The sequence below is a fragment of the Streptomyces sp. NPDC002324 genome (assembly GCF_053593335.1).
In genome coordinates, this window is sequence record NZ_JBSFCF010000030.1 from 1 (window position 1) to 115,343 (window position 115,343).

Consider the following 115,343-nt stretch of genomic DNA (forward strand, 5'->3'; position numbering starts at 1 on the left):
GGACCGCCGTTATGACATCCCTGTTCCGAATCCGCCAACATCAGCCAGCCATCGCCACCCAACCCGCCATAACCGACGCCCCCAGATAATTGCCGTTATCCCGGTGCCGGGATAAGGGCAAACTGATCAACGGGAGGAAGAGACATCTCATCGTGGACAACCGCGGCCTGGTGCTGATGGTGATGGTCACCACCGCCGGCGTCCATGACAGCGTTCCCGCGAAGGAATTGCTGTTCCGGCTCGCGCTCACCCACCCCGAGATCTCCATCGTCTGGGCCGACTCCGCCTACGGCGGAAAGCTGGTGACCTGGGCGAAGAAGTACCTCGACATCACCATCAAGACGGTGCGGCGCCCGCCGGACGCCAAGGGCTTCGTGGTCCTGCCACGCAGGTGGGTGGTTGAACGGTCCTGGTCGTGGATCATGCGCGCGCGGCGCCACTGCCGCGACCACGAACGCCTCCCCGAGATGAGCGAATCCCTCATCACCTGGGCCGCCATCACCCTCATGACCAGACGGCTCACCCGCCGCAAGGCCCGCCCCGCCGAACGGCGCGACGCCAGGCCGTACTACCTGGCGCAAGCCGCCTGATCAGCCCTCATCAACAAGCGGTCGATGCTCCGGCCACGGCGCAGGATATCGAGCCGCGCGACGTCCAGGTTCCACCGGATCGCTCGATTCGGAATACAGACGTTCTCCACCCCGACTCGGTCACTACACCCCGGCGTGCGTTCCACCAGTCCACGAGGACTTGGGCCTTGTCGTCGAAGCGGCGGCCAAGAAAAGACATTGGCACGCAGCAGTATCAGGCACTCCGGGCTCTTCCGAGGTAAGGCGTCATTCGATTGAGGTGAAGCGGTTGTACCGGCTGTGCGGAGGTCGGGCACCGTCCCGGTCTTCGCGACGGCAGCCGTCACGTTTGCCTGTACCGCCTCAACTAGTTTACAGAAAATGGCTGATTGTCTTCTTGGCGCAGTCTGCACAGCTTCTTACTGTTGCCACGCATCGCACCACCCGCCACGATTTTGGAGGGTAACTTGCGTATCGCAACAATCTTAAGAACAGGTATGGCTGGCGTAGCCTTCGCTGGATTAGCGGTCATCCCTGCAAACGCGGCCGAGCCCGCCGCTGGCGAGTTCGCACGCAGTTACTGGTACGACTCCATTGACCGCCGGTACGAACATAACGGGTCGTACCCGTGTACGAGTTACACTCAGCGGTGGCCCTCATGGCCCATCGACAGGTTCGACAACGACTGCAACACGCGCCGCGTGTGGCTGCACGAGAACCTCGACAGGAGCGGGCATGACATCTGCATCAGCCCAGGGAGCATCCGACTGATCCCCAAGGAATACAACAACCCGCCCCTTCTTGTCGTTGGCGCCGAGGGCGTGTGCCCGTGAGTCACTCCACCGAGTAGACACGCCCCAACTGGCCAAGCTCCAACCGGGGAACGTCTGCTTCCGGCCTCAGCGTGTACGTGGTGACACGCGCAGGGGGGTATGTGACGAACAGCCCGGCCCATACCCCCCTGCGCGTGGGCCCCGGGCCGATCAAGTGAAAGTCCCCCTCGATGGAAGCGAAGTACACTGGCTGATCACTGGATCCGCCGCCCGGGTACAGCAGGGCGTGCGCGGCGTCACGTGTGGTCAACACCACCCTAATGTTTCGTGGGGTGCGCTCGTGACATTCCGATGACCACCTGCGGATCTCCGCGAAAACCTCGCGAAGAATATGGCCAGGTATGTGGTCCAGCATGTGTACATGCTACCCATCGCTTGTGGATATGACCCGTCCTGCCGAGACCACATCTCAGCCGCACTCGGGCTTCCCCGGTGCCGTGGAGCGGTCCCGGTCTCGATGATACTGCTCGCGCGAAAGTAAGCTGGATTAAGGACCGCGGTCTCTTTCGATCACCTCTTCGTGGCGGGCAAACCCGCGGTATCGGCCTGCGCCTGGACGAGCTCGGTCAGCGCGCTGATGAACGGTTGGCTGGGCCCGACCCAGCCAACGATTACGTCGGGGCCGGCCTGCAGAGCGAAGCCTGGGGCATGCCTGCCTGCTCGCATTTCCCCGTCATGCAGATCGGCTGGAGGCCGGTTCCCGGCGCATCGATGAGCAGGGCCCGTGGACCAGGGGCGTCCAGCCTGGCGGACGGTCCGGTTGTCGAGGTAGGGCCCACGCTCTGATCGCCGAACAGGGCCTGGCGGACAAGGGTTTCGAAAACAGGCACTGAGGTATTTCGACTGCCGGTGCTCGACGGAGGGCATGACCTCGCGGTGGGCGGCGCCGTAGGAGCGGAGCTTGTCGGTGGCGATCACCCACGGCACGGCGTGCGTCTTCTTCATCAGCCTGTGGAAGAAGCGCCTGGCCGCGGCCTTGTCCCGCCGGTTCTGCACGAGGATGTCCAGGACGTTGCCGTCCTGGTCGACGGCCCGCCACAGGCACTTCTGTTCTCCGTTGATCTTGATGAAGACCTCGTCCAGGTGCCATGTGTCACCCGGCCGGGGCTGCCGGCGGCGCAGCGCGCCCGCGTACCGCTGCCCGAACTTGACGCACCAGCGGCGCACCGTCTCGTAGGGGACGACGATCCCGCGCTCGAGCATCAGCTCCTCGACCTCGCGCAACGACAGTGGGAAGCGGAAGTACAGCCACACGCAGTGGGAGATGACCTCGACGGGGTCCCGATGCCCCTTGTACGACAGCGACACGGTCCCCACGGACAGCCCACTCCAGCATGATCAACCACAAGATCATCCCACCCGGTCAACCAACGTGACAGCGCCCTCCCGACGGCGGCCGAGGACCGCCACCGCACGCTCCCTCTTCGGGGAACGCGCGTGCGGTCGCCCGGCCGATGCCGGTGCCGGATCCCATGACCAGGATGACCTGGTCTTGGTAGGGGTAGGTGGTTCAGGCGATCACGACTGCAGCGACTCCTGGAGGGCCGCGGCGGCGGCCTTGAGTACTTCGGCTGCCACGGCGACACCCTCGACGGGGCCGAGTTCGGTGTCCTCGTGCTCGATGTTGACCATCATGTCCGGGTCGACCTCGTGCAGGGCGCGTAGGAACTCGGTCCAGTAGGCGACGTCATGGCCCTTGCCGAGGGCGACGAAGTCCCACGCGGATGCCTTGGGCCACTCGTTGGCCCACTCGTCGCCGCCTAGGTTGGTGCGAGGCTCCTCGGGCGACAGACGGCGGAAGCTGTTGTCGAGGACGCCGTTGAGTGCTGCGTGTTCGGGGTTGATGCGGACGTCCTTGGCGGCGGCGTGGAAGACGAGTTCGCCGAGGTGGCGGACGACCGCGACGGGGTCCATCTGCTGCCAGAACAGGTGCGAGGCGTCCAGTTCGACGCCCACGTGGGTCGCGCCGGTGAGGTCGATGAGCTTGTGCACGTCGGCGGAGTTGAACACGACGTTCTGCGGGTGCAGTTCGAGGGCGACCTTGACGTCGTGGTCACGGGCGAGCCGGTCGGTCTCGCGCCAGAAGTCGGCGACGATCTTCCACTGGTGGTCCAGCACGTCCAGGGCCGCGGAGTTCCATGCGTTGACGATCCAGTTCGGGCGGGTGGCGCCGGGCTCGCCGCCGGGCAGACCCGACATGGTCACGAGGCGGTGCTGTCCGAGCCGTTCGGCCAGGCGGATGGAGCGGCGGATGTCCTCGGCGTGCTTCTCACCGATGACCGGGTTCGGGTGGAGTGGGTTGCCGTTGGCGTTCAGGCCGGCGATGGAGACGCCGGTGCCCTCGAAGAGACCGAGGAAGTCGTCCCGGGCGGTGTCACTGACGAGGATGTCGTCGAACTTCGGTACATGCACGGCGGGCAGGAAGCCACCGGTGTTGATCTCTATGCCCGTCAGGCCCAGGTCGGCGATGACTTTGATCGCCTCCGGAAGCGGCCGGTCGTGCAGGATCGCGTTGTACAGTCCCAGCTTCATTTCGTAATTCCTCGGTCCTTCTCGATGATGACGGTGGTGCCGCTGACGAGGGCGGAGGAGCTCATGCGAGCTCCCGCGTATGCAGGGCTGTGCCTGGCGTGTACGGCACGGGTGGTGGGCAGCCCTGCAGTGGCGGTTCTCCTGCCGGAGAGCTGAGCGGAAGGGGGCAAGCCGAGCCGACCTCACTGGACGGTGACGGCCTGTCCGTCGGCGTCGGCGGAGGCGACGATCGCATCGATGACGCGCAGGTTGTGCAGCCCGTCGGCAAGGGTGGGGCAGGACGGCAGCCCGTTCAGACCTGCGATCTGCTCCAGGAAGGCCCGGGCCTGCCAGACGAAGAACTCGTGCTGGCCGTGACCCACGCTGGGAAAGTCCATGGGCAGACCACCGGCGATATAGGGGTGGCCGGGGCCGACCACGATGCGCCGGTAGCCGTCCACAGGGGCGGAGGCCGCCGAGTCCACGATGGTGAACTCTGCGGGACGCGACAGTTCGAAGGTGGCCGCGCCGCCCTTCGTGAACACCTCGAAGCCGAGGGAGTTGGCCAGACCGCGGGCGATGCGCGAGACGGAGAAGGTGCCGACGGCGCCGGAGGCGAAGGTCGCGGTGAAGGTGGCTATGTCGTCGTTCTCGACGAGCTCGCGTTCCTGGCTCACCTGTACGTCGGCCGAGTGGCCCACCGCGGTGCCCAGTGGCAGAGGTCGCTCGTGCACCTGGGTGGAGAGCACGGCGCCCTGAACGCTCTGCACCGGACCGCAGAAGTACTCGCCGAGATCGATGAGGTGGCTGCCGATGTCGGACAGTGCCCCGGAGCCGGGTCCGCCCCGGTAACGCCAGCTCATCGGTGCCTCGGGGTTGTGGCCGTAGTCGCACCAGTAGTGTCCGTTGAAGTGTTGTACCGGCCCGAGCGTGCCCTCCCGCACCTGCTGCCGGACGGCGTTGATGGCGGGGGAGCGGCGGAAGGTAAAGCCTGTGGCCGCCACCAGGCCGGTGCCCTCGGCCGCCGCCACCATGGCCTGCGCGTCTGCCACACTCGGCGCGAGCGGCTTCTCGCACAGCACGTGCTTGCCCGCCGCCAGCAGGGCTTCGACGATCTCGCGGTGCAGGTGGTTGGCGACCACGACGCTGACCGCGTCGATGTCGTCGGCCTCGACGATTGTCCGCCAGTCGGTCTCGGCCCGCTCGTAGCCGTAGCGGCGGGCGGCGTCCTGGGCGAAGGGCTCATGGGCGTCGGCGACAGCGACCAGGCGGATCCCGGGCAGCCCGTCGCCGTACAGCGTCGAGGCCTGTCTGTAGCCGTTGAGGTGGGCCCGGCCTGCCATTCCGGCCCCGATGACCGCCACCCCGATCGGTCGTGTGCTCATGGTGGTTCCTCTCCGGCGCGCCGTTGTGCCGTGACTAGGGGGATGGGGACCGAGCGTCGTGGGCGCGGGTTTCACCTCGGGATCTACCAGCCAAGACCTCGTTTAAAGCGCTTTAAGCACTGGTACTATCGGCGGCGTTACGGGCGTATGTCAAGCGGTGCCGTAAATCCACGGGAGACCGCGTGGGCGACTTTGGCCCGGCTGCCCCCGCAGGCCTGGACGGCGCGATACCGCGTCCCCCCATCGGAGGACGTCACCGCGTGCGTCCACCGTCCTGCCCCAGCCGCCGGTGCTGTGGCCGGCCCGTCGTTTCGACGGCTGCAGGATCACCGGTGCCAACTCGACGTCGTGTGCGGTGCTGGACGGCGACGGTGTCGACCGGGCCGTCGACGCCCTGGTGGGTTTCGGTAATCGTGCGGTCGTCACGGCGGCTGGGGCGAGGTTGTCATCGCCGCCGACCGTCGCCGCGGATACCGGAGCGCCATGCGCCGCCACGGCCTCGTCTCGCTGATCGGGATCCTCCATGGTGCCACTGAGGAATCCGGCGGCGGGGCCGGGTCGGCATCCCGTCGGCGGACGGCGCTCTGCCGGTCGCCGTCGTGACGTTCCATGACCGGAGTGCTCTGGCCTCGCTGACTGCCTTCCGGCGGGCGGAGGAGAGGTTCCCGGCGCCGGTCCGTCGCGGGCTGCGGCGGTGCTCTTGTCCCCGCTGTGCTGCTTCATCTGACCGCGGTCGGCCGGAATGCCGAGGAGTAGGCGCCGTCAGGCCGTCATCGCCGTGGTCGTACGCCTTGATCGGGGTGGTATCGCGTCCCGCGAGACATCTTTGCCTCCTCCCTCCTCCTGCGTGGAACCACATCCCAGCCGCGCTGATCGGGCGAACCGCTTGGTGCGTTCCGGCCGCCGCCGGCCGCTGTCCGCGCGGGCGCCAAATGTGTGCCCTATGCAGCCTTTTGTGGTCAGTGGTGGCACAGTGCGCATTCTTCCGCGAAAGGCCCTTGACACGTTTCGGAAACACAAGCATGCTCTGGCCACCACTTAAAGCGATTTAAAAGATCACGAGTACGAATCCGCACTCACCAATCCGTCCGGCGTTGCCGTGATCGCCGCAGCACCCTCCTGGCGAGCACTTCCGTCGCTCGCCCATGCCTGTAAGCCCAATCACGCGAATACCCGGTACTGCGGACGTGCCCGGTCTTCCCCGCGCAATCGCGCGCCCCGGTTCGTACGCGTCACTGTCGCACCACCACCCCGAGACATGCCTGGCCTCGCTCACACGCGCCTCGGCATCACTCAAAGGAGCACCCCGCACATGGATCACACCCAGTCCCGGCGACTGCTCGGTCGCCGTCCTGCCCGAAGAGCTCTGACCGCGGTGAGCCTGCTCGCCGTCATGGCGGTCGCCACGACCGGATGCGCCAGCGGTAAGGCCTCGGGCGGCGATGGCGACCAGTCGTCCGCGCCTGCCGAGGGCGGATCGACGTCCGCCGCGAAGAACGGCAAGAACGCCATCTACGTCATAGGCGGCAAGCCCGACGACCCGTTCTGGTCCGCGGTCAAGCGGGGCGGCGAAGACGCGGCGAAGCTCGTGAAGTCCGGCGGCGGTTCTGTGACATTCCTCGGCCCCAAGACGTACGACAACCTCGGCCCGGACGCCGCCAAGCTGACGCTCACCGCGCTGTCGCAGAACCCGTCGGCGATCGTCGTACCGGACTGGGTGCCCGAGAACCAGGACGACGCGATCAAGCAGGCCGTGAAGCAGGGCGTGCCCGTCTTCATCTACAACGCGGGCGGTGTCGACGCGGCCGAGAAGACCGGGTCGCTCAAGTACATCGGATCGGACGACTACGAGGCCGGCAAGGCCGGTGGCGCCAAGTTCGCCGAAGAAGGCGCGAAGAACATCCTGTGCGTCAACACCGTGCCCGGCGCGGCGAATTCGGAGGCCCGCTGCGACGGCATCGCCGACGGTGCCAAGAGCAAGGGGGCCAAGTCCAAGCAACTGCCCCTGCCCTCCTCCAACTTCGGCAACCCCTCCGCGGTGACCCAGGCCATCAAGGGCGCCCTGCTGAAGGACGACACCATTGACGCCCTCGTGACGATCGGCGTCCAGGACGCGGACAGCGCGGCCGCCGCGATCGACCAGGCGAGCGCCGCCGACAAGGTGAAGCTGGGCACCTTCGACCTCTCGGACAGCCAGCTCAACCGGATCAAGGCCGGCAAGCAGCTGTTCGCCATCGACCAGCAGCCTTACCTACAGGGCTTCTACGCGGTGTCGATAGCCAACCAGTACCTGTCCTACGGCGTGATCCCGCCGCAGAACCCGCTGCTGACCGGCCCGCTCCTGGTCACCAAGGACAACGTCGCCGAGGCGATCGCGGGCACGAAGGCCGGCGTCCGCTAGTCGGCGGAGGACCGCTCCCGGCCCGAGTCGCTCATCCCTCGTTCACCGTCCCGCGTTTCCCGCTCCGCGTTCCGCGCGGAGGTGCCGGGGCCCCGGCCCGGGCCCGGCACCTCCCCCCGGCGCATGCCGCGCCGCACATCCGAGATCCACAAAGGTGGTACCAGACCGATGACAACCTCCCTCCCGAAGACGACGGCAGGCCCGGAGACCGCCGTCATACCGGCGAAGCGGTCCGAGAGCCGGCTGGGGCAACTGCGACATCGCCCCGAGGCCGGGGCGCTCATCGGAACACTGAGCGTCTTCGTCTTCTTCGCGATCTTCGGCGGTGAGAAGTTCCTCGCCCAGGCGGGGGCAGCGAGCTGGCTGAACATCGCCGCCGAGCTGGGCATCATCGCCATCCCCGTCGGGCTGCTGATGATCGCCGGCGAACTCGACGTGTCCGTGGGCTCGGTGCTCGCGGGCAGCTCGATGACGCTGGCCATCGTGTCCGGGCACTGGGGCGCGCCGATGATCGTCGGCATCGTGCTCGCACTCGCGCTGGGTCTGCTCACCGGCCTGCTCAACGGAATTCTCGTCACCAGGAGCAACGTCCCCTCCCTGGTCGTCACCCTGGCCACCCTGTTCGCGCTCTCCGGGCTCACCCTCGGCCTGTCCCGGTTCACGACCGGTACCACCAGCGTCGCCATCGCCCCCGACCCCACCTCCAAGGCGATCTTCGGACAGCTGATCGGCGGCCAGTTCGAGGTCGCGATCTTCTGGTGGATCGCCGTGGCCGTCGCCGTCACCGTGCTGCTGCAGGCCATGCCGTACGGCAACTGGATCTTCGCCATCGGCGGTGACAAGGAGAGCGCCCGCGCCAACGGCATCCCCGTCGCCCGCGTGAAGATCTCCCTGTACATGGCCAGCGGCTTCTGCGCCGCCCTCGTCGGCGTGATCCAGACCATCCTCTACAACGGCGCCCAGGTCGCCAACGGCCAGTCCTTCGTCTTCAACTCCATCATCGCCGTGGTCATCGGCGGCGTACTGCTCCAGGGCGGCTACGGCTCGGTCGTCGGCGTCGTACTGGGAACCCTGACCTTCGCCATCGTCAACCAGGGCATCTACTTCACCGGCTGGAACTCCGACTGGGCCGCCCTGATCCTCGGCGTCCTCATCCTTGCGGCGGTGCTGATGAACAACACGTTCCGCCGGCTCGCCCTGTCCCACAAGCCCCGCTCCGCGAAGAAGGCCTGACCATGACCACACCCCTTCTGCGTCTGGAAGGCGTCAGCAAGTCCTTCCTCGGCACCCACGCGCTGCAGGACATTTCCCTGGAGGTGGACGCCGGAAAGGTGCTGTGCCTACTCGGCGACAACGGTGCCGGCAAGTCGACCCTCATCAAGATCCTCTCCGGGTTCCACAAGCCGACCACCGGCACCATCGAGGTCAACGGCGCCCCGGCCGTCTTCGACAGTCCGCGCGACGCCAGCGCCCAGGGCATCGCCACCGTCCACCAGTTCGGCGGTACGTTCCCGTTGATGGGCGTCGGCCGCTGCTTCTTCGTCGGCGCCGAACCCACCAAGGGCTGGGGCCCGTTCAAGTTGTTCGACAAGAAACTGGCGGGCGAGATCGCCGTCCGCGAGATGCAGTCCCTCGGCATCACCCGCGTGACCGACGGCGCCCGCCTGGTCGGCAGCCTCTCCGGCGGCGAGCGCCAGGCCCTGGCCATCGCCCGCGCCGTCTACTTCGGCGCCAACGTCCTCATCCTCGACGAACCCACCGCCGCCCTCGGTGTCAAGGAAGCCGCCCACGTCCTGCGCATCATCATGCAGGCCCGCGCCAAGGGCGTCGCCGTCATCCTCGTCACCCACAACGTGCGCCACGCCATGATGGTCGGCGACCACTTCGCCGTCCTCATCCGCGGCCAGAAGGCCGACGACTTCCGCAAGGGCGAACGGACCCGCGAGGAGATCACCGACCTCATGGCCGGCGGCGAGGCCATGGCCGACCTCGAGGCCGAACTCGCGGAGCTTCAGGCCGGCGCCTGAGCCCAGCGCTCCGGGCCCGACCATCCGCTTCGGCCACCGACTTCGCGTCCCTCCCCCGCGAGCCGGAGGCCGAGATACGCGGCGCGACCGGAAACGGTACGCGTTGCCCCAGCCCGTACCGGGTGGAGCTCACTCTCCGCCCGGTACGGGCGCGACTGCGGTCGACCCGGCGGGTCTGGGCACGGCAGATGACGTCGTGCATGGGCAGACGGCCCGTGAGTAGGGATGCAGGGCGCCTGGCGAGTGCCGGGCGCCCTGGCACGAGCCGTCCTTGGATGCGGGAGAAGAATGGGCGTATCGCACTCTGAGTGGGGGAGCGGCTGGGGTCGTCGCGACTCTGGTGGAGGTGAGACGGTGGGGAGAGGGCGAAATCACCCACGACGCCGAACTGTCGAACCGCGTCGACACGTCCGGCGACTCACGGGACGGCGCGTGCCGTTGCAGACGAACACGGCGTGATCGCCGACTGGAAGGAGGGCGCTCGTCGCCTACTCGGCTATGCGTCTGCGAAGGGACGAAGAGATCTCCGCGGAGGCACTGCGTCGACTTCCGAGCCTGCCGAGGTGGAGCGGGAGGCTCCGGCTGCGGCACCACGACGGATACCAGGAAGTCCGGTACAGGTCGCCGGAGAGATCCGCGAGCAGGCTCCTTCGGCGAGGGCGACCCGTTGCCGGCCGACGAGATCACCGCCCGGGCCGCGGTCTGCATCGACAGTCCTGCGGGTGTCGTCGATCTCATGGGTGCCGGCCGGTCCCCCGTTGGGACTCGGCGGGTTGCCGTTCGAGACCACCGAGATCACCCTTCCTGAGTGAAGCCTGCTCGCTCTCCATACCGATGGGGCTGGTCGACTCCCGGGAACAGGATCTCGACGAGGGAACCGCGCGCCTGTGCAGCGCCCTCGCCCGTCCCGCGTTGTACGGTCCGCGTCCTCTGGACGATCTTTGTCACGACGTGCTCGCCACCGTGCCACCCGAGCACCCAGCCGACGACATCGCCTGCTCATCGCCCGCGCCCAGGCCCTCGATCCTCAGCACGTCGCCGCCTGGAATCTGCCGACCGACCCCTCCATGGCGGCCAGGGCACGCAAGCTTGTCACCGCGCAGCTCGATGCGTGGAACGTGTCGGAGGCGTCCTTCGCCATTGAGCGTTTTCAGTACGGCCACTGATCGTGTGACGCCGATGGGTGCGCAGCGCACGAGGCTCCCGTGCCGTTGGGGGAGGTGTTCGAAGTCTCAACCCACAGGTACAGGAGCCGCGTTGGTTCCGTATTCCGACGCACTCGACCTGCCTCACGCCCTGGTCGAGTCGGTGACGATGCTCATCGTCACCCACGAGGGTGACCGCCGTTGCAAGCTCCCGCCGCACCAGCGTGCGCTGGTCAGGTTGGTGTACCTGCGCGCCGGCGGAGCGTGTCCCGACAGGGGTCCTGGCCTCGAAGACACCGTCACAGTTCTGACCGTTCCACCGACCGGCGCTGACTATCGGTACGTCGTCGAACAGGAGCACCGTGATCACCCTCTGCATGCCTGCGGCCTTTCCTGCTGCCCACGCTGTCGAGGCCGCGGCCGAGCCGCGCGTGGTGGTGCTCGGCGTCGACACTCACAAGGACGCGCACGTCGCCGTCCTTGACCACCTTGGCGGACTGCTGAGCAGCGGGGAGTTCCCGGCCACCGCGGCCGGCTACGGCCGGCTTCTTGACTGGACACGTCAGTGCGGGACGGTGCTGCGGGCTGGGTTGGAGTGCACCGGCTCCTACGGTGCGGGACTGGCCCGCTACCTCGCGACCCAGCAGGTTTGCGGTGGTGGAGGTTGATCAGCCTGATCGATCCACCCGGCGCCGGCGCGGCAAGACCGACACGGTCGACGCCGAGGCTGCCGCCCGGGCCGCGCTGTCCGGCATCGCACGGGCGCTACCGAAGAGCGGCGACGGGCAGGTGGAGGCGCTGCGGATGCTCCGGTTGGCGAAGAACTCCGCGGTCAAAGCAGGGAAGTCGAGAGCGGCTCCAGCTCCTCGCGTAGGGCGGAGGGAGCGTTGACCCCGACACCCCGACACCCCGGAACAGCTGGCCGGCGAGGCATCCCTCGCCGCCCTGTGCGGCGTCAGTCCTGTTGAGAAGTCCTCAGGGAAGAGCCAGCGCCTTCGGCTCAACCGCGGCGGAGACAGGCAGGCCAACGCCGCGCTGCACCGCATCGTGGTCACCCGCCTACCATCTACCGGACGGAGTGGAGGCACACGCCCGGGCGGCCCGCCTGGCCGCCACACGCGGCCGAGAACGGATTTCGGCCCGCATGCGGCGCGTGGGGGCGACGCCCTCGACGAACACACGTTGTGAAGGGCCCCGCGCGCACCTGTCGGCGGCCGGGGCCTCTCAAGGGGTTCCGTGAGGCGGCTGGCGACGCCGGTGCAGATTCGGGCTCTACGAGCTCCGGCTCTTCGGTGGTCAGGCGGTGGGCGGGACCGTGACGGCGGCGCCACCGGCCTGGGAGGACTCGGCGACGGCCTTGATGATCTCCATCGTCCGCAGCGCGTCGGCGAACGTGGCGCAGGCCGGCAGCGGCTCGGCCACCCCCGCGACCTGGTCGAGGAAGGCGCGGGCCTGGTAGGTGAAGTTGTCGCCGTTGCTGGCGCCCACACCCGGCGCCTCCATCGGGACACCGCCCGCGAAGTACGGCATCTGCGGGCCGGCGATGATCTGCCGGGCGCCGCGCGTACGGGCGTCGGGCTGGGCGTCGTCGAAGAGGTACTCGGCGGGCCGGTGCTGGTCGAACGCGGCCCGGCCGCCGAGGCCCAGGACGTCGAAGAACAGCCCGTTGGGCAGGCCGAAGCCGGTGCGCGTCACCGAGAAGGTGCCCACGAGCCCGGACTCGAAGCGGGCCGTGAACGACGCGGTGTCCTCGTTCTCGACCTCGCCGAACTCGTCGGAGACGGGTGCCGCGTTGTGGCCGACGACCGCGCCCAGCGGCAGCGGACGCTTGGGGATCTGCGTCGACAGCGCGGCACCGGAGACGGAGGCGATGGGCCCGGCCACGTACTCGGCGGCGTCGATGACGTGCGAGCCGACGTCACCCAGCGCGCCGGAACCCGGGCCGCCCTTGAAGCGCCAGCTCAGCGGGCCGTTCGGGTCGGTCGCGTAGTCGCACCAGTACCGGCCGCTGAACAGGGTCAGGTCACCCAGCTCACCGCGCCGCACATGGTCGCGGATCGCGGCGATACCGGGGGAGCGGCGGAAGGTGTAGCCCACGGCCGTCACGACCTCGGCGGAACGCTCCAACCCGGCCATCGCACGGGCGTCTTCCAGCGACCCGGCGAGCGGCTTCTCGCACAGCACGTGCTTGCCCGCCGCGACCAGGGCCTCCGCGATCGGCCGGTGCAGGGCGTTGCCCACGACGATGCTGACGGCGTCGATCGTCGGGTCCTCGACGACGGCCTCCCAGCTGGGGAGAGCCTTCTCGAAACCGTAACGGCGGGCGGCGTCCTCGGCGAGTGCGACATTGGCGTCGGCTATCGCGGCCAGCCGCACCGGCGGCAGACCGGCGCCGAAGACCGTGTTGACATTGTGGTAACCGGCGGCGTGGCTGCGGCCGGCCATACCGGCACCGATCACGGCGACTGACAGAGGCTTGGCGGACGTGGTCATGGGGGTGCCTTTCGAAGAGCTCTGAGAACAGCGGGAGGGCCTGGTCAGGTGGCGTACTGTCCGCGGAAGTGGGACTCGATGGCTTCCATCGAGCGCCCCCGGGTCTCGGGAACGGTGCGCAGGTAATGGAGGAAGGTGGCGGCGTTGATCGCGGCGAAGATCAGGAAGGTAAACCCGCCGATCGCGTCGATCAGAGGCGGGAACACCAGGGTCACCAGGAAGTTCGCCATCCAGGTGCCGAAGACGGCCGTACCCATCGCGAAGCCGCGCAGCCGGAGTGGGAAGATCTCCGAGAGCATCAGCCAGAACACGGTCGCGATGCATCCCTGCATGAACAGCAGGAACGTCAGCATTGACGCGAGCACGAGGTAACTGCGCGCGGTCGACTCGGGCAGGACCAGGAAGCAGAACGCGATCAGCACGAGCGAGACGGTGACGCCGATCTGACCGGTCAGCAGCATGGGGCGTCGGCCGTACCGGCCGAGCAGATACATGCCCGTCGAGACCGCTAGCACGGCCACGACCCCGTTCGCGATCGTCGCGGTCAGGGCGGCCTGTGTACCCAGACCGGTGTCCAGCAGGATCGTCGGCGCAAAGTACATGATCGAGTTGACGCCGGTCAGTTGGGTCAGGGCGGCCAGCCCGAACCCGAGCGTCACGATGCGCCGGATCCACGGGGTGCGCAGGTCACCCCAGCCGGCCCGGGGCTCGCGGGCGTCGGCGGCGACTCGTTCCTTGATCGCCGCGAACTCCACGGCGACGACATCCGCGTCACGGACGAGGCCCAGCGTGCGTTCGGCCTCCTCGTACCGGCCGCGCGAGGCCAGCCAGCGCGGCGACTCGGGCACGAACAGCATGCCGGCCCAGAGCAGCACGGCGGGCACCGAGGCGATCGCGAGCATCCAGCGCCACACGCCCCCCTCGCCCACGGTCTCGGCGATGACCGCGTTCGAGGTGTAGGCCAGCAGCTGACCCGTCACGATCATCAGCTCGTTCTGGGTCACCAGACGCCCTCGGCGCTCGGCCGGAGCCAGCTCCGCGAGGAACACCGGCACCGTCGCCGACGCCCCGCCGACGGCCAGCCCGAGCAGCACCCGGAAGAGGACCATCACCCAGAGGTCCGGGGCGAGCGCGGTGCCGAGCGCGCCGACGAAGAACAGCACGGCGAGCCCGAGGATCGTCCGCCTGCGCCCATGATGGTCGCAGAGCCGGCCGCCGAACAGTGCGCCGAACGCCGCGCCGAGCACGAGGGACGAGGCGACGACGCCTTCGGTCAGCGGGGTGAGGCCGAGCCCGCCCTCCCCGGGCGAGAGGGCCATGAAGGGCAGTGCTCCGGAGATGACTCCGGTGTCGTAGCCGAAGAGGAGCCCACCGAAGGTCGCGATGACCGTGATGGTCCGCAGCCTCCGGTAGACCTTCGGCGAGGTGTCGCCCATGGCGGCGGTGCTCGGTGCGGGGGCCTGAGTCGCGTCGTCCCTGACGCCCATGGCCACCTCCTAGCGGTCGATGTGGGGGGACGGGATCAACTCAGGTGCTGGTGGGGAAGTTGAAGCCGGCGTTCACTTGCTGGGCGGGCTGGGGCCAGCGGGTGGTGACGACCTTGGGGCGGGTGTAGAAGCGGATGCCTTCGGGGCCGTGGATGGGGGAGTCGCCGATGAGGGAGTCCTTCCAGCCGCCGAAGGAGTAGTACGACATCGGCACGGGCACGGGGACATTGATGCCGATCATGCCGACCTTGATGGTGCGCTGGAAGCGGCGGGCGGCCTCGCCGGAGGCGGTGAAGAGGGCGGTGCCGTTGCCGTAGGGGTTGGTGTTTATGAGGTCGATGGCCTGGTCGAGGGAGTCGGCGCGGATGACGGCGAGGACCGGGCCGAACAGCTCTTCCTTGTAGGCGTCCATGTCGGTGGTGACGTGGTCGAGGAGGGAGGGGCCGGTGAAGAAGCCGTCCTCGTGGCCGTCGATCTTGAGGCCGCGTCCGTCGACGACGACGGTGGCCCCTTGGGCGGCGGCGCCGCCGACCGCGTTCTCGACGCGTTCCTGGGCGGTCTTGGTGACGAGTGGGCCCATGTCGGTGCCGGGCTGGTCGCCGGGGCCGACCTTCACCTCGCGGGCCTTGCGCTGGAGGATCTCGACGAGCTTGTCGGCGGCGTCGCCGACGGCGATGGCGACGGAGACGGCCATACAGCGTTCGCCGGCGGAGCCGTAGGCGCCGGCGGTGATGTGGTTGGCGGCGAATTCGAGGTCGGCGTCGGGGAGGACGACGGCGTGGTTCTTGGCGCCGCCGAGGGCCTGGACGCGTTTGCCGTGGGCGGTCGCGGTCTCGTGGACGTACTTGGCGATGGGGGTGGAGCCGACGAAGGAGACGGCTTCGATGCCGGGGTGGGTGAGGATCGCGTCGACGGCCGGCTTGCCGCCGTGGACGACGTTGAAGACGCCGTCGGGGAGGCCGGCTTTCTGGTAGAGCTCGGCGACGAAGTTCGCAGCCGACGGGTCGCGCTCACTGGGCTTGAGGATGAAGGTGTTGCCGGTGGCGATGGCGATGGGGTGCATCCACAGGGGCACCATGGCGGGGAAGTTGAAGGGGGTGATGCCGGCGACGACGCCGAGGGGCTGGCGGAAGTTGTGCACGTCCACGCCGCGTGAGACCTGGTCGGAGAAGGAGCCCTTCAGCACGTCGCCGAGGCCGCAGGCGAACTCCACGACCTCGCGGCCGCGGGTGATCTCGCCGCGTGCGTCGTCGACGGTCTTGCCGTGCTCGGCGGAGATGATCCGGCCCAGCTCCTCCTCGTGCTCGACGAGCAACTGGCGGAAGGCGAACATCACCTGGGTGCGCTGGCTGAGCGAGGACTCCGACCAGGTCTCGAACGCGGCGGAAGCAGCTGCGACGGCGGTGTCCACGTCGGCGGTGCCGCCCAGGACCACCTGTGCCTGCTCGGCACCGGTGGCCGGGTTGAACACCGGCTGGGTGTTGGCGGCGGAGCCCGGGGTGGGGCTGCCGTTGATCCAGTGCTGGATGGTAGTCACGGTGCGGGTTTCCTTTGCGGGGACGGGACTTACAGGTAGTGCCGCTGGGTGCGCTTGTGGGCGGCGTATGTCTCGTACGCGGTGCGGGTGGTGTCGAGGGCGGAGGTCTGGCTGACGGGGACGTCCCACCAGCCGTGGCCGGGTGGGTTGGGCCCGTAGAGGTCGGTCTCGACGTGCACGACCGTGGTGTGGGTGGCGGCTTTCGCCTTCTCCATCGCGGTGCGGAATTCGTCGACGGTGGTGGCGTGCAGGACGTCCGCGCCGAGGGAGGCGGCATTGGCGGCGAGGTCGACGGGGAGGATGCCGCCGTCGAGGTGGCCCGAGTCCTCGTCGCGGAAGCGGTACTTGGTGCCGAAGCGCTGCGAGCCGAGGGACTCGGACAGAGCGCCGATGGAGGCGAAGCCGTGGTTCTGGACGAGGACGATGATGACCTTCAGTCCTTCGGAGACCATGGTGACGATCTCCTGGGCCATCATCAGATAGGAGCCGTCACCGACCAGGACGACGACCTCGCGCGAGGGGTCGGCCATCTTCGCGCCGACGCCGGCGGCGACCTCGTAGCCCATGCAGGAGTAGGCGTACTCGACGTGGTAGGCCTTCGGATCCCGTGCCCGCCACAGTTGTTGCAGGTCGCCGGGCATGGAGCCGGCCGCGTTGATGACCACGTCGCGGTCGCCGAGCACGTCGTTGAGGGCGCCCAGGATCTGGGTCTGAGCGGGGAGGTCGCCGGTGCTGCGGTCCGGGGCGAAGCATTCCTCCTCGATCTCCCTTGTACGGGCGATCAGTTGGCGTGTCCGGTCGCGGTACTCCTGGTCCACCTCCCAGTCCGTCAGCGCGCCCGCGAGGGCCTGGATACCGAGCCGGGCGTCCGCGACCAGGGGTTCGGCGGAGTGCTTCACGGCGTCCAGGCGGGCGACGTTGAGGTTGACGAAGGTGGCGTCGGGGTTGGCGAAGACGGTGTGGCTGGCGGTGGTGAAGTCGGAGTAGCGGGTGCCGATCCCGAGGATCACATCGGCCTCGCGTGCCAGCTCGTTCGCGGCATACGAACCGGTCGAGCCGATCCCGCCGACCGCGTACGGGTGGTCCCAGGCGACGGCGCCCTTGCCGGCGTGGGTGTCGGCGACGGGGATGCCGGTGGCTTCGGCGAAGGCCCGCAGCTGAGTCTCGGCACCGGAGTAGACGGTGCCGCCACCTGCGACGATCAGCGGCTTGCGGGCGCCTCGCAGCAGGGCGGCGGCGCGCTCGACGGCGGCCGGCTCCGGAACCGGGCGGCCCACGTGCCACACCCGGCGCCGGAAGAACGAGACGGGCCAGTCGTACGCTTCGGCCTGCACGTCCTGCGGGAGGGCGAGGGTGACGGCGCCGGTCTCGACGGGGTCGGTCAGCACCCGCATCGCGGCGAGTGCGGCCGGGATCAGCTGCTCGGGACGCGAGATGCGGTCGAAGTACTTGGATACGGCGCGGAAGGTGTCGTTGACGGTGACGTCGCCGCCCCGGGTGTCCTCCAGCTGCTGGAGGACGGGGTCGGCGGCGCGGGTGGCGAACATGTCGGAGGGCAGCAGCAGCACCGGGATGCGGTTGGTGGTGGCGAGCGCCGCGCCGGTGATCATGTTGGTGGAGCCGGGGCCGGTGGAGGCGGTGCAGGCGAAGGTGGCCAGCCGGTCACGCATCTTGGCGTAGGCGACGGAGGCGTGGACCATGCCCTGTTCATTGCGGGCGAGGTAGTAGGGCAGGTCGGCTTCGCCGGTCGTGGCTGCCTGCAACAGTGCCTGGCCGATGCCGGCGACGTTGCCGTGCCCGAAGATGCCCCACACACCGGGGATGAGGCGGTGTTCCTGGCCGTCGCGTTCGCTGTACTGGTGGGCCAGGAAGCGTACGAGCGCCTGGGCGGTGGTGAGTCGGATGGTGTTCATCGTTCGGTGGGCCCTTCGAAGGGAAGCCGGTCGTCGACGTCCTGGGACTCCCAGGTGGAACGCACCCAGCCGTGGGCGGGGTCGTCGCAGATCAGCCAGGCGCGGTCCTGCCCCGGACCGGCCATGACGTTGAGGTAGTACAGGTCGTATCCGGGGGCCGCGATCGACGGGCCGTGCCAGCCGTGCGGAATGAGGACGGCGTCGCCGGAGCGCACCTCGGCGAGCACCTCGATGGGCCGGTCGGTGGTGCCGTAGACCCGCTGGTAGCCGAAGCCGTTCCCGTCGCCGGAGACCTCGAAGTAGTAGATCTCCTCCAGCTCTGACTCGACCGGGTTGCCGGCCTCGTCGGTGCGTACCTCGTCGTGCTTGTGCGGCGGGTACGAGGACCAGTTCCCACCGGGGGTGAGCACCTCGCACACCAGCAGCTGCTCGGCGTCGAACGTGCCGGGCAGGCAGTAGTTGTTGACCTGCCGCGAGCACGCCCCGGCACCCCGCAGCTCGACAGGGACGTCCTCCTTGCGCCCGTACCGAGCCGGTTGACCTCCCCGCTCGATACGGGCGGAGGGCAGCGCGAACCGTCCCCCGGCCGCGCTGCTGATGAGAGCCTCCGACTCGCGCGGGAGATACGCGAAGTCGGTGGCCGAGGCGAACACGCCTGTCCGGCCGGCGAGTTCGAAGGCCTTGCCGTCCGTGGTGACGGTGCAGGAGCCCGTCAGCGGCAGGACCAGGAACTCGGAATCCCCGGTGGACAGGGCGTGCGCCTCGCCCGGAGCCAGGGTCAGGATCCTGAGTCCGGAGTATCCCCAGCCCGCCGACTCCGGCGTGATCAGGAGGTCGTAGGGGCCGTCGGCCGATGTGCCCCTGGACAGGTGGTACTTGCTGGTGTCGCTCACAGCAGGCTCACCGCCCGGTCCACCGCCCCGGCGACATCGCCGTCCGAGGGGTAGAGCAGGGAGCGGCCCACGACCAGACCCTGAGCGGTGGGCTGCTTCAGTGCCTTGCCCCAGGAGGCGAAGGCGGCGTCGGCGTCCTTGACCTCGCCGCCCAGCAGCAGCGCGGGCAGCGTGGAGGAGGCGAGGACGCGCTCCATGTCGTCGACGACCGGCAGCTTCAGCCAGGTGTAGGCGGTGCGGCGGCCCAGCCCGGAGGCAATGGTGACCGCCTTGACGGCGGCGTCGGTGGAGAGGTCGTTGCGGATCTTCCCGTCCTGCCAGAGGGAGAGGAACGGCTCGACCATGGCTATGAGCTGCCGGTCGTTCAGCTCGTCGACCGCGCGGGCGGTGTTCTCCAGGACCGACGGGGTGGCCGGGTCGTCGAGGGCGATGCGGGTGAGCATCTTGCCGCCGTCGAAGCCCATCGCCGCGATCGTCTCGGCGTCGTACCCGGTGAACCGGTCGTCGATCTCGAACACCGAACCCGCCAGCCCACCGCGGTTCATGGAACCGAAGACGCTCTTGCCGTCGAGGACGCCGAGCAGCAGCAGGTCCTCCAGGATGTCGGCGGTGGCCAGGACGCCGGTCACTCCGGGCCGTTCCAGCGCCACGCACAGGCGGTCGAGCAGTTTGAAGCGGTCGGCCATGGCGGTCGGGTCGCCGCCTACGCCGTTGGCGCCTCGCGCCGGATGGTCGGCGGCGATGATCATGGCTTTACCGTGCTCGCCGAGCAGCGAGGTCGCCCTCACACGGCGGGCGGCTGCCGCCGCGATGGCACCGGGGTCACCGACGCGGGCCCCCACGATCCGGCTCACATTGTCGGGCAGCATGGCGTCACACCTCTCGTTCAGCGGATGCGAGGGCTGCCTCGCGGAGCTTGGCCGCGACCTCGGCCTCGGTGGGCATGGCGTCGGAGCAGGACAGCCGGCCCGCCACGATCGCGCCGGCGGCATTGGCGAAGGACACCGTGCGGCGCGTGTCCCAGCCGGACAGCAGCCCGTGGCAGAGGGCGCCGCCGAAGGCGTCACCCGCGCCGAGACCGTTGACGACGTCGACGGGTACCGGCGGGATCTCGGCGGTCGAGCCGTCCCGGGTCATGGCCAGCACGCCCTTGGGGCCCTGCTTGACCACGGCGAGCTCGACCCCGGCGGCGAGCAGTGCCTTCGCGGCGGCGTACGGCTCGCGCTCCCCGGTCGCCACCTCGCACTCGTCGAGGTTGCCGACGGCGACGGTGGTGTGGCGCAGGGCCTCGGCGTAGTACGTACGGGCCTGGTCCGGGTCGTTCCAGAACATCGGCCGCCAGTCCAGGTCGAAGACCGTCGTGCCCGCCTTCGCCCGATGCGCCAGCGCCGCGAGGGTGGCCGAGCGGCTTGGCTCCTCGCTCAGCCCCGTCCCGGTCATCCAGAAGACACTGGCGTCGCGCACGGCGTCCAGGTCGAGCTCGTCGGGACGGATGTCCAGGTCAGGGGCCTTGGGCAGGCGGTAGAAGTACAGCGGGAAGTCGTCCGGCGGGAAGATCTCGCAGAACGTCACCGGCGTCGGCGCGATGTCCGACGTTCCCACGAAGCCGGCGTCGACGCCGTATCCCTCCAGCGCCTGCCGGACGAAGTCCCCGAACGGGTCGCGGCCCGTCTTGGTGACGACGCTCGCGGTGTGCCCGTAACGGGCGGCGGCCACCGCGACGTTGGTGGGGCTGCCGCCGAGGTACTTGCCGAACGACGTGACCTCGGCCAGCCCCACACCGGTCTGAAGCGGATACACATCCACCCCCACACGGCCCATGGTCAGCACTTCGAACGGCATAACGGCAGCTCCCCTTCTTCCTTAAAGCGCTTTAAGCGACTGCAGCGAGAACGATGCCTTCCGACATATGTCATGTCAATAGATTGTTAGGTCAATCAATGTCAGAATCAAGTGGCCAGGTACTCGTCGATCTTCTTCCGCATGAAGACGGACGACTCCTTCGCGCGGTCCTCCCAGGCGAAGACGCAGGACGTGAGAGTGCCGTCGAAGCCGTTCGCGCGCAGTTCGCGGAAGAGCTCGTCGAAGTCGACCTCGCCCTGACCCATGTCGAGGTGCTGGTGGACGCGTGCCGTCGTGCCGGGCGGGTTGAGGATGTAGCGGTTGCCCGAGGAGGCCGTGTGGTCGAGGACGTCGGCCAGATGAACATGGGTGAGCAGATCGCCCGCGTGCTTGATGATGCCGGGGGCGTCGTTGCCGATGTGGAAGGTGTGCGGGGCGCAGTAGAGGAAACTGACGCTGGGGTGGTTGATCCCGCGGATCAGGTTCACCGCGTCGTGGCCGTCCTCGATGAAGTCGTCCGGGTGCGGCTCCAGGGCGAGCTTGACGCCCTCCCGCTCGAAGAGCGGAAGGAGTTCGTCCATCGACTTCCAGAACTGGGCCTCGCTGCGGTCCGGGTCCTCGGGGCGCCCGTTGAACTCGGAGATCATGCTGTCCACACCGAGGTCCGAGCAGATCTGGATGGACCGCTTCCAGTAGCGGACGGCGGCCTGCCGCGCGTCCTCGTCGGGGCCGGACCAGCGGAAGAGGGGCAGGAGGGAGGAGATCCCGACGCCCGCCACGTCCAGCGCCTTGCGGAACTTCCGTACGGTGGCGTCGTCCACGCGCGGATGGCGGAAGAAGGGGATGAAGTCCTCTCGGGGGGAGAGCTCGATCCATTCGTAGCCCAACTCGGCGACCACGGCGGGCAGTTCGAGGAGCGGGACATTGCGGATCATGTATGGGTCGAGGGCGATCTTCACGACGGGGTACCTTCCGGGGTGTCAGGGGAGGACGGTGGAGCGTCGGGGCCGGTTCACGCAGCCCCGTCCTTCGAGGTGGCCACGGGTGCGGTGAGGTCGTCCTCCTCGGGGAGTTCCTCGACGTCGACGCCGCGTACTTGGGCCAGTTCGTGTTTGAGGGCGGCGAGTTCGGTGCCCCCGGCCATGTGGTTGGTGAGTTCGTCCAGGGTGACCTGGTCGCGGGCGGCGCTCAGTTCGAGGGTGCCGAGGCGCAGGACGCTGAAGTGGTCGCCGACCATGTAGGCGTGGTGGGGGTTGTGGGTGATGAAGATGACGCCCAGACCGCGGTCGCGGGCGGCGGCGATGTACTTCAGCACCACACCCGACTGCTTGACGCCGAGGGCGGCGGTGGGCTCGTCGAGGATGAGGACACGGGCGCCGAAGTAGACGGCACGGGCGATGGCCACGCACTGGCGCTGGCCGCCGGAGAGGGTGCCGATGGGCTGGTCGAGGTCGTCCAGGACGATGCCCATGTTGCGCAGTTCCTCGTCGGCGGTCTTCTTCATCCTGTCGATGTCGAGGCGGCGGACGGGCCAGGGGCCGCGGGTGAATTCGGAGCCGAGGAAGAAGTTGCGCCAGACCGGCATCAGGGGCACGGTCGCCAGGTCCTGGTAGACGGTGGCGATGCCGGCGTCCAGTGCCTCGCGCGGGGTGGTGAAGCGCACCGGCTTGCCGTCGACGAGGACGTCGCCCTCGGTGTGCTGGTGCAGTCCTGAGATGATTTTGATGAGGGTGGACTTGCCGGCGCCATTGTCGCCCAGGACGCAGGTGACGCGGCCGGGGTGGACGCTGAGGTTCACGCCGTGCAGGGCGCGGACATTGCCGTAGGCCTTGCCGGTGCCGCGCAGTTCTACGACGGGGGTGTCGTTCTGGGATTCGGTGTCCGTGACGATAGCCGTGTTGGTGTTGGTCATGGGGTGGTTCACCTCCGGGTCGCTTGGCTGCGGACCCACAGATTGACGAGGGCTGCGATCAGGAGCATCACGCCGAGGAAGGCCTTGAACCAGTCGGGGTTCCAGTTGGCGTAGACGATGCCCTGGGAGACCATGCCGAAGATGAAGGCACCGATCACCGGACCCACGGCCGAGCCGTAGCCGCCGGTCAGCAGACAGCCGCCGATCACCGCGGCGATGATGTACAGGAACTCGTTGCCCACGCCCTCACCGGACTGGACCGTGTTGAACGAGAACAGCAGGTGCATGCCGACGAACCAGGCGCCCGCGCCGACGCCCATGAAGAGGGCGACCTTGGTGAAGTTCACGGGCACGCCGACGGCCCGCGCACTGTCCTTGCTGCCGCCGACCGCGAAGATCCAGTTGCCGAACTTGGTGCGCAGCAGCAGCCAGGTGGCGATCGCCGCGAACGCCAGCCAGTAGAAGACCGTGACCTTGACGTCGACGCCGCCGATGCCGACCTCGGAGGCGAAGACGGCCTTCGCCTGGTCGAAGCCGTCCATGTCGCTGATGGAGTCACTGGCCACATTGCCGGTGAAGATCTTCGTGACGGCGAGGTTGGAGCCCTGGAGGATCAGGAACGAGCCCAGCGTGACGAGGAAGCTCGGCAGGCCGGTCTTGATGAGCAGCCAGCCGTTGAACGCGCCGACGGCGAGGGACACGAGGAGCGCGACGATCACGCCGGTCCACACGTTCACCGTCAGCTGGAAGGTGAGGATTGCCGCTGTCAGGGCGGAGGTGGTGACCGCGACGCCGGCGGACAGGTCGAACTCGCCGCCGATCATCAGCAGGGCCACCGGAATCGCCATGATGCCCATCACCGAGGCCTGGTAGAGCACCGTCGCCAGCGAACTGGCCTCGCGGAACGAGGGAGCCACGGAGAAGAAGAACGCGTAGACGCCGATCGCGGCTATGAGCGCGCCGACCTCGGGGCGGGCCAGCAGCCTGCGCCCCAGCGAACGCTGTACGGTGCGGCCGTCCTTGTGGGCGGCCGGCGGAGCCGACGACGAGGGTGAGCTCGCCGCCGGTGCCGTTGCTTGGGTCATGATCAGATCACCGGGTGCCCTTCGCGGCGAACTTGGCGATCGTGTCGACGTTGTCTTTGTCGACGAAGGCCGGGCCGGTCAGCACCGGCTCCTCGCCACCGCCGCTGTAGTTTCCGTTGTTCTTGTAGAGCCAGAGTGAGTCCACGGCCAGGTAGCCCTGCAGGTAGGGCTGCTGGTCGACGGCGAACTCGATGTCGCCCGCCTTGATGGCGTCCGTGAGCTCCTTGTTCAGGTCGAACGTGGCGACCTTCGCCTTGCTGCCCGCGTCCGAGATCGACTCCACCGCCGTCAGCGCGAACGGGGCGCCGAGGGTGACGACCTGGTCGATCGAGGAGTCCTGCTTGAGCTTGGCCGAGATGGTCGACTTGGTCGCGGGCATGTCGTTGCCGTTGACGTAGAGGTTCTCGGTCTTGCCCTTGAAGGTCTTCTTCACGCCGGCGCAGCGCTGCTCCAGGCCGACGTGCCCCTGGACCTGGACGACGCAGAGCGCGTGCTTGGCGCCGGTCTCGTTGAGCTTGTTGCCGAAGGCCTGGCCGGAGACGGCCTCGTCCTGGCCGAAGAAGGAGAGCAGCCCCTGCTGCTTCCAGACGTCCATGCCGGAGTTGAAGCCGACGACGGGGATGCCGGCCTTCTGTGCCTTGGCGATGGCGTCCTTGAGGGCGTCGGGCTTGGCGAGGGTGACGGCGATGCCGTCGACCTTCTGGTCGATCGCGTTCTGGATCAGCGTCGCCTGGCCGCTGGCGCTCTCGTCGTTGGAGTAGATCAGCTCGACGTTGTCCTTGGCGGCGGCGGCCTGGGCGCCCTTGCGGATGATGTCCCAGAACGTGTCGCCGGACGGCGCGTGAGTGACCATCGCGACCTTCATACGGGGCGTGTCGGCCTTGCCGGCCGCGGCGTCCGCCCCGCCCTCCTCGGCCTCCTTGCCGCCGGAGCTGCTGGAGCAGCCCGCGAGGACCAGGGTGGCCGCGGCGGCCACGGCCACGACGGAGGCTGTTCTGCGAGAGCGGGGAAGGGAGGTTCGGTTCATGATTCGTGCACCTCACTGTGCAACTGTCAGGGTCGGTGGAACGGCGGCCGTCGGGATGGATGGTGGGTGTGGCGGCCCTGATGTCCTGAGCGAGCGCCTTGTGGGCGTCGTCGCCGACGCCCGGGCCGGAGACCACGATCCGCGCGGACCGCGCTTTCGAGCTGGCTTAGTCGGAACATCAGCACAATTTAAAACGCTTTAAGTTCTGGTACTATCGGATTGTTTCGCGAGCGTGTCAAGGGTGTTGTGCCAGCAGATTTCCGCAGGGGAGGCGCAAGTGGGCGACGGTGATCCCGTACGTCACCGGAATGGCGCGAACAAGCGTCCCCGGCTGGAGGACGTGGCCGCGCGGGTGGGCCTGTCCACCGCGTCGGTGTCCCTCGTGCTGCGTGGGGTGGCCGGTCCCAGTGAGCGGACGCGGCAGCGTGTCCTCAGGGCCGCCGCAGACCTCGGCTATCAGGTGGACCGTACGGCCAGCGTGCTCGCGAGCCGCCGCAGCCGTCTGCTGGGCGTCATGATCGACATCTACAGCCCGTTCCACGCCGAGTTGGTCGACCATCTGCATGTGGCGGCCGAGGAGGTCGGCTATGACCTGGTGCTCAGCACCCTGACGCGCACCCGCGACGAGCACACGGCCGTCGAGACGCTGCTCGCCTACCGCAGCGAGGCCCTGATACTGCTCGGCCCGACCGCCCCCGCCGCGACCCTCGCCGCGCTGGACCGCAAGTCTCCGGTCATCGCCGTCGGCCGCCGGATCTCCGACGCGGCCCTGGACGTCGTGCGCACCGCTGACGACGACGGGGTCGGCCAGATCGTCGACCATCTCGTCGGGCTCGGCCATCGTGCGATCACCTACGTCGACGGCGGCAAGGGCGTGATCGCCACCGATCGGCGCCGGGGTTACCGCACCGCCATGCGCCGCCACGGCCTGGACGAACACATCAGCGTCCTGCGCGGCGACCACACCGAAGCGGCCGGCGAGCGCGCCGCGGGCCAGCTACTCGAAGCCGGCGATCTTCCCACCGCCGTCGTCGCCTTCAACGACCAGTGCGCCATCGGCGTCCTGGCCGCCCTGACCCGCGCCGGGGTCGAGATCCCTGGCCGGGTGTCCGTGGTCGGCTACGACGACGACACCCACTCCCGGCTGAGCTGCTTCAATCTGACCACGGTCAGCCAGGGGGCCGAGGCGCAGGCGCGGCATGCGGTGACCGCGGCCGTCGAGCGCCTCGACCAGGACCGGACCGAACCCCGCGAGGTCGTCCTCACCCCGCGTCTCGTCCTCCGGGGGACGACGGCGAAGCCCGTCTGACGTATACGTCGTGCCAGGGCGTGCCCGAGCGGTTTGATGCAGATCAGCGGTTGGATCTTGTCGGCCGCTGGTGACACGGTTCGTGCCTGCGCCGCTGTAGGGCCGACCCGCCTCCCGGTTGATCCCGTCGCCAACAGCGGGGAAGCCGGCCAGGACTGGTGAGTTTTGCGGAGACTTGTCAGCTTGTCTCTTTTAGGACCAGGATCAGGACGGAGGAGTGATCCGGGCTGGGCGGACTCACACCGCGGGCTTCGACCCGGACACCATGATCAGCGTGTCCGGGTCGATGTGCCTTCAGCAGATGTCGAGGCGGTTGAAGTCGTACGTGACGTTGTCCGGGACTGTGTAGATCACGTTGGGGTTCGCAGGCATGTACCGGTGGTACGTGGGCCCCCAGAAATGGACTTCGGCTCCGCCGGTCTGATTGTTGCGAACGGCGAGCGCGTCGATGAAGTTCGAAAGCGACCGTGTGTCGCACTTGAACAGGTGGAAGACGCTGTGCATGCCGTCGCCCTGGCCGACCGACACGCAGGCGATTCCGGATGCCTCGGAGCACCACCGCAGGTACCAGTCCCGATCGGCACTCGATATGTTCCGCCACACCTTCTCGCCCGAGAACAGCGGGTAGATCTGCGGTGTCCATGCGGCCGTACCGGCCGCGGCGTTCTGTGCCGCCTGTGCCGGTGCCGGCGCCGCCAGCGGAACAAGGACTGCGGCGATCATCGCCGCGACCATGGTGGCCGTCCGATTCCTGATGCTGCTCAAGCTCATGTGATCTCCTCTGTAGTCGCAACCGATGCAGCCGTTCCTGGCTGATCGCGAATCAGCAACCGATCCAACCGACGGTTCGAGAAGGTAGCCGTGGGCGGCGGGGGAGGACATCCGGAACATGCGGGAGTCCCCTTCCTCACCCGATGGGGCACCCTGGCGCCGGAAAGCCAGGTGGTTCGTCGACAGGGAGGGTGGGGTTCCATACGGCTCCGACGAGGCAGAGGCACAGGACGGGTGGCCGCGGCTCTGGCCGTGTTCGTGGGGATCTTGACGATGCCGGGGGCCACGGCACCATCGACATCCGCCGCGCAGGGCGTCACGCGCTCGGGCGTCTGAGGCACCGGCCACCAGACCCGACTTCCAGACTGCCCTTCGCCTGTGGGGAGACGTGGCAGATCCAGACGTACCGGGGCCATGCGCCCGATGACAAGAAGCTCGACATGTACCGGGTCGGCGGGAACACCCGCGGCGCCCTGGTGGCCGCGTCCGCCGCCGACACGGTCACCGAGTTCTTCGAGCCGGGTGGTCTGGAGATCAACCACGGCAACGGCTGGTTCACGGTCTATCTGCACATGGACCGCATCGACGTACGCCTCGGGCAGCAGGTCGCCTCCGGGACCACGCTCGGGCGGCTGGGCCCGGGCGGTACGAGTTCGGCGCATCTGCACTACGAGCAGCTCTACGACACGAACGGGGACAACAACGCCGAGAACGACGAGATGGTCCACCCGGTGATCCGGGGCACCGAGTACCGGCTCTCACCGGACGGGTCCTTCCCTCAGGTGACCGGCACCGACGCCTGTGGAGGCGGAGGCGATGAACCCGCGCGGTACTGGGTGGACACGTTCGCCGACGCGACCGGCTACGCCGCTGTCGACCGAGTCGGCGACAGCAGGCCCGAGTGCGCGCCCCAGGGCAAGCTGTACAAGGGCACCAACTACGTTCTGTGCACGAGGGAGGGCGACGAGGTACGGGTGGGCAGCTCGTGCAACCACTACTGGCTGCTGACGGATCTCGACGAGGTGGTGCCCGGCGGGAAGGGCCGTGCCCATATGTCGGCGTACTACCTCCAGCGCTGGGGGAACGACGAGGCGAAGGACAACGACGGCGTGGTGATCCGCGACTGCCAGGCCCACGAGGTCCCCAGGTGACGCCTCAGGGACAGTCCGGCAGCACCGGTCGATCCATCATGCGTACACCGGGCAGCCAAGCCGTCCTGCTCGGTGCCTCGTCCGGGGAGGCGGACCCGGAACCATCCGGTGGAGTGGATGCCGTTCTCGTCGGTGACCGCTGTCCCTCGGGCAAGGTGGCAGTCGACGGAGAGGGCGTCGTTGTGCCAGACCCGGGTCGCCACGACGTTCTCGACGGTGTACTCGAGCGTGGGACCCACGGCCGGGCCGAGGCTGCACGCCGGGAGGCGGTCCTCGGCCCGGTCGCGGCAGAACTCGACGACGTTGTACACGGTGATGCGGTCCGCCGGTCGGGACGTACGTCGTTCCTCGTGCTCCTCTCCTTCGCCGTACGTCCATCCGGCGGCGGGCACCCCGCAGAACGCGGCGGCGACGCCTTGGTCCCCGACGGTGGACGTGGAAGCCGTCGTCCAGAGGGTCGACGCCGCGGGCAGAGAGCTGGTGCTGCGGGTCTGGGTGACCCCGCGCGGGGCCTTCGGAGAGGCGGACGGGGCGGCCCCGGTGGCCGAACTCGACCTCCAGACCTCGGGAACGACCCTCAGCGACCCGACGTTCGCGGCGCATGAACGGCTCACGACGAGAGACGTGCGGGTCGCGCTCACAGGCGGCTCGATCAGTGACTATCCGTTCGACACCTACGAGACCGACATCGCGTTCCGGGCGCGGCTGGACGGCAAGCAGGGACGACGGCGGGAGATCGCCACCTGATCACAGCCGATCAACGTCTGCTGGGACGCCGAAGCCGCGCTGCGTGCCGCACGGGCCCTCTTCTACGCGGCCATCGAGGACTCATGGCGCGCCACGAGGTCCGGCGACACGATCACGGTCGGTCTCCGCACCCGTCTGCGTCTGTGTCTGGCAGCGACACACGCCGCTCGCACGTCCGCGCACATCGTCCGGTGTACCGGCTCGGCGGCGGATTGGCGATCTACGACGACTCACCCCCTGCAGCGCCGTTTCCGGGGCGCGACCACCGCCACCGCCCCCATGCAGGTGAGTCCGGCCGTCTGGGAGACCACCGGCCGTATTCTGCTCTGTCCGGCCGCCAGCTCCTTCACGGAAAGGTTCAGGACCGAGTCCGGATCCGGCACTCGGTTTCGTTGCTCACGTGTTGTGCGGCGGACGCCGTAGCGTGTGGCCGGTGCGCGGCGGCCGCCGGGTGTCGGATCCGGCGCAGCGGACACACATGGTCGCCGCCGGACGGATCTCCAGGCGCTCGGGCGTGATCGTCATGCCGCAGCCTTCGCACCGTCCGTACTGTCCGCGGTCGAGTCGTTCCAGCGCCCGGTCCAGTTCCTCCAGGTCTTCGCGTGCTTGCGCGATGAGGGCGGCTACGTGGGCCCGCTCGAAAGCGGTGGTGCCTCCTTCGGGGTCGTGCTCGTCGTCGACTGCGATCAGGGCATTCGCCGCGACGATCCCGTCGAAGTTGCGGCTCAGCGCGGCCGCCCGGGCGAGGGTCTCGGCGCGGGCGGCCACGAGGCGCGCGCGGGCGGCCGAGAAGGCGGGCGACCCGGGGTCGTGGCGGGATGCATCACCCATGCTGTGAGAACGCCCCGACGCGGCTCATGGTTCCCTGTCCACGACCACCGTCATCGACGCCGGAATCGCTCGCATCGGCGCGGCATGAGGGTGACCCGAGGCCCGCCCCGATGTGGTCCGGATCGCGCGCGAGGCGTCGGCGTTGCTGGTTGCCGGTTCCGTGGGCTCCCCATGGTTGAAGCAGACGTGGTGGTGAAGGGGGCAGTGTCCCGGGCCTCACCCATTGCCCATGAGGACGATCGTTCGGCTGAAGCTCATGGAGTTCGTCGCCGTGCGAGGAAGCAGCGGCTGCACGAGGTGCTGCTGGCCGAGCTGAACGCGGCCGCCCGCGCGGCACGGTGAGCGACAGCACCTGCCTCCTACACTTCCACCATCCCCGCGAGCGGCTCGGTCACCGTTGGCTTCCTCGCCAACAAGGGCGCCGCCAACACCGCTCCGACCGCGTTCACCTCAACGGCACCACTGCGCCACCGTTTGACTCGGCCGTACCCGCCGACCGGCGGGGGCACGTGCCCCCGCTGGTCCGGCACGCCGTCGACGACGACGCGGCGGGTCAGACCAGGCGCGAGTGGACCTTGAGGGACAGGTCCTTCAGCCCCTTCGTCTCGAAGACCTCGATGACGTCCATGGGGATGCCGTATCTCTCCTCCACCATCGCCGCGATCTGGATCGCGGCCAGCGACGAGCCGCCCAGATCGAAGAAACTCACTTCGGGGGGAATCGCCGGCCGCTGCAGAACCCTGCCGAATATCTCCAACAGGTCCTTCGTGATGTCCTCGACTTCGCGCACAGGTGTCCCTTCTGCGTGGAGTTCAGTTACTGAGCGTTTTCAGCGTTGCCTCTCCAGGGTGAGGACGGCTGCGGCGATGACCGTCATGCGGTTGGGGCTGCAGCGGGCCCGGCGGAAGATGCGCCAGGACTTCAGTCTCGCGACGCTGCGTTCGACTGGCGCCCGCGCCGCCGAGAGGGCCCGGTTGATCGTCCGCTGAGTCGCGGTGAGGTCCTGATGCGGGAGCCGTCTGACCGGCGTGGTCACCCAGGGGCCGGCCCCGATGTAGGCGCGGTCGGCGAGAACGGGAACGCCCTGGCGTTCGCAGATTCGGATGATGCGGTGGGTGCGGGCTGCGGTCAGGTCGTGGGTGCGGCCGGGCAGTGCGGGCGAGATCCACAGCAGCCTGCCCGCGGGATCGGCGACGACCTGCACGTTCACGCCGTGGCGGCGGTGCTTCTGGGAGAAGTCGGCCCGGCTGTCGCCGACCCGGTCGCACTCGGCGAGCGTCCCGTCGAGCAGGACGTGCGCGGGATCGGTCTCCCGCAGGACCCGCAGCAGGCCGGGCGCCCGGCGGGAGAGGTGGCCGACGACGGCGGTGACGTAGGCGTGGGCGGTGCCGACGGATATACCGAAACCGGCGGAGATCTGCGCGAGCGTGTCGTGCCGGCGCAGGTAGACCAGGGCGACGAGGGCACGCTGGTGAGGCGGGAGCTTGCAGCGGCGGTCACCCTCACGGGTGACGATGAGCATGGTTACCCACTCGACCAGGGCGTGCGGGAGGTCGAGTGCGGCAGGATAGGGAACCAACGAGGCTCCTGCGCTGATGAGTTGAGACGTCGAACACCTCTCTCAACGGCACGGGAGCCTCGTGCGTTGCGGGACGCCGGCCCGTCACCCGATCAGTGGCCACTCTGAAAGAGCTCACTGTAGGACCTCTAAGAGGGCGTTTGATCTAGGAAGATTGCCCCTTATCTCCTAGTAAGTTCCTCGCCAGGTCGGGGTGGTCTCGTCCGTTATGCGCTTGGCGAGGTTGTCGATCGAGGCGACGTGGATCATGGCCTCGGAGCTGGCGGGAAGGGTCTCGTAATCGCGGGCGAGGCGACGGAGCATCATGATCCATCCGATGCTGCGCTCTACCACCCAGCGCCTTTTCACGACATGAAAGCCGCGCTTCTCGGGGTTTCTGTTGACGACCTCAACGTCGATTCCGAGGGTGGCGCCGTGCTCGACGACTGCGTTCTTGAAGCCGGTGTCGACCCAGCTTTTCGCGATGGTCGGGTAGGTCTGTTTCGCTTGGTCGCGGAGGCGTATTCCGGGTCTGTCAAACGAGCGGCCCTGTCTCACATTCGGTGGTGACGGAGAGTCGTGAGGGTCGTTGACATTCGAGTGAAGGATGTCAACGAGCTTGTGCAGACGGTGTTCTCGGGTCTTTCCCCGCTGGTCGTCGAGGATGTGGTCGATGAAGGTGAGCGGATCGTGGTGCGGGCACGGACTCCGCGGGACACTGCGGTCTGCCCGGTGTGCGAGGCCCCGTCGGAACGCGTGCACGGTTATCACTGGCGGACAGTCGCGGACGTGCCGGTCGATGAGCGACGGGTGGTGGTCCGTGTGCGGGTGCGGCGTCTGGTGTGTCCCACGCGCGGCTGCCGCCACACCTTCCGCGAACAGGTGCCCGGCGTCCTGGACCGGTACCAGCGACGCACCGCTCGTCTGACCAGGCAGTAAAGGCCGTGGTCAAGGAGTTAGCGGGCCGGGCCGGGGCACGTCTGCTGGCGATACTGGCGGTGAGCCTGTCGCGTCACACGGGCCTGCGCACCCTACTGCGGATCTCCCTGCCCACCGGGCGGGTGCCCCGTGTGATCGGCGTCGACGACTTCGCCCTACGCCGGCGGCACCGCTACGCCACCGTGATCATCGATGCCGAGACTCATGAACGGATCGACGTGCTGCCCGGCCGCACGGCCGACACCCTGAAGGCGTGGCTGCGCGAGCATCCGGGCATTGAGATCGTGTGCCGTGACGGCTCAGCGACCTATGCTGAGGCGATCCGGCGCGCCCTGCCTGACGCGGTGCAGGTCGCGGACCGGTGGCATGTGTGGCACAACCTGTGCGAAGCCGCTCTGAGCGAGGTCAAGGCGCACAGCACCTGTTGGGCCACTGTGCTGGACGCGCCCATCTACGACGGGCCCCGCGCCCAGACGACCCTGGAACGCTGGCACCAGGTCCACGGGCTGCTCGACCAGGGCGTCGGCTTGCTCGAGTGCGCCCGCCGTCTCCAGCTCGCCCTGAACACCGTCAAACGCTACGCGCGAGCCGATCGACCTGAGCGCATGCTCCGCGTCCCCAAGTACCGCGCCAGCCTCGTCGACCCCTACCGCGAGCACCTGCGCAAACGCCGAGCCGATGACCCCGGCGTCCCCGTCAACCACCTCTTCGAAGAGATCAAAGCCCTTGGCTTCACGGGCTGCCTGAACCTCCTGCACAAGTACATCAACCAGGGCCGCGCGGACGCCGACCGCAGCCATATCTCCCCGCGCAGTTCGCCCGGATGCTGCTGACCAGGCCCGACAACCTCAAGGACGAGCAACACGAGCTCCTGGCCAAGATCACCACCGCCTGCCGCGCGATGACCCAACTGGCCGCCGGTATCAGGGACTTCGCCCCGCTCCCTGCGCCACACGCCGACAACGCCGACTCGCTCACGCGCTGGATCGCCCAAGTCCGAGCAGCCGACCTGCCCCATCTACATGCCTTCACCCGGGGCCTGGACCGGGACGTCGACGCCGTGATCGCCGGGCTCACGCTTCCATACAGCAACGGCCCCACCGAGGGCGTCAACACCAAGACCAAGCGGATCGCACGCCAGATGCACGGACGAGCAGGCTTCACCCTGCTTCGGCACCGCATCCTCCTCGGATAGCGGCACGCTCCGTCACCACCGAATGTGAGACAGGGCCGAACGTCTTACAGTCCCTCCCACCGGCAAGGGCCGGGTCGAGCGGCAGGTCGACATCGTTCGGGACCACGTCCTGGCCGGCCGGGCCTTTGTCTCCATCGAGGAGATGGACTCTAGTTCATGGCCTGGGTTCCCTTGCGGTGGGTCCGGACCCACCGCACCCACGGCGAGGTCATCGGCCTGCGGGCCGTCCGGGACCACATGGCCTTGCGGCCGCTGCCCCAGACGCCCTATGTGGGCACCCAGAGACATCTGCGGCCGGTCGGTAAGGACTGCCTCGTCGCCTTCGCCGGAAACCTCTATTCGGTGTCGGCCCGCAAGGTTCGCTCCCGCCAGCTGATCGAGGTCCGGGCCACGAAGTCCCAGGTCATGCTGCACTCCACCATCGCCGATGCCGACGGCTCGACGTTGCTGGCCGCTCACCCGCGAGCGGTCGGCAAAGGCGTTCGGGTCGTCGACGAAGAGCACTGGGACGGTCTGCCCGACGGCAGGAACCGGCGTGTCACCACCGGCGACATCGTGCCCTCGCCTCGTCATGAGGCACCTCTGGGCGAGGAAGCCGGGCCGCTGCAGGCCCTCGCGGAACAGCTGTCTGCCTGGCCACGGCCGCCCCACGACCTCGCACCCAGCGCACACGGGTTCGCGAGCGGTTCCTGGGACGTAACCGCGTGCTCGGCCGAGTCCGAACAGCGGGAATATGGGCCATACAAGCAGCGTGCCGCCCCCACTGGAAGCTTGGGGGCGCCACGAACTATGTGGTGGGGAGACCTTTTACGCCTGTACGTGCGGCCTGATCGGCGCGGATCCGCGCGCCTCGATGATGCACGCGGCGGCGATGCCCAGGGCGGACACCGCCATAGCGGCACCGAACACGATGTCCGGCCCGGGGTCCTGGCCGAGGACGTTGATCAGTGCTCGTGCGGCGATGGCGACCTGGCCCAGCGCGACGACCACCAGCCACCCCGCGCGCACCGCCCGTGGGGTACGCGAGCGGATCTTCTCCAGTGCCAGGAGCGCGGCGGCGCCTACCAGGGCGACCACGATGGCGAGCATGGTCGCGGCGTACAACGCCGTGTCCAGTGCCGAGGTCTCGGTGTGATCGAGTTCCGCCGTGTCCGGTGGCAGGGTCGTGATCAGCACGGCGAACAGCCCGATGTAGGCCACCTGCAGGAGCAGAAGGACGGGCGCCACGCGCTGGCTGAGTATTGAGGTCACTTGTTGCTCCTGACGAGGCTGCCGCTCTTGATGATCCACAGGCTGCCATTCTTCTGGGCGTTGATGCACGCTTTCTTACTGCGGGTGCCGGCACTGGTCTTGCCGTCGTTCTTGCGTCCGATGCCGCGGCCGATGGAGTTGTTGCGCAGGTCCATCTTCTTGTCGACCCCCTTGGACTTGGACTCGTGCCGCGTCGCGATCTCGTACGCGTCCTTGGTGGAGAGGCGAATTTCCATCAGCGCGTTCCAGTAGCAGTGGCGGAACGCATCACCAGTGCCTTGGAAGAGAGTGTTGTCCGGGTAGAGCTGCTGCGCCTTCTTGAAGGCTACGTTCGCCCTGTCGTGCGCGATCGAGCAGTCGTAGGGGTTCCAGAAGCAGTAGTCGCTCTCCGCCTCGGTGACGCTGCCGTAGCCGTAGCCCGGGTCCAGGAGAACCGGGTAGGTGACGCTCTGGCCGGTGGCGGGTGCGAGGGAGACGACGATGTCGTCGCCGGACAGGGTCATCGTGACGGGGACGGTGTTGCCCTTGGCGTCCAGAGCCAGTGGGGCGGTGATGAAGGTTGTCAGGCCGCCTGCCGGGCTTGAGATCATCATGGTGTTGTTCTCGCCCTCGGTGATGACTTCCCCGGGGCCCAGGGTGGGCTTGTAGGTGAAGGAGGCCGGGGCGTTGGGACTGCGCAGCAGGTGGAAGACCTCGACCGCGCTGTTGTTCTTGCGTATGGCGAGGGTGTCGGCGTCGGTCTGGGTGTTGGGGTAGATGACCAGGTCCGTGCTGCTCAACTCTGCCGGGGAGGCCATGGCGGCGGGCAGATTGACGGCGGTCTGGGTGTTCCCGTCGGAACTGGTGCCGATGATGTCCTGGTCGGCGCGTTCGGGCAGCTGGGCGATCGGGACGGCCTTGGCGGAGTCCTCGGTCTCTACCGCCTCGGGGTCGATCTGCTCGACGAAGTCGGCCGGTGTGTCGTCGATGTCCGGGTAGCTCTCGTCCGCGGGGGGATCCTCGACCAGGCTGTCGTCGTCGACCGGTGGGTGCAGGGTCTCGAAGAAGTGTGTCTCGGCGATGTCGTTGATGAACGAGGCGGAGAGGCTTCCCTTGATGCTGCCCACGAGGAAGTTGTAGGTGCCCCACTCGGACCAGACCCCGTTGGGGTTCTTCACCCGGGCGGTCAGGATGTTCGTCCCCCGGGCCGCGGGTGCCAGAGGGAGGGTGGCCGTGCCGCCGGTGAGTGTGGCGACGACAGTGGTGCCCTCGTTCAGGCTGTACTCGGCGGAGACCGCCTTGCCCGCCGGGTCGGAGATTTTGAAGGTGCCGCTCTGTCCCGGGTCGCCGTGCCACAGGCCGTCGGCCGGATAGGTGGTGGAGGACAGGGTGGGTGCGGCGGGCACGGAGGTGTCGATGGTGAGGGTGCGCCAGGCCGACCACGTGCCGTTCCAGTCGGTGCCGTCGTAGGTGGAGATGCGCCACTTGTAGGACCCGGTGGCCAGCGTCGGCGCGGTCCACGAGCCTGTGGCTGCGGAAGCGGTGTACGGCGTCTGCCCTGAAGCGATCTTGGTGGTGCCGTCGGCGTTCCACACCTCGATGGTGAAACGGACGGTGTCACCATCGGGGTCGGTGGCCTTCGCCGACAGGGTGGGCGTGGTGTCGGCGGTGACCGTGCCGTTGGCCGGACTGACCGGGAATGCCACGCCGGGCTTGGTGTTGTACGTCACCGACAGCGCCGGCTCGGTCGGGCCCTGGGAACCGTCCACGTAGTTCGCGGACCTGAAGCGGCGCCAGGTCGAGGAGTCGGTCTCGTCCACGCCCTTGATCTGCAGCCCGTGGTTGGGCTCTCCGTCCGCCCATGCCTGCGCGATGCCGGCCAGGTTCCAGCGCATGAAGTTCGCCGGGCAAGCCGCGTCGTGGCCGTACGACGACGTCGAGACAGCGGCCCCGGTATCGGTCGTCGCCGGCTGGGCGCCCCACGTCACCGCGCTCGGGTCCCAGCTCTCGGTGATCCGCCGTGCCGCAACGCCGGCACCTGTGGTGGAACAGCTGGAAGACCAGTACGAGTGCAGCCGCAGCTCGGCGCTGAGGATGTGCTTGCCGGCGTACTTGGCCACGTCGAACTTCACGTAGGAGCGGGCCTTCGTGGTGCCCGCGTCGTACGTGCCGGCTTTGAGTTCGGTCGAACCGCGCTGCGAGTCCGGATAGTTCGTAGCGACCCAGGTGTCGGTCGACGCGGCGAGCGTGGTCGTCGGGTCGATGGTGACCGGGTAGCTGACGCTCGGGTCCGAGAGGAACTCCTGACTCGGGCGCAGCACGAGGACGGTGCCCTCCGCGGTCTCCTCGACTGTGGTGGCGATCTCCGCCGAGCGAGCCGGGTCACCGGACTTGGGATCCGTGCCACTGCCCCACATCCGGGGCGCGGGTGCGCTGGCTATGAGATCGCCGTCGCTGTCCTCCAGACGCAGGTGCCGTTGACTGGTCTTCTCCAGGTCCATCCCGTCCAGCGTGACGGGCAGCCGCAGCTCGACCGGCTCAGTGGGCCGCTTCTTCAGGATCAGCGACTCGGTGAACCCGTGTGGCAGAGCGGTGACATGCAGATCGCCGTCCGGGACGACCGACGGATAGACAGCGGTGGCCCCATCCACCCGGGGTTCCGGGAGAGCCTTACCCCAGTCCAGACCGAAGGTGAGCGCGCCCCGGCTGACCGAGGCGAAGTCCCCCGAACCACCGTCGGACAGAGTCACCTCGGCGACAGCGGTATCCGGCTCCAGACTGCTTCCCGTGTCGACGAGCGTGGTGTCGATGCGCTTCCACTGCCCGCCCTCGCGCACCCGGATGTCACCGGACGCGGTCTCCGTGGTCAGGCTGCCATCCGGATTGACCCACGTCGTGGAATCCGCAGAGCGCTCGGACACGGCCTCGACACGCGCGCCCCCCCAGCACTGCGGCCAGCCGGGCGGACTGAACATCCGCGGCCTTAGTGACCTTCTGCCGCGCAACCGCGTTCTGCGCCGAACCCTTGTCCGCCTCGGCCGTCACATCGGCCGCGTAGGTCGCCCCTGCCGCGTGGACGGCCAAACCAAAAGACAGAGCCAGAGATGTGGCCACCGTTGTGAACCTTCTGTTCACATACCCCCCTATTTTTTGCACCTTGCACACTGCTGTGCGTCACATGAAAAGGTGACGGACCGTAAAGATCATAAGTAAGGGCAACGTAAAAGCCTCCTGCCGTAAGGCCGACTAAAGGCATGAACGGCCATGAAATTGCGGTGACTTCGCACACACCGGTGAGCGGACCGATGTCCTGCCCGACCGCAACGCTGGACGGGGTGACCAGTCGGGGCGGTAGGCGGTGGCGTGTGGAGGGTGGTCGCTTTTCGCGAAAGGCTTCATAGGGCTTCAGCCGGACAGCCCTCGTGCGCTATGGGTGGGGCCCGGCGACATTGCTGGGCGGTTCACCGGGAAGTGCCTTCGCGGGAGGCGCCGATGAGCAAGCGCAGCACCGGCACGGATGGGCCGGCCGCGGCGAGTCCGGCCAGCACCGCACCCGCGACGGGAGCGCCGGTGAGCGCAGTCAGACCGCCCGCCACCAGGCCGATGACGAGTGCGGTGAGCAGAACAACGGTGGTGTGGAGGGACAGGAACGGCGACTCCGGCTCGGTGCCGCCCGCTGGGCCGGAGTCCACCGGCGGGTTCGGGTTCATGCCTCTCACCATGCTTGCCAATTGCAGGCTGACCTGCACGGATCGAACAGTCCGGACGTATTTCGATCAGGACACGCACACTGCTGAACACGCCTGGTCGACTTGCTCCGTGTTCAGTGGTGTTCAGTCAAGTTCGGTGCTGTCAGGCGGTTGCCGCTCTAGCCTGGGCACAGGGGCGAGCCGGGGGGCGGCATGGTGCAGGGCACAGAGGACATCACGTATGAAAAGGTGCTCCGGCAGTTAGGGCAGGAGCTCACAAATCTGCGCTCGGAGCGGGGTGCGCCGTCTTTTGACCGCATCCGCGCTCGCGGGCTGAAGGTTCTGCAGGACGCTGCTGCAACCAGCGCCTGCTCGAAGGGGACCATGAGCAAGGTCTTCGTCGGCGAGCAGTTCATTTCGCTCGACAAGCTCATCTGGCTAGTGCGGGCCGTGATGTCTTGAGACGAGTACGGCGACGAATGTCTCCCGCCCGACCGCCGTGCTGCGGAGCTGATGCCGTGGCGCAATCGCTGGCAGTCACTCAATGCTCTGCGCACCGCTGTGCGTCGGCGGCCGACGCTCGCTGCCTCGCCGCAGACATCCGAACCGGAAAGGACTGCACCGGGAAGTCTTGTTCCCCCAGCGCGCCCTCTTCCCGGGCCACACGCCGCCGCTGTCACACAAGGTCGCTTCACCTTGGCCGGCCACACAGGGCCCGTCATGTCGATGGCGTTCTCCCCGAACGGCCGTTTCCTCGCTACGGCTGGCGACGACAGGACCGTGCGGCTGTGGGACCCGGTCACCCGTACTCCGGTCGGCGACCGGCTCACCGGCCATGCCGGATCCGTCTACTCGGTGGCCTTCTCCCCGGACGGCCGTCTCCTCGCCACCAGCGGTAAGGACGGAACCGTACAGTTGTGGGATCCCGTCACCCGGCTGGCAGGCCAACATCGACCGCTTCGCCGCCGAGACCGAGTACGACACCATCCTCCCCGGCCACGGCGAACCGACCACCCCCGCCATCTGGGCCGAACTCACCGACTACGTCAACGCCGGCCGCGAACTCCTCGGCGACGACGGCGACGCCTACAAGAAGGCCATCACCGAGCGCTACCCCACCTACCAGGGCGCCGCCCTCATCGACGTCGCCAACGCCTACATGTTCGGCCCCAAGAGCTGACGCGTCTCCTGGGCCGGCGACGCCCGCGTCCACGCATCTCTCCCTCGAAGCGACACCTCGCCCGCCACGCCCGCCTGGCCGTCTCCAGCTGCGACCACGCGCGCACAGCGGGCGAGGTCGTCGAGGCCGGGAGTGAAGACCTCGTTGATCACGAGGACGTGGAACAGGTGGACAGCCCTCATGTCCTCGTAACCGGCGAGCGGTTCTGCTGGGCGAAGGCTCGCAGTCACGCCAGGTCGGTGGCCCGTGTGCACAGCCCGACGCCCAGGTGGACACGCGATGTGGCGGCGGCGGGCAGGGCCCTGCTCCGCAAGAGCACACGCCCCGCCGATCACCGAGAGCGTGTCCTCCATCGTCGTGATCGGCACCGCAACCACCAGTCAGTGCGTCGTGACCGGGCGTGGATCGGCGTTCGTGCGCAGCGACCACGTCACCAAACCCCTTGAGGGAAATCACCGTCGGCCGGAGAAAACCTCACCGTGCCCAGTAACGCGCGCACCGCGCATCCGGACAGTGCGCTGCCGCGCGGGGTGACGTGGAGGGGCCCGGGTCACGGCAGCCGTGACCCCGGCATCCGGCCCGGCGGGTCAGCGGACGGTGAGGACGATCTTGCCCGTCGTGCGCCCCGTCTCACCCAGCGCGTGTGCCTCGGCGGCCTGGGCGAGCGGGAACGTAGCCTCGATGTGGGCCCGGAGTTTGCCCGAGCCGGCCAGGTCGGCGATGGCGCGCATGCCCGCGTGGTCGGCCTCCACGAGCAGCACTTCGAGCCGCACACCGCGTTCCGCGGCCTTCTCGGTCTCCTCCGGGGTGCCGCCGCCGAGGAGCGATACGAGGGTTCCACCCTTGCGCAGCACGCCCAGAGAACGGGTACGGGTCTCGCCCGCGAGGGGGTCGAGGACCACGTCCACGTCGGTGACGGCCTCGGCGAAGTCGACGGTCCGGTAGTCGATCACCTCGTCGGCGCCCAGCTCGCGCAGGAACGCGTGCTTGCCCGCGCTCGCCGTGCCGATGACGTACGCGCCGCGGGCCTTGGCGATCTGTACGGCGAGATGGCCGACCCCGCCCGCGGCCGCGTGGATCAGGACGCGCTGTCCCGGGCGGACGTCGGCGGTGTCGACGAGGGCCTGCCAGGCGGTGAGGGCGGCGAGCGGGAGGGCGCCCGCCTGAATGTGGTCGAGGGAGGAGGGCTTGGTCGCGAAGGACCGGGTGGGGGCGGTGACGTACTCGGCGTGGGAGCCGGCGCCGTGCGGGTAGGGCAGCATGCCGAAGACCTCGTCGCCCGGCTTGAAGAGGGTGACGCCGAAGCCGACCGCCTCGACGACGCCGGAGACGTCCCAGCCGAGGACGAACGGCGGCTCGCCGATGAACGCGCCGCCGGCCCGGTGCTTCCAGTCGGTGGGGTTGACACCTGCCGCGTGGACGGCGACGAGGATCTCGCTGACGCCGGGCGCCGGCCGCGGAACCTCGATCTCCTTCAGTACTTCGGGGCCGCCGTGGACGTCCTGGCTCACCGCACGCATCGATGCATTCGAATCAGTCATACGTCGACACTGCGGCAGGCGGCCATCACCCGGCAATGGCAAGATTGCCAGCATTCGATAGGATCGTGCCATGGGGCATGAGGTTCATCCGGTCCAGCTTCGGGGGCACCGCCCCCATCGCGTGGCCGTGCTGGCACTCGAAGGCGTCTACCCCTTCGAACTCGGCATCCCGAACAGGGTCTTCGCCTACGCTGACGGGCGATACGACGTGCGCACCTGCACCGTCGACGGACGCCCGGTGCGCACCAGGGCGGACTTCACGGTGGCCGTCGAGCACGGCCCCGAGGCGCTGGAGACCGCCGACACGGTGGTCATCCCGCCGTTCGACCACACCCTCGTCTCGGACGGGCTGACGGAACCGATGGCGGCCGCACTCGCCCGGATCCGGCCGGGTACGCGGATCGTGTCCATCTGCACGGGCGCCTTCCTGCTCGCGGCGGCCGGGTTGCTCGACGGGCGGCCGGCGACCACGCACTGGGTGTTGGCCGACACCTTCCGCCGGCTCTTCCCGAGGGTCGCGCTGGACGCCGAGGTGCTGTTCGTGGACGACGGCGACGTCCTCACCTCGGCCGGGGCCGCGTCCGGACTGGACGTCTGCCTCCATCTCGTACGCAAGGACCACGGCAGCGAGCTCGCCAACCGGGTGGCGCGGCGCTGTGTCGTACCGCCGTGGCGGGAGGGCGGACAGGCCCAGTACATCGAGCAGCCCGTCCCCGACCCGTCCTCGGCGGGAACGGCGGCGACCCGGCAGTGGGCCCTGGAGCGCCTCGACCAGCCGCTGACGCTCGCGGATCTGGCCGGGCACGCGCGGATGAGCGCACGGACCTTCGCGCGCCGCTTCCAGGAGGAGACCGGCACCAGCCCCGGACGCTGGCTCATCCAGCAACGGGTCCACCGGGCACGGCAGTTGCTCGAGTCCAGCGATCTGTCCGTGGACCGGATCGCGGGCGAGGTGGGCTTCGCGACGGGGGCCTCGCTGCGGCAGCATCTGCACGCGGCGATCGGGGTGTCCCCGCTGGCCTACCGGCGTACGTTCCGTACGGCGCCGACGGGACTGGGTCCCACCTGAACCAGGCACCCCGAAAGGGTAGTGCTCCGGTGATCAGTTGGTGTCGGGCTGGTCCTTGGCTGGGGCCGTCGTGGTCGCGGCCGGTTCCGGGGTGCCGGTGGTGGTGTAGTAGACGGAGCTGCCCTGCTTGGTGCGTTGGGCATGGCTCTTGGCGACAAGTCCTTCGACCGTGGTGCGTACGACGGTGGTCTTGATGGCGCGGTCGGGGTGTGCCTGGCCGAGTGCGGTGGCGATTTCCGCTGCGGAGCGGGGTTCGCTCTGATCGGCGAGGTGGCGGCGGATCAACTCGACGAGGGTGGGCTGGGCCGTCTTCGCTGCCGTTGTCTTGGCTGCGGTCTCGGGCTTCTTGGTGGCCGGTTTCTTGACTGCCTTGCCGCTTTGCGTGGCGGCAGTCTTCTTCGCCCGTACCCGCTTGCCCGCACCGGGCTGCGCGGTGGTCTTCTGCCGCGGTACCGAGGGAGGCGTTGCCGCCGCTTCGGGGGCAGGCTGCGCGGCGGTGTCTGTGGAGCCAAGTGCCTTTTGCATGCTCGTCAGCACGGTGTGGTCGTGTTGCAGGGCGCGCAGTTGTTCCTGCAGCGCGTCGATCTCCGCGCCGATGCGGTCCTGCTCCTTGGCATTGCGCTCAAGGTCGCTTGCCACCTGGGCCGTGTATTGCGATGTCAGTTCGGTAGTGGCGGTCTGGGCGTCAGGCATGATGCTGGCCTTTCCTCGGGGCGCGGCCGCGGGCTGAAGCAACCCCCAGAGCGGGCGCCTGGGCTGGGCGGTGATTCCGCAGGGCTTGATCGAGTCATGGGCGGCCGCACCTGGTGCAGTCTGTTCCCGTGTAGCGATAGTACGGGCGGGCGGAGCCGGTTGTTCCGCTCGGGCGGACGTCCTGCGCTCAGCCGCCCTCTCATCCACGCACCGCAGTCAGTGCCGTCGAGGCTCACTGGCCCGTGCTGTGGCGAGCTGTTGAGGCAGGTGCCAGAAGACCTCATCAGTTTCGCGGTCGTGGTGCCAAATGGCCAGTGTGCGCGTTGCCGTCAGCCGGTCGAGGAGTTCGGCGGCCTGGTGGGGTGAGTATCCGCACAGGCGGGCGAGCACACTCATGTCGGTATTGCCAGCGGCCCCCGAGGTGTGCGAGGCAAGGGTCAGTGCGGTCAGCTGCAAAGCTGCAGGCCGTCCGGTCGGCGGTGCCAGGGGAGTGGGGCGCAGGGCCCAGTGTGCGGCGCGGGCCCGGGCTCGGCTGCCCGGTTGCTGGGAGAGGACTGCGGCATCGAGCAGTTGCGCCTGCGTACGCGGATACTTGTCGGCCGTCCGGCGTAGCCAGCGTGTGTGTTCCAGCTCCTCCCACAGCTCGCTGCGGCTGCGCAGCCGCATGCTGCGCAGCAGGCCACCGGGAAGCTGGACACAGCCGTGGGCGTCGGAGCGCAGGGCGCACTGCAGGGCGAGCAGGCGGGCGCCGGGGGAGGTGAACTGGGGGAGTGCCGCTGCCAGATAGGTGAGCATCTCCCGCACACGGGTGCGTTCGGCCGGGCCGCCCGGCGGCCCGGGCCGGCATCGAGCGCGTCCGGGAGGGCGCGGGGCGAGGAGGGTGGCGGGGACAACGGCCGTGTGACTGGTGGCGGCCGCGCAGGCGGCGCAGGCGTCGGCGAGACGCCAGGTGCGGCCGCTGCGGTCACGGGTGAGGGCGAGGAGCACCGGTCCTGCACAGCCGCGGTGGCGGGGATGCCACTGGCAGCCGCGTGCCCTGCACTGGCAGGTACGCAGATGCCCCGGCAGGGCGTCGGTGCGGGCGTGCCGGGCCAGATGGGCCAGGGCCGCGGACCGTGCGGAGGCGGCCTGCACGGGGTGGCCGTGCAGCGTGCAGCGAGGACAGGTCAAAGCTGGTCCGCCCGGCTGCGGGCGCAGCTCCACCGTCCAGATGCGCTGCACCGTGGCGTGCGTGCTGGCAACGCGCATCGGCCCGTTGCCCTCCCCTCCGAATCCGTGCTGTCCAGGTGCCGTGCCCTCCCAGTGCAAGAGCGGGAGTCGGCCGCACCGTAGTGCAGATCCCTGCCCTCCCGCAGTGCCGAACCGTCCGTCGTCCACCTGCCTCGATAGTGCAGGAACCCGCACTGACAGGGCAGGGGTCTGCACCGTCGGATGGTGGAGTGACGATCTTGCCGCCCGACCCCGACCTCACTGCGCTGCGCGTGACGCTGGCGCGGCTGAGGGACGCGCGCGGCTGGACCTTCGACGAACTCGCCGCCCGCAGCGGCCTGGCCCGGCGCACCCTCATCGACCTCGAACACGGCCGCACCACCGGCAGCGTCACCACCTGGCACGCCCTCGCCCACGCCTTCGACGTCCCCATCGACCACCTGCTGGGCCCCATCTGCGACAACCACACCCCACCCGGCACCCCGGACTCCTGACCGCACTGCCCCCGCTCTCCCACCGTTTGACGATTCACCCGAACCGGCGAGCACGCATCAAACCTGTGTACGCCGACTGGCATGCGCGTTCGATGCCGCTGGGCCGCCCGGGGGACACGGCCCTGTCCATCCCCACCATCGCGCAGTGTCGCCTGACACGGTCCCCGCCATGCACCCCAACACCCTCTCCACCGGCCGCCACTGGGACGGCAGCCCCCGCACCACATCGACGCGCCGCCCGCTACGCGTGACCGCTACCAGCCCCAGCCGCCTGCTGCGCGCCGGCCAGAGCGGCCGCTGCCGCCGATGCGGCAACCGCATCGACTTCTACCAGCGCACCGACCAGCGGCCCATCGCCCTGCACCCCGCCGAACTGACCGCCGCCGACGTCCCCGAATCCTGCCGCTGGCACCTGAGCAGCGGCATCGCCCACCCCCACGGCGACGGCAGCACCTGGTGCCGCGTCCCGCACGCCATGCTCTGCCCGGACCGCACCCCCACCACCCGGACAGGCCCGCACCTTGACGCGGTACGCCGCCAACTCGCCATCCGCACCCGCTGCCTCATCGACACCGGCGTCTTCACCTCTGCCCCACCCGCCGCCTGCAAGCCACCCGCCGACAGCGACCGCCCCGCCCGGTCCATCGTGCAACTCCTACTGGGCCGCTACCTCGCCGAGACCCCCATCGAAGGCATCCGGTGTGTAGCCCAGACCCGACACCGCCACCGCTGCCCCCAGCCCGTCCTCGACCCCAACACCCCCCAAGGCCTATGGACACTGCTCCCCGCAAGCCCACAACGCGGCCAACTCACCCTGCCCGCCACACTCATGGCCGTCTACGACCTCAGCCGCCTGCCGTACACCGAGCAGATGCGCTGGCGCACCCAACGATGCCCCGCCCACGCCACCAATCCAGGCGCTGCCGACCTCGCCCTGGCCGGATGGCAGGTCTTCGACCCCCTCCTCCACGCGGCACACATCCACACCCGCCTGCCCCACACCACGCCCGGCCACCACGGGAAGGGATGACAATGCCGCACCACGCACTGGACATCACCCTGACCCGGCCCCTCACCCCAGCCGAACTCCACCAGGCCACCCGCACAATGCCGCTCGCAGCCAACCACGACACCACCCACCTCATGGCCCTGGTATCCGCCAAAACCCCAGGCAAGGCACTCAACCGACTGCGCCACCAGACCGGCAAACTGCTCCCCATCGACGTGATCACCACGCACTACCCCGACGCGGACGGCAAGATCCTCCTCAACGTCGCCTACCCGCCCGCCACACACGCTGACCTCCAGGCCGCCGCCAACAGCGCGGGACAACCACTCCGCCTCTTCCTCCAGATGGCCGTTCACCGGGCCCTGGCCGAGCACGCCAGCGCCGAGGCCGACCGCCTCGACCGGGCCCTGCAAGACCTGCTCGCCCACACCACGCCCGTCCATCTCATCGCGGCCGTCGGGCACGCCTTGACCCGCACTTCCGGAGCCGCGCCGTGCTGAAACCGACCGGCGAACAGGCCGCCGCGGCCGCCGCCTTCCACGCTGGAGAACACTTGGCCCTGCAGGCCGGTGCGGGCACCGGCAAGACCACCACGCTGGCCCAGCTCGCCCACGCCACCCAGCGCCGCGGCCGCTACCTCGCCTACAACCGGGCCATCGCCCAGGACGCCACCGCGCGCTTCCCCAAGAGCGTCCTGTGCAAGACCGCCCACGCCCTGGCCTACGCCGCCGTCGGCCACCGCTACGCCCGTCGCCTGAACGCCCCCCGCCGCCCCGCCTGGCAGACCGGGCAGACCCTCGGCATCACCAAAGCCCTCCGCATCGGCGACCGCGACCTGTCCCAAAAGACCCTCTCCTACGTCACTTTGCGCACCGTGGCCCGCTTCTGCCACACCGCCGATACGACGATCACCCGCCACCACATCCCGCACCTGCGCGGCCTGGAAGAGCCCAGCCTGCACGCGCAACTCGCCTCACACATCGTCCCGTTCGCCCGCAAAGCCTGGATGGACCTGCAACACCCCGACGACGGCGCCATCCGCTTCGACCACGACCACTATCTGAAAATCTGGGCCCTCACGAGTCCGAAGATCGAAGCCGACTTCCTGCTCCTCGACGAGGCCCAGGACACCAACCCCGTCGTCGAGCAGATCTTCCTCGCCCAACGCGACCACGCCCAGCTGATCATGGTCGGCGACTCCGCTCAGGCCATCTACCACTGGCGCGGCGCCAAAGACGTCATGGCCGGCTTCGACGGCACCCAGCTTGCCCTGTCCCGGTCCTTCCGTTTCGGCCCCCGCCTCGCCGAGGAAGCCAACCGCTGGCTGTACCTGGCCGACGCCCCCATCCGTCTCACCGGCGCCGACACCGTGCCCACCGAACTCGGCCCCGTCACCCGGCCTGACGCGGTCCTGTGCCGTACCAACGTCGGCGCCATGGCCCAGGTCATGGAGCTGCTGTCCGGCGGACACCGGGTCGCGCTGGCCGGGGGAGGAGACAGCCTGCGTGCTCTGGCTCTGGCAGCCCGCGACCTCAAGGAAGGACGCCGCACCACCCACCCCGAACTGGTGCTGTTCACCACCTGGGGCGATCTGCAGGACTACGCCGCCTACGACCCCGTCGGCCGCGATCTGCAACCCCTGGTCGACCTGGTCGACACCCACGGCGCGGACGCCATCCTGGCGGCCGTGGCCCATCTCGCGCCCGAAGACCAGGCCGAGGTGACCGTCTCCACCGCGCACAAGGCCAAAGGCCGGGAATGGGCGCAGGTGAAGATCGCAGACGACTTCACCCCACCCTCCGACGGGCCGCTGGACGGCATGGGGCAGGGGACGGTCCGCCGGATCGACGACAAGGAGGCCTGCCTGGCCTATGTGGCCGTCACCCGTACCCGGCGCCGCCTCGACATCGGCGGCCTGTCCTGGATCAACGAGCATCCGGAAGGAGCATCGGCCGGTCCTCAGCCACCGCGGTGATGCTCAGGGCGGGTTCCGGGCATTCGGAGCCTCTGCCTGGAAGGTGCACAGGGGAGCAGCGGTGCGGATCGCAATGATCCGGGACAGGCGGCCGCCCCTGTCGGTGACGGCACATGCGAGAAGCAGTCAATGGCCGCACGCTGTCCACAGACGGCCCCCGGCAGGCTTCTTGAGCTATGGACATCAGCTCGCCGGGCATCGCCCGGAACAACAAGAAGACGCCGCGCTGCGAACGCCACGACGCCCTCCTCCAGGCCGAGGAGCTCAGCGAGTTCGCGGCCCGGTTCCCGGCCGGCCACCAGGCGCAGATGGCGTTCCTCCTGGCCAACTACGCCGGCAACGCCTCCCTGGTCGCCGCGCTCCTGGGCACTGGAGTGCGTACGGTGCGCCGCCACTGCTGTGGGTGGCCGCCACCACCCGGGCTCCGGCTGCGCCGGGCCCTGCGCCGCCGTGTCGTGGACCTCGTATGCCCGCGATGCCTGTCCGATCGTGCGGTGAAACAGGCGCGCCAGGCGGATCGGGAAGCCCGGCGCGCGGCCCGACGGCTTCCGCGTGATCCCGGCGGCATGGATCTCTGACACATCGGGTGCCCGAGAACCATCAGCTCCCTCAGAACGCTGAAAGCTTTTCTGCATTTTCGATAGTGAAAAGCTGATCTAGATGCGAAAGTTGCATGACTTCAGGTAAGATATTGGCATGGGATTGCGCTTGGAGGAGTCGCTGCGGCTGACGGTGGCCGCGTTGATGCAGGTAACGGGTGAGTCGCAGCGGTCGGTCGCGGGGGTGCTGGGACTGACGCAGACACAGGTGTCGCGCCGGCAGTCGGGCGCCGTCTCCTGGAGCCTGCGCGACGTCGACGTCCTGGCCGAGCACTACGGCATCGGCGCGCTGGATCTCCTGGCGGGTCCGACCAGAGCGTGCGAGGCGCTGCCCGCCGACAGGCGCCGTACCGTGCGGACCGAAGCGAGGGGGACGGGCCGGTGAGCGACTTCGACGCGATCGACTCGCTGCTAGACGCCGTCGGCCCTCAGGCCGAACTCCCGTCCAGCCACGTGCGCCGCGAGCTGCGGGAGCGGGCCCGGCTGTCCAAGGCGCAGGTGGCACGCGCGCTCGGCGTGAGCCCCTCAACCCTCAGCGGATGGGAAAGCGGCCGGGACCCGGCCGGCGAGATCCGCACCAAATACGCCTACCTGCTGGACGGGCTGAACGCCAAGCTCGCTACCGAGACCGAGGCGCCGCCGGTTGCGGAGCAGCCCGTCACGTCAGGCACGGCCGCGACCGTCACCCCCTTGTCTTCGCCCGACCTCGGCCAGGACGGGGACGGGGACGGGGACGACGTGGAGCTGCTCGTCGCCCCCGAGCCCTGTGTGCTGTGCGGCCGTCCGGCCGGACAACGCGTGGCGGGGTTCGCTCAGCACCTGACCCCCGCCGACTGTCGGCCCACCGCCACCGGAGCCTCAGCTGCCCCGCTAGCCGGACAGCCCACCGCGCACACCTCGAAGGCGCCGCTGCGCACGACACGTCCGGCGCGTGCGACGGAGCGTTCCAAGGGCCCGGCCCGGCGCACGTTCCAGGAGACGTCCGGCCCGGTCGACCTCATCCGTGAGGCCGTGCAGGGTGCGCTCGCCGAGCATGGGGGTGACGTCGACGCAGCTACGGCGGCGCTGTTGAAGCGGGCGATCCCGGATGCGATGCGGCTGCTGGACGAGACCCGCAAGGGCGCCCGCTACGACGTGATCGCCCACCCCTGGATCCCCGACATCCTCAAGAAGCTGCTGAGTCTCACTTCGATGTCCGGTGAAACTCTCACCTTGATGCCCTGTGCCCCTCTGCTGCTGTAGCCCTTGTCACGTGCTCATTTGTCGGAGTCTCGGCAGAATCAAGGACGACAGTCGGTGAGAAACTGATGTGACGTCATATGGGAAAGTGCGGGACATTGAAGTGAGAATCCCGATAGCGAGCACCGCCTGACCTGCAGGTTCTTCTGGGTTGAGGGCGCGTGGGACTGGGGCCCATCGTTGGCAGTCGTCCCTGCGTGTGCAGGGCAGGGAGGTTGAAGTTGGACTCTCCCGACGTGGACACGAAGGACTCACCCCTGCCTCTGCAGGGCAAAGTCAGCAGTCTCCGCGCCGCTCGTGGTGCGCGGGGGCTGGGAGGAGCACACGTCGTGCGGGTTGTGGTGGACCTCCCACGTGTTATCCCTGCGCGTGCGGGGCGGAACTTCCCACGGAACCAGTCCGCGCGTTCTTGACCGCGTCATCCCTGCGTGTGCGGGGCGGAAGATGCGGCAGTACGACCTTCACCGCGTCATCGCGGAGCCATCCCCGCGTGTGCAGGGCGAAGTCGGGGGTCTCGGCGCCGCTGGTGGTGCGCGGGGAGTCATTTCTGCCTGTGCGGGGTGGAGTTGTGGTACTCGATGGTGGTGGCGCCGTGCGACGTGTCATCCCTGCGGATGCAGGGCAGAGCGTATGTCGTGGGGGTTGAGGTGGACTTCCCACGTGCCATCCCTGCGCGTGCGGGGCGGAGAGGAACTTGACGCGGGCCTCGTTGAATTTGTCGGTGCCATCCCTGCGCGTGCGGGGCGGAGCGCACCCCCGGGTCATCAGCAGCCTGCGGGAACGTGCCATCCCTGCGCGTGCGGGGCGGAGACTTGTTGAGCTGGGACGGTATCAGAGCCCACTGCGGTTTTTGTCCGCCTGACAAGACTGTCCGCGTGGCTGAGTTTGGTCACGGCGGGTGGAATTGGTGCTGCAGCGGATCGGCCCCGGACACCGGGGGCTTGTGGCCCGCCAGGTCACGGCGGCAGACGGCAATCCGATGGCACCTGCTACGCCTGGGAATCGTCCCTGCGTATGGCGGGGCAGACGCGCAGTGCCTCAACGGCGAGGCCTTCGAGTAGGAGTCATCCCTGCTCGTGCAGGGCGAAATCGGCGGTCTTGGCGCCGCTGGTGATGCGCGGCGAGCCGTCCCCGCAGGTGCGGGGCGGAGCGGGCCCAGTCCTGCCTCTCCGTGTCGATCACGGAGTCATCCCTGCGTGTGCGGGGCGGGGCCGTCGCGGTTCGGCCTGAGTGCACGGCCGATGGAGTCATCCCTGCTCATGCAGGGCGAAGTCGGCGGTCTCGGCACCGCTGGTGGTGCGCGGGGAGTCGTCCCTGCCTGTGCAGGGCGGAGTACGCCTTCTGATCCGGCGGACGTGGCTCGGGCGAATCATCCAAGCGTGTGCGGGATGGGCCTGTGTGCGTCGTTGGTGACGTGAAGTAAGTCTAGTGTACTGGTCGTTACGTGATCGATTGGTGCAGAGAGGCGCAACTGTGGCTGAAGGGGACTGCGGGTGGGGGTGGTTGAGGATGCGCGGTTTCGCGGTATCGACCTCGGGGTGTGGGCGGAGTATGAGGCAGCGACCTGGACGTCGTATCCGTTGCTGTTTCGGATGCTGGATGACGCGGCTGTTGCGGCGGTGTTGTGGGATCGGTTCCTGAGCTCTTCGCAGCGTGCGGTGATCGCCGGCGGCCTGGGTGTGGGCATGGAGCAGGCGCGGTCGGTGACGGCGTTGCTGGCGGGTTTGCGGGAGTTGGGCAAGCTGGTGCCGGGCTTCCAGCGGCGTGAGCGTGGTGCGTGGGAGCTGCTAGGTGAGGACCTGGTGACTGGGGCGGGCCGTATTTCGGAGGAGCCGGTGGAGGTGGACCGGGTTTCGATGCATGTTGCGTTCGGCGTTCTAAGCGGGTTCGGCTTCGCTGCCGGCGGCAACAGCAGCCCGGCGGTGCGCAGTGCACAGGTTGTCGGAGGCATGGGAGGCCGGTTCCTGCAGGTCGATGTGAGCGGCGGCGCTGCCGCACGGCGGGTCGCGGCCACGGCCGGCGGACCAGCCTGGCAAGAGTTGCGGGCCCGCTACGCGGCGCTGGTGCGGTATCTGACCGGTGCGGTGACAGTTCCGGAGCGTGTGTCGGTGCAGGCGGCGGTTCTGATGACCGGTGTGGGGATGCTGGCGGGCCGGTTGTCCGGACGGCGCGGGCACTGGCAGCAGGCGGCGCACATGCCGGCATTCGGTGCAGCCGAGCACTTCACGGCCACCCGTACTCGGGCGGTCGAGGTGGTCGAGGAGGCGGAGCTGGAGCGTATCGACCTGGAGCCGGTGCCGTTCACCACCGCCCACCCGACCCTGAAAGGACCCAACGTCTTGCAGGCCTCGCTGATGGCGCAACTGCCCGGCCTGGTGGGCCAGTACGGCGTCGGCATCACGGTGATTGCCGACGGTACGGGATCGGGTAAGAGCGTCGGAGCCCTGGAGGTCGGCCGGATCTGCAATGACGGGTGCGGCACGGCCGGTGTGGCATGGCTGATGCCGACCACGGCGACCGCCGATGCCGCGTGGGAGACGCTGGAAGCATATGTGCGTGCCCACCGGCCCGAGCGGGTGCCGGTCACGCTGGCCCATAGCCGCAGCCGCCTGAACGCCCCATACACCGACACACGGCTCACCACTGAGGCGGCCGGTGGACAGGCTGATCCTGCCGGTGCCTTAGCCGCACCGTTGCACGACCGCGCACATCCGGCCGGTACTCCGGCACCCGCCGAGACTGGCGTGGCCGCCCCGGACAGCGGCGCGCCGGAGTCGACAGAGACGGGGGAGAGGGGAGAGCCGCGGGAGGTGACCGCGCCGGAGGGCTTCCTGCGCAGCCAGGACGTGGCGCTGCTGGCCCAGTTCAGCGCGGCGACCGTCGATCAGGCACAGATGGCAGTGCTGCCGGTGGAGTTCAGCGTGCTGCGGTTGCTGGCCCTGTCGGGCAAGACGGTGGTCGTCGACGAAGCACACGCCCTGACCCCGTACAGCCACCTGCAGTTGCTGCGGCTGCTGGGCTGGCTGGGCAGTCTGCGCACGCCGGTGGTGCTGCTGTCGGCCACGATGCCCTCCTCGACGAGCAGCGCCATGGTGGCCGCGTATCTGGCTGGTGCCGGACACGATGCGGGCCGGCTTGCATCCGCGGACTACGCGCCGGGCTTTCCGGGATGGCTGTTCGCTGATGCCGCCACCGGCACCGCCCACCGGATGCAGGAGACGGCCCGTATCCGGCATTCCCGGGCCCAGAGCCGTCCGCTGCGGATGACCATGCGCCCGGTGACCTACCGGAGGCTAGGTGACGACAGCCGGGTTGTGGAGCCGGGCGAGCGGCTAGCCGTGATCGGCCGGACGCTTGCGCAGGTGGCCCGTGAGGGCGGCTGCGCGATGGTGGGGTGCGCGACGGTCGCCGACAGCCAGGACACCTACCGGTACCTGCAGCGGTCCTGGCCCGGTGATCCGGGGGAGCTGGTGCTGCTGCACGCCCGGTTCCCCGGCTGGGCGCGCGAACAGCGCACCGGCTGGCTGCGCCGGGTGCTCGGTCCGGGCGGGCCGCGCCCGGACCGGCTGGTCGTGGTGACCACGAGCATTCTGGACACCAGTTTGGACATCGACGTGGACATGATGGTCAGTGATCTGGCCTCGATCGCCCGGCTGTTGCAGCGTGCAGGCCGTCTCGCGCGCTTCTACCGGTCCTGGCAGGACAACGGCCGCCGCCCGCGCTGGTGGAGCCCGGGCCATGCGCCGCGCCTGACGGTCCTGCAGCCGCTCGGCGCTGCGGGGACGACCGCGGTCCCGGCCGAGTGGCGCACCGTGGAACCGGCGTTCCTGCTGCACGCCACCGCGGCCCTTCTGCAGGCCAAGAACCACGACCTGCAGCTGAACGTGCCCGGCGACGTGCAGGACCTGGTTGAGCAGGTCCACGGCGAACGCTCCCCGTTCGCCGACGAGGCGGCGAACCTGCGCCGGCTGCTGGCCGGACACCTGGAGCGCACCATGGCCGAGGAACACCTCAGCGCCGTGCACCTGATCCCTCCGCACAACCGAGTATCGGCCCTGGCCGACCTGCATCGTCAGTATCTGACCTCCGCCCAGGCTGCCACCCGCCTGGGCACGTTGCCTCGACGTCTGCTGCCCTGCTACCTGACTGCTGGCGGCGAGCTGGCCCTGGACCGTGCTGGTACACAGCCGTTGCCCGACCAGAAGCACCTGAGCCCCCGCCATGTCCACCAGATCCTGCAGCGCACCGTGCCTGTGCCCGCTGCCTGGGTCGCCCGCCGCGGCCCGCAACACCGTCCCCCCCTCGGCTGGGACCAGCATCCGCTGCTCGCCGACCTGGTCCTGCTGCCCGCCCCTGTCCGCGACCCCGCCCACACCGAGCACTACGGACGCCATCGCCTGCGCATGGACGACGAACTGGGCTTGATCCACGACAGGGTGAACTGACCCGCACGTACCGGTGCGGCAGGAGCCGCCGCTACGGGGCCCGGAGGGCACGTGCAGGGGAACACGGCATCGGGCCCTGCCCAATGCCTGCTGTAGCACGCCCCAGATCGTGCCTGAACACCATGCAGAGAATGCCCGATAATCACACTTTCTCACGCATTGGACATGGTTAGTTGCGGTGTGGTTATCTCGGGGTGTTCGACGAGCTCAAACGGCTCGGACGCACCCGTCACGCCACAAGCGCGAGTGACGGTGCGCCAGTCTCCCTGAGCTGCGTCGGTATGAACGCGAGGTCCGCTCACCGAACCCGCCGCACCCGACACGGCGTCCGGCACAGGCCGCCGACCTCACCTCCCGATCCTGACGCTCGCCCAGCGCTTTTCCCATCCCGCCCGGCCCTTCGCCGGCTGGTGCATCGCCGCCCTTGCTCTCTTCGCCTTTTCCTCTGCGTGTGCCTGTCGGACCCGGACTGCTGCCCAGGGTCAGGCGGTGCTGTGCCCGCATCCGTAGGAGACGCCCCTTGACGTCCTGTGTTTCCGCTCGTTTCAGCGCCGCCGACGACCCCTGGATCGATGTCCGGTACGGCACCACCTACCACCAGGTGGGCCTGAGGAAGCTGTTCCTCGACGCCCACACCATCGACGACCTGGCCATACCGATCGCGCCGTCCGCGTCCGGGCTGCTGCGCATCGCTGCCGTCATCACCGCCCGCATCACCGCACTGGACGACCCGCAGTTATCCGCCGACCAGTGGAACGCCCGCCGCTGGACGCTGCTGTCCTCACCCGACGGCTTCAACTCCACCGCGGTGAACGCGTACTTCGACAACACTGCCCACTGCTTCGAGGTATTCGACCCGGTGCGCCCCTGGCTCCAGGACCCGCTGCTGGCGTCCCAGTGCAAAGCCCCCTCCGGGATCAACAAACTCATCTTCGGCCGCCCGGCCGGCAACAACCTCGCCTGGATGAGCCCGCACCACGACCTCGACCCGAAGCCCGTACCGACCGCCCAGGCCCTGCAACACCTGCTCATCCACCACTACTACGGCGCCTGCGGCGGCGGCACCCCACGCACCGTCGGCGGCCGCGCCCCCCGGCACGTGGGCGGGCGCAGCGGCCCCCTGCGCTCCACGGTCTCCTTCCACCCGCTGGGCCGCAACCTGTACGAAACGCTCCTGGCCCAAGTCCCCAAGCTCACCGGCGAGCAGACCGGCACCGATCTGTGCCCGTGGGAAGACCCCGCCCCGCCCACCCCGGACGCTCCGCCCGCCCCGATGACCTGGCCAGGTCGGATCCTGACCGGCCGCTCCCAGCACGCGCTGCTGCTGGTGCCCGGCCACGACGGCTCCTGCGTCCGCGACGTGTACCTGACCTGGGCCACCGAACGTCCACCGCTGCCGGCCACCGACCCCTACCTCGTCATCCACACCAACGGCAAGGCCAAACCCGAACTGCGCCGGTACCCGCGCCGGGCAGACGCCGACAAGGCCTGGTGGCGGGAACTGGAGGCACTGCTGCTGGCACCGGACGAACGCCGCGCCTTCCGCCGCCCGCAGATCTTCGACACCCTCAACGACCTGCCCGAACCCGTGCGCGCCAGCCTCAGGGTCCGCGTCCACGGCTTCGACCAGGACGGCAAGGTCAACAACCGCCGCTGGTACACCGCGATCACCCCGCCGATTCTGGCCTGGGCCCAAGAACACGACCCCGAACGCGCCGAACGGATCGCCGAATGCGTCACAGCGGCAGAACACCACGCCGGGCGGCTGACCTACCTCGCCGGCCAGGCATGGAAAAACACCGTCAACGGCCCCGACCGCCCGCAGGACGGCCGCATCACCGGCAGGCCGGAGAAGAAGCCGACGTCCCCGTGGGTGGAACCAGCCCGCGTGGCGTACTGGCCACTGGCCGAGCACACGTTCTGGCAGCTGCTCGACCATCCGGACCTCTCCGCCCGGAGGGCATTCGCCACAGCCGCGACACAGGCCCTGCGCACCGCCACCGCAGGCGACCGCGTCCGCCTGCGGCATGCCGCCCGCGCCATCGCCGCCGCCGTGGCCGAACTCCACCGGCCCCCACGCACCCGACCGCAAGAGGAAAGCCCCCGATGACCACGGCCGCCGAACGCCGCCGCCACTACCAGGACTTCACCACCGAGATCCTTCACCTGTGCACCGACCCCGGCGTGCGAAGAGACCTTCGGGACGGCCGGGGCCGCCCGGTCAAAGAATGCCTGCGGATGCACAGATACCTGACCGTGCGCACCGCCGGCCACGGTCAGCGCCACGCCCACTACACCGTCGCCTCCCTCATCGCCTTGGCCGACCCCCTCGAAGTACTGCGCACCCGCACCACCCCCGCCCCCCGGCACACCGTCGGCGAAGTCGCCGCGCAGCCCCACCCCACCGACCTGTGCCCGTCCCCCGTCACCGATCCCAGCAGCACACCTGCGACGCCCCCAGCCGCGCAGGACCCCCCGCCCGGCCCGCCGGACGCCCCCGGCCCGGTGCAGCACGACCTCAACCCCTACACGACGGCAGCCTGGCGCAAGCGCCCCAACCTCGGCGTGACCCTGGCACGCGCTGTACGCCGCGCCGGCTTCAACGAGGACCGCGCCGACGCCCTCCTGCACGTCATCGTCCGCGTCGGTGACGACCACCTCCACCAGCACCTGCTGCCCTCCCTGACCGACCGGCTGCTGCACACGGGACTCGCCTGGGACTGGCCCGTCCTGCTCGACGACCTCGCGGTCCGCGTCTTCGACCCGGACCAGGTCGCCACCCGCTGGCTGGACGCGTTCTACCTCACCCTCAACCCCATCAAGGACTGACATGACCAGCGGCTCCCGCTTCCTCGACCTCCACGTCCTCCAGCCGGTCACCGCCTCCAACCTGAACCGCGGGGAAAGCGGCCACCCCAAAACGATCAAATTCGGGGACGCCGAACGCGCCATGGTCTCCTCCGCAGCCTGGAAACGGCCGGTGCGCCTGGAGATGGAGGAAGAACTCGGCGAGAGTGCCGCCCGGACCCGCATGGTCCCCCCGGTCCTCGCCGACGCCCTGCGCCGGCAGGGCTGGCCGCAGGACCTGGCGGACTTCACCGCCGCGCAGGTCGCCCTGAGCGCCAAAACCGGCGGGCTGAAGACCAACCCGCAACAAGGCCACCGCACCCAGGCCATGCTCTACCTGCCCGCCGACGTCACCGGCCGCCTGCTGCAGATCTGCACCGGCCACCGCGGCGAACTCGAACAGGCCCTGGCCGACCAGAACACCACCGGCAAGCAAGCCCCACCCATCCTGCCCACCAAACAGATCGCCGCCGAGCTGACCCGCCGCACCACCACCATCAACCTGTTCGGGCGGATGCTCGCCGAGATTCCCACCGGACACGTCGACGGCGCCGTGCAGATGGCACCTGCCTTCACCGTCCACGACGCCCGCCTGCAACCGGACTTCTTCACCGCCGTCGAGGACTGGCCCCGCCCGGGCGAGGCCGGCAGCGCCCACCTGGAGACCGCGTTCCTCACCGCAGGGGTGTTCTACCGCTTCGCCACCGTCAACGTCACCACACTCACCACCAGCCTCGACGGCGACACCGCCGCCGCACAGAAACTGATCGACCTGTTCGTCTGGACGTTCACCATGGCGATGCCCCAGGGCAAGAAGACCTCCACCGCCCCTCACGGCGTACCCGACCTGGTCCACTACGTCGTGCGCGACCGGCGGCCGATCTCCTACGGCGCGGCATTCGAACAGCCCGTGACGGCCCGAGGACAGGGCTACACCACCCCCGCCCGGCAGACACTGGCCGACTACGCCGCCACCATCGACCGCCTGGTCGGCACCCGCCGCCGCATCGCGCACGGCCACGCCACCGCCGGCCACCCCATCGACCAACTCGGCACCTGTCACGACGGATTCGAGGACCTGGCCGCAGCCTGCGCCGCCGCCGCACTCCACCCCACCACCCACCTCACCGGGGACACGGCATGAGCCGCGGGCTGGTACTGCGCCTGGCCGGCCTGCTGCAGGCGTGGGGAGAAACAGCCGCCTTCCCCCATCGCGACACCGCCGCCTTCCCCACCCGCTCCGCGCTCATCGGCATGTTCGCCGCAGCCCAGGGCCGCCCCCGGGAACAGGCCCTGGACCCCTACCCGGAACTGCCCGGCACCCCCAGCCACCACGACCTGGTCTTCACCCTCCGCATCGACCGGCACGGCACCCTCCACCGCGACTTCCAAACCGCCGGCGGCGGCCGCCCCCACGGCACAGGCCTGCGCACCGCCGCCGGCGGATACCGCAGCCAGGCCAAATCAACCCTCGTCACCTACCGCGACTACCTCGCCCAAGCCGTCTTCACCGTCGCCGTGCAAGGACCTGCGCCACTGCTGCAGCACATCGCCGACACCCTGACCGAGCCGCGCTTCTCTCCCTACCTCGGCCGACGCAACTGCCTGCCCGACGAACCCCTGATCATCCACACCGACATCCCCGACCCGGTGGCCCAGCTGCGCACCGCGGTACCGCTGAGCCTTCCACGCCCACCCGATCCGGACGCCACCCACATCCCGGTCACCTTCATCCATGAACACCCCCCGGCCCCCGGCGACCTTCCGTACCGCGAAAGCCCCAGCCAGCCCGCCGACTTCACCCCCCGATCCCGCACGCACCTGCTGCGGCCGCTGTGGCAGACCACTGAACACCTGCCAGCCGCCCTGTACGCAGGGACCCAGCCGATCACGGCGCTTGCCGACTACATCCTCAAGGACACCGCATGCCCATGACCTTGACCCGCATCGTCGTCAACCGCAGTCACCGACTGGCCCGCTCAGATCTCGCCAACCGGCCAGGAATGCACAAGACCCTCATGCGGCTTCTCGCCCACCCTGCCGGCCCCACGCCCCGCAGAGACGGCGGGCTGCTGTTCCGCCTCGAGCCCGGCCTGGACCCCGTACTCCTGGTGCAGACCGCCGACACCCCCAACCTGACCGGCCTCCCTGGCGGCTACGGCACCACCGCCACCCGCGACCTGACCCCCATGCTGACCGCCCTCACGCCCGGGCTGCCGGTCCGCTACCGCATCACCGCCGCCCCCACCGCGTACCGCCCCACCGGCGCACCACCCGACCCGGTCACCGGCCGCCGCCCCAGAGGCAAGATCACCAGCCTGCAAGGCCACGACGCACACGCATGGTGGCAGCGCCGGGCCTGCACCGCCGGCCTGCAGTTGACCGGACCCACCGAAGCCCTCAGCAGCCCCTTCCCCAGCCCCGAACGGCCCGCCCCCTTCTACAAACTCACCCAGTTCGACGGCACCGCCACCATCACCGACCCGGACCTGCTGGCCACCGCACTGCGCGAAGGCATCGGCAAGGGCAAGTCATACGGCGCCGGCCTGCTCACCCTCGCCCCCGCCTGACTCCCGCCCCGCCACCCAGCCCAGAACCACACGAGGAACTGATGAAGCACCCGCCCCCGCCCCCACCACCTCCCGACCCGACCCAACTCCGTGCCCTGGCCGTACGCCTGCTGCTGGAAGACGCCGCCGAACACACCGCCACCAGCGGCCGCATCGCCGCCATCGCCCAGGCCCATGGCGTCACCACCCGCACCGTGCGCCGCTGGATCGACAACGCCCGCGCCAACGGCGGCACCTACACCCCGGCTGGCCGGCCACACTTCGAACTCACCGACCACATGCTCGACGTACTGGCGCGCAGGCTCGGCAACGTCAGCCGCGCCCACCTCGAACTGACCGCAGAAGGCAAAGAAGACCCCACTCTGCCGAAAGTGCCTGGCCGAGCCACCTTCCACCGCGCTGTACACCGCCAACTCAACCGCGGACAACTCGCGGGCCTGCGCCGGGGAGAAGCCGCACGCCGCCGCTTCGATGTCTTCGGCAAACGCGAACGTCACCACCGTAACTACGCCTGGGAGACCGACCACGTCGAAGCCAGCGTCAAAGTCCTCATCGACGGCCACATCCGCAAACCATGGATCACCTGGTTCGTCGACTGCGCCACCGACGGCATCTGCGGCCTGGCCGTCAGCCCCCAAACCCCCAGCCGCGAAAGCATCCTCGTCGCCCTGCGCGACGCCCTACTCACCACCTCCGAACACGGCCCGTTCGGCGGCCGACCCCAACGGATGCGCGTCGACGGCGGCAAAGACTTCCTCTGCAAGACCGTCGGTGAAGCGATGGACCTGCTGGGCACCGAACTCATCGTCCTGCCGCCCCGCCGCCCCGACCTGAAGCCCACCGTCGAGGCGGTCAACGGTGCGGTCAAAAAGACGCTCTTCGCCGACATGCCCGGCTACACCGAAGCCCCCACCCTGCCCGGCGGCAAACCCATCGACCCCGACCGGGAACTGCTCCACTTTGAGGTCTTCGTCGCCCTGCTCCTGGACTGGGTACGGGAGTGGAACACCGAACACACCATCAAGGATCTGGGCGACAAGACCCCCGCCCAGGCATGGGCCGCCGACCCCACCCCCATCAGGACCGTCACCGCCAAGGACATCCACGCCTTCACTCTGGAACGCCTCGGAAAGCCGCTGACCATCACCAGCAAAGGCGTCCGCTGGCGCAGCCGCGACTACTTCGCCCCCTGGATGGTGGGCAAGGTCGGAGAGAAAGTCCACCTGCGCTACATGCCCCACCACGATCACTACGTCGAACTCTACGACCCCACAACCGGCCAGTACCTCGGATCAGCCGTCATGGCCAACCAGGCACCCCCAGCCGTACGCCGCGAACTGGACCGCGCCCGCCGACGCCAAGCCGACGAACTGCGCAGACGCCAGGAGAAGGCAGAGAAGAGCCGCAAAGCCCGCTACGCAGCCGTCAACAAAGGCCCCACGCACCGGCTGGACGCCATCACTCAGGACCAGGCCATCCAGCAACTACGTGACCTGGGCGGCCTTGACCTGAGTACCCAAGCTCTGCCCGGCTTCCTGCCCCTTCCCCCACCCACCGACGGCTGGGCTGTGCCCCGACCCCGCACCAGCCCCACCGACGTCGACCGCACCAGCCCCACCGACGCTGACCGCCCCGACCACTCTGACGAGGGCAGCCAATGAACACCGAGCCCACCACGCCTTTCCGCGCTGGCCGACTCCCCGAAGAAGCCGATGACCACTTCCTCGGCCTTGAACGCGCCGCTCCCGTCGCCACCGACGCCGCCCTGCTCACTGAAGCACTGGTCGGCAAAGCCATCACCCGCAAGGCCATGATCTGCATCCACGGACAGGTCGGCCTGGGCAAGACCTTCGCCGTCAACGCCGCCTGCCGCAAACTCGCCCCCGGCGCCACCGTGTTGCTGCAGTTCGCCCAGGCACCTCACATGGCACAGATCCGAGCAGCACTGTGGGACGGACTGGACCTCCCCGGTCCAGCACCGGTCAACACCACCCACATCTGCGACGACCAGATCAGACAGGCACTGGCCAGCAGCTTCCACCTCCTCCTGCTGGACGAAGTGCAACACCTGGGGCCCACCGCCCTCGAATACCTGCGGGACCTGTGGGACAAGAACAGTAAATCGGCGAAGAGCCTCGCCACCGTCCTCGTCGGCAGCGGCAACACCCGCCAAAAGATCCTGCACCGCAGTGCCCTGCACTCACGTGTCCACCGCTGGCAACAGTTCAGCCCTCTCACCCCAGCCGAGATCCTCACCGTCATCCCCGGCTACCACCGACTCTGGAACGGCGTCGAGGACGAAGTACTGCTGTGGATCGACGACTGTGCAGGACACGGCTGCTTCCGCACCTGGGCCAATCTCACGGTCATCCTTCAGGACACCCTCGACGACGACCCGAACCTCACCTTCAGCAAGGACCTCGTCCGCTGGGCCTTCAGCCAACTCGATCCCACCACACGATTCCCCGGCCAAGTCGGCGTCAACGGAAGCTGAACCGGGCCGCTTGCACGGGTCACTGTGGCAGCCCACGTCGCCGCAGTGACCGCGCAGGCCTCGACCGGGCTGTGAAGCCCTCCGTTCGGCTGGTTCTCTGCTGCCCGTCGTCTGCGGGGAGTAGGCCCCGCGACGATCAGCGGGCAGGACGTCACTGTTCGGGGGTCAGCCATCAGCTCCCACGGCCACCGACAAGACCACCGCGAAGCGCCATCCACTGTGGCCAGTGACCCACTCAAGCCTCTCAGATGCTGTCGTCGCTGAAGGAACCGCGCTGCAACAGCTTCCCGACGGTACAGCCGCGCCGCTGCGCGATCGCACGGAAGGCGTCCTGCTCACGGTGCCAGGACAGAGCCCGGTCGGCCACCGTCTGCCGGATGTACTCATTGGCGGAGAGATCCAAAGCGGCAGCGTGGGCGGCGAGTGCCTTTTGTTCCTCGGGAGTGAACATGATGGCGGGTACCTCCTCGGGCTACGGGAGTCGCTCGACTGGAGCGCCGGCGGGACCACGCAGCTTTGAGGCTATCCGGTAAGAGCGGGCACGGATCCATCCACCGGCCGCATCTGCCATGGGCCCGCACCAGCACGTACCGCTCTCTCGTTAGGCGGCCGGGAGCCGGCTGACCAGGCTGTTGATCCTCGGGCACGCAGGGCCGTATCCGCGGTTGGGCCGCGTTCGACGGCCCTCTCCGCGAGCACGCCGAGCGATCCGTGCGCGGAATGCTGTCCTCCGCGCGCCTGTGCTGCGCCGTTTGTGCTTCTTTCGCGCCCCATGCGCGCTCCAACTGTCCCTGTTCCAAGGTGCCTTGGTCTCTCTATGTTGGTCTGTTCGCTTCAAAAAGGCGGGCTCCGGTGCTGCGCGGGCCGGGTTGGCAGCCGTTTGAGCCCGGGGAGTGATACGTGGAAGCGATCGTGGGGCAGGCGCGTCGGCAGATGGTGGCCGCCCGGGCACAGGAGTGGGCCGACGCCTTGATCGACTTCGGCCCCTACAACACACTGCTGCACTTCAAGGACACCAAGACGGCGTCCCTGGATGTCACCGCGGCCGCGCCGCAGGCGGTGACCTCCCTGCTGGCAGGCCGCAAGACTCGGCTGATCAGCCTTTTCCCTGATGCCGCCAATCACACTGCGGCCTGCGGCCGGGCCCGGAGCCTGCGCCGCAAGATGGTGGAACTGGACGAGGAACAAGGCATCGAAGCCGGGCGCCTCGCCCTGGGCCTGCTGCGCGTGGAACCCCCCGCCACCCGCGGGAAGGCACCCGTGCCCGCGCTGCGTGCCCCGCTGCTCCTGCAGCCGCTGGCCATCCAGCCACGCACTGCCACCGAGAACGACTTCGTCCTCGAGACGGCGGGCGAGACGGAGATCAACCCAGTGCTGCTGTATGCCCTCAGCCGCCAGTACGGCCTGGACGCGGACACCGAGGCGCTCGCCGACAAAATAGCCACCGCCGTCGAGGAGTGCGCCGATCCCGCCGATCGTACGCGCCTGGCCTACGAGATCCTCCAGGCCGCCTGTACGCGCAGCGGCCTGACAGTGGAATGGGAAGAGCGCCTTGTGGCAGGCGTCTTCAGCTTCGACCGGCTGCCCATGGTCAAAGACCTCAACGGCGCCACCGGCCTGCTGGCCAGCCATCCTGTTATCGCCGCCCTGGCCGGAGACCGGGAAGCCAACCGTGCCCTGGCCGAAGACAACGGCGCGCGCATGCCGGCCGGCGCCGACGACATCGCGCCCCGCTCTGAATACCTGGTCCTGGATGCCGACGCCTCCCAGCAGAAGGCCATCAGCACCGCCCTGGCCGGATCCCATCTGGTGATCGAAGGACCGCCCGGCACGGGCAAGAGCCAGACCATCGCCAACCTGATCGCCGCCTTCTCCGCCCAGGGGAAAAGGATCCTGTTCGTCGCGGAGAAACGCGCCGCCATCGAGGCGGTCACAGACAATCTCGCCCGCGTAGACCTGGACGGGCTGGTCTTCGACCTCCACGGCACCAAGCTCAGCCGCCGCCAGATCGCCCAGCAGTTGCACGAGGCGCTGGACCGAGCCGGCCGGCAGACCCCGCCCCGCCCCGCCGACCTGCACACCAACCTGACCCACTACCGCCAGCTGGCTCTGCAGCACATCGAGGAGTTCCACCAGCCGCTGTCACCCTGGCAGATCAGCGCCCACCAACTGATCACCCACTTGATGGGCAGCCCGCCCGATCACCACACCCGCCTGCGCCTGCGCGGCCGTGCCCTGCACCATCTGAACGGCGAGCAGCACCGGCGCACAGAACAGGACCTGCGAGCCTTCGTCGCTAAGAAAGGCCTCCGGGTCCGCCGCGGAGAATCACCCTGGTCCCACACAAGCGCCCGCACCGACGACGAACTGCGCGCCGTGGTGACGGGCCTGGACCAGCTCACCGGCCGCGCCCTGACCGACACCCGCCGAGCCCTCGAGAAGCTGGTGGACACCGCGGGCCTGCGCCGCGCCGACGATATCGAAGGCTGGCAGAGCTTGCTCACCCTGCTGCACGACGTCACTGCAACACTGGCCCGCTTCGAGGCCGCCGTCTTCGCCCCAGGCCTGGACGACCTCATTGCTGCCACCGCGGACGGCGCCTGGCGCAAACAAAACAACCGGCATATCGGCTGGTGGCAGCGCCGCAAACTCGTCAAAAGGGCACGCAGTCTGGCCAAGGACGGCCAGCGCGACCGCGCCGCGCTCCACACCGCCCTCCTTGCCGCTGCCAGCCAGCACGCCCGCTGGCAGCATCAGGCCACCGTCGACAGCACCAGCCCCTGGACCGTCCCCGGCCTCTCCCGCGTCATGGCCGAGTTCACCGAGCTGCGCAACCAACTGGCCGCGATCGCCCTGTGCGTGCGCTGGCTCGGCTGGGAGACCGCACCCACCGACGACATAGACAAAACCATTCAGCGCCTCGACAACGACCGCGACACCCTGCTGCGCATGCCCGAACTCAACCAGCTCACCGACCGGCTCGAGGCCGCCGGGCTCGGCGGCCTCCTGGACGAACTGGCCCGTACGGACACCTCAGCCGACACCGCCGTCGGCATGTTCCGCCACCTGTGGTGGGCATCCGTGCTGGAAGAAGCACGCATGCACTCCTCCTACCTGCGGTCCTTCACCCGCGACGAGCACGACCACGCGATCGAGCAGTTCGCCTGCAACGACCGCGCTCACCGGGACACCAACCCCGCACGCGTGCGCTACGAAGTCGCCACCCGCCTCAGACAAGCCCGCGACACCCACCCGGACCAGAGCACGCTGGTACGGACCCAGGCCCACCGCAAATCGAGGCACATGCCGCTGCGCAAGCTTGTCAACCAAGCTCCCGACGTCCTGCTGGCCGCCAAACCGTGCTGGGCCATGTCCCCCCTCGTCGTCAGCCGTGTCCTGCCAGCCACCCGTCTGTTCGACGTCGTCATCTTCGACGAGGCCAGCCAAGTCCTGCCCCACGACGCGATCACCTCGATCATGCGCGCCCGGCAGGTCATCGTCGCCGGAGACCCCCACCAGCTGCCCCCCACCACCTTCTTCCACCGCGTCCTGAGCGGAACCGACGAACACACCGGCGACGACGCCGACGACGGCGCGACCCCGGATGCCTTCGAATCGCTGCTGGACATGCTCTGCAGCCGCCTGTCCCACGTCCACACCCTCAAATGGCACTACCGCAGCCGCGACGAACGTCTCATCGCCTTCGCCAACCACACCATCTACGACGGCCGCCTCGTCACTTTCCCCGGCACTACCCAGGCCAGCCCTCTGCGCCTGGAGACCGTCGACGCCCGTACCCGCCCCGGACAACACGGCTCATCCGACGAAGAAGTCCACCGCGTCGTCGAACTCGCCCTCGCCCACGCCACCGACACCCCCCGACTGGGCCTCGGCGTCATCACCATGGGCCAGCGCCACGCCGACCGCATCGACCTCGCCCTACGCCAAACCCTCCAAGACCACCCAGACCTGCAAGCCTTCTTCAGCCCCGACGCCGGCCCACGCCGACGCTTCTTCATCAAAAGCCTCGAACAGGTCCAAGGCGACGAACGCGACGCCATCATCCTCAGCATCGGCTACGGCAAATCCGCCAACGGCCGACTGTCCATGACCTTCGGCCCCCTCAACAACGACGGCGGAGAACGCCGCCTGAACGTGGCCATCACCCGCGCCCGCCAGTCGATGACCGTCGTCAGCTCCTTCACCCATCACGACTTCGACCCCAGCAAACTCAAAACCACCCGCAACCGCGGCCCCGAAATGCTCCGCGCCTTCCTCGAATACTGCTCCCACGGCGGAGACCTCCACCGCACCGGCAGCGCACACACCGACATCGCCCTCAACGGCTTCGAACTACAAGTCCTCGCCGCCCTCGAAGCCGCCCACGTCCCCGTCACACCCCAATGGGGCGTCTCCGGCTACCGCATCGACTTCGCCCTCGGCCACCCCGACCGCCCCGGCCAAATGATCCTCGCCGTCGAAACCGACGGCGACCGCTACCACCGCGCCCCCAGCGCCCGCGACCGCGACCGCCTGCGCCAGGAACACCTCGAACGGCTCGGATGGCGCTTCCACCGCATCTGGGCCGCCGACTGGTTCACCCACCCCCACACCGAACTCGACCGGCTGCTCACCTCCTGGCACGACGCCGCACAGCAGGCCGAGCACACCCCGCCCCCCACCGAACCCGCCCCCCACCACGCAGCACCCCCACAGCCCCCAGACACCCGAGGCCCCCGCCCCGCCCTGCCCGACGGCCAACGCATCAGCGACTACTCCGACACCGACCTGCTCAACCTCGCCACCTGGCTGCTCCACGACGAACTCCAACTCGACCGCGACGCCCGCATCACCCAGGCCCTAACCGAACTCGGCTTCAAAAAACGCGGCCGCGTCATCGTCGAACGCCTCACCCGCGCCTTCGCACAGGCCCAGCACACCGCAGACAAGGAGCACACGCGTTGAAACCCCTCGACCCTCTCACCCTCGAACGCGCCGCCCGGCTCATCGTCGACATCGACGGCCCCTTCGAACGCCGCGGCTACCAACTCACCCAGCTCCTGCATCGCGCCGCCTGGCCAAACCCCGTCGACTACGACAGTTCCCCCCGCATCCCCTGGCTCACTGACATTCTCACCAGCTCCGACGACCCGGCCGCCGTCCGACGGCTGCTGTGCCGCATCTGCGACCCACTCGAATACGACGACGGCCTCACCTCCGCCGACCTCGTCCGCCAAGAACTCAACATCCACCTCGCCGCCGAGCACCTCGCCGTCACCTACGTCTCCAACCGCCCCGTCCTGGGCGAACTCGACATCGACGGCCACACCACCGTCTTCACCGCCCCCGACGACCTCGAAGACCGCATCCGCCCGCTCGTCAGCAGCGAAGACTTCCTCACTCAGCTCATGGCACGCATCACCGAGACCCAGATCTGCGAACACCACGGCGCCTACGGCCTGGCCCTCATAGGCATCGGCAGCTTCACCGAAGCCCTTCTCCTCGACGTCCTCACCCACCGCGACCCCACCCTGCAACAACAGGGATTTCCCCTCGGCGGCAAACGCATCGCCCCCGAACGCGCCAGCTTCGCCCTCCTCTTGGACACCGCCCGCGCCCGCGACTGGATCCAGATGGACGCCCACGACTTCATGGCGATCGTCCGCGAATACCGAAACTTCGTCCACCTGCGCAAACAACGAGAACGCGGCGTCACACCCGACCGCGACACCGTCGGCATGTGCTGGGGACCCGTCCTCGCCGTCCTCAACGACCTCGAGACCAGCCGCTGACCAACCACCACCCGTCTTCCTACGCCGTCACAGGCCAGCTCCTGACCGCCCGAGGCAGTTGATCGGTGTCCACTGCGGCCAGGCTTCTGGAGCGTCTCAAAGTGCTCCGGTGATCAGTTGGACTCGGGCTGGTCCTCGGTCGGGATCGTCGCGGTGCGGCCGGTTCCGCCTGCCCCAGCTCACGAGATGTCCCGGTGCAGCGAAGCCTTGTTCACTGAGGAGTGTGGGCGATCGGCGCCCTGAGGCTGTCGAGCACCAGAAGCGTCATGCCGTGCGTCTGACAGTGCCTCTCCGCCAGCTCACGGCTGTCTGGACCAATGGGATGGACGGCAGCCATGAGATGGATGTCGGCTCCGACGCTGCGACTGATGCCGATGTCATGGGTGATCTGCTCTGCGGTGAAGTCACCGGGACTGGTTTTCACCTCTCCCGCCAGCAGCCGGCTATCGAAGGTGCCGATGATGTCGACTTCACGCGAGGGATGGCCACTGACCTGCAGATTCGCTCCAGGAAGGAAATGCGAGCGCGGCTGGAGGCGGTTAAGTGAGGCGATCGCCATGAGATGAGGGAGGACGCCTTGATCGGCAGCCTGATCGACAAAGGTGTCAAGCCGATAGTGAGTGATGGGTCCGTTCTTATCCGATGTGTAGCGAGCAGGGGTTGAGCAGCCAGGGCACAAGGCGTTGGGAGTTGCAGCAGGCAGGGGCACGAAGGACTTGTAGCCACAACGCTGGCAGGCTGTCTCCAGCCCGCGTTCTGCCCAGCCCAACACACACAGCCGTTCAGCGACCTCAGCCGGTACCACTGCCGAGGCAGGCAGGTTGATGTCAGCAGCTTTACGGTAACGCCGTCGAGCGCGGCCACCCCAGGCCTGCGCGAGTTCAAGCAGGGCTGCTTCATCGCGGTCGTTGACCGCTGCCCGTCTGAGCTCCTTCGCCAACTCCTTGCTGCGCGGAGTGAACAGCTGCATCACGACGTCGTATAGACCCGGCTCAAGGAGCGCCTCAGACGCCTCCTGCGGCCTCATGGCTGCAGCCATCCGGCCCTTGTCTGACAACTCCCACTTCTCGGTGAGACTGTCCAACAAGTGTGTCGTGGCGTCCTCAAGGGAGGGTAGGCGCAATTCGAGGACGACGTCATCATCTGTGATGACTCCGATTTGCAGATGGTCCCCGCGCCACCGTGCGTGTGGATGGATACTCCGGGCCGTCTCGGGACGGCGTGGCAGGCCATCCAGGGCTTCCCCCGCCAGCCGCACCAGCACCTGGACAGTCTGTTGGAAGCGCACCGGCGAGCGGAAACGTACCCCCGTGGGGCGGTCCGTGAAGACGTGAACGTCGAGGTCTTGGCGACGACCCCACTCGCGCCGAGCTGCCAACCACATAGAGGGGTCGGTGTCGACTCGGTACGTGAAGGGGGCACTTCGCGTGGCGCCGCCTTCCCAAGAGGCCGGGTAGCCGAAACTGAGCGTCTCGCCGACCTGCTCCTCAAGTCCCCAGGACTCGGCAAGCCGGCGCAATTCTTGCGCCGGCACGCTGTTGCTGCGCAGCACTACGTCGATGCTGCGCTCACCGGCACGGCCCAGCAGATCATGAATCCGACGGGCGTAATCGTGCCAAGCCTCGACCTCGGGATAGGGCAGCAGCAGCACAGGAATGCGTCCTGAACGGCCGCGTGGGCGAAGGGCCCGTAGGTTCCAGAACTCCACGCAGTCCATGAGCGGGTCCTTGCCGTCCACGAGCCAGATAGCGGCCGAGGTGTTCTCCACACTCTCGGTTGAGTGTTCCTCGAACTGTGATGCACCGTCCTCAAGGAGAGTTTGATGCAGCCGATCCTGCAAGAACCCAATCTCCGAGCCGTCTCGAGGACGCCGAACCCAGGGCCTGAACGACCGTTCCTCCACTACGTCCCCAGCTGCGGCTACTTGCCACAAGGGGCTGTCCTTCTGAGCGATGAGGAGATGGTCGCCGCCAGCGACAGCTGAGACGGGATAGCAGTAACGCGTGGCCGCATTGACCTCAAGATCTGTGATCTCGACCAGAGGGAGGCCAAGTGCCTTCGCTGCTGACAGCGCCGACTCCTCTGAGACGTCCACACGGACGGCAGCTTCCAACGCTGCGCGAGCAACGAGACCCTGATCCGACTGTGTCGCTCCGGTGAGGGGATCAACCTCGATAATGAGCTCGCAGATGCCACCCCAACGAGCCGACGCAGCCTGGACTGCTTGGCGGAAACCTTCGGTGCTTCCCGCCTTGATCAAGTACACAACTCGTGATGGCAGGACCGTCCCCCACATGACGCTCCGGCCCTGATAGGCATGCTCTCGGCTCATCAGATCAGCTTGCCAGCTCGGCTCACTGCTGTCCGGCCTGCGCTGCCGAATTGCGGGTATCGGTACGCCTTGTTTGGCCTCACGACCAAGGCCTACGTGCTGTACAGGCTCATGTGCAGGCGTAACCGGTCCAGTTCGAGAACACACAGTGAGCTGTACTGAGATTTGTGGAGTCCCTGATGCCAGGGTTACGGTCCTGGCGAAGGAGATCCACCAGCACCATGCCAGCACCCCGTAAGTACCCCGATGAACTTCGTGAGCGGGCGGTCCGCGAGGTCCGCGCCACCGGCCGCCCGATCGCGCACGTCGCGAAGGACCTCGGCATCCACAAGGAGGCCCTGCGCGGCTGGGTCCGCCAGGCAGAGGCCGACCATGGCGAACGCGACGACCGGCTGACCACCGCCGAGCACGACGAGCTAAGACAACTCCGCAAAGAAGTAGCGGAGTTGAGGCGGGCCAACGAGATTCTCAAGGCCGCCTCGGTGTTTTTTGCCCAGGAGATCGACCGTCCCCGGACGAGGCCGAGCAGGTGATCGACCACCTGCGTGACAACGGTCTCGGGGTCGATCCCGTCTGCCGGGTGCTGGACCTGTCGCCGTCGACATACTTCGCCCGCAAGAAGCGGCCGAAGTCGGCCCGCCGGCTCCGCGACGAACAGCTCGTGCCGGTGATCGAGCAGGTCCACGCCGAGTCCGGCGGCACGTATGGGGCCCGTCGGATCACCCGCGCCCTGCGGCGCAAGGGTGTTGAGGTGGCCCGCTGCACCGTCGAGCGGCTCATGGCCGAACGCGGCCTGGAGGGCGTGATCCGTGGCCGGCGGCGCCGCACCACGATCCCGGAGCCGTCGGCGCCCCGACCGCCGGACCTGGTGGACCGCAACTTCACCGCGGCGCGGCCCGATCAGCTGTGGGTGGCGGACATGACGTATGTCCGCACGTGGTCGGGCTGGGCATATGTGGCGTTCGTCCTGGACGTGTACTCACGGATGATCGTCGGCTGGCAGATCGCCGACCACATGCGGACCGAACTGCCCCTGGACGCCCTGGAGATGGCACTCTGGCGCCGACGCATCAAGAAGGACTCCGGCCTCATTCACCACAGCGACAGGGGCTCGCAATATGTGTCGATTCGCTACACCGACCGGCTCGCGGACATCGGCGCCTCCGCGTCGGTCGGTTCCGTCGCGGACTCGTACGACAATGCCATGGCCGAGGCACTGAACGGCACTTTCAAGGCCGAGCTGATCGAGATGCAGGGCCCCTGGAAGGACCCCGCCCAGGTCGAACGGGCGATCTTCCAGTGGATCACCTGGTACAACGAAGAACGCCTGCACTCCGCGCTCGACTACGTGCCACCCGCCGAGTACGAACGCGACTTCTGGCAGCGCCAGGAACGAGTCCCGCAGTCCGCCTGAAACAAGATCACCGGACTCTACGAAACTCGGGGCAGCTCAAAGTCAGTAAAACGCCGAAGTCAGGAGGACTTCGCTGACGCCTGCTGTCCTGCCTGCGCCTGCCGGATGCGCTGGACGAACATGCGGGTGACGGCGTTCAAGATCTCAGGGTTTGCCGCCTCGGGGCCGCCTGTATTGACGTTCACGAAGGCGTAGACGGAGTCCACACGTACGTGGATCGAGGTGTTGCAGTTGCTTTCGCTGACGCAGGACGAGGCGGTGAAGGCCGCATCGACATGTCGGATCTGCGCGGATCCCAGATGACCGCTCGACAGCTGCGACTTCTCCTTGGTGAACGCATCGATAGCCCTGGCCCGGCTCTGGAAGGACGTGAGAGTAAATCCGACGCCGCCGTGCACGTCGTCTGGTGCCGCGTAGCCGCGGCGCCCAAAAGCCATGACACCGTCTTCGGGTTTGCGCCCCTGGAACTCGGGCGGGACGATTTGCGTCCAGCCCGTTGGAACATCGTCCGGGCCGGGCAGGACTGCGGTTACCGCTTTCTTGTCCAGGATTCTGCCAGCCTTGGCCGACGTCATGACGTCCTGGGTCGGGCTGTGCTGCTTGTCCACCTCGGCGCCGCATCCGAGCATGGTCCCTACGGCCACGAGCACGTACATGCCGTGGACTGCCCTCTTGGCCTGCGGCACTGTTCCCCCTTTTTGTGGGCGAGCGATCGCTGGTGATCCTTGCATGCTCACTGCACACCAGAAGATGCGGGTCAGAGTCTCAGCGCGCAGGACCGTTCAGCCGGCTGAGTTCTGCGGCAATGGTGGCGGGCGTGGAGCGGGCACGCTCCCGGCCCCCCGAGACGCCCAGGTCGCCCGTTTGAAGGCCGAGAACCACACCCGGTGGTGGCCGGGCCGGTGACTATCAGGGACGGGCGGGCGGTGACCCTCTGGTGGCGGCCCAGGATCATCAGGGGGCGCACGCTGCCCGAGAGGTTCTCGACGAACCGCGTCACCAGTCCCGACACAGATCCAGACCCCGAAACGCCGAAGTGAGTAAGCACGGCATGCGCCTCCTGAACCCACTCCGGTGCGTCGCAGGCGTTGTTGAGGTTCTGGGATGAGTCCGGGGTGGACCCTTGAAGGGGAGCCGTGGGGCGGGGATGCGAGCGTCGCGGCGTGTTCTCAGTCCTCGTCGTCGGGGATGTCGTCGTCCTGGGCTGCTGTCATGTGTCTGACGTTGATACCTGCCTGGCAGCGGGAGGGGCCGATGGTGGCGTGCAGGCGGGTGAACAGGTCCGGGCGGATGAGCAGGTCCGCTCCCGCGACCACGGGCAGGAGCGGTTCAAAGCTTCCGTCGTGGACGAGGTGGCCTCGCCACTGGCGGCAGATGAGTGCTTCCCCTGTTGTGTCGCTGAGGCTGAACCCGCAGATGCCGCCTGTGGGTTGGAGTCCGAGTGCCGCTACGACGCTGGCGGCGGGTGCAAGGACGTACGGGGGCAGGCCAGGGCCGCTGCGGCGCGCAGGCGCGTCGACCATGGGCGTGGCGCTGGCGTCGGTGATGGCCACGAGGGCCTGGTCCGTGGTGCTGATGTGCTCGGCTGCCGCCTCCGGCCGGGTGAGGGCAGGTGCCAGGCGCTGCAACGGGCGGGTCCACAGTTGCCAGGGAGCCTGGGAGACGGGCAGCGTGCCGGGTGGTGGATCGTCGTCGGCAGCTTCGAGACCGACGATGATCAGTACTTGGCGGGCAGGCTGGTCGGGGTAGCGGCGTGCGGGGGTGCGTTGCCGCTCGATCAGCCCGATCTGTACCCAGCCCGCGTGTGGTCCGTCGTCCACTCGGGCAAAGGCATGGGCGGCTTCCGGCAGGGACCGCAGGCCTGCGACCAGAGCGAGACTGAGCGGCGGCCAGGGCTGTTGCTCCTGGTGGCTGTCGCTGAACCAGGGCGCGGGGTCGAGTGACCAGCCCAGCGCTCCGGGGCGTGTCAGGGGGCGGGGGATGCGGGCGAGTTCGCCGCGCAGGGCCGGGCGGGAGTCATCGCGCAGGCGTGCGGCCGCGCCGCGTTCGAAGGCCTGGGCGTTGACCAGGTGTCCGGCTTGGGCGAGCGCGGTACGCAGGCCTGCCGCGGCCTTCTGCAGTGCGTCTTCGGCGGTGGCCCGGTTGGCGAGATAGGCGTCGGGGAACTGGTCGCTGCTGGGGTGGGTCAGCAGGTCCAGCTGGGTGCGCATCAGCGGCTCGAGATGGCCAGGGATGGCTGCGGCCACGAGGTCGATGACGGCCTCACGCAGCCCGGGAGCGTGGCCGGCGGCGTCGATGCGGGCACCCAGGTAGTCGTCGACAAGGCGGGTCGCATAGCGCCGGGGGTCTTTCATGCGCTGTCCTCGCTGCTGAGATCGGCGGCGATGGCGTGGGCGAGTGTCGGATGGGCCGCGGTTGCTGGCGGGGAGGGCGGCTGGTGTCCGGCGAGGGTGAGGACGGCGGCGGCTTCCACCCGCACGGACAGCATGTCGCTGGTGCACAGGGCGACGAGCTGCTCATGCAGAGCGGCATCCAGGGGCCCGTCCGGCAGATGACTGTGCAGGACGGTCAGGAGCCAGGTCAAAGGCCCGGCGCCGAGGTCGAAGGACAAGACGTGCGCCAGCGCGGCCTGTGCCTGGCGAGGGCGGCCGACCAGCAGGACCGTCGCCGCGAGCAGGGCTCGGCGCTTGTCGCCGCGTTCGGGCAGGGCGATGGTGGCCACGGCAAGGCGGCACAATGCGGTGTCGATGTCGTGCTGTGTGGCCGGCTCCGGCACAGGGTGGTAGGCGCCGTCGCCGAGGCGGGCATCACCGGGCAGACGGTGGGCGATGACGTCATACGCGGCGTCCCAGCAGGCGAGCGCGTCGGCAGCCGGGGGCGAGGAGACGTCCGGGGGCTGGATGGCGAACGCGGAGACCAGGGCCTGGCTGACGCCGACGGTGCGGCCGTAGGAGGGGTTGGCGACGGCGTTGGCCACCTGGTTTGCGAGGTCTTGCCTTGCGACAGCGGCATCCGCGGAGTGCGCATGCTGCCATAGCTCCAGGCGGTCGTTGCCGGCGAAAGAGCGCCATCCGCCGCCGCCTCGGATCTTGGTGTAGGCGAGCATGCCGGCCGTCGCGGCGAGCGGGCCGAAGACGTCGGGGGCGATGCCGTGGCGCAGATAGAGCCCGGCGGCCACATCGGCGAGGACATCGACGGGGCCGGAGGCGTTCATCTCCTGGGCGATCCGGTGCAACAACTGGGCGGCAGCGTCGGGACCCTGGCGTTCGGTGATCTCCACCAGCCGCCATCCGACCGCGTTGGCCAGCGCATCGGCCGACCACCGGGGCCCCGGCGGAGCGTCGTACGTCTTGCTGCTGCAGTCACGGACCGCGGCGAGGACACCGGCCACGCCTTGCGGCAGCACGGGGCGCTGTTGGGCGTACAGAAAGGCGCCGGTGGGGTAACGCCCTTTTGGGCCGGACCAGTTGCGGGAGGATGTGCTGGGCACGGGCCTGGGCGCCCAGGGCGGGCCGCCCTCACCGCCCAGACGCTGTGCCGCCGCACGCAGGGCAGGGGTCGGCGTGTCCCCGGCCAGGTGCGATGCGTGGATCAGCGTCTGGTCGTCGTAGGTGGAGGTGATCGCGTTGGCGAGCACCGGCAGGAGACGCACCGCGTGTGCCGCGTCGTCGCCGGGCAGGTTGGCGAGCTGGCCGAGCAGGGCGATGTCGGCGTCGAGATTGCGGCCGCGTGGGCCGGCGGCGATACGGAGCGCTGCCAGGACGACAGGGTCAGCCGAGTCGGCCTGCATGGCCAGCAGCTGCTGGTGGGCCGCGTCCACCCGGGCATCGGGCAGTCCCGGCTCGGTCAGCAGCACCTGGGCGGCCAGCTGCGCGGCGGCTCGCGGATCCAGGCGCGCGAGAAGACGCCACCACTCGTGTGGTGTTCCCGCCGTACCTCGTCCGTCGGTGCACTCCGCAACGAGATACACGAGCGGCTGCGTACGTGCCAGCCGCATCCGTGCCTGGACTGGGTCGGCCTGTACCAGCTGGGGGAGCGGATCCAGCAGTTCGTCGATGGTGCTGTCCTTGTGGCTGCCGTAGGCGCCCATATAGCGGGCGGCACGTTCCCAGCAGCGCTGCGCTTCGTCCGGGTCGTCGCAGGCGAGACTCACGCGGGCCATCTCGAGTTCGAAGTCGGCGTCCTCCGCATACATGGACCGGCTGCCGGCCTGGGCCGTGCGCAGCGTGCGCATCAGCTCGTTGATGACGCCGGCCCCGGCCTGGCCCACGCTGTGGGCCAGCAGGGACAGCAGCTCCGTGGTGATCAGTGGACCAGATCCGGCCATGCCCATCAGGGATGTGGTGGTGCCTCGGCTGACGGTCTGCAGGGATGCGATGCCCAGCGCGACGTCGTTGCCACGCAGCAGGGCGACCGCCTCGTGCAGAACCTGCCGCACGAGCCGGTGGATGTCCCCGAGCTCGCTGGCATTGGGCCGGCCCGTGAACGCGGCCGCGTGCCGGGACAGTTGCTCAAGCGCCACGCCGCCCCCCGCCGCCCGAACGCGCGGGGGAAGTCGCCTCCGTCACCCGGCTGCGCACCCACCTGGTCGACACCGGGCTCTGGGAAATCGGCTGGGAGGCCGCCGTGCGCTTCTTCGAACGCCGCAGGCACCTCGATGTACCCAGCGAGTACACCGACCGCACCGGATACCCCCTAGGCATCTGGCTCGGCCAGCAACGCTCGCTCTACGCCCACGGAAGCCTCGACGCCCAGCGCGCATTCGCCCTGACCAGCCTCAACATCTCCTGGCCTCACCCCGAGAACAGTTTCGAAGCCCGCCTGGAACAGGCCATCACTTTCGCGGCCCGCCACGGCACCTTGACCATCACCCGCGCCCCCACCCCGAACGAGCGGCCGCTACTGCGCTGGCTGGCCCGACAACGCCAGCTGGTCGCTGACAACAGCCTGCACAGCGACCGCATAGACGCCCTCAACGCCGTGGACCCCTGGTGGAACCCGCCCTGGGACCTGGCATGGCAGCACGACTACACCCATCTCAACCTCACCCCGCGCACTGACCCCGCCACCCCCATGCCGGCCTCCGGCCACGAGGCCAGCACCTGGCTGGACCACCAGCTCACCCAGCTACACATCCTGCACCCCCAGCAGACGCGGCTACTGGCCCAACTCGTCGCCCGACACCCGCACTTGCACCCTCACACCATGCTGCTGCTGCCCGACCCCGCACCGCGCGCCCGCGCCTTCAGCCGCGGCCTGACGGCGGCCCGCCAGTACCAGCGGCGCGAAGGCCACCTGAACGTCCCGCTCGCCCACCGGGAAGACATCCACGGCGACGAAGTCCTCCTCGGCCAGTGGCTACGCAAATGCCGCAGCAACACCGCACAGATGACCGCGCCTCAGATCAGCGCGCTCACCGCGCTCGACATCGACCTGCCCCCCGTCTTCCAGCCCGCCCCCACCCCCGTCGACCACACCGAGGACCCCATGGACGACGACGCCCTGTGGCCCGGAGAGGATCTGTCGTGGACCCAGCCGCATCCTCTTGCCCTTCGATGAGCGCACCCGTACGCGCCATCGCCTCACCCGCCTGCTGAATGCACGACGACCTGCCGATCCAAACAGCCCCCGATGATCACGCGGTGGCCGTACCCTCAGCCGGGGCTGGCGCAATAGCGCGAAGTCAGACGTGGAGCACTGGCCGCATCACCCACCGCCGTGACCACCTGCCCGACACCTACCGCGCCATCGCCCGCCTCGTCTCTGGCCGCACCGCTCAAGCCCGAACGGCACCTCTCAAGGAGACCAGCACACCTCACCCGCTGTCACGCGCCAACTTGTAAGAGAGCGCTCTCTATCAGTTGGGCTGGGGGGAGTTCAACGTGATGCATGACACTGTTGACCGGTGCACCCGATCATCACATGATCCCCACAGGCTGCGGTTAAGAAAAAAATAAGGGAAACGGGTGGGGCGTGGTTACGCGAACACGGGGGCGCAACCGGTGTCGGGCGGCGCGGAGTTGGGTGATAGCCCTCGCTTTGTTGGGGGGTGTGATTCCGCTGACCGGAATTGGGGCTGCTCCGGCAACTGCCGCTGGGGCGGCTGCGGTTGCGGCTGATAGGACTGCGGAGTCGGAGGCGAGTGCTCTTGCGGCCAAGACCGGTGAGCGGGTGGCTGTGGACACGGCCACGACCGAGTCGTCCCAGGTCTTCGCCAACCCGGACGGCACCTTCACGCAGGAGATGAACGCCGCGCCCGTCCGTGCCCGCAAGGGCGACGATACCTGGGCTCCCGTCGACACCACCCTGGTGCACGATGCCGACGGCTCGGTGCGGGCGAAGAACACGACGACCGCTCTCACGTTCTCGGGCGGCGGCAGCGGGGAGCAACTGGTCACGCTCGCGGACGAGGGACACGAACTGCAGCTCGGATGGCCCACCGCGCTGCCCGAGCCGCAACTCGACGGTGACACCGCCACCTACGCCCAGGTCCTCCCGGACGTCGATCTGCAGCTGACGGCGCTGAGCTCCGGATATACCTCGGTGCTCGTGGTCAAGACTGCGGAAGCGGCGAAGAACTCGGCGCTCGAGACGATCAGCATGACTGTGTCCGGCGGCGGCAGCCTGGACATCTCACCGACAGCCGACGGCGGGTTCGTCGCCCGCGACGGCGACGGTACTCCGGTCTTCGAGAGCCCGGCGGGGCGGATGTGGGACTCGGCCGGTGACGCCCCGGCCACCGCCAACGTCACTACGCAGCTCCTGCGCACGGCTGCTGCGGCAGAGACTGAGGCAGGCCCGCAAGCGGCTGAGGCGGTCCCGCTGGCTGCCGCCGGAGGCGAGCCGGCTCCTTCGGAAGGCCCTGGCAGCGGTGACACGACAGCCGAGCTGCCGCTCAAGGTCGCGGGCACCACGATGGAGATCACCCCCGATCCTGAACTCCTGCACGGCAAGGACACCGTCTTCCCGCTCTTCATCGACCCGCCCACCAAGGGCATCGCGCTCGGTGACTGGACGGCACTTGCTTCCAATGGGACCAAGTACTGGGAGTTCGACGGGGACAAGGGTGTGGGGCGCTGCTCCAACTACGCCGGCTACCTCTGCTCCAACAGCCCGTACACCCAGCGCATGTACTTCGAGTACCCGCTGTCGTCGATCCACGGAAAGAAGATCCTGGACGCGACGATGGAGGTGTACCAGGAGTGGACGTTCAGCTGTGATCCGCACTGGTACGACCTGACCCGCGTGAACAAGGGCATCTCTTCCAGCACCACTTGGTCGTCCCGCCCCAGCGGGGTGGACCTGATGGGCGACCGGAACGTGGCCTACGGGCGCGGTTCCCTGTGCAGTCCGTCGCAGCCGGCGAACTGGGTGCGCTTCAGCGACAACGTCGATGAGGAGACCAATGAGAATCTGACGACGACTCTCGCGTCCTACGCCGCGAACAAGGAGTCCCAGATCACCTTCTCGCTGACCGCGCACGACGAGTCCGACGCCGGCGCCTGGGCACGGTTCCGCAACGACGGCAAGCTGTCGGTGACCTACGTGTCCTACCCGGGCAAACCGACATCGTACGGCGTCCGGCAGGGCACTACGGGGCGGGCTTGCAACACCTCCGCACTGCCCTTCGCCACCAGCGACACCACACCGAAGATGCTGGCCACCGTACAGTCGGCCGACGGCTCCAACGCCCAGCTGCGCGCCAGGTTCGAGGTCTGGAAGGCCGACGGCTCCAGCCGCGCCTGGTACGCGGACTCACCAGACAGTGCCTGGGTAGCCGACAACGCCGTCCGCGACGCCTCCTCCAGTGCCCTGCCGGCGCAGAGGGACTACCGGATGCGGGTCAAGACGCAGGCGTACTACAAGACGGACCGGGGTGCCACCGGTGTCCTGGACTCGGCCTGGTCCTCGTGGTGCTACTTCCGGGTCGATACCGATTCGCCGCCGCCACCGGTGATCACCAGCGCGGACGGCGTCTACAAGCCCGCTGAGACAGATCCGGCCGCGGGAGGCGTGGGCACGCCGGGCAAATTCACCTTCACTCCTGCGGACACCAATGCCTCCACGGCGGGCATTCAGTCGGACGTTGTCAGCTTCAAGTACAAGTTGAACAGCGGTGCGGTTTCCTCGCCGATCTCCGTGGCCAAGGGCACAGCCATCACCCGGACGATCACGCCGAACCAGGCCGGCGAGAACACCATCCAGGTCTGGGGCTACGACGCGGCCGGCCACAGCTCGCTCACCGGCTACTACAGCTTCCTGGTGAAGGGCGCCGAACAGCCCTCAGGGATCTGGCACCTGGACAAAGCCCTCACCGACTCCACCACCGCCACCCAGCACCCGCTGACCTCCTCGGGGGCCACCTGGGACACCCTGACGCGCAGCGGCTCCGGCGCGGCGAAGCTCAACGGAACGACCGCCTACCTCTCCACCTCCGGGGCGGTCCTGGACACCACCAAATCCTTCACCGTGTCGGCCTGGGCACGGCTGACGAAGAAGGACGCCAACTACACCGTCCTGTCCCAGGCGGGATCGAACGCCTCCGGGTTCCAGCTGTACTACTCCAGCACCTACGATGCCTGGGTCTTCAACCGCCACCAGACGGATGTCACCGACCCCGTGATCATCCGCTCGGTCGGCACCAAGCCGCCGGTCCTGAACGCATGGACTCATCTGGCGGGCGTCTACGACACGGCGGCGCAGACCCTGCAGCTGTCCGTCAACGGAGTCCCGCAGGGTACTCCGGTGCCGTACACGGCAACCCCGTGGAAGGCGTCAGGGAATCTCCAGGTCGGACGGCTGTGGCACGCCGCGACGGGCAAGGAGAACTTCGCCGGCACCATCGACGAGGTGAAGGTCTGGTCCCGTGCGCTCGCGGACACCGAGGTCACCCATGACGCCTGGCTGGAGGACGAGGACCTGGCCGACGGCACCGCCGGAGATCCCGTACCGGCACTCGTCGCCAAGTGGGACGCCACCGACACGGCCAACGCCACCGGCACGACCGTGAAGGACACCAGTGGCTTCGGTAGGAACCTGACGCTCGACGGGGCCGCGCTCACCCAGTTCACCACCGGCGACCCGGAGATCGGTGAAGAGGTCACGACCACGCAGGCGATGACCCTGAACGGCGCCAGCGCCTACGCCAGAGCCACCGGCCCGATTGTCGACGACTCTGGTTCGTTCACTGCGACCGCCTGGGTCACGCTGGATCCCGCCAAGCTCGCCGACACCAGCAAGTCGTACACGGTGCAGGTGTTCGGCCAGTCGGGTACGAGCCAGTCCTCCTGGGGTGTCTGGTACGAGCAGCCGGCTGGCAGCACTCAGGGCCGCTGGTCGTTCGGCCGACCCGACAAGGACGGCAGCGGGGCGGTGTGGACCGAGAGTGAATCCACCGCATTCACCACGACCCAGCTGGGCGTTCCGGTCATGCTGACGGTCGTCTACGACGCCCAGGCGGCCGCCGACCCCGAGGACACCTCCAGTCTCGGCGCGCTCAAGCTCTACGTCGACAGTGCCCTGATGGGTGACGAGGACGGCGTGTCCTACTCCGCCCCCTGGCAGGGCGGCGGAGCGTTCGAGATCGGCCGAGCGAAGATCAACGGTGCCGCCGCACGCTACTTCCCCGGAAGGATCGACAGCGTCCGCGTCTGGGCCGGCGCCACCTCCACCGACACGATCGCCAACCGGCGCAACACCGAACAGCAGTAGCAGCAAGGCGGGGGCGGGACAGACACGAAGGCCGTCCCCGCCCCTGCCATCTGCCGCTCTTCAGCCCGAACCGCCGCGTCAGCGTGCGAACGCGCCTTAAGAGGAGCAGGCGTCACCGGGAGCCGCCTGCCCGAGCGCCACCCGACCCATTTCGATTCCAAGAACCGGGGAAAACACCGTGTCTACAAGACCCTTCCGTAAACGGTTGCCAGGGGCGGTCGTGCGCCGCTGGCTTGGCCGCGGCGCTCTCGTCGCCTCCCTCACCCTCCTGCCACAGGTCGCCATCCCCTTGGGCTACGACTTCGCCGCCCAGGCCCAGCCCCAAGCTGCTCGCAAGAAGCTGGAGAACCGGCCCAAGGCGAAGACCGACAAGGTGGGGGTGCTCAAGCCCGGCACGTCCAAGGCTCCCAAGGACAAGGCCGCATCGGCGTCCCGCGAGACCCGCCAGCGGCTGAGGGAAGCCGCCTGGCCGAAGGCCGGGAAGGCCTCCGCAGAGGTCCCGGCAACCCGCGAAGCCGCTGTCACCGTCGGCGGGCTCGGAATGGAACTGTCACAGGTACCCGGCACCTCAGCAGCCAAGACGGCGAAAGCCAAAACCAAGACCAAGAAGAAGGCGACCGGCCCGGCCGAGAAGGTGACGCTGCGTCTCCACTCCCGGTCGGCCGCGAAGAAGGCAGGCGTCAACGGAGTCCTGCTCACCGTCGACCCGGCAGGAGCAGCATCCGGGAAATCCGCCGGTGACACCGACAAGCTCCGCCTCTCCCTGGACTACTCCACCTTCAACGACGTCTACGGCGGCAACTTCGGCCCCCGCCTGAGCCTGGTAACGCTTCCGGCGTGTGCGCTCACCACCCCGGAGAAGAAGTCCTGCCGCACCCAGCGCCCGGTGACAGGAGCGGACAATGACGGGCAGTCCCAGACCCTGACGGGCACCGTCTCCGCCCGCACTCTCGCGGCCGGCACCCCGATGCTCCTGGCGGCGGCGGCCGACAGTTCGGGCGGCGGAAGCGACTACAGCGCCACCTCGCTGTCCCCGACCGCGACCTGGGAAGCAGGAGGCAGCACAGGCGACTTCACCTGGAACTATCCCCTGCGGGTACCCCCGGCCACAGCCGGGCCTGCCCCGAACCTGTCCATCTCCTACAACTCCGCTTCGGTGGACGGCCGCACGGCAGGTGAGAACAACCAGACCTCGGTGGTCGGCGAAGGCTTCTCGATCACCGAGTCCTACATCGAGCGCAAGTACAGCTCCTGCAAGGACGACGGCCAGTCCGGCAAGGGCGACCTGTGCTGGAAGTACGCCAACGCCACCCTGGTCCTCAACGGCAAAGCCGTCGAACTCGTCAACACCTGCACCGACAAAACAGCCTGCGACACCGCAGCCCTGTCCGAGGCCTCGGGCGGCTCGTGGAAGACAAAGAACGAGGACGGCACCCGCGTCGAACACCTGACCGGAGCCACCGGCAACGGCGACAACAACACCGAGTACTGGAAGGTCACGGACGCCTCCGGCATCCAGTACTTCTTCGGCAAGCACCGGATGCCCGACTGGAGCGACAAGGGCACCACCGACACCACCGACGACGACCCGGTCACCAACTCCGTGTGGACCGTGCCGGTCTTCGGCGACGACTCCAGCGAACCCTGCTACAAGTCCACCGGCTTCGCCGACTCCTTCTGCAACCAGGCCTGGCGCTGGAACCTGGACTACGTCGTCGACCCCCACAACAACGCCTCCACCTACTGGTACAGCCGGGAGACGAACCACTACGCCAAAAACGCCGCCACCACCGTCAACGGCACCCCATACACCCGGGGCGGCTACCTCAACCGCATCGACTACGGCCTGCGCGACAATCTGATCTACTCCAAGCCCGCCGCCCAGCAGGTCCGCTTCGCCTACGCCGAGCGCTGCCTCACCTCCTGCTCCAGCCTGACCGAGGACACCAAGGCCAACTGGCCCGACGTGCCCTACGACATGATCTGCGCGGCGTCGACCAAGTGCACCACGCAGATCGGCCCGGCCTTCTTCACCCGCAAGCGCCTCACCGACATCACCACCTCGGTGTGGACCGGCACCAGCACCACCAGGCGGGACGTGGACACCTGGCACCTGGAACAGGACTTCCCCGACACCGGTGACGCCTCCTCGGCGAGCCTGTGGCTGAAGTCCATCCAGAACACCGGCAAGGGCAACAGCACCACGGCCGCCATGCCACCGGTCGTCTTCGGCGGCATCCAAATGTCCAACCACGTCGAAGGCAGCGGCCCGGACACCCTGCGCTACATCAAGTGGCGGGTGCGCACCATCAAGTCCGAGACCGGCTCGACCCTCACCGTCAACTACTCCGACCCCGACTGCATCCATGGCTCGAGCATGCCGGCGGACATCGACAAGAACACCCGCCGCTGCTTCCCCGTCAAGTGGTCCCAATCCGGCGCAACCCCGGTCACCGACTGGTTCCACAAGTACCTGGTCACCTCCGTCTTCCAGGACGACCCCTACGGCCACGGCGACACAGGCGAGACCTACTACGACTACCAGGGCGGCGCCGGCTGGGCCTACTCCGACGACGAGGGCCTGACCAAGCAGTCCAACCGCACCTGGTCGCAGTGGCGCGGCTACGGAAAGGTCGTCGAGACCTCCGGCGACTCCGAGGGCCCGCGCAGCAAGAAGTCCACTCTCTACATGCGCGGCCTGAACGGCGAGAAGGAACTCGACGGCACCGCCCGGGTGGAGAAAGTCACCGACTCCACCGGCACCGCCATCAACGACTCCCGCCAGTACGCCGGCTTCGTCCGCGAGACCATCATCTACAACGGCACCGAGGAACTCAGCGGCACCATCAACACCCCCTGGTCCCACAAGACCGGCAGCCACACCTACACCTGGGGCACCACCGAGGCATGGATCGTCCAGGCCGACGAGACCAGCACCCGCACCAAGACCTCCACCGGCACCCGCACGGGCACGCAGAAGACCACATACGACACCACGTACGGCATGCCGATCACCGTGGAGGACAGCGGCGACGCCGCCAAGACGGGCGACGAATCGTGCGTGCGCACCAGCTACGCCCGCAACACCACGGCCTGGCTGGTGAACGCGGTCTCGCGCACCGAGACCTACAGCGTCCCGTGCGCCGAAACCCCCTCGATCCCTGACGACGTCATCTCCGACATCACAACGGCCTACGACGGTCAGGCGGTCGGCGCGGCTCCCACCAAGGGCGAAACGACCGCCTCCTACCGGGTCGCCAGCTACAGCGCGCTCGACAAGAAACCCGTCTACCAGCAGGTCTCCAGCGCCACCTACGACAAACTGGGCCGCCCCACCACCGTGACCAACGCCCTCAACGCCACGGTCAAAACCACCTATGTCCCCGACGACACCGGCTACGGCCCGCTGACGTCGAAGACGTCCACCGACCCCAAACTCTTCACCTCCACCACGGAGGTGGACCCGGCCTGGGGCACGGCCACCAAAACCACCGACGCCAACGGCAACGTCACCGAATGGTCCTTTGACGCGCTGGGCCGCCTGCGGTCGGTCTGGAAGCCGGACCGCTCCCGCTCTCTCGACGACGCCGCCAGCATCGTCTACGCCTACAGCATCAACAACGACAAGGAGACCTGGGTCCGCACCGACGCCCTCAAGACCGACGGCAAGACCTACAACAGCTCCTACGAGATCTTCGACGGCCTTCTGCGGTCCCGCCAGAAGCAGGTCCCCGCGCCGAACGGCGGCCGTGTGATCGCCGAGACCCTGTACGACGATCGCGGCCTGGCTTACATGTCAAACAGCCAGGTCCACGACAGCAACGCACCCTCGGGCACCCTGGCCAACACCTACCCCGGCTCCGTCCCCGCCTCCACCGAAACGGTCTTCGACGCCGCCGGCCGCGCCACCGAGTCAGTCTTCCGGGTCTACGACCAGGAGAAATGGCGTACCAAGACCGACGAACAAGGCGACCGCACTGCCGTCACAGCCGCCGCAGGCGGCACCGGCACCCTGACGATCGCCGACGCCCGCGGACGGATCACCGAGCGCCGTGAATATGACGGCCCCACTCCAACCGGCACCGACTACACCCGCACCCTGTACGAGTACACCGCCGGCGGCCAGCTCAAGAAGCTGACCGGCCCAGACGGAGCTGTCTGGACGTACGGATACGACCTACGCGGCCGCAAGACCACCACCGCCGACCCTGACAAGGGCACCGTCACCACCACCTACAACGACGCCGACCAACCACTCACGACCACCACGACCCTCGACGGCGCCACTCGCACCCTGATCACCGACTACGACGTCCTCGGCCGCAAGACCGGCACCTGGGACGGCGTGAAGGACAACGCCCACCAGCTCACCAAGTTCACCTACGACACCCTGGCCAAGGGACAGCCGACCGCCTCCATCCGCTACGTCGGCGGCACCACCGGCAAGATCTACTCACAGGTCGCCACCGGATACGACGCACTAGGCCGCTCCAAGGGCACCAAGACCGTCATCGCCGCAGCCGACGCCCTGGTCACCGACGGCGCTCCGCAGTCCTTCACCACCACCACCACCTACAACATCGACGGCACCGTACAGTCCACCTCGATGCCCGCCGTGGCAGGCCTGCCCGCCGAGACCGTCACCAACAGCTACAACGGCCTCGGCATGCTCACCGGCACCGACGGCATGACCGACTACGTCCAGAACATCGGCTACTCCCCATACGGCGAGACCGAGGAGACCCGCCTGGGCACCTCCACCGGCGCCAAGCAACTCCAGATCCTCAACCGCTACGAAGACGGCACCCGGCGGCTGGCCAACACCCACACCCTCGACCAGACCAACGCCGGCTACACCAGCGACGTCGACTACACCTACGACACCACCGGCAACGTCAAGTCGATAACCGACAAGGCAGCCGGCAAAGACACCCAGTGCTTCGCCTACGACGGATACCGCCGCCTGACCGAAGCCTGGACCCCATCCTCCAACGACTGCGCCACCCCCCGATCGGCAAGTGCCCTCGGCGGCCCGGCCCCGTACTGGACCAGCTGGACCTACAAGCCCGGCGGCCTGCGCGACACCCAGACCGAGCACAAGACCACCGGTGACACCAAAACCGCATACGGCTACCCCGCCGTCAACGCCTCCGGCACCGGCCAGCCCCACACGATGACCTCCGTCACCGTCAACGGCGGCACCGCCAAGGAGTACAACTACGACGAGCAGGGCAACACCACCAAACGCTACGGGCCCACCGGCACCACACAGAGCCTCATCTGGGACATCGAAGGGGAACTCACCCGCCTCACCGAAGGCACCAAGACCACCGACTACCTCTACGACGCCAACGGCGAACTTCTCATCCGCCGCAGCACAGACAAGGCCGTTCTCTACCTGGCCGGTCAGGAACTCCACTACGACACCGCCGCGAAGAAGTTCGCCGCGCAGCGCTACTACCCGGCCGGCGACGCCACCGCTGTCCGTACCGAATCCGGCCTGTCCTGGATGGTCGACGACCATCACGGCACCGCCTCGATGACGGTGGACGCCACCACACAGACGATCAGCCGCCGCTACACCAAGCCCTTCGGTGAGGCACGAGGTACGGCTCCGTCGACGTGGCCCGACGACAAGGGCTTCCTCGGCAAAGCGGCCGACGCCGACACGGGACTCACACACGTTGGTGCCCGCGAGTACGACCCGGCCACCGGACGCTTCCTCTCCGTAGACCCCATCTTGGCCCCTGACGATCACGAGTCCCTCAACGGCTACGCCTACGCCAACAACACTCCCGTCACCAAGTCCGACCCCACGGGCTTGCGACCGATCACGGACTGCGAGCGCGGTTGCAGCGACGGCAAGGGCGGCCGATACCGGGACTACATGACCATGGGTCCCAACGGGACCTGGGTCTACCACTCCACGCAGACCTACACCAAGAAATTCGAGTACCAGAAGGCGGGCGGTGGTATCGGCAGCGGCACGATGACCGTCACTGTCCGCAATGACGGGGGCGTTAGCGCGGCGCAAGTCGTGTTCAAGAAGGGCCCCGACCCGAAACCAGAAAAGAAGGACCAGCCCCAGTGGAACCTGATCGCGGGTAGCTACCCTGTGCCGGCGAACCAGGCTGCTAAGGACCTCCTCCAAGACAAGCCCAAGCTCGCTACCTGGCAGAAGGTCGTACTGGGCGTCGTGGTGGGCGTTGCTGCTGCTGTAGCCGTCGCTCCTGTGGCAGTTGCTATGGGTGAGGGATGCCTGGCTGCGGCCCCTGTGTGCGCAGCAGAGATCGCCGAGATGGCGACGGGTGGTGCCTCCGGGGGCAGCGCGGTAGTGGGATCTGGCGTGGCTGCCGGTGCCACCGCCAAGGGCCTGGCGTCCGGAGCCGGACACGGGGCCGCGGCTAATGCTGCCAATGGAGTCCGGCTGGCGAAACAGCTAGAGTACGAGGCTGATGCAGGGGCAATTAGCGCCATGTTCACCAAGGATGGTCAGCTCACTGCGGACACTATCGCGCGTTCGCGAAAGATCATCGGCGGAGAAAAGATTGGGAATCCTCACTTGGAGAAATACTTCGCGACGCACGGCGGTGCGGAGCAGTGGGGTAAGTACGGTACTCCGAGGCTCAACACTCCGGGCCGTGAGGGAACGATCGACATTCATTTCTATAAGAACGAAGTCACCGAAGAAATCTACTACTACGACTACAAGATCAAGATGGGTGGAGGGGCGAGAAGGTGAGAGTTCGATATTTGGGTTCCCCGGATTCACCGCCCAATCCCGTCGACGGACGGTACCACCTTACGCCCGGCCGGGAGTACGTCGTGCTCGAACTGCACGTAAGTAGCGACGGTTCTTCCTCGCTGCGGATCGAGGACTCGCCGGGTGAACTCGCTGGTCTGTACAGTGGGAAGTACTTCGATCAAGTGTCAAACGTGATCCCTTCCCAGTGGAGTGTGGAGATCAACCGACGAGGTGGTTTGAGCCTCGGGCCGAAGGAATGGCTTGCAGGCGACTTCTGGGAACGCATGATGGAACGTGACCCAGAAGCAGAGTCCAGTTTTGAAGTAATTCGAGACGCGATTCTGGCAGAAGATCCCGGCACGTGAATCGCCGCCTCATAACTCCTGTCACAGTCGGCCGCCGCCCCGACTGAACACTCTCGGCGCGAGTTGCGTAGCCTGATGGCCCGCAATTAAAAGCGAGTTGCAGGGCCACGTTCTGCCCAGCTTTGAGAAGGGGCCCCGGCATTGCCGGGGCCCCTTCTGTGCGTGCGTGTGTCATGTTCCCTGTAGCGGTGTAACAGTGTCGGGTTGATCTTCAGCTGGGTGGATTTTATCCATACTGCTTTCGGGGAATTGAGAGTGTGTCAACCGCGTGCCCGCCGGTCATCATGGTCACCGAGGGCAGACGGCATCTGAGTGGGCCCGGGGCAGCGGTGACCTGACTCATTCCGGTGGACCTGATGGGGCGTTGTCACGTTGTTGGCTGTGTGACTGCCTGACGGCGCGTCGTGGTGTGGTGGAGCCTGGTTCCGGGCTGTGTTCAGGCCGCGGTGGCGAGGCCGGCGACGCCGGTGATGTGCTCCCAGATGGCGAAGCGGACGGTCATCTCGGCTCGGTAGTCGTGGGCGGGCATCAGATGGCGGCGGGGTCGGAAGTAGGGCGAGATACCGCTGAACGCGGACAGGAACCGCTGCGCCCCGCCCGCGGAGCGGAAGCCCTTCATCGCCCGTTCACGCTGCCTGGTGGGCTGGTGGCTGTTTTCGGCCCGGTTGTTCAGGCCCTTGTGGGGGCGGTGCTCAACGCAGGGCATGACCTCGCGGTGGGCGGCGTCATAGGAGCGGAGCTTGTCGGTGACGATCACCCGCGGCACCGCGCCGGTCTTCTTCATCAGGCGGCGGAAGAAGCGCCTGGCCGCGACCTTGTCCCGCCGGTTCTGCACCAGGATGTCCAGGACGTTGCCGTCCTGGTCGACGGCCCGCCACAGGTACTGCAACCGCCCGTTGATCCTGATGAAGACCTCGTCCAGGTGCCACCTGTCACCGGGCCGGGGCTGCCGGCGGCGCAGCGCGTTGGCGTAGCTGCCCGAACTTGACGCACCAGCGACGCACCGTCTCGTAGGAGACGACGACACCGCGCTCGAGCATCAGCTCCTCGACCTCGCGGAACGACAGCGGGAAGCGGAAGTACAGCCACACACAGTAGGAGATGACCTCGACCGGGTACCGATGCCCCTTGTGCGACAGCGACACGCTCCCCACCGACGACCCTTCCCAGGCTGATCACCAGAAGATCATCCCACCGGTCAGCCAACGTGACAGTGCCGGGCGAAGACGTCCTCATCGGCGCACCGCTACACCACTCGCGCCGCGGCCAAGGAAGTAACCGCCGAGTCGCCCAGCAGGCCCGTGAGCGCACCGCCCGGCATCTGCCGCCCACCCCTACCGCCGTGGTGCGCGCCGGGAAGTACGCCACCGGACCGGCCGAGCCGACCGCACTAGGGTCCGTCTTCAAAGATCATCGGTAGTGGATCATGGTGGGGTGATACGTCGTCATGAGCTCACCGATCAGGAGTGGGAGTTACTCGCTCCGCTCATACCGCGGGCTGCGACAGGCCGGCCGCGCGTGAAAGATCGGCAGGTCGTCAACGGGATGGTCTACAAGATCCGGACCGGGATCTCCTGGCGCGACCTGCCGGAACGCTACGTCGATCTCGGCCAGCTCGACGGGCAACTGCCGCGCTTGCTCCGGCAGCACCTCCCACCATGCGTCCTGTGGCCCGGACACACGCAACATCGCCACCACCCTCGCCCGCCAAGGCCCACCCCCCACTGTGACGGTCTCGGACAACTCACACCAGCACTCCGCGCAGGTCACCCCAGCGGAAGCCCGGACTTCTTCAGGGGCAAGTAGCTAGTCGTAACAGGGTGTCCTTGGCGACGCGCAGGCCCAGCACCGCGGCCAGGGGGCTCCTGCGCGGCCGGCCAGGGCGAGGGCGATCGAGGTCAACTGCTCACGCGCCAGTGGTGTGTAGCGGCATGCGGGCTTGTCAGCCCCGCGATCTGCTCGGCGAACGTCACCGCCCGGCACGCGGGGTTGGGGCACTTGAACCGACGCACCAGCAGCTCGATCACCACTCTGGCGCCACCGACCGCGACATCCGCGAGCCGTCATATGTACCGGCCGTGCACCCGTCCCGACGTACTACCGCAGTGCGGGCTTCCGCACCCGCCGAGCGGGCCCGCGCATGCATCGTGACCCCCCGGCCACAGCCCGCTCGACCAACTCCGCCACAACGCCGGCCAGATGAGGGAACAACACCTCGAAACTCCGCGAAGAACACGCGAGCCACGATCACAGCCACCACTGACACCGGCAGCGTCACAAGATCAGCGCCAGAGCCGATCTTGGTTCTGTCGACGATCTTGTGATCCGAACGGCCGAAGCTCACCGTGTGAGCAGGACGCGTTTGCGAAGGAGATCGAGGCTGTCCGTCCGGAACGAGTATCGAGCCCGGCGCCCTGCCGTCCTGCGGCCCTGTGGTAGAGGGGGAGGAGGGCAGCAGTCCGGACGGCAGCCTTCCGGAACGGCGTCAGGCGCACTGTGGATCATGTAGCGAAGCGCCATGGCCAGAAGTGGACGAAAGGCACAAAAGTCGCACCCGGTCGGCCCGGTCGGCGCAGGGCGGTCGATCACCAAGTGGAGCACGCGCCCGGTCGTGCGCGCTCCCGTGCGCTGCTTTCGCGCCGGGTGCGCCATCTGCGCCCATGGCGTCGAATCCGCTGGCTGTTGCCTCGTCTTCCGCCGGTACGACGCGTGTTGAGTCCTGGGTCGCGGCATCGGGCCTAGGTGCTGGCCCCGGGCGTGCCGTGCGCTTGTCGCCGGGCGGGATCCCCTCGTAAACCCGTACGGGCAACGTCGCGATAGTGTCTTGGGTGTTCTCCTCGGCGTCGGTTGCTGAAGGGGTGGGGTCAGAAGATCTTGGTACAGGCTGACCCGCCCTTCCCGTAACCGCCGCGCAGGGAAGGAGGATGGCGATGCGCTCCGACCCTGAACCGAGGGACGGAGACCAGCGCCGTTAGCACGGCTCACAGCCGGAGAGCCTCTCCGAGGGCACGGAGAGGCTCTGAGTGACGGAGCAAGGTCGCCGATCGGCCCCGTGGTTGACTCTTTCCCAGACTTCCACGGGGCCACCCACTACTGGGCAGCCCTTGTCGTCACCGGTTGTTGGACTTCAACTCTCGTCGTCCACAACGGCCTTCAGGGAGCAGGCGACGCACCTAGACGGCACAGCCAGGCAGCTCACGGATTTTTGAGCAGCCTGAATTGACCCCCTGTTCCCTGGAGGATCCGCACGTAAAATGTACCGCGCGAGACGGGGAGGGGTCTGTGATGGCGAGAGGTATGGCGGTCATGTTCTCGGGTGCCCACCTCCGGCAGGCCCGGTCTGAGGCGGGCGGCGACGGGTTGAGCGCAGCTGCACTGGCGGAGCGTGTGGGAGTGAGCAAAGCCCAGATCCTTGCGTATGAGAACGGGCATCGCACTCCCGATCCACCGCGCATTCGTGAGCTCGCCACCGCCTTGGGTGTCCGCCCGCTGGAACTGGCGGACCGGGCTGAAATGGCCTCCTGGCAGTTTGCGGAACTGCGCCGGGCCAGCGGCCTGCGGGCCAGCGATCTGTGCCAGGCACTCAAACTGACGCCATACAGCTACCGCCGACTTGAGACGACAGGGCTGTGCGCCGAAGGAACCTACGGACTCTCCGGGCGGTTGGCCAGCGAGTTGGGAGTGTCTGTACAGGTCCTGGAAAAGCACATCGCCAAGACGCCCGGAGTATTAGAGCGCATCGAGCAGGCACAGGCTCCGCTCACCGTCATCGTCGACAGTTGCCTTGCACCAGGCAGCTTGACGCTGCCAAACGAGGACGACGCAGCGGTCAAGACTGTCGCTGCCCACTACGCCAGATCCCCGCGGATCATCACGCGAATCCTCCAGCAGGAGATCCGGACTTTGCGTGCGGCGCACCTCAAGCAAGCCATTGCCGCGGCTACCGCCCACTACGGAGCCACGGCCAGGGAACAGCACCGCGCCCGGCAACGCATGAACGGGGAAGAGCTCCACATCCGCCAGTCGATCGCGGCCCTGCCGTACCGCCTGGACAGGTTCTTCCGTTCCCAACTGTCGCCCCAGGGATGGGAAACGCTGAGCCAGCTGCATCTGATGGAAGGCAAGTTCCCCCCAGCGGGTACACACAATCCGGCAGTTCACGAGGAGGAGCTGGGCCCGTTCGTACGTCGTGAATCACCCTTGCCGGGGCCAGACACGGCTGCCGCCTATGAGATAACCCGCGATGGTCAGCGCCACTACACGAGCTTCAAAGCCTGGTACGACGCTGTGTATCCCTGGGTGAAGGAAAGCCTGGGGCAGTTCGCCAAACAGCTGGAGACACCGTCGAACCCTCCGCAGGCATGGCTGCGCCATTGCCTGGCGCAAAGCGACGTAGTCCTGTTCAGCTTCGACGGAGTCTTATGCCGGCTGTTCGCCCACAATCTGCGATCCGTCTCGGTCCACCTGGCCCAGGCCGCTCACAGCCTGCAACTGCGTACCGATATCGGCGGACACGAATCCGCAGATCCTGTCGCCATGCTGCGCTCGTTCGTTGACGAAGGATCACCCGAGAAGGTCCGCGAGCTCGACGTCATCTTGACGTCCTACGAGACCGAGGCAGCCCGGCATGCTGAACCACTGCCCGGTGCTGCCCAGCTGCTGGCCGTTCTGAGCCAGGGTCCCTGGCGCATGGCGGTGGTGACCGATCACGCGAGCGCAGCTGTCCGGGCGTTCCTCACTCATCTGCACACCGACCCCACAAGGACACCCAGCTTGGACGTCTTCGGGCGCAACGACCCCCGGCTGATGAAACCGCACCCGCACGCCGTCGCGCGCGCCACCAGCCACCTGGGGAGCGAGCGCTCCCGGACCGTGCTCATTGGCGAGTCCCTCGCCGATGCTCTGGCGGCCCGTGCAGCCGGCGTGCAGTTCATCGGCATCGCTGCGCAGCGCACTCAGGCACGTATGCTCATGCAGGCTGGCGCGGTCAACGTCGTGGACACGCTGACTGCCCTGATCGCAGCCGCCAGCAGGGTCAACAAGGTCCGTTCGTGACGCCACCCGCAGTCCTAGGAATCAAGATCCTCGAGCGCCTTCGCCACCCGTAGCGTCTGCGTATGCCCCGTCCCTAGGACAGCCGACAGCTCTCCATGGACATGCGACAGCACAGCGCGGGCCTGCCCCGTCTCCCCTCGGTCCCGTAGCACACACCCCAACCGATACCCCGTCCACAGCGTCTGCGGATGCGCACTGCCCAGGATCCGCGTCCGCACAGTATGGACATTCTCGAACTGCATCTGCGCACCAGCAAGTTCACCCTCCTCATGCATAAGGCAGGCGAGATTATGGAGCGTCGTCAAGGTACGCGGATGCTCCTCTCCCAACTGAACACGCCGCGCCTCGAGAACAAATCCGTACGCTGCGCCGGCTTCCCGTAGACGCCCCAGATCGTGCAAGACACGGGCAAGCTCGTGCTGCGCCGACAGAGTGTGCCTGTGCCGAGCGCCCACCAGCCGCCGACGAACCTCCAAGACCGCCGACAGATGCTGCTGCGCTTCCTCCAGACGTCTCCTGTCATGCAGCACCCGGCCCAACTCGTGCCGGGCGGTCAGAGCAAGGACGAACTCCTCGCCCCGGGCGCGCCGATGCTCCTGCCATACATCCCGGTACAAGGTCTCTGCCTGGCCGAGTTCCCCGATGTCGTGCAGGGCCCCCGCCAGATAGTGCTGTGCATTGAGGGTTTCCGGATGCTCTGCGCCGAACATGTCCGTCCGGATCCTCATCACCCGCGCATACACCGGACCCGCCTGACGCGACAGGCCACGAGCCTGCAGAAAACGAGCCGCCCTCTCCGCCGTACTGGCAGCGGAGGCCAGGCAGGAGACGGAGAGGTCGTCGCGTTCTAGCAGACCGAGCACATGGGGAGCCAGCAGAGACCAAGCACTCCACGCACCCGGCTCCTCCGGATTGCCAGCCTGCTCATCAGAGCATGCCGCCTTGAGCAGGTCAGCCACGACACACACGTTGCGGCCGGTGCGGCTGACATCTCTGATCAAAGGATGCACACGCACGCACTCCGGAGAGCCCGACGACTCCCTGCCAACGTCCTCACCGTCGTCAGCCACTGCACACCAGTCGATCAGGCTCAGCGCTGCCAGCGCACGCAACGTGCGCCACAAGCCTGCGCCGTCAATCCCCTCGAACCCAGGCTGCCTTTGGAGAACCGACGGCTGTAGGACCAGAGCATGAGGGATGGGGGCATCAGCGAATTCCGCCAGCAGCTCCAGCAGATCACCTGCGTAGCGAAAGCCCCTGTGGTGAAGCAGTTCCAACGCCAGGCGCCAGGTGTCCGCAATCACCTGGGCCGGGTTAAGGCCCTGGCCCAAGGGGCGGTCCAGCGCCTGGCGGAACGCCTCGAACTCGGCAGGCATGTCGGGCTCACGAAAGGCTTCTGGCATCCCATTCACCTCGGCTAAATAGACCCCTGCCATACGCAAAGCTAAAGGCAGCCCGCCTAATCGACGGGCCAGGCGCTCCGCGGCCGCCGGGGTTCCGGCGTCCGGCCCCGCGTGATCGAGGAGCAGACAGGCCGCATCTCGGTCCCTCAAGGGCACAACAGGATGCAAAGCAGCCCCGAACCCCCAGCCCTCTGTCGTCCCGTCACGCGACGTCACCAGAACCAGACCACGCGAACACGAGTGCGGCCTGATCCAGCCAGTGCCGGCCGCCAAGAGCCCCGGACCGTCCAGCAGACCCGGATCATCGACTCCGTCGACCACCAACAGCCATGGCCACTCAGCATGGCTGAGCCGATGCCACAAAGCATCCACGACGCCTGCCGATTCAAGAACCTCACCCGCCAGACCCACCCGGCTCGCCACCGCCCTCAGACCATCCTCAAGCGACGCGGCCCGCTGGCCATTGAGCCACCACACACGGTGCCCTGACCTCCGAACCTGCTGCAGTACATGGACGATCTCCAAAGCCAGCGCGGTCTTACCGCTGCCGCTCAGCCCATGCAGAACGTGAAGATGGCCGTCGCCACGGCGGACGCACTGATTGAGCAGGTAGCCCACAAGTTCATCTCGACCACGCAACGGCAGGGCGGGGTGGCGGTAGCCCATCGGAGCCGCCAGCGTCAGCGCCTGCGCATGGGCCGACGCCTGAGCGACCACCATCTGCCCGACCTGCAGGTGCCCTGCAGCCACCGCGCCGTGCTGGGCGACCAAAGGCTGCATCCCGCCGCCCTGGACATAGATCAGCCCTGGCGAGGCTGCGTGTGAGGTAAAGGGCCTGCCAGCTGCACACCTCCCTCCACCCGCACCACCGCGCCCGCCACCGAGCCGCCGTCGGCACGCACCTGAACATCCTGGCCCGCAGCCACACCGCCCCCAGCGGCCCGCACCCCACCATCCGCGACACCCCGAGCCTGTACCAGGCGGGTGACGTCAGTGAGCTGATCCGTGACAGCGATACGGTCATCAGCGTCAACCGATTCGAGCAATAGCTCCAAACGGGTCTGCCACACGCCCTCCCACCGTTCCCGAAGTCGAGCCGGATCGCCGTCCTCCCGCAGCGCGGCCTGCATCTGGTCCAAGCGCCTCAACTCGGCCTCCTCAATCTCGGCGCTGCCTCGCCCCAGCAGCCGGGCAACCGCCTGCCGTACCGCCGACCACGCGTCCGTTCCCGCTGCCTGCACCACGGCTATCCCTCCAGCCGCCGCCACGGCCAGCACCGCCTCAGCCGACATCGCACCCCCCGATCCCGAAGACAGACGGCCAGGCATCCCCCCGTCCGCCGCTGACACAGAAGGTATTCCTCCCCGCAGCAGCCCTCATTCCTTTCGAACAGATGCGGCCGGTGATCAACAATGTGTTTCATCGGGGTCGTGGCGCGCTGATCCCGGCGGTGCGGTAGGGGATTGCTGGACGCTCGTAACACGGTCCAAGCCAAGCCGTACAGCCGCGGTCTCAGGCTCCATCAGGCCTGAGACCGCAGCCTCCTTTAGGACTGCTCACCCCATCGGGAATCGGGTATCGAAAGTCGGCAGCGGTGTACGTGCACACATGCGAGAGTCCCGGTCATCCTCGGGCCGGGCAGCAGGCAGAAACATCCGAAATGTATAGATGATTGGTCACTTGTCTCGCAAGGTGCTCTATGGGTGAAAGATGTTGACATCGGCTCTTCCTTCGTCTTGTGCGCACTGAGTAGCGGGCAGAGGAAAGCGCTGCAGCCGCTCAGCGCGATCTACGGGCTAGGGATCCTGGACGCGCTGGGCGGCTTTCTTTTCAGTCGCCTGGGTGGCGAGGGACGATCCGAGCGAGAATGCGGTGGCGGCGCCGCCACTCCGGGTTGTCATGCACCACCGAGATCCGCACGTCGTTCACCGCGGTGAACAGTGCCGCAGAAAGGGCGCCGATCGGCAGCCCGGCCGCCGTAGAGATCCCCCAGTGCGTGACCGTCACGATCGTCACGATGAGGAGCAGTGTGATACCACCGATCGGCATTGCGGCGTCCGGCACTTTGACGAGCCGCAGCTGGGTCCTCTTCCGGGTGTCCTGCCGTCCTGTACGGCACGCCTCTTCGACGGACGCGGCGTAGGCCTTGATGTAGGTGTCGGGGGCAGAGGGCGTGTTGTGCGCCACTGCATCCTCCTGGAGGTCGTCGGTCTCGCAAGTACTTGCCATGTGGTTGCCCTTCGTTCTCTGAGTTCTCTTACGTACGCGTGGTCTGCTTCGGCACCTTGCCGGTGAAGAGCCATCGCACGGCCGTGTCGTCGATGCCGTCACTGCGCATCTGTGACCAGGCGTTACTGATGTGGGTCTTGACGCCATCACGGGTGATTCCCATGACCTTGGCCGCCGCTTCGCGGCCGATAGGGATCGCGCACCCCAGATGGACGGCCTGCTTCTCGCGGAGTGAGAGGTCACCGTTCTGGATGTAGTCCAGGCTGCGGTAGATCTCCTGCTCCTTCTCGACCGGATCCCAGGACTCCGGCAGGTCGAGCGTGAGCTGCTCGCGGATGGAATCCGAGAGAAGGGGGCTGAGAGGTTCCAGGTGAAGCGGAGGCGTCGCCTCGGAAGAGAGGATCTTCGCTCGCTCGTTCCGTGCCTCCTTCATGGTCTTGGCGTAGAACTTCCTCCAATTGGAGCTCCATCGCCTTGCGTCGGATGACTCATAGGCTGCTACTCGAGTCCTCACCCAGTCCGGGATCGGCCACACCGGTGCACCCTGGAGGTACACGTCCCTCATCAGCTCGAATGCGCGAATGCCGTTGTCCGGCTGATGATGATGGTTGACGAAGCTCAACGGAGCCTCCTGTAACGTCCCGGACTGGGTGAACTTGGTTTTGCGGAAAACCTACTCGGCAGGTGAACGCTGAGGGTTTAGCTGGGACATGCGACCAGGAGGCCACCACGGGCGCACCAATGTGAAGAACCCTAGACAGAAATGCCCTGGGGGCGGTTTAGGCACCTGGGACTCCTGCGTGCAGAACCGCTGCGCCGCAGACGGGTCGCGCCGCCGGAGCGATTGGCTGGTTCATGCCGCGCGCACCACCACAAAAAGGGTACACAAGTTCTATTTTGGGGAAGCTGTGACGGCTGGCGGCGGCGGATGGTTGGATGCCGATGTCTGGCGGCCTGACGGCTCGTTGGACACGCCACGGGCTGTACGGCCAGGCTTGCGGGGCGGCCGTGACTGCAGGGGATGGGGAGCCGACGGGTGAGTGACCGCAGTTCGATCGAGTGGACCGAGGCGACGTGGAATCCCACGACCGGCTGTGACCGGGTCTCGGACGGATGCGACAACTGCTACGCGCTGACGCTGGCGAAGCGGCTCAAGGCCATGGGGTCGGGGAAGTACCAGAACGACGGCGATCCCCGCACCTCCGGCCCTGGCTTCGGCCTGACCGTGCACCCGGACGCGCTGCGGGTGCCGCTGGGCTGGAAGGCGCCGCGCACGGTGTTTGTGAACTCGATGTCGGATCTCTTCCACGCCCGCGTCCCGCTGGACTACGTCGAGCAGGTCTTCGACGTCATCGCGCAGACCCCGCAGCACACGTATCAGGTGCTCACGAAGCGGGCGCGCCGGCTGCGGCAGGTCGCCGACCGGCTTGAGTGGCCGGCCAACCTGTGGATGGGGGTGTCCGTGGAGAGCGTGAAGGAACTGCCGCGTGTGGATGACCTGCGGCAGGTTCCGGCCGCGGTGCGGTTCCTGTCGTGCGAGCCGTTGCTCGGGTCTTTGGACGGGCTGGACCTGACGGGCATTCACTGGGTGATCGCCGGAGGCGAGTCCGGCCCCCGCTTCCGCCCGATGGAGCAGGAGTGGGTCACGGGGATCCGGGACGCCTGCCTGCAGGCCGATGTGGCCTTCTTCTTCAAGCAGTGGGGCGGTCGGACCCCGAAGGCATCCGGCCGGCATCTTCAGGGCCGGACCTGGGACCAGATGCCTATGCCCGAACCTGTGCCTGCAGGCTGATCCGGCTCTTCGTCGTGAGCTTGCCCGGCGACTGGACGGCGATCACGCCGTCCTGCCGCATCTGCCGGGCCGCCTGCAAGGCGTGCTTCGGCATCCAGCGGGCGGTCTCCGTCAGCAGCCACTCGCCGATCGCCTCCACAGTGGTGGCCCCGGCACTCAGGCGCTGGGCGACCAGCTCGGCCAGCTCGTCGTCGATCAGACCCGCGGCCTGGAACAGGTCGAGCTGGCCGTCCGCTTTGGCACCTCGGGTGCGGGGATCGCGGAAGCTCTCGCCGTCGAGGTCGTCGACCTTCCACATGGCGTCCTTCATCGCCTTCAGGCCCGCGGTGCTGCCGGTGCCGAAGACGAGGTAGAGGGGCTGCCCGGTACGGGGGACGAGTTCGAATTGCAGCTGGTAGCCGAAGCCGGCCCGCCGCAGCGCGTCCCGGTAGGTGCGCAGCCACACGCGCCACTTCTCGTCGGGACCCAGCTCGTCGGCGGCCGCGGTCCAAAAGCCCCGGCCGCCGAAGACCGTGTCGAGGATGTCGGCGTTGAGCTCCTCGCGGCGGCTGAACCAGTTGGGTCCGAAGGTGGTGATGACTTCGCTGGAGCGGTTGCGGGCGATGCGGGACATCACGTGCAGCGGCACGTTGACGCTGCCCCAGCTGTCGAAGATCCCCAGGATCGGGTGGCCCCAGGCTCCGAGCTCATCGAGGACCGTGAGGCTGTCGCGGCCCGCCTCACCGCGCCGGACCTCCACCCGTACCGGCAGATCCTTGAGCGGTCCGAAGCGGGAGACGAGTTCCGCCACGAGGTGCTCGTGGCGCGCGCGGTCCTTCTCGATGAATATCAAATGCACCCGCCGGGGGCTGAGGTGCATGCGGTCGACCGCGTGATGACCGAGCAGGCGGTCCAGGATGAACACCGGCGAGCCCGGCTCGCCGTCCTCGTAGCGGCCCGGGCCGGCGAACGCGTCCAGGAGCGTGACCCGGGGCCGGGAGTAGCCGGTGCTCTGGGAGGTCTGCAGCAGGATCGGCCACCAGGCGTCCAGGTACCGCTGGTACAACCGGTGCTTGGCCGCGGTCGCCGGCTCCAGCTTCCACAAGACGCCCATCCGTGCCCCCTGTTCAGGATCGCCACGGTCGGCGGCTGGCGCGTGCCAGTCGCATCCCCTGGTAACAGATGGTGTGCGCAACGACGTTCAGCGTAAAGACCGCGTACCAGCCGCTGGGGGAGCGGACCGTCCTGCTTGAAGAGCGTCGGCCACCGGATCGACCCCCTCCGGCAGAATGCCCCGGCGAGTCTGCCGCGGAAACAGCCCGACGGGTCGGCCGCCTCGTCCCCATTCGCTTACCCCCGGGTGATTCTTCGCTCCCATCTGCGCGGTGATGACCCGACCGGCTGCCTCGTCCGCCTCCGTCATGGAGCCGACGGTGGGAGGAGGCCTGGGGTTCATGGGCGGTATCCGGTCAGCCGGTCTTTGACGGTCGCTCAGGACTCCGCTAATCTTCATGCCGAATCAGATATCAGAGTTTGCATGCAGGGAGTGGGTGGGATGCTGCTGACGACCGGGCAGGCAGCCCAGGAACTCGGCTGCGCCATCACCACCTTCCGCCGTCTCGTGCACGCCGGACTGCTGCCGGGCCTGTCCCGCCGTGGCGTGCGCGTCATGGTTCCGCTCCATGTGGTCCAGGCACTCGGTCAGCGCCGGCACGCCCCGCTGGACCGGCTGGATGCTCAAGAGATCGCCGTCCTGCGGGTCGACGCGGCCAAGCAGGTACAGGAACCGGACCGGAACTGGATCGGCTTCGCCGCCTCCCTCGCCTCCGAGGACCTCCTCAAGGCGCTGCGCGGCTGGTGGCGCTGCGATGCGCCGAGCGTGGCGGCCGCCGGAGTCCTGCCGGTGACCCTGTCGGGCTACGTGGTGGCCGTGCTGACCGGCCTGGAAGTCTGGGAGAAGAACGCCCAGGGCCGCTATGCCTTCCCTCACGCGCGGCTGGCGGGCTACGTCACCGACCTGGCCACGCCCGTCCATCACGTGACTGCCTCCTCGCAGGCCGACCGGATGCTCGCTGATCTGCTGCTGGGCAGCCGGCTTGTCTCCCACTCGGGCGGGGCGATCGCCTACGTCCCCGCACCCGCCGCCGCCCGCCGTCCGGACAAGGAAGCCTGATGGACGCACAGCGCTACACCGCAGCCCTCGCCGAACTGCGCACCGTACGGGACGAGATCAAAAAGACCCGGGCCGCCCTGGCGAAGCTGGAGGCCGAGCGGGACCGGCAGATCACACAGCTGGCCGGGTACGAGAAGGCGAAGGCGGAACGGATCGCCCCGGCGGCCGGACTGAGCCTGACCCACATCGTCACCCTGGCCCCCGCCCTGGCCCCCGACCGCCTCACCACAGCCGAGACCACCCCGCCCCGCCCCGAGCCGGACGCCCCAGCCATCGCCGCCGACGACAGCACCGAGAGTCCGCCCCACCCCGCCACCCAGACGGGAGCCGTGGCGCCCGCGACGGCCGCCGTCACAGCAGCGCAGCCCGTCGCCGCCTCGCCGCCGGCCGCTCCTGCCGAGGACTCTGCCTCCGGGAAGCCCCAAGCCCCCGACGCGCCGCGTGCCCTCCCGTCGATCCCCGACGGGGCAGCGGGCAACAGCTGGTTCACGCACACCCCGAACCTGCTCTCCACACCACCGAACTTCACCCAGCAGGCCCGCTCCACCGTCTTCCTGGACACGGACACGGGCGTGCTGGTGCACCGCAGCCAGACCCACCGCCTCGACCTGGCCGACACCTCGGTCGCCGCCATCCTGACCGCCGTCTTCCAGACCCTTCCCGAAGGCACGGAGCGCATCTACATCACCGCCGGTGACCCCTGGCACCGCGACGCCGACCGCTACCCCTACCTGAGGGATGCGGTCGCGGCCTGGCTGAACGCCCCCACCCCGGGCTGGCGCACCGACACCGGCCGCGGCAAAGACCGGATGGCCGGACACTTCGTCCACGCCCGCAACCCCGTCGGCCGCTACCAGCGCGACAACGGCGACAGCCACGTCGAAATCCGCTCGGTGGGGGAGTGGTTCGACACCAGCGGCGACGACCCGGCCACCATCCGGGACGCGTTCGTACTGCTGTGGCAGGCCCTGCGCCGCCACTGGACCGACGCCGTCATCATGGGCTCCCCCTCCCAGACCGGCCGCGACCTGTGGACCCGCACCATCCCCACCCGCGGCCAGCACGCCGACGGCTTCCCCGTCCTGTCCGAGGAACTGCGCGCCCTGCTCCACGCCACCGCCGGCCAGGGACGCAACGAACTCATCCTCCCGCCCCGCGTGCCCGAACAACTGCCCCAACTCGTCGAGTACGACCGCACCTTCGCCTACGCCAAACACACCTGGAAGTCCCCGGTCGGCACCCCCCGCCGGATCACGGCCGCCACCTTCGCCTCCTGGAGCGAGAAGGAACAGACCCGGGCCCTGTACGGGTGCGGGCACTGGCAGGTACGCGTGACCGTCCCTGACACCTGGACTCACGTCGGCCTGCTGCCCGCCCCCGCGCCGGGCGAGCGCGCCTGGCACTACCCGGCAACCCCAGGTACGACCTTCACCACCTGGGCCGGCGGCCCCGAAATCCACACCACCCTGTCCAACCCCATCACCCCGTGGAAGATCGAGATTCTCGACGGGATCCTGTGGGAGGACGGCAAACCCCTCGACGACTGGGCCAAGAAACTCAAAGAAACCTGGACCAACCTCTCCGCCCAGGCCCACTTCCAAGGCGACGCACAGCAAGCCCGCGCCGCCCACCTCGCCTCCCGCGCCGTGCGCGCCATCCTCCTGTACGGCATCGGCTCCTTCGCCCAGCGCCCCCGCATGGTCACCGGAACCACCCCCCGCACCCTGGAGCGCGACATCCCGCCGGACGCCGAAATCATCGGCTTCGACGACGAGCAGATCACCTGGCAGAAGCCCACCGGCTTCAGCCGGGACCCCAACGCCCACCCCGAATGGGCCGCCGCGATCTGGTCCGGCGCCCGCGCTGCCCTGCTCACCCAGCGCCACCGCGACGACAACATCTACGCCGGAGCGCTGCACACCGAGCCCGGCAGCGTCGTCGCCTTCCGCACCGACGCCCTCTACCTCACCCGGCCACAGGCCTGGCCGCATCACCATCAGCCCGGCGACTACCTCCTCAAGGGCCACCTCACCGGCCCCGTGGCCGCTCCCACCACCGAGGCGGAACTCCTTGCCCTGCGGGACACCGGACGCGCCGCCCTCACCCCCAGCGCAGGAGAGGCCTGATGCCACCCCGCCCCCGCCGCAACCGTTCTGCTGGGCAAGGCGAGCTCAACGAGGCCGCCCAGCTGGCCGACCAACTGCAGACGGCCGGCTACTCCAAGCGCGACATCGCCCGCATCATCAACCGAGATGCCTCTCTAGTCTCCCAGTTCTACACAAAGAACAAAGGCGCTGCCTTCGTCCCGGCCCTGCGCCAGGTCCTGGCTGCCGTCCAGACCGGCGGCATCACCGACCTCCCCGACCTCGCCTCCATCGCAAGCCGGCACATCACCCGCCGCACCACCGCCTCCGGTGCCACCGCCCGGGTCCGCAGCAAGGCCGTCCTGATCACCCCCACCGGCTCCGGTACCGGCCGCGTCGGCGCCCAGGCCATCGCCTCCGGCTCCTCCCGCCTACGCCCCCTGATCGCCGAAGCCACCCGCCAAGGCCTGCGCCTGGCCTTCACCGTCCGCCTCGCCAGGACCGCCTACACCCATCCCTCCGGCAGCCGCACCGACTCACCCGGCATTCGCCGCGATGCCATCCAGCGCGCCGACCACACCGAAGAACGCTCCTACGGCTCCGCCCAGACCGGAGGCTTCGACGCCGCCGACTTCGCCCGCCGAGTCGATGCCGCTGGCGGCGACGTCACCGCCGCCGTGCATCAGTGGCTCGTGGAGACCGACCGCATCCGCTCCGATGCCCAGATCATCCACCTCGAAGTCCGCACCTGGCGGCCCCGATGACACAGCCTGGCGTGATGACACACCAGGATCTTGTTCTTCAATCGGTCGATAGCTGAACGGCCGGGTCGGCGGCCCTTCCTTGCCAGTGGGCGAGGTCGTCCCGGGTGGCGAGGGTGTCGGGGTGGAGCGGCCCCAGTACGCGCTCGCGCTCGTTGAGCAGCTCGGCGAGCGCTGCTGCGGCGCCAGCTGCATCGCCCGCCTCTCCTCGCCAGTGGGCGAGGTTGTGCCGGGTGGCGAGGGTGTCGTGGTGGTCGGCGCCCAACACACGCAGCATGCCGCCCAGCAGCTCGTCGAATGCTTCTGCGGCGCCAGCTGCATCGCCCGCCTCTCCTCGCCAGTGGGCGAGGTTGTGCCGGGTGAGGAGGGTGTCGTGGTGGTCGGGATCCAACACACGCAGCATGCGGTCCAGAAGACCCGTAAGGACCACTGCGGCGTTTGCTGCGGCAGCCTGCGTGTATTGGGCGATGATGTCGCTTGGGCGGAATGCACTCGTTGCTTGCTCTATCAGCAGCTCGAAGTCGCTAACGGAACTGGCAAGATCTCCTGCTTGTGCTCTATATGAGGCCAGGTTGGACCGGGCGTAGAAGATGTCAGGATGGTTAGGGTCCAACGCCCCGCGCATCCGTTCCAGAATACGCTCCAGCGCACTGACAGCGCCGGCGGCGTCACCCACAGCCGCTAGGGTTATCGCCTGGGTGTGCGTGGTGGCGAGAGTTACGCGATGATCCGGCCCGAGTGCTTGTAGCGTCCGCTCAACCAGAGGCTCAAGCTCGGCGAGCGCGCCAGCCGCATCGCCGGCTTCTCTGCGACACCAGGCAAGGTTGCCTGCGGACAGGAGGGTGTCCGGGTGGCTCCGGCCTAGCACCCGCTCTTGATCGATCTGCAGTTGCTCAAACTCGGTGACCGCGCGAGCTTCATCTCCCGCATGTGCCCGCCACCACGCGAGGTTGTTTCGTGCGGTGAGGGTTTCTGGGTGGTCTGGCCCCAGAGCCGGCAGCATGTTCGCCAGAAGCCGCTCAAGCTCGGCGACCGCACCGACCGGATCCCCTGCAGCTCCGCGCCATTTGGCTAGGCTGTTTCGTGCGGTGAGGGTTTCTGGGTGGTCTGGCCCCAGAGCCGGCAGCATGTTCGCCAGAAGCCGCTCAAGCTCGGCGACCGCACTGGCCATGTCGCCAGCCTCGGCCCGCCACATTGCTTGGTGGCGCCGGGCGACCAGACTGTCGAGGTGATCACTGCCCAGGCGGCGGTGGGCAGTGTCTGTCAGATGACTGAAGTACTCGACCGCTGCGTTGACCTGTCCTGTCTCGCCCAAGCTCTGGCCGGTGTGAAACAGCACCTGATGCATGGTTGTCCGGTAGAGGGCTTCTTCACCGTGCTGAGCTAATGCGTCGGAATTGGCGCGCAGGCTAGCGGCTGCGGCGACACCCTCTCCGGGAGCGGGCCATGCTGCGAGCACGGCGTCAGCAGCGGTTTGGACCAGCTGATCGCGCTGGGCAGGCGTGAGAACGTCACGGGTGGCCCGCTGGACGAGCTGGTGGACGCGTACCGCTTCGTATGGGGTGTTCGGGTTGTGGTCGATCAGGCTGAGACGGTGAAGGGCCCGCAGGGCCGCGAGAGAATCTCGCTCCGTGACTTGTCTCGTACGCGCTAGGTAGGCGAGGACGGGATCGCTGGTCAGGACCGCCTGGGGGATACCGTTCGGGTCAAGCAAAGCAGTCAGGTAGAGCATCGGGCGGGCCAGACCGACAGGGCGGAGGGTGTCGGCGCGGTCGATAGAGAGAGACCAGGCGGCGGCAAGGGAGATGGTCTGGTCGTCTGGCAGGCTGTCGGGGACAGCGTCGGCGAGTGCGATGGTGCGGTCGGCGAGTAGTTCGCGGTACACAGCCACGTCCTCGCCGGAGTCGATGAGGTAGGCGGCAGCCTGGGAAAGAGCCAGCGGCAGACGGCCGAGTTCGAAGGCCAGAGCGGTGAGCTGGTCGTCGGGCTCGATTCGACCGTGGGCCGCCAGATATCGGGTGAGGTAGGTGACGGCTTCGGACTCGGTGAACAGGCCGACGTCGATCCGGCGGCGGCCGTCCCCGGTCAGTGCGGCGTCGCGGCGACGGGTGGTGATCACGGTCTGACCATAGGGACTGGACGGTGGCCACAGGCCGCGCAGGTCGTTAGGGTCAGCGACGTCGTCCAGGACGACCAGCCACCGGCACGGTGTCTGCCCGGCCTTCGGGGTCAGCCAGGCCAGAAACGCTTGTGCGGCCTGATCGGGGGTGTCGGGGTCGCCCTGACACAGGTCAACACCAGCCTGGGCATATCCGGTCACCACGAGCGAGCGGGCGCTTGCGGTGATCCAGATCAGGACGTCCAGGTTGCCGCCTTCCCAGGCGGTTCGGGCGTAGTGAGCGGCGAGTTGGGTCTTGCCCACCCCGCCCATGCCGACCAGTATCTGGCACTGCGCCGCCGTCCCCGCACCGACCAAGGCATGCTCCAACTGGGCAGCGGCCCGGCGCTCCTGGAAGTGATCGGCTTTCCGGGGTAGTACCCCGACCTGGTGCGGCCAGGTCACGGGGCTTCGCGAAGTCCCGTAAAAGGCGGCGCGGCCGATGGCGATGCTTCCGAATTGGGCAGTCACGCTGCCCGCTGTACTTCTACCGGTAGGCGTGGCGGCGTGGAGTGGGCTGAGGGCGGCCGGTCCGTTCAGCCCTGGGACGGATCCGGCTGGGTAGGGTTGTTGATGTTTGCACCCCCATGGACCACACCAGCGGCGATCGAGCCTTGCTCCGCCTTGACGTTTACGTCGCGGCCTGCGGCCACTCCGCTCTCCCTGGCCGATACGCCACCTTGCGAGTCGTGGTGCGCAAGCAGTGTGCGCAGTTCGGTCGCGGCCTGCTCGCGCTGTTCTTCGTTCAGGCTCTCCAGCAGAGCGATAAACCAGGCTTCCCAGGACGCTTCCTGCCGGAGCCGTACACGCTCCACCTGCTCTGCCTCTGCGACTTCCAGTGTGGTTGCGGTCTGGTCTAGCCGAAGCAACTCGGCGCTCTCACGCTGCGCGTTCCCGCGGCCGAACCACCTGGCCACCTGCTGCCGAAACCCGGCCCACGCATCCGTGCCTGCAGCCTGCACCACCGCTGTGCCCCCCGCTGCGGCCAGCGCGACCATCGCCTCTGAAAGCATCCCCCTGCCTCCCCCTCCAAGGGACCAGTTCCGTCCCCTCTCCTTGGTGCAGTTCATTCCATCAGGCGCATTCCGCAAACGTCACTGATTCCGTCAAGACGGCGCTGGCTGGTACACGATCCCGGCGGCTGATCACTGAACGGGGTCCGGGCCACCCGCCGCGAGGTGGGGCTCGGAACAAGGACGGTCCCCCTGCACTGAAGATCACTGGTTCTCGGATCGGATCATGCGTGGCAGGCTGGTCCGTGCGCTGGCCGTGACACAGCCCCCAGGGCCGGTCAAGACGACATGCGCGAGCGCTGGCTGACACGGGCCGGGGCGGTGTACGGAACTGCAGGCGGTGTGGGCGATCTCCTCGGCGTACTGCTCCACCCCCAACCGGGGCGTTGTCGGACGACACGCCCGCGCAACGAACCCGGGGCGGAAAAGACCGCCGGAACCGCCTGGGCTGAGCCGGGACGGGTCAGCGGGCGCGGGTGACCTCGATGACCGCTTCCGGGCAGCTGTCGAGTGCGTCGGTGAGTGTGGCCTGTTCGGCCGGGTCGACGGCCAGGGCCCAGCGGGTCTTGATCGCGATCCAGTCGGTGGCGTACGTGCAGCGGTAGCCCTGGGCCGACGGCTGCCAGGTGGTGGGGTCCTGGTCGGCCTTGGAGCGGTTGCTGGAGGCTGAGACCGCGATGAGAGCGCGGGGGTCGTCGAGGTCGTTGGCGTAGGCCTGGCGTTCGGCCGCTGTCCATCCGGAAGCGCCGGAGTCCCAGGATTCGGCGAGGGGGACCAGGTGGTCGATGTCGAGGGCGCGGGCCTGGTCGAAGGTGGTGTCGTCGTACGGCGAGTACCAGGTTCCGCCGCTCAGCGCGCAGTTGGTGCCCTGGGTGGGCGCGGTGACAGCTTCTTCGAGCAGGACCTCGTTGCGGGTGGAGCAGCCGTCGCGGTCGGCGTCGGTCCAGTGCCGGAACTTGGTGCGCTCGTATCCGGTGCGGTCTTCGTCCTGGACCGTGAGAGCGGTGAGGGCGTCGCGGGCCGGCAGCACGATGCGGTCGCCGGGTTCGGCGGCGTGCGCGGTGACGGTAGGGGTGATCAGCAGGGTGATGGTGGAGAAGGCGGCGGGGAGGCCGATGGCGCGGAGCAGGCGCACTGGGGGATCCTCTCGAAGGTCACGGTCTGACGTGCTCTTCGTAGCGGTCGCCGGGGGCCTTGGGCCGGGACTGCGCGAGCTGGCTCACTCGCAAAGGTGGTAAGTCACACTGCAACCAGGCCACGGGGCGTACAGGCGCTGTTCAGTCGGCTGTGCTGACGTGCATGGCGATGGGGTAGTGGTCGGAGTAGCCGTCTTCGTTGATCTCCTTGCCCATGCCACCGAAGAGGACGGGCGCGGGGTAGCGTCCGGTGCCGACCATGGCAGCGGGGTCGGTGACGATGTGGACCGAGCCGGGCTCGGCGCGGAAGACGGCGCCGGTGGTGAGCATGTTCTTGTTGACCAGGAACTGGTCCAGGACGTTGGCCTGGTTCTCGAAGTAGTAGGTGCCGGACGGGCGGGGGCCGGGCTGGTCGTCGGTGCCCAGCACGGGCCACATCAGGTTGAACAGCCGTTGCGCGGTGGTGGAGTTGAGGACCTTTTTGCGTTGCCGGCTGCTCAGGGCATGTTGGGTTAGTGAGGGGTCGAAGGGTTCGTCGTTGAAGTCGCCCATGACGAGCACCGGGGTTTCCGGCCCGTGCACCTCGATGGCGCGTTCGTGGAAGTAGGCAAGGGTTTCCCCGGCCACGGCCCGGTAGGGCGCCGACTCCAGCTGGCCCCCGCTGCGGGAGGGCCAGTGGTTGGCGAAAACCGCCCAGGTCTGTCCTTGGGCGGTTTCGAAGTTGACGTGCAGAATTTCGCGGGTGCCGGTGCGGCGCATCACGACGTGCTGGAACACTTGGTCGGCGGGTGCGGTGAACATCGTGGAGTCGAAGATGAACGCCACGTCGATACCCCGGTGGTCGGAGGTGTCGGCGTGCGCGACGTCGTAGGTGCGGCCGGGCACGAGAGCATTGACGGCTGCGGTCAGCTGCTGCATGACGAACTCGTTCTCCACCTCGCAGACCCCCAGCAGGTCCGGTCCCTGGCCGCTGTTCATCTGTGCGATCACCGACGCCAGCTGGCTGATCTTGCGGTCGCGCAGCTGCGGCGTCCAGCCTCGCAGATCCTCCCCCAGCACCCGTTGGAGCTTCTCACTGCGCCGCGGGGAGTTCTCTTCGTCGAAAAGGTTCTCGACGTTCCACCAAGCAACGTAGATCGATCCCATGCCTGCCCAGCCCTTCGCCTTGTAGCCGTGAAGGTGCCGGCCGCGGTCACCTTCGTTGTGGAACCGGATTCGCCGCGCTCGTCACGGTCGATCTTTGAGATGAGCGGGTCTGGTCGCTGAGATCGCAGGAACGCAGATCGCGGACCGAGCCGCCGCTGTTCGCCATGTACGCGCAGCGTCTCTTGCAGTCCCGTCTCTCGCCCGGGCACTGCAATCTGACCTGTGATCAAGGGCCGCCGGCCGACAGGACTGTCATCACCGCAGGCTCTGTGCGGCGATGCCGGGGCTTCCTTCCGAAGCCGACCTCTCGGCAGGCCAGTCGACAGCGGCCTGCGCTGAACGGGGGCTCGGCCGGACCCGACACAGGTACGGTCGGAGAAGACGACCCTCAAAACGACGACCACGGCGGCACGCAACACGATCCTGAGCATGCCGACAGAAACACCCCTTGCCTCCTTTGCCGGGCGGGATCACTCTCCGGTTCATTCCGTCGGCGGTATGGCCAACCGCGTCGACGCCAGGTCCCCTGGCCAGCATGTGTCACTCGAATGGGTGGAAGCCCCTTCGGTGTGCAACCGTCGCAGGCGCTGAAAAGTCCTCCACCAACAACACCGCTCGTTTCACGTGGAGGAGCACCATCTTGCGTAAGCGTTCCATCCTGGCCGTAGCCGTCACCGCGGGCACTGTCGCAGCCCTGGTACCCGCGATGTCGGCGCAGGCTGCCGAGTACAGCTCGGCGCTGAAGGTCCGCGGGGTGCAGTACGACGCACCCGGTAGGGACTCCAACAGCTGCTCCAGCGGCAACACGGCCGCCGAGTACCTGACGGTGAAGAACTACTCCTCCACGGCGACCGTCAACCTCAAGGGCTACGTCGTCAAGGACGCCACCGGTAACTACTTCACGTTCCCCGCCAACCACTACCTGGAGCCCGGCGACTACGTGAAGCTGCGCGGCGGCCACGGCAGCGACTCCGACAAGTCCAACGTGGTCTACCGCGACAACTGCAACTTCCTGTGGAACAACGACCGCGACACCATCTACCTGTACAAGCCCTCCGGCAGCCGGGCTGACGTCCACTCCTACACCAAGAGCGGATCCGACGCCGACGGCGACGGCTACATCCGCTACCACAACTGAGCCCAGTTGAAGCCGGTCGTCACGGTGCCCAAGGGGCGGGCTGCCTGGGGATCGTCCATGCCGACCAGGCACCGCTTCTGAAACTGAACCGGATCCCGTGCTTCGCGCGCTTGCCGCAAGCCGGCGTTCCTGGCGTGGCGCAAAGAGCCGGCTCCGTCGGCCTGCGGCAAGCGTGCAACGCGGCGGTGCGGGGATGCGAAGCGCCCGTCCTTTCCGGGTGATGCCGACGAGGGACGGGCGTGGGCGTGCAGGGCTCAGTCCTGGAGCTTCATGCCCTTGGGAGAGATGAGGCCCTTGTCGGGGTGGGCGCGGAATGTCGCCGTCCAGACGGTGGGCGGGCAGGACGTGCCGTTGGGGTGCTGCTCGGTCAGCTTGGCTCGTGCGCTGTCCTCGACGACCTTGTCGCCGTCCTTCACGGAGATCACGGTGAGCTGTACCGGCACGGTAGCGGCGCCGATGGCGTCAGGGAGTTGGGCGGTCAGCGTGGCGAACGGGTCGTCGGGGCTGCCTGATGTCCGTTCCTCGCAGGTGCCGTCCACGCACAGCCGGATCCGCGCCGCGTCCCGGGTACCGAAGTCGGCGGGCTGCCACACGGCGGCGACCTGTGAGTCCGCATCGGCCTCGGTGCACGTGGTGTCCTGGCCCAGGAATGAGCATCCGGTCAGGGCAAGCGCCAGCAGGGGTGCGAGAAGGGTGTGGCGCATGTCAATACCTCGCTACGGTGCCAGGAAGGCGTTTTTGGCCAGTCCGATGGCGGTGAAGACCAGCCATCGTGGGTCGACGGCCTCGCCGCTTTTGTTGCCGGAGATGATGCCATCGCCGCCGCCTTCCCCCCGCCAGAACGAACGGTAAGCGAAAGAGACGCGGCTGCCTCACCGCCTACCACGGTTCGTGAGCAGCTTCATGCCCCGATGCATGCTTCTCGATCACACGCCTCCTGGGCTCCCCCTCGATGGGCCCGCAGAGTAGCCCTGCCGCAACTATCTGTAGACCTCGGCCGTCTTCGTGGTCATGAGCCCACGTCTGCTCCTACGTCAGAGCGAACGGCACGAGTCCCGTATGTGGCCGGTCGGTATTGTCCTGCCAGTTGTCTTCACCACTGCAGCCCTGGTTGCAGCCGTCGTCTTCTACATCGGCTGGAACCTGCTTGGTGCACGCGAGTTGCAGCTCGAAACTCGCGTCGACTCCAAGACTCTGCTGGATCTGGTCAAAGTAGCCTTCGGTGTCGTAGCCGGCGCGGGCGGTCTGGTCGCCCTCGTGGTGGCCTACCGTCGGCAACGCGTGACCGAGGACGGTGCCCTGCGTGATGCCACGCGATTGCACACCGAACGCTTCACCACGGCTGTATCCCAGCTCGGCGAGGATTCCGCGGCCGTCCGTTTCGGCGGTATCCACGCCCTGGCTGGCCTCGCCGATGATGCACCCACCCGTGAACTGCGCCAGACCTGCATAGACGTTCTGTGCGCCTACCTGCGGCTGCCGTATGTCGCCGAAGCAGAGCTACCGGAGGGAGTCAGCGAAGCCAGGTTCAACTACCTGGCCTTGCGTGAAGTTCGGCGTACCACGATCCGGCTCATCCGCGACCATCTCCGTCTGCCTCCGAACCATCACCAGTCCTGGCAGGGCCACAGTTTCGACTTCACCAACGTCGTCTTTGACGGGGGAGACCTTGGCGGTGCGGTCTTCTCCGGCGGCGCGATCCACTTCCACGGTGCATCATTCGTCGGCCAAGCGATCAACTTCAGCGGCGCGGTATTCTCCGGAGCCACCGTTAACTTTGGCGGCGCAGCCCACCTCGGCGGGGCCGACTTTGCTGCCGGAGATGTCAACTTCAGTGGGGCTGAATTCTCCGGCGGCACGGTCACGTTCAACGAAGCAGTCTTCTCCGGAGCGACCGTCAGGTTCAACGGCGCGACGTTCTCTCGTGCCGTGGTCGACTTCAGCGGGGCGCGGTTTCATAGTGGAGTGGTCGACTTCAGCGAGGCGCGCGGGCCTGCACCGCTTCACCTTGTGCCAGAAGCGGGCTCTCCCATACCGGGGCCACTCATCCTCGCGGAATCTTGGCAAACAGCAGGTCCCTGATCTGCGTGCTTCAGCCAGGGAGTACGCATCGCTCGGCGCCGACGTACGGGCTGAGAACGAGCCAGCGGCACATGCTTTCGAGGCGGTGACGCTGTACCGAGCGATCCTGCAGTTCGAAGATTCCCTGATACTTCAGCGAGTTCAAGCATCAGGAGAGGTGTCGGTTGAGTACGTGGCATGTGGTGCGAGTGCTGGATCAGAGGCAGTAGGGAACCCTGCCTGCGGACGGGGTTCTGGGGGTACAGGGACCTGTCGGCCAACGAGGGACCCGGTTACGCGGCCTTGCTATTCGAATGGGCGCGCATTATTCCGAGGAAATTGCTCGCGTTTACGTGAAGGTTAAGTTGCTCCTGGCCAGGGAGTGAGGAACGCTTCAGAGCGGCCACCTTGCCCTGCTTGCTCATTTGGATTATTGCCTCCATGGAGCGTGCGCCATGTTCGTATTGCGGAACCGCAAGGAGGGCATGCAATATTCCATCATCAACCTCGTAGCCGTCGCCCTTCTTCGCAATTTCATGCTTGTCGAATAGAGAGTGGAGAATCAGGGCTCGACGCAACATGGTGCGTCGACTTGGAGCCCTTGTCGGAGACTCGGAATCCACGTCATATATGTCTATGTACCCTCGCATTCTGCTTAGAAAGTCTGCGCCTTTTGCGTTAATTCCTGCGGATTCGCGCGTCTTACCTTTAAACGATTCGTAATTCTCGCTGGTCCCTCCCGCGAACACGAATATCGCCGGGCCGATCAGGTGGGTCGCCTCTGCTTGCTGGAACTTACCGTCTTGTATTGGCGCCAGGAAATACCTGAGCCACCCCATTGGAGTGCCATCAAGGGGTGTATCGAATTCATCCCAAAAAGCCAGTGGCACTCGACCTGATAGGGCTATGTCGCGCACTTCGTGAAGAGCACCTACAAGTTCGGAAGCTGAGTTGAACTGTGAAAGGTTAAACGTCCTCAGATCGATTATGCCGTCACTAGTCCACGGGGAAACTAGCTGCTTGATCGCGAAACCTTTCCCGGATCCCGGCTTGCCGAATACGGCCACTGCCAACGGCTTCGCTTTGCGCAGATCTCCACTATTGCAGTAATTTTCTATTAGGTTGTGGATTGAATGCAAGCTCTCAATTTCTACCTGGTCGGCTGTCACTAGCTTTCCGAACGTGGCCACTGGAACGTGAGAGAGGTACTTTTCCAGGGCCTCCTCTCCTCGGCGAGACACTTCTAGCAAGGGGGCATTGTGAGTGTTGAGGCGATCGTCAACGCTGAATAGAGATGGGGGTGAGTTTCTGTCATTTCCATTCCACCCTCCGTCAGGTGCAGGAGTCGCCAGACTGAGCCGTTCATATAGAGGGTGGTCCTCGATTCCTTCGAATATCCCAGAAGGAGACTTGAATTCTCCTTCTATGCGTCGGTTTGCCCCGTCTCCTGTTGAGCCAGGGGCTTCGAAACCTTGCTCGTACAGTCGCTGCATAGCTACAAGGCCACATCGAACTGCATCACGCAGGTCAAGCATACTTTCACTCTTACCATCGAATCTGGCTACCGCTGAAACGAGTGAAGCGCACAGGGCGCTGCCATACCCAAACATCATGCCGGCCTTATGTTGCGCGGCCCACTCACCCTCCATCAAATTGTGGTTATAAATGAGCGTCCAAGGGTCGTTTTCAACTTGCTCCAGGAGCAACGCTCCGCTAGGCCCAAAGGAGATTACAAGATGTCTACAAAGCGCCAGATCTTTTAGTTCGGGTCGTCCATTTATTTCCGTCAGAACGTCGTTAGTGGAACGTTCCCAAGATAGGTTTCTACTGATCTCTGCACCTTTGTCGCGCAAGCGTGCGGCAGCGACCAATACAATCAGGCGATCCTTGATCCAGTCATCCTCATTCCGAAGACGGTTGGACAGTTCGTCCCAGAGCGGGCCGCTTGCCACCTCATGACTCATCTTCAGGACGATCCATGGAGGGTTTTTGTTGGACTCGCCGATTTTCGTAATTGCGTTGCGCCAATTTTGTTCGCTGTTACGGAAGCCCAAGGCCGCGTCATCTATTACTATAACCCGATGGCTTTTTCTGGCTTTTCGGGAGGGTGTGGCTGAATGGCGATCCGTTTCATGATTCTTTCTAAACCCAATGAACTGCTGAACCCTGAAACATTCACCTGGGCCACTCTCCCCCTTCTTGAAGTTGGCTAGAATCGCAAAGGAGTGATTGTACGGGGTCTTGTACGCCTTAAGATCACTTTCCTTGGGGTCAGGACAAACGCAGTCGCAACTCTCCCCCCTTCCTCCAATTGCTTGATCTATCATCGACTTGAGCAGGAATACGCCGCCTTTGTGCCAGCACAAACCTACAGAGACGTGCAGTCGCTCATCCGGGCTGCGGCTTTCATAATCGCTTGACGGGTTAACGCACCAGTCGATCGTTTGGTCGCCGGTGACGAAAATTGAGTTCTTCAGCAGAATCTTTGACATTTCGAACCTACCGGCTGAGCTAGTCGCTCGAATCGCGTTTTCGAAACTCGTCGATCGCGTAATCCACGAGACCCGTGGAGAGCTTTACGGCCTTACGCCCAGGATGTTCTGCCCAATGTGCCTATATCCGCAAGTTCGTGGCGGGCATCCCTTGTTCCAGTAGACATGAGGGCGGCGCCGCACGCCACCCGGACACCTCTTGGACAGGCGGGTGCGTGGTGTCCCAGTGACGGCAGCGGTGAAGCGCACAACCCCTGCTGGTTACCTACGCAGGCAACCCAACGGCGAGGTCTCAGGGAGACCTGTCCGGCGGCCGGCCCCGATCCTGGACACCAAGCAGCGATGCTGAGTTCGGTGGGTGTGGTGGATGAAGTTACGGACGGCCGGGCCGCTGACCACGAGGGCTCAACCTGAACACACTGACTTGACAGGGAACACCGAGGGCGGCCCGGCCGTCACCGGTGAGTGGGGGAACGACGACTCCGTCGCTCACAGGGCGGACGGAACTTGCACGGCCCCG

78 protein-coding genes and 10 pseudogenes are annotated in these 115,343 nt (G+C 67.7%); 46 read left to right on the forward strand and 42 right to left on the reverse strand.

Annotated features, from left to right (window positions below):
• Positions 1-98: 98 nt before the first annotated feature.
• Positions 99-538 (forward strand): annotated as a pseudogene (locus ACWCRJ_RS31285) (transposase); the annotation flags it as partial.
• Between the two features lie 1,641 nt (positions 539-2,179).
• On the opposite strand, the pseudogene ACWCRJ_RS31290 reads toward ACWCRJ_RS31285, so the two are convergent.
• The 3 genes and pseudogenes from ACWCRJ_RS31290 to ACWCRJ_RS31300 form a co-directional block, all read right to left on the reverse strand.
• A pseudogene (locus ACWCRJ_RS31290) lies at positions 2,180-2,719 on the reverse strand (IS6 family transposase); the annotation flags it as partial.
• A 201-nt stretch (positions 2,720-2,920) separates the two neighbouring features.
• Positions 2,921-3,934: a sugar phosphate isomerase/epimerase family protein gene (locus tag ACWCRJ_RS31295; RefSeq protein ID WP_286247563.1), complete on the reverse strand. Its 1,014-nt coding sequence runs from the start codon at positions 3,932-3,934 to the stop codon at positions 2,921-2,923.
• Positions 3,935-4,116: 182 nt separating this feature from the next.
• Complete coding sequence (locus ACWCRJ_RS31300) at positions 4,117-5,298, reverse strand: Gfo/Idh/MocA family protein (RefSeq protein WP_450942459.1); 1,182 nt, start codon at positions 5,296-5,298, stop codon at positions 4,117-4,119.
• Between the two features lie 1,312 nt (positions 5,299-6,610).
• Here ACWCRJ_RS31300 and ACWCRJ_RS31305 point away from each other — a divergent pair.
• The 6 genes and pseudogenes from ACWCRJ_RS31305 to ACWCRJ_RS31330 all read left to right on the forward strand — a co-directional run.
• Positions 6,611-7,699: a sugar ABC transporter substrate-binding protein gene (locus tag ACWCRJ_RS31305; protein WP_450942460.1), complete on the forward strand. Its 1,089-nt coding sequence runs from the start codon at positions 6,611-6,613 to the stop codon at positions 7,697-7,699.
• Positions 7,700-7,867: 168 nt separating this feature from the next.
• On the forward strand, positions 7,868-8,932 hold the full coding sequence (locus tag ACWCRJ_RS31310) for an ABC transporter permease (RefSeq protein ID WP_450942461.1): 1,065 nt from the start codon (positions 7,868-7,870) through the stop codon (positions 8,930-8,932).
• A 2-nt stretch (positions 8,933-8,934) separates the two neighbouring features.
• On the forward strand, positions 8,935-9,726 hold the full coding sequence (locus tag ACWCRJ_RS31315) for an ATP-binding cassette domain-containing protein (RefSeq protein ID WP_086749514.1): 792 nt from the start codon (positions 8,935-8,937) through the stop codon (positions 9,724-9,726).
• Positions 9,727-10,983: 1,257 nt separating this feature from the next.
• Positions 10,984-11,124: pseudogene (locus tag ACWCRJ_RS31320) on the forward strand (IS5/IS1182 family transposase); the annotation flags it as partial.
• Between the two features lie 109 nt (positions 11,125-11,233).
• Complete coding sequence (locus tag ACWCRJ_RS31325) at positions 11,234-11,539, forward strand: IS110 family transposase (RefSeq protein WP_450942462.1); 306 nt, start codon at positions 11,234-11,236, stop codon at positions 11,537-11,539.
• A 235-nt stretch (positions 11,540-11,774) separates the two neighbouring features.
• Positions 11,775-11,951, forward strand: a pseudogene (locus ACWCRJ_RS31330) (transposase); the annotation flags it as partial.
• A gap of 216 nt (positions 11,952-12,167) precedes the next feature.
• Here ACWCRJ_RS31330 and ACWCRJ_RS31335 read toward each other — a convergent pair.
• From ACWCRJ_RS31335 to ACWCRJ_RS31385, 11 genes are all read right to left on the reverse strand, one after another.
• On the reverse strand, positions 12,168-13,364 hold the full coding sequence (locus ACWCRJ_RS31335; protein ID WP_450942463.1) for a Gfo/Idh/MocA family protein: 1,197 nt from the start codon (positions 13,362-13,364) through the stop codon (positions 12,168-12,170).
• Between the two features lie 44 nt (positions 13,365-13,408).
• Positions 13,409-14,851: a sugar porter family MFS transporter gene (locus ACWCRJ_RS31340; protein WP_450942464.1), complete on the reverse strand. Its 1,443-nt coding sequence runs from the start codon at positions 14,849-14,851 to the stop codon at positions 13,409-13,411.
• A gap of 40 nt (positions 14,852-14,891) precedes the next feature.
• The gene (locus ACWCRJ_RS31345; protein ID WP_450942465.1) at positions 14,892-16,388 is read right to left on the reverse strand and encodes a CoA-acylating methylmalonate-semialdehyde dehydrogenase; all 1,497 of its coding nucleotides are present in this window, start codon (positions 16,386-16,388) and stop codon (positions 14,892-14,894) included.
• Positions 16,389-16,417: 29 nt separating this feature from the next.
• A complete protein-coding gene (gene iolD, locus ACWCRJ_RS31350; protein WP_450942466.1) occupies positions 16,418-18,301 on the reverse strand; it encodes a 3D-(3,5/4)-trihydroxycyclohexane-1,2-dione acylhydrolase (decyclizing) in 1,884 nt (627 codons plus the stop codon).
• Entirely contained in the window at positions 18,298-19,194 is an 897-nt protein-coding gene (gene iolB, locus ACWCRJ_RS31355) for a 5-deoxy-glucuronate isomerase (RefSeq protein ID WP_450942467.1), read from the reverse strand. Before iolB ends, iolD begins: the two co-directional genes overlap by 4 nt.
• Positions 19,191-20,063, reverse strand: a complete 873-nt coding sequence (locus ACWCRJ_RS31360; protein ID WP_450942468.1) for a Cgl0159 family (beta/alpha)8-fold protein — start codon at positions 20,061-20,063, stop codon at positions 19,191-19,193. Before ACWCRJ_RS31360 ends, iolB begins: the two co-directional genes overlap by 4 nt.
• A gap of 4 nt (positions 20,064-20,067) precedes the next feature.
• Complete coding sequence (iolC, locus tag ACWCRJ_RS31365; RefSeq protein ID WP_450942469.1) at positions 20,068-21,036, reverse strand: 5-dehydro-2-deoxygluconokinase; 969 nt, start codon at positions 21,034-21,036, stop codon at positions 20,068-20,070.
• Positions 21,037-21,143: 107 nt separating this feature from the next.
• A complete protein-coding gene (locus tag ACWCRJ_RS31370; protein ID WP_450942470.1) occupies positions 21,144-21,995 on the reverse strand; it encodes a sugar phosphate isomerase/epimerase family protein in 852 nt (283 codons plus the stop codon).
• Positions 21,996-22,048: 53 nt separating this feature from the next.
• On the reverse strand, positions 22,049-22,948 hold the full coding sequence (locus tag ACWCRJ_RS31375) for an ATP-binding cassette domain-containing protein (RefSeq protein WP_450942471.1): 900 nt from the start codon (positions 22,946-22,948) through the stop codon (positions 22,049-22,051).
• Positions 22,949-22,956: 8 nt separating this feature from the next.
• Positions 22,957-24,033 (reverse strand): ABC transporter permease, encoded by a 1,077-nt coding sequence (locus tag ACWCRJ_RS31380; RefSeq protein WP_450942472.1) that lies wholly within the window; start codon positions 24,031-24,033, stop codon positions 22,957-22,959.
• 7 nt (positions 24,034-24,040) lie between these two features.
• Positions 24,041-25,060, reverse strand: coding sequence for a sugar ABC transporter substrate-binding protein (locus ACWCRJ_RS31385; protein WP_450942473.1), 1,020 nt, complete (start codon positions 25,058-25,060; stop codon positions 24,041-24,043).
• A gap of 277 nt (positions 25,061-25,337) precedes the next feature.
• On the opposite strand from ACWCRJ_RS31385, the gene ACWCRJ_RS31390 reads away from it, so the two are divergent.
• Positions 25,338-26,369 carry a LacI family DNA-binding transcriptional regulator gene (locus ACWCRJ_RS31390; protein ID WP_286247519.1) on the forward strand — a complete coding sequence of 344 codons (1,032 nt, stop codon included), beginning with the start codon at positions 25,338-25,340 and terminating at the stop codon, positions 26,367-26,369.
• Positions 26,370-26,663: 294 nt separating this feature from the next.
• Here ACWCRJ_RS31390 and ACWCRJ_RS31395 read toward each other — a convergent pair whose 3' ends face one another.
• Positions 26,664-27,140, reverse strand: a complete 477-nt coding sequence (locus ACWCRJ_RS31395; RefSeq protein WP_450942474.1) for a hypothetical protein — start codon at positions 27,138-27,140, stop codon at positions 26,664-26,666.
• Positions 27,141-27,580: 440 nt separating this feature from the next.
• Here ACWCRJ_RS31395 and ACWCRJ_RS31400 point away from each other — a divergent pair, with 440 nt between their 5' ends.
• From ACWCRJ_RS31400 to ACWCRJ_RS31410, 3 genes are all read left to right on the forward strand, one after another.
• Entirely contained in the window at positions 27,581-28,291 is a 711-nt protein-coding gene (locus ACWCRJ_RS31400; protein WP_450942475.1) for a M23 family metallopeptidase, read from the forward strand.
• Positions 28,292-28,606: 315 nt separating this feature from the next.
• Entirely contained in the window at positions 28,607-29,038 is a 432-nt protein-coding gene (locus tag ACWCRJ_RS31405) for a DUF4436 family protein (protein WP_450942531.1), read from the forward strand.
• Between the two features lie 9 nt (positions 29,039-29,047).
• Entirely contained in the window at positions 29,048-29,461 is a 414-nt protein-coding gene (locus tag ACWCRJ_RS31410; RefSeq protein ID WP_450942532.1) for a hypothetical protein, read from the forward strand.
• On the opposite strand, the gene ACWCRJ_RS31415 is transcribed toward ACWCRJ_RS31410, so the two are convergent.
• The 4 genes and pseudogenes from ACWCRJ_RS31415 to ACWCRJ_RS31430 form a co-directional block, all read right to left on the reverse strand.
• On the reverse strand, positions 29,435-29,869 hold the full coding sequence (locus ACWCRJ_RS31415; protein WP_450942476.1) for a TraR/DksA family transcriptional regulator: 435 nt from the start codon (positions 29,867-29,869) through the stop codon (positions 29,435-29,437). The genes ACWCRJ_RS31410 and ACWCRJ_RS31415 overlap by 27 nt on opposite strands.
• A 553-nt stretch (positions 29,870-30,422) precedes the next feature.
• On the reverse strand, positions 30,423-30,659 hold the full coding sequence (locus ACWCRJ_RS31420; protein WP_450942477.1) for an acyl carrier protein: 237 nt from the start codon (positions 30,657-30,659) through the stop codon (positions 30,423-30,425).
• Positions 30,660-30,698: 39 nt separating this feature from the next.
• Entirely contained in the window at positions 30,699-31,448 is a 750-nt protein-coding gene (locus tag ACWCRJ_RS31425; RefSeq protein ID WP_450942478.1) for a transposase, read from the reverse strand.
• A 168-nt stretch (positions 31,449-31,616) separates the two neighbouring features.
• Positions 31,617-31,961, reverse strand: a pseudogene (locus ACWCRJ_RS31430) (transposase); the annotation flags it as partial.
• Positions 31,962-32,027: 66 nt separating this feature from the next.
• Here ACWCRJ_RS31430 and ACWCRJ_RS31435 point away from each other — a divergent pair.
• A pseudogene (locus ACWCRJ_RS31435) lies at positions 32,028-33,561 on the forward strand (ISL3 family transposase).
• A gap of 237 nt (positions 33,562-33,798) precedes the next feature.
• Positions 33,799-33,996: pseudogene (locus tag ACWCRJ_RS31440) on the forward strand (Mu transposase domain-containing protein); the annotation flags it as partial.
• 372 nt (positions 33,997-34,368) lie between these two features.
• Here the strand turns inward: ACWCRJ_RS31440 and ACWCRJ_RS31445 are convergent.
• The 3 genes from ACWCRJ_RS31445 to ACWCRJ_RS31455 all read right to left on the reverse strand — a co-directional run bounded on the left by ACWCRJ_RS31445 (position 34,369) and on the right by ACWCRJ_RS31455 (position 38,501).
• On the reverse strand, positions 34,369-34,812 hold the full coding sequence (locus tag ACWCRJ_RS31445) for a hypothetical protein (RefSeq protein ID WP_450942537.1): 444 nt from the start codon (positions 34,810-34,812) through the stop codon (positions 34,369-34,371).
• Positions 34,809-37,712 carry a DNRLRE domain-containing protein gene (locus ACWCRJ_RS31450; protein ID WP_450942479.1) on the reverse strand — a complete coding sequence of 968 codons (2,904 nt, stop codon included), beginning with the start codon at positions 37,710-37,712 and terminating at the stop codon, positions 34,809-34,811. The genes ACWCRJ_RS31445 and ACWCRJ_RS31450 overlap by 4 nt, the downstream gene beginning before the upstream one ends.
• 540 nt (positions 37,713-38,252) lie before the next feature.
• Positions 38,253-38,501 carry a hypothetical protein gene (locus ACWCRJ_RS31455; protein WP_450942480.1) on the reverse strand — a complete coding sequence of 83 codons (249 nt, stop codon included), beginning with the start codon at positions 38,499-38,501 and terminating at the stop codon, positions 38,253-38,255.
• 192 nt (positions 38,502-38,693) lie between these two features.
• Here ACWCRJ_RS31455 and ACWCRJ_RS31460 point away from each other — a divergent pair, with 192 nt between their 5' ends.
• Positions 38,694-38,942, forward strand: coding sequence for a hypothetical protein (locus ACWCRJ_RS31460; protein WP_450942481.1), 249 nt, complete (start codon positions 38,694-38,696; stop codon positions 38,940-38,942).
• A 51-nt stretch (positions 38,943-38,993) separates the two neighbouring features.
• Positions 38,994-40,106 carry a WD40 repeat domain-containing protein gene (locus ACWCRJ_RS31465; protein ID WP_450942482.1) on the forward strand — a complete coding sequence of 371 codons (1,113 nt, stop codon included), beginning with the start codon at positions 38,994-38,996 and terminating at the stop codon, positions 40,104-40,106.
• A gap of 141 nt (positions 40,107-40,247) precedes the next feature.
• Here the strand turns inward: ACWCRJ_RS31465 and ACWCRJ_RS31470 are convergent, their stop codons facing one another.
• Positions 40,248-41,180, reverse strand: coding sequence for an NADP-dependent oxidoreductase (locus ACWCRJ_RS31470; RefSeq protein ID WP_450942533.1), 933 nt, complete (start codon positions 41,178-41,180; stop codon positions 40,248-40,250).
• A 91-nt stretch (positions 41,181-41,271) separates the two neighbouring features.
• Here ACWCRJ_RS31470 and ACWCRJ_RS31475 point away from each other — a divergent pair, with 91 nt between their 5' ends.
• Entirely contained in the window at positions 41,272-42,270 is a 999-nt protein-coding gene (locus ACWCRJ_RS31475) for a GlxA family transcriptional regulator (protein WP_450942483.1), read from the forward strand.
• Between the two features lie 33 nt (positions 42,271-42,303).
• Here ACWCRJ_RS31475 and ACWCRJ_RS31480 read toward each other — a convergent pair whose 3' ends face one another.
• Together ACWCRJ_RS31480 and ACWCRJ_RS31485 are read right to left on the reverse strand one after the other, a co-directional pair.
• Entirely contained in the window at positions 42,304-42,963 is a 660-nt protein-coding gene (locus ACWCRJ_RS31480; protein WP_450942484.1) for a hypothetical protein, read from the reverse strand.
• A gap of 216 nt (positions 42,964-43,179) precedes the next feature.
• The gene (locus ACWCRJ_RS31485; RefSeq protein WP_450942485.1) at positions 43,180-44,211 is read right to left on the reverse strand and encodes a hypothetical protein; all 1,032 of its coding nucleotides are present in this window, start codon (positions 44,209-44,211) and stop codon (positions 43,180-43,182) included.
• A gap of 191 nt (positions 44,212-44,402) precedes the next feature.
• Here ACWCRJ_RS31485 and ACWCRJ_RS31490 point away from each other — a divergent pair, with 191 nt between their 5' ends.
• The 15 genes and pseudogenes from ACWCRJ_RS31490 to ACWCRJ_RS31560 all read left to right on the forward strand — a co-directional run bounded on the left by ACWCRJ_RS31490 (position 44,403) and on the right by ACWCRJ_RS31560 (position 61,844).
• On the forward strand, positions 44,403-44,666 hold the full coding sequence (locus ACWCRJ_RS31490) for a helix-turn-helix domain-containing protein (protein WP_119580613.1): 264 nt from the start codon (positions 44,403-44,405) through the stop codon (positions 44,664-44,666).
• A 169-nt stretch (positions 44,667-44,835) separates the two neighbouring features.
• Entirely contained in the window at positions 44,836-45,696 is an 861-nt protein-coding gene (locus ACWCRJ_RS31495; RefSeq protein WP_450942486.1) for a DUF6083 domain-containing protein, read from the forward strand.
• Positions 45,693-46,175 carry a hypothetical protein gene (locus ACWCRJ_RS31500; RefSeq protein ID WP_450942487.1) on the forward strand — a complete coding sequence of 161 codons (483 nt, stop codon included), beginning with the start codon at positions 45,693-45,695 and terminating at the stop codon, positions 46,173-46,175. The genes ACWCRJ_RS31495 and ACWCRJ_RS31500 overlap by 4 nt, the downstream gene beginning before the upstream one ends.
• Positions 46,172-47,650, forward strand: coding sequence for a UvrD-helicase domain-containing protein (locus ACWCRJ_RS31505; protein ID WP_450942534.1), 1,479 nt, complete (start codon positions 46,172-46,174; stop codon positions 47,648-47,650). Before ACWCRJ_RS31500 ends, ACWCRJ_RS31505 begins: the two co-directional genes overlap by 4 nt.
• A gap of 176 nt (positions 47,651-47,826) precedes the next feature.
• On the forward strand, positions 47,827-48,228 hold the full coding sequence (locus ACWCRJ_RS31510; RefSeq protein WP_450942488.1) for a hypothetical protein: 402 nt from the start codon (positions 47,827-47,829) through the stop codon (positions 48,226-48,228).
• 118 nt (positions 48,229-48,346) lie between these two features.
• Positions 48,347-48,634, forward strand: a complete 288-nt coding sequence (locus tag ACWCRJ_RS31515; RefSeq protein ID WP_450942489.1) for a helix-turn-helix domain-containing protein — start codon at positions 48,347-48,349, stop codon at positions 48,632-48,634.
• Positions 48,631-49,422: pseudogene (locus ACWCRJ_RS31520) on the forward strand (helix-turn-helix domain-containing protein); the annotation flags it as partial. The gene ACWCRJ_RS31515 and the pseudogene ACWCRJ_RS31520, both read left to right, overlap by 4 nt.
• A gap of 1,559 nt (positions 49,423-50,981) precedes the next feature.
• Positions 50,982-53,933: an HD domain-containing protein gene (locus ACWCRJ_RS31525; protein ID WP_450942490.1), complete on the forward strand. Its 2,952-nt coding sequence runs from the start codon at positions 50,982-50,984 to the stop codon at positions 53,931-53,933.
• Positions 53,934-54,453: 520 nt separating this feature from the next.
• Entirely contained in the window at positions 54,454-56,043 is a 1,590-nt protein-coding gene (gene casA / locus ACWCRJ_RS31530; RefSeq protein WP_450942491.1) for a type I-E CRISPR-associated protein Cse1/CasA, read from the forward strand.
• Positions 56,040-56,762: a hypothetical protein gene (locus ACWCRJ_RS31535; RefSeq protein ID WP_450942492.1), complete on the forward strand. Its 723-nt coding sequence runs from the start codon at positions 56,040-56,042 to the stop codon at positions 56,760-56,762. The genes casA and ACWCRJ_RS31535 overlap by 4 nt, the downstream gene beginning before the upstream one ends.
• Position 56,763: 1 nt before the next feature.
• Positions 56,764-57,924, forward strand: coding sequence for a type I-E CRISPR-associated protein Cas7/Cse4/CasC (gene cas7e, locus ACWCRJ_RS31540; protein ID WP_450942493.1), 1,161 nt, complete (start codon positions 56,764-56,766; stop codon positions 57,922-57,924).
• Entirely contained in the window at positions 57,921-58,715 is a 795-nt protein-coding gene (cas5e, locus tag ACWCRJ_RS31545) for a type I-E CRISPR-associated protein Cas5/CasD (protein ID WP_450942494.1), read from the forward strand. The genes cas7e and cas5e overlap by 4 nt, the downstream gene beginning before the upstream one ends.
• The gene (locus tag ACWCRJ_RS31550) at positions 58,706-59,350 is read left to right on the forward strand and encodes a type I-E CRISPR-associated protein Cas6/Cse3/CasE (protein ID WP_450942495.1); all 645 of its coding nucleotides are present in this window, start codon (positions 58,706-58,708) and stop codon (positions 59,348-59,350) included. The genes cas5e and ACWCRJ_RS31550 overlap by 10 nt, the downstream gene beginning before the upstream one ends.
• A 41-nt stretch (positions 59,351-59,391) precedes the next feature.
• Entirely contained in the window at positions 59,392-61,011 is a 1,620-nt protein-coding gene (locus ACWCRJ_RS31555; RefSeq protein ID WP_450942496.1) for a Mu transposase C-terminal domain-containing protein, read from the forward strand.
• Positions 61,008-61,844 (forward strand): AAA family ATPase, encoded by an 837-nt coding sequence (locus tag ACWCRJ_RS31560; RefSeq protein ID WP_450942497.1) that lies wholly within the window; start codon positions 61,008-61,010, stop codon positions 61,842-61,844. Before ACWCRJ_RS31555 ends, ACWCRJ_RS31560 begins: the two co-directional genes overlap by 4 nt.
• Positions 61,845-62,088: 244 nt before the next feature.
• Here ACWCRJ_RS31560 and ACWCRJ_RS31565 read toward each other — a convergent pair whose 3' ends face one another.
• On the reverse strand, positions 62,089-62,295 hold the full coding sequence (locus ACWCRJ_RS31565) for a hypothetical protein (protein ID WP_450942498.1): 207 nt from the start codon (positions 62,293-62,295) through the stop codon (positions 62,089-62,091).
• 449 nt (positions 62,296-62,744) lie between these two features.
• Between ACWCRJ_RS31565 and ACWCRJ_RS31570 the strand changes: the two genes are divergently transcribed.
• Together ACWCRJ_RS31570 and ACWCRJ_RS31575 are read left to right on the forward strand one after the other, a co-directional pair.
• Entirely contained in the window at positions 62,745-66,809 is a 4,065-nt protein-coding gene (locus ACWCRJ_RS31570; protein WP_450942499.1) for an AAA domain-containing protein, read from the forward strand.
• The gene (locus ACWCRJ_RS31575; RefSeq protein ID WP_450942500.1) at positions 66,806-67,636 is read left to right on the forward strand and encodes a hypothetical protein; all 831 of its coding nucleotides are present in this window, start codon (positions 66,806-66,808) and stop codon (positions 67,634-67,636) included. The genes ACWCRJ_RS31570 and ACWCRJ_RS31575 overlap by 4 nt, the downstream gene beginning before the upstream one ends.
• Before the next feature lie 211 nt (positions 67,637-67,847).
• Here the strand turns inward: ACWCRJ_RS31575 and ACWCRJ_RS31580 are convergent, their stop codons facing one another.
• The gene (locus tag ACWCRJ_RS31580; RefSeq protein ID WP_450942501.1) at positions 67,848-69,476 is read right to left on the reverse strand and encodes a hypothetical protein; all 1,629 of its coding nucleotides are present in this window, start codon (positions 69,474-69,476) and stop codon (positions 67,848-67,850) included.
• Positions 69,477-70,189: 713 nt separating this feature from the next.
• On the opposite strand from ACWCRJ_RS31580, the gene ACWCRJ_RS31585 reads away from it, so the two are divergent.
• A protein-coding gene (locus ACWCRJ_RS31585; RefSeq protein ID WP_275454074.1) for an IS3 family transposase occupies positions 70,190-71,382 on the forward strand; the annotation gives its coding sequence in 2 pieces (ribosomal slippage) (positions 70,190-70,454 and positions 70,454-71,382; 1,194 coding nt in all).
• Between the two features lie 59 nt (positions 71,383-71,441).
• Here ACWCRJ_RS31585 and ACWCRJ_RS31590 read toward each other — a convergent pair.
• The 3 genes from ACWCRJ_RS31590 to ACWCRJ_RS31600 form a co-directional block, all read right to left on the reverse strand.
• Positions 71,442-72,068, reverse strand: a complete 627-nt coding sequence (locus ACWCRJ_RS31590) for a hypothetical protein (RefSeq protein WP_450942502.1) — start codon at positions 72,066-72,068, stop codon at positions 71,442-71,444.
• A 483-nt stretch (positions 72,069-72,551) separates the two neighbouring features.
• The gene (locus tag ACWCRJ_RS31595; protein WP_450942503.1) at positions 72,552-73,736 is read right to left on the reverse strand and encodes a hypothetical protein; all 1,185 of its coding nucleotides are present in this window, start codon (positions 73,734-73,736) and stop codon (positions 72,552-72,554) included.
• Entirely contained in the window at positions 73,733-75,904 is a 2,172-nt protein-coding gene (locus ACWCRJ_RS31600) for a hypothetical protein (RefSeq protein WP_450942504.1), read from the reverse strand. Before ACWCRJ_RS31600 ends, ACWCRJ_RS31595 begins: the two co-directional genes overlap by 4 nt.
• A gap of 86 nt (positions 75,905-75,990) precedes the next feature.
• Here ACWCRJ_RS31600 and ACWCRJ_RS31605 point away from each other — a divergent pair, with 86 nt between their 5' ends.
• From ACWCRJ_RS31605 to ACWCRJ_RS31620, 4 genes are all read left to right on the forward strand, one after another.
• A complete protein-coding gene (locus ACWCRJ_RS31605) occupies positions 75,991-76,941 on the forward strand; it encodes a helicase associated domain-containing protein (protein WP_450942535.1) in 951 nt (316 codons plus the stop codon).
• Positions 76,942-77,553: 612 nt separating this feature from the next.
• Complete coding sequence (locus ACWCRJ_RS31610) at positions 77,554-81,093, forward strand: LamG domain-containing protein (RefSeq protein WP_450942505.1); 3,540 nt, start codon at positions 77,554-77,556, stop codon at positions 81,091-81,093.
• Between the two features lie 220 nt (positions 81,094-81,313).
• Positions 81,314-87,835, forward strand: coding sequence for an RHS repeat domain-containing protein (locus ACWCRJ_RS31615; protein WP_450942506.1), 6,522 nt, complete (start codon positions 81,314-81,316; stop codon positions 87,833-87,835).
• An 83-nt stretch (positions 87,836-87,918) separates the two neighbouring features.
• Positions 87,919-88,203: a hypothetical protein gene (locus ACWCRJ_RS31620; RefSeq protein ID WP_450942507.1), complete on the forward strand. Its 285-nt coding sequence runs from the start codon at positions 87,919-87,921 to the stop codon at positions 88,201-88,203.
• Between the two features lie 436 nt (positions 88,204-88,639).
• Here ACWCRJ_RS31620 and ACWCRJ_RS31625 read toward each other — a convergent pair.
• A pseudogene (locus tag ACWCRJ_RS31625) lies at positions 88,640-89,357 on the reverse strand (IS6 family transposase).
• A 280-nt stretch (positions 89,358-89,637) separates the two neighbouring features.
• Here ACWCRJ_RS31625 and ACWCRJ_RS31630 point away from each other — a divergent pair.
• Positions 89,638-89,745, forward strand: a pseudogene (locus ACWCRJ_RS31630) (IS5-like element ISRhru5 family transposase); the annotation flags it as partial.
• Between the two features lie 1,764 nt (positions 89,746-91,509).
• Positions 91,510-93,258, forward strand: a complete 1,749-nt coding sequence (locus tag ACWCRJ_RS31635) for a helix-turn-helix domain-containing protein (protein WP_450942536.1) — start codon at positions 91,510-91,512, stop codon at positions 93,256-93,258.
• Between the two features lie 14 nt (positions 93,259-93,272).
• Here the strand turns inward: ACWCRJ_RS31635 and ACWCRJ_RS31640 are convergent, their stop codons facing one another.
• From ACWCRJ_RS31640 to ACWCRJ_RS31655, 4 genes are all read right to left on the reverse strand, one after another.
• The gene (locus ACWCRJ_RS31640) at positions 93,273-95,441 is read right to left on the reverse strand and encodes a tetratricopeptide repeat protein (protein WP_450942508.1); all 2,169 of its coding nucleotides are present in this window, start codon (positions 95,439-95,441) and stop codon (positions 93,273-93,275) included.
• A 20-nt stretch (positions 95,442-95,461) separates the two neighbouring features.
• Entirely contained in the window at positions 95,462-95,953 is a 492-nt protein-coding gene (locus ACWCRJ_RS31645; protein ID WP_450942509.1) for a hypothetical protein, read from the reverse strand.
• A 538-nt stretch (positions 95,954-96,491) separates the two neighbouring features.
• Positions 96,492-96,890 carry a hypothetical protein gene (locus ACWCRJ_RS31650; RefSeq protein WP_450942510.1) on the reverse strand — a complete coding sequence of 133 codons (399 nt, stop codon included), beginning with the start codon at positions 96,888-96,890 and terminating at the stop codon, positions 96,492-96,494.
• Positions 96,891-96,918: 28 nt separating this feature from the next.
• Entirely contained in the window at positions 96,919-97,512 is a 594-nt protein-coding gene (locus ACWCRJ_RS31655; protein ID WP_398596297.1) for a hypothetical protein, read from the reverse strand.
• Between the two features lie 414 nt (positions 97,513-97,926).
• On the opposite strand from ACWCRJ_RS31655, the gene ACWCRJ_RS31660 reads away from it, so the two are divergent.
• Positions 97,927-98,682 carry a DUF5131 family protein gene (locus ACWCRJ_RS31660; RefSeq protein ID WP_450942511.1) on the forward strand — a complete coding sequence of 252 codons (756 nt, stop codon included), beginning with the start codon at positions 97,927-97,929 and terminating at the stop codon, positions 98,680-98,682.
• On the opposite strand, the gene ACWCRJ_RS31665 is transcribed toward ACWCRJ_RS31660, so the two are convergent.
• Complete coding sequence (locus ACWCRJ_RS31665) at positions 98,654-99,775, reverse strand: three-Cys-motif partner protein TcmP (RefSeq protein WP_383649227.1); 1,122 nt, start codon at positions 99,773-99,775, stop codon at positions 98,654-98,656. The two genes, ACWCRJ_RS31660 and ACWCRJ_RS31665, sit on opposite strands and share 29 nt — an antisense overlap.
• Before the next feature lie 441 nt (positions 99,776-100,216).
• On the opposite strand from ACWCRJ_RS31665, the gene ACWCRJ_RS31670 reads away from it, so the two are divergent.
• Genes ACWCRJ_RS31670 through ACWCRJ_RS31680 form a run of 3 tightly spaced genes read left to right on the forward strand, consistent with a single transcriptional unit; the run spans position 100,217 to position 103,682 of the window.
• Positions 100,217-100,834: a helix-turn-helix domain-containing protein gene (locus ACWCRJ_RS31670; RefSeq protein WP_383649229.1), complete on the forward strand. Its 618-nt coding sequence runs from the start codon at positions 100,217-100,219 to the stop codon at positions 100,832-100,834.
• Positions 100,834-102,960 (forward strand): hypothetical protein, encoded by a 2,127-nt coding sequence (locus tag ACWCRJ_RS31675; RefSeq protein WP_450942512.1) that lies wholly within the window; start codon positions 100,834-100,836, stop codon positions 102,958-102,960. The genes ACWCRJ_RS31670 and ACWCRJ_RS31675 overlap by 1 nt, the downstream gene beginning before the upstream one ends.
• The gene (locus ACWCRJ_RS31680) at positions 102,960-103,682 is read left to right on the forward strand and encodes a helix-turn-helix domain containing protein (protein WP_450942513.1); all 723 of its coding nucleotides are present in this window, start codon (positions 102,960-102,962) and stop codon (positions 103,680-103,682) included. Before ACWCRJ_RS31675 ends, ACWCRJ_RS31680 begins: the two co-directional genes overlap by 1 nt.
• 37 nt (positions 103,683-103,719) lie before the next feature.
• On the opposite strand, the gene fxsT is transcribed toward ACWCRJ_RS31680, so the two are convergent.
• The 4 genes from fxsT to ACWCRJ_RS31700 all read right to left on the reverse strand — a co-directional run bounded on the left by fxsT (position 103,720) and on the right by ACWCRJ_RS31700 (position 109,132).
• Positions 103,720-106,308: an FxSxx-COOH system tetratricopeptide repeat protein gene (gene fxsT / locus ACWCRJ_RS31685; RefSeq protein ID WP_450942514.1), complete on the reverse strand. Its 2,589-nt coding sequence runs from the start codon at positions 106,306-106,308 to the stop codon at positions 103,720-103,722.
• 65 nt (positions 106,309-106,373) lie between these two features.
• Entirely contained in the window at positions 106,374-106,850 is a 477-nt protein-coding gene (locus ACWCRJ_RS31690; RefSeq protein WP_450942515.1) for a hypothetical protein, read from the reverse strand.
• Between the two features lie 463 nt (positions 106,851-107,313).
• Complete coding sequence (locus ACWCRJ_RS31695) at positions 107,314-107,985, reverse strand: HNH endonuclease family protein (protein ID WP_450942516.1); 672 nt, start codon at positions 107,983-107,985, stop codon at positions 107,314-107,316.
• Positions 107,986-108,127: 142 nt separating this feature from the next.
• Positions 108,128-109,132: an endonuclease/exonuclease/phosphatase family protein gene (locus tag ACWCRJ_RS31700; protein ID WP_450942517.1), complete on the reverse strand. Its 1,005-nt coding sequence runs from the start codon at positions 109,130-109,132 to the stop codon at positions 108,128-108,130.
• Positions 109,133-109,772: 640 nt separating this feature from the next.
• Between ACWCRJ_RS31700 and ACWCRJ_RS31705 the strand changes: the two genes are divergently transcribed.
• Positions 109,773-110,270 (forward strand): lamin tail domain-containing protein, encoded by a 498-nt coding sequence (locus ACWCRJ_RS31705; protein ID WP_450942518.1) that lies wholly within the window; start codon positions 109,773-109,775, stop codon positions 110,268-110,270.
• 254 nt (positions 110,271-110,524) lie between these two features.
• On the opposite strand, the gene ACWCRJ_RS31710 is transcribed toward ACWCRJ_RS31705, so the two are convergent.
• Entirely contained in the window at positions 110,525-110,974 is a 450-nt protein-coding gene (locus ACWCRJ_RS31710; RefSeq protein WP_450942519.1) for a hypothetical protein, read from the reverse strand.
• 307 nt (positions 110,975-111,281) lie between these two features.
• On the opposite strand from ACWCRJ_RS31710, the gene ACWCRJ_RS31715 reads away from it, so the two are divergent.
• A complete protein-coding gene (locus tag ACWCRJ_RS31715; RefSeq protein WP_450942520.1) occupies positions 111,282-112,352 on the forward strand; it encodes a pentapeptide repeat-containing protein in 1,071 nt (356 codons plus the stop codon).
• A 272-nt stretch (positions 112,353-112,624) separates the two neighbouring features.
• Here the strand turns inward: ACWCRJ_RS31715 and ACWCRJ_RS31720 are convergent, their stop codons facing one another.
• A complete protein-coding gene (locus tag ACWCRJ_RS31720) occupies positions 112,625-114,823 on the reverse strand; it encodes a hypothetical protein (RefSeq protein ID WP_450942521.1) in 2,199 nt (732 codons plus the stop codon).
• Positions 114,824-115,343: the final 520 nt, after the last annotated feature.

Bases quoted from the DNA above. Each gene is read 5' to 3' on its own strand.
- ACWCRJ_RS31295 (WP_286247563.1), bottom strand. From the start codon at position 3,934: ATGAAGCTGGGACTGTACAACGCGATCCTGCACGACCGGCCGCTTCCG.
- ACWCRJ_RS31300 (WP_450942459.1), bottom strand. From the start codon at position 5,298: ATGAGCACACGACCGATCGGGGTGGCGGTCATCGGGGCCGGAATGGCA.
- ACWCRJ_RS31305 (WP_450942460.1), top strand. From the start codon at position 6,611: ATGGATCACACCCAGTCCCGGCGACTGCTCGGTCGCCGTCCTGCCCGA.
- ACWCRJ_RS31310 (WP_450942461.1), top strand. From the start codon at position 7,868: ATGACAACCTCCCTCCCGAAGACGACGGCAGGCCCGGAGACCGCCGTC.
- ACWCRJ_RS31315 (WP_086749514.1), top strand. From the start codon at position 8,935: ATGACCACACCCCTTCTGCGTCTGGAAGGCGTCAGCAAGTCCTTCCTC.
- ACWCRJ_RS31335 (WP_450942463.1), bottom strand. From the start codon at position 13,364: ATGACCACGTCCGCCAAGCCTCTGTCAGTCGCCGTGATCGGTGCCGGT.
- ACWCRJ_RS31340 (WP_450942464.1), bottom strand. From the start codon at position 14,851: ATGGGCGTCAGGGACGACGCGACTCAGGCCCCCGCACCGAGCACCGCC.
- iolD (WP_450942466.1), bottom strand. From the start codon at position 18,301: ATGAACACCATCCGACTCACCACCGCCCAGGCGCTCGTACGCTTCCTG.
- ACWCRJ_RS31360 (WP_450942468.1), bottom strand. From the start codon at position 20,063: ATGCTGCCCGACAATGTGAGCCGGATCGTGGGGGCCCGCGTCGGTGAC.
- iolC (WP_450942469.1), bottom strand. From the start codon at position 21,036: ATGCCGTTCGAAGTGCTGACCATGGGCCGTGTGGGGGTGGATGTGTAT.
- ACWCRJ_RS31375 (WP_450942471.1), bottom strand. From the start codon at position 22,948: ATGACCAACACCAACACGGCTATCGTCACGGACACCGAATCCCAGAAC.
- ACWCRJ_RS31380 (WP_450942472.1), bottom strand. From the start codon at position 24,033: ATGACCCAAGCAACGGCACCGGCGGCGAGCTCACCCTCGTCGTCGGCT.
- ACWCRJ_RS31385 (WP_450942473.1), bottom strand. From the start codon at position 25,060: ATGAACCGAACCTCCCTTCCCCGCTCTCGCAGAACAGCCTCCGTCGTG.
- ACWCRJ_RS31395 (WP_450942474.1), bottom strand. From the start codon at position 27,140: ATGAGCTTGAGCAGCATCAGGAATCGGACGGCCACCATGGTCGCGGCG.
- ACWCRJ_RS31400 (WP_450942475.1), top strand. From the start codon at position 27,581: ATGTACCGGGTCGGCGGGAACACCCGCGGCGCCCTGGTGGCCGCGTCC.
- ACWCRJ_RS31405 (WP_450942531.1), top strand. From the start codon at position 28,607: ATGCGGTCCGCCGGTCGGGACGTACGTCGTTCCTCGTGCTCCTCTCCT.
- ACWCRJ_RS31415 (WP_450942476.1), bottom strand. From the start codon at position 29,869: ATGGGTGATGCATCCCGCCACGACCCCGGGTCGCCCGCCTTCTCGGCC.
- ACWCRJ_RS31455 (WP_450942480.1), bottom strand. From the start codon at position 38,501: ATGAACCCGAACCCGCCGGTGGACTCCGGCCCAGCGGGCGGCACCGAG.
- ACWCRJ_RS31460 (WP_450942481.1), top strand. From the start codon at position 38,694: ATGGTGCAGGGCACAGAGGACATCACGTATGAAAAGGTGCTCCGGCAG.
- ACWCRJ_RS31465 (WP_450942482.1), top strand. From the start codon at position 38,994: ATGCCGTGGCGCAATCGCTGGCAGTCACTCAATGCTCTGCGCACCGCT.
- ACWCRJ_RS31470 (WP_450942533.1), bottom strand. From the start codon at position 41,180: ATGCGTGCGGTGAGCCAGGACGTCCACGGCGGCCCCGAAGTACTGAAG.
- ACWCRJ_RS31475 (WP_450942483.1), top strand. From the start codon at position 41,272: ATGGGGCATGAGGTTCATCCGGTCCAGCTTCGGGGGCACCGCCCCCAT.
- ACWCRJ_RS31480 (WP_450942484.1), bottom strand. From the start codon at position 42,963: ATGCCTGACGCCCAGACCGCCACTACCGAACTGACATCGCAATACACG.
- ACWCRJ_RS31485 (WP_450942485.1), bottom strand. From the start codon at position 44,211: ATGCGCGTTGCCAGCACGCACGCCACGGTGCAGCGCATCTGGACGGTG.
- ACWCRJ_RS31495 (WP_450942486.1), top strand. From the start codon at position 44,836: ATGCACCCCAACACCCTCTCCACCGGCCGCCACTGGGACGGCAGCCCC.
- ACWCRJ_RS31500 (WP_450942487.1), top strand. From the start codon at position 45,693: ATGACAATGCCGCACCACGCACTGGACATCACCCTGACCCGGCCCCTC.
- ACWCRJ_RS31510 (WP_450942488.1), top strand. From the start codon at position 47,827: ATGGACATCAGCTCGCCGGGCATCGCCCGGAACAACAAGAAGACGCCG.
- ACWCRJ_RS31515 (WP_450942489.1), top strand. From the start codon at position 48,347: ATGGGATTGCGCTTGGAGGAGTCGCTGCGGCTGACGGTGGCCGCGTTG.
- ACWCRJ_RS31535 (WP_450942492.1), top strand. From the start codon at position 56,040: ATGACCACGGCCGCCGAACGCCGCCGCCACTACCAGGACTTCACCACC.
- cas7e (WP_450942493.1), top strand. From the start codon at position 56,764: ATGACCAGCGGCTCCCGCTTCCTCGACCTCCACGTCCTCCAGCCGGTC.
- cas5e (WP_450942494.1), top strand. From the start codon at position 57,921: ATGAGCCGCGGGCTGGTACTGCGCCTGGCCGGCCTGCTGCAGGCGTGG.
- ACWCRJ_RS31550 (WP_450942495.1), top strand. From the start codon at position 58,706: ATGCCCATGACCTTGACCCGCATCGTCGTCAACCGCAGTCACCGACTG.
- ACWCRJ_RS31555 (WP_450942496.1), top strand. From the start codon at position 59,392: ATGAAGCACCCGCCCCCGCCCCCACCACCTCCCGACCCGACCCAACTC.
- ACWCRJ_RS31560 (WP_450942497.1), top strand. From the start codon at position 61,008: ATGAACACCGAGCCCACCACGCCTTTCCGCGCTGGCCGACTCCCCGAA.
- ACWCRJ_RS31565 (WP_450942498.1), bottom strand. From the start codon at position 62,295: ATGTTCACTCCCGAGGAACAAAAGGCACTCGCCGCCCACGCTGCCGCT.
- ACWCRJ_RS31595 (WP_450942503.1), bottom strand. From the start codon at position 73,736: ATGAAAGACCCCCGGCGCTATGCGACCCGCCTTGTCGACGACTACCTG.
- ACWCRJ_RS31635 (WP_450942536.1), top strand. From the start codon at position 91,510: ATGTTCTCGGGTGCCCACCTCCGGCAGGCCCGGTCTGAGGCGGGCGGC.
- ACWCRJ_RS31640 (WP_450942508.1), bottom strand. From the start codon at position 95,441: ATGCAGCCTTTGGTCGCCCAGCACGGCGCGGTGGCTGCAGGGCACCTG.
- ACWCRJ_RS31645 (WP_450942509.1), bottom strand. From the start codon at position 95,953: ATGTCGGCTGAGGCGGTGCTGGCCGTGGCGGCGGCTGGAGGGATAGCC.
- ACWCRJ_RS31650 (WP_450942510.1), bottom strand. From the start codon at position 96,890: ATGGCAAGTACTTGCGAGACCGACGACCTCCAGGAGGATGCAGTGGCG.
- ACWCRJ_RS31665 (WP_383649227.1), bottom strand. From the start codon at position 99,775: ATGGGCGTCTTGTGGAAGCTGGAGCCGGCGACCGCGGCCAAGCACCGG.
- ACWCRJ_RS31670 (WP_383649229.1), top strand. From the start codon at position 100,217: ATGCTGCTGACGACCGGGCAGGCAGCCCAGGAACTCGGCTGCGCCATC.
- ACWCRJ_RS31675 (WP_450942512.1), top strand. From the start codon at position 100,834: ATGGACGCACAGCGCTACACCGCAGCCCTCGCCGAACTGCGCACCGTA.
- ACWCRJ_RS31680 (WP_450942513.1), top strand. From the start codon at position 102,960: ATGCCACCCCGCCCCCGCCGCAACCGTTCTGCTGGGCAAGGCGAGCTC.
- ACWCRJ_RS31690 (WP_450942515.1), bottom strand. From the start codon at position 106,850: ATGCTTTCAGAGGCGATGGTCGCGCTGGCCGCAGCGGGGGGCACAGCG.
- ACWCRJ_RS31700 (WP_450942517.1), bottom strand. From the start codon at position 109,132: ATGGGATCGATCTACGTTGCTTGGTGGAACGTCGAGAACCTTTTCGAC.
- ACWCRJ_RS31710 (WP_450942519.1), bottom strand. From the start codon at position 110,974: ATGCGCCACACCCTTCTCGCACCCCTGCTGGCGCTTGCCCTGACCGGA.
- ACWCRJ_RS31715 (WP_450942520.1), top strand. From the start codon at position 111,282: ATGAGCCCACGTCTGCTCCTACGTCAGAGCGAACGGCACGAGTCCCGT.
- ACWCRJ_RS31720 (WP_450942521.1), bottom strand. From the start codon at position 114,823: ATGTCAAAGATTCTGCTGAAGAACTCAATTTTCGTCACCGGCGACCAA.